This window comes from Thermaerobacillus caldiproteolyticus (assembly GCF_013761245.1).
Taxonomy (GTDB): domain Bacteria; phylum Bacillota; class Bacilli; order Bacillales; family Anoxybacillaceae; genus Thermaerobacillus; species Thermaerobacillus caldiproteolyticus.
This window is the reverse complement of record NZ_JACDUT010000005.1, coordinates 114609-229951: the sequence shown is the minus strand read 5'-3', so window position 1 is coordinate 229951 and position 115343 is coordinate 114609. Positions and strand designations below refer to the sequence as shown.

At 41.0% G+C, this 115343-nt stretch carries 115 protein-coding genes and 6 pseudogenes (2 of these 121 cut by a window edge); 21 read left to right on the top strand and 100 right to left on the bottom strand.

Features of this window, described 5'->3' with window-relative positions:
• The 18 genes from HNR31_RS09835 to HNR31_RS09750 all read right to left on the bottom strand — a co-directional run.
• Positions 1-177 carry the 5' end (the start) of a PP2C family protein-serine/threonine phosphatase gene (locus tag HNR31_RS09835; RefSeq protein ID WP_181556061.1) on the bottom strand. It extends 675 nt beyond the left edge of the window, so only the first 177 of its 852 coding nucleotides appear in the window; the start codon lies at positions 175-177; its stop codon lies beyond the left edge, outside the window.
• Positions 177-494 (bottom strand): STAS domain-containing protein, encoded by a 318-nt coding sequence (locus tag HNR31_RS09830; RefSeq protein WP_181556060.1) that lies wholly within the window; start codon positions 492-494, stop codon positions 177-179. The genes HNR31_RS09835 and HNR31_RS09830 overlap by 1 nt, the downstream gene beginning before the upstream one ends.
• A 61-nt stretch (positions 495-555) precedes the next feature.
• The gene (locus HNR31_RS09825) at positions 556-2094 is read right to left on the bottom strand and encodes a methyl-accepting chemotaxis protein (RefSeq protein ID WP_258561047.1); all 1539 of its coding nucleotides are present in this window, start codon (positions 2092-2094) and stop codon (positions 556-558) included.
• Positions 2095-2147: 53 nt separating this feature from the next.
• Complete coding sequence (locus HNR31_RS09820) at positions 2148-3632, bottom strand: class I adenylate-forming enzyme family protein (protein ID WP_181556058.1); 1485 nt, start codon at positions 3630-3632, stop codon at positions 2148-2150.
• Positions 3632-3865 carry an acyl carrier protein gene (locus tag HNR31_RS09815; protein WP_181556057.1) on the bottom strand — a complete coding sequence of 78 codons (234 nt, stop codon included), beginning with the start codon at positions 3863-3865 and terminating at the stop codon, positions 3632-3634. Before HNR31_RS09815 ends, HNR31_RS09820 begins: the two co-directional genes overlap by 1 nt.
• Before the next feature lie 10 nt (positions 3866-3875).
• Entirely contained in the window at positions 3876-4910 is a 1035-nt protein-coding gene (locus tag HNR31_RS09810; RefSeq protein ID WP_181556056.1) for an alpha/beta hydrolase, read from the bottom strand.
• Positions 4897-5745 (bottom strand): ATP-binding protein, encoded by an 849-nt coding sequence (locus HNR31_RS09805; protein ID WP_258561046.1) that lies wholly within the window; start codon positions 5743-5745, stop codon positions 4897-4899. Before HNR31_RS09805 ends, HNR31_RS09810 begins: the two co-directional genes overlap by 14 nt.
• Positions 5746-5881: 136 nt before the next feature.
• Complete coding sequence (locus HNR31_RS09800) at positions 5882-6601, bottom strand: SDR family oxidoreductase (protein ID WP_181556055.1); 720 nt, start codon at positions 6599-6601, stop codon at positions 5882-5884.
• A 2-nt stretch (positions 6602-6603) separates the two neighbouring features.
• A complete protein-coding gene (locus HNR31_RS09795; RefSeq protein WP_181556054.1) occupies positions 6604-7425 on the bottom strand; it encodes a 6-carboxytetrahydropterin synthase in 822 nt (273 codons plus the stop codon).
• A 56-nt stretch (positions 7426-7481) separates the two neighbouring features.
• Positions 7482-8204 (bottom strand): EAL domain-containing protein, encoded by a 723-nt coding sequence (locus HNR31_RS09790; protein WP_181556053.1) that lies wholly within the window; start codon positions 8202-8204, stop codon positions 7482-7484.
• Between the two features lie 268 nt (positions 8205-8472).
• The gene (locus HNR31_RS09785) at positions 8473-11103 is read right to left on the bottom strand and encodes an ATP-binding protein (protein WP_181556052.1); all 2631 of its coding nucleotides are present in this window, start codon (positions 11101-11103) and stop codon (positions 8473-8475) included.
• A gap of 876 nt (positions 11104-11979) precedes the next feature.
• Positions 11980-12177, bottom strand: a complete 198-nt coding sequence (locus HNR31_RS09780) for a hypothetical protein (protein ID WP_181556051.1) — start codon at positions 12175-12177, stop codon at positions 11980-11982.
• 865 nt (positions 12178-13042) lie between these two features.
• Entirely contained in the window at positions 13043-13345 is a 303-nt protein-coding gene (locus HNR31_RS09775; RefSeq protein ID WP_181556050.1) for a DUF5634 family protein, read from the bottom strand.
• 24 nt (positions 13346-13369) lie between these two features.
• A complete protein-coding gene (gene cdaS / locus HNR31_RS09770) occupies positions 13370-13981 on the bottom strand; it encodes a sporulation-specific diadenylate cyclase CdaS (protein WP_181556049.1) in 612 nt (203 codons plus the stop codon).
• A gap of 87 nt (positions 13982-14068) precedes the next feature.
• Positions 14069-16114, bottom strand: a complete 2046-nt coding sequence (locus tag HNR31_RS09765) for a sensor domain-containing protein (protein WP_181556048.1) — start codon at positions 16112-16114, stop codon at positions 14069-14071.
• A gap of 166 nt (positions 16115-16280) precedes the next feature.
• Entirely contained in the window at positions 16281-16487 is a 207-nt protein-coding gene (copZ, locus tag HNR31_RS09760; protein WP_181556047.1) for a copper chaperone CopZ, read from the bottom strand.
• Between the two features lie 19 nt (positions 16488-16506).
• A complete protein-coding gene (locus tag HNR31_RS09755; RefSeq protein WP_181556046.1) occupies positions 16507-18885 on the bottom strand; it encodes a heavy metal translocating P-type ATPase in 2379 nt (792 codons plus the stop codon).
• Between the two features lie 13 nt (positions 18886-18898).
• Complete coding sequence (locus HNR31_RS09750; RefSeq protein WP_181556124.1) at positions 18899-19207, bottom strand: metal-sensing transcriptional repressor; 309 nt, start codon at positions 19205-19207, stop codon at positions 18899-18901.
• Between the two features lie 226 nt (positions 19208-19433).
• Here HNR31_RS09750 and HNR31_RS09745 point away from each other — a divergent pair.
• A pseudogene (locus HNR31_RS09745) lies at positions 19434-19931 on the top strand (NUDIX hydrolase).
• A 137-nt stretch (positions 19932-20068) separates the two neighbouring features.
• Here the strand turns inward: HNR31_RS09745 and fhuF are convergent.
• Genes fhuF through HNR31_RS09725 form a run of 4 tightly spaced genes read right to left on the bottom strand, consistent with a single transcriptional unit; the run spans position 20069 to position 23672 of the window.
• Positions 20069-20794 carry a siderophore-iron reductase FhuF gene (gene fhuF, locus HNR31_RS09740; RefSeq protein WP_181556045.1) on the bottom strand — a complete coding sequence of 242 codons (726 nt, stop codon included), beginning with the start codon at positions 20792-20794 and terminating at the stop codon, positions 20069-20071.
• Positions 20794-21606, bottom strand: a complete 813-nt coding sequence (locus HNR31_RS09735) for an ABC transporter ATP-binding protein (RefSeq protein ID WP_181556044.1) — start codon at positions 21604-21606, stop codon at positions 20794-20796. Before HNR31_RS09735 ends, fhuF begins: the two co-directional genes overlap by 1 nt.
• Positions 21607-21624: 18 nt before the next feature.
• Complete coding sequence (locus tag HNR31_RS09730) at positions 21625-22674, bottom strand: FecCD family ABC transporter permease (RefSeq protein ID WP_181556043.1); 1050 nt, start codon at positions 22672-22674, stop codon at positions 21625-21627.
• Positions 22671-23672 carry a FecCD family ABC transporter permease gene (locus HNR31_RS09725; protein WP_181556042.1) on the bottom strand — a complete coding sequence of 334 codons (1002 nt, stop codon included), beginning with the start codon at positions 23670-23672 and terminating at the stop codon, positions 22671-22673. Before HNR31_RS09725 ends, HNR31_RS09730 begins: the two co-directional genes overlap by 4 nt.
• Positions 23673-23879: 207 nt before the next feature.
• Here HNR31_RS09725 and HNR31_RS09720 point away from each other — a divergent pair, with 207 nt between their 5' ends.
• Positions 23880-24851: an ABC transporter substrate-binding protein gene (locus tag HNR31_RS09720; protein WP_181556041.1), complete on the top strand. Its 972-nt coding sequence runs from the start codon at positions 23880-23882 to the stop codon at positions 24849-24851.
• Between the two features lie 131 nt (positions 24852-24982).
• Positions 24983-25477 carry a PCYCGC motif-containing (lipo)protein gene (locus tag HNR31_RS09715; protein WP_181556040.1) on the top strand — a complete coding sequence of 165 codons (495 nt, stop codon included), beginning with the start codon at positions 24983-24985 and terminating at the stop codon, positions 25475-25477.
• Positions 25478-25514: 37 nt separating this feature from the next.
• Here HNR31_RS09715 and HNR31_RS09710 read toward each other — a convergent pair whose 3' ends face one another.
• The 5 genes from HNR31_RS09710 to HNR31_RS09690 form a co-directional block, all read right to left on the bottom strand.
• Positions 25515-26255 carry an exonuclease domain-containing protein gene (locus tag HNR31_RS09710; protein ID WP_181556039.1) on the bottom strand — a complete coding sequence of 247 codons (741 nt, stop codon included), beginning with the start codon at positions 26253-26255 and terminating at the stop codon, positions 25515-25517.
• Positions 26248-27300 (bottom strand): DUF294 nucleotidyltransferase-like domain-containing protein, encoded by a 1053-nt coding sequence (locus HNR31_RS09705; RefSeq protein WP_181556123.1) that lies wholly within the window; start codon positions 27298-27300, stop codon positions 26248-26250. Before HNR31_RS09705 ends, HNR31_RS09710 begins: the two co-directional genes overlap by 8 nt.
• A gap of 69 nt (positions 27301-27369) precedes the next feature.
• Positions 27370-28674, bottom strand: a complete 1305-nt coding sequence (locus HNR31_RS09700) for an ammonium transporter (protein ID WP_181556038.1) — start codon at positions 28672-28674, stop codon at positions 27370-27372.
• Positions 28675-29150: 476 nt separating this feature from the next.
• A complete protein-coding gene (locus HNR31_RS09695) occupies positions 29151-29825 on the bottom strand; it encodes a response regulator transcription factor (protein WP_181556037.1) in 675 nt (224 codons plus the stop codon).
• Positions 29822-31201 carry a sensor histidine kinase gene (locus tag HNR31_RS09690; protein WP_181556036.1) on the bottom strand — a complete coding sequence of 460 codons (1380 nt, stop codon included), beginning with the start codon at positions 31199-31201 and terminating at the stop codon, positions 29822-29824. Before HNR31_RS09690 ends, HNR31_RS09695 begins: the two co-directional genes overlap by 4 nt.
• Positions 31202-31318: 117 nt before the next feature.
• On the opposite strand from HNR31_RS09690, the gene HNR31_RS09685 reads away from it, so the two are divergent.
• On the top strand, positions 31319-32833 hold the full coding sequence (locus HNR31_RS09685) for a multicopper oxidase family protein (protein WP_181556035.1): 1515 nt from the start codon (positions 31319-31321) through the stop codon (positions 32831-32833).
• A 228-nt stretch (positions 32834-33061) separates the two neighbouring features.
• On the opposite strand, the gene HNR31_RS09680 is transcribed toward HNR31_RS09685, so the two are convergent.
• From HNR31_RS09680 to HNR31_RS09670, 3 genes are all read right to left on the bottom strand, one after another.
• The gene (locus HNR31_RS09680) at positions 33062-33469 is read right to left on the bottom strand and encodes a vWA domain-containing protein (protein ID WP_181556034.1); all 408 of its coding nucleotides are present in this window, start codon (positions 33467-33469) and stop codon (positions 33062-33064) included.
• 90 nt (positions 33470-33559) lie between these two features.
• Positions 33560-34390: a DMT family transporter gene (locus tag HNR31_RS09675; protein ID WP_181556033.1), complete on the bottom strand. Its 831-nt coding sequence runs from the start codon at positions 34388-34390 to the stop codon at positions 33560-33562.
• A 100-nt stretch (positions 34391-34490) separates the two neighbouring features.
• The gene (locus HNR31_RS09670; RefSeq protein WP_181556032.1) at positions 34491-34688 is read right to left on the bottom strand and encodes a YozQ family protein; all 198 of its coding nucleotides are present in this window, start codon (positions 34686-34688) and stop codon (positions 34491-34493) included.
• A 148-nt stretch (positions 34689-34836) separates the two neighbouring features.
• Here HNR31_RS09670 and HNR31_RS18710 point away from each other — a divergent pair, with 148 nt between their 5' ends.
• Entirely contained in the window at positions 34837-34965 is a 129-nt protein-coding gene (locus tag HNR31_RS18710; protein WP_258561045.1) for a hypothetical protein, read from the top strand.
• A gap of 26 nt (positions 34966-34991) precedes the next feature.
• Positions 34992-35450: a YndM family protein gene (locus HNR31_RS09665; RefSeq protein ID WP_181556031.1), complete on the top strand. Its 459-nt coding sequence runs from the start codon at positions 34992-34994 to the stop codon at positions 35448-35450.
• Between the two features lie 13 nt (positions 35451-35463).
• Here the strand turns inward: HNR31_RS09665 and HNR31_RS09660 are convergent, their stop codons facing one another.
• Both HNR31_RS09660 and HNR31_RS09655 read right to left on the bottom strand, forming a co-directional pair.
• Positions 35464-36654: a toxic anion resistance protein gene (locus HNR31_RS09660; RefSeq protein ID WP_181556030.1), complete on the bottom strand. Its 1191-nt coding sequence runs from the start codon at positions 36652-36654 to the stop codon at positions 35464-35466.
• Positions 36638-37306 carry a 5-bromo-4-chloroindolyl phosphate hydrolysis family protein gene (locus HNR31_RS09655; RefSeq protein ID WP_374058303.1) on the bottom strand — a complete coding sequence of 223 codons (669 nt, stop codon included), beginning with the start codon at positions 37304-37306 and terminating at the stop codon, positions 36638-36640. The genes HNR31_RS09660 and HNR31_RS09655 overlap by 17 nt, the downstream gene beginning before the upstream one ends.
• A 160-nt stretch (positions 37307-37466) precedes the next feature.
• Between HNR31_RS09655 and HNR31_RS18705 the strand changes: the two genes are divergently transcribed.
• Positions 37467-37601: a hypothetical protein gene (locus HNR31_RS18705; RefSeq protein WP_258561044.1), complete on the top strand. Its 135-nt coding sequence runs from the start codon at positions 37467-37469 to the stop codon at positions 37599-37601.
• A gap of 17 nt (positions 37602-37618) precedes the next feature.
• On the top strand, positions 37619-38293 hold the full coding sequence (locus HNR31_RS09650; protein ID WP_181556028.1) for an SIMPL domain-containing protein: 675 nt from the start codon (positions 37619-37621) through the stop codon (positions 38291-38293).
• Positions 38294-38333: 40 nt separating this feature from the next.
• On the opposite strand, the gene HNR31_RS09645 is transcribed toward HNR31_RS09650, so the two are convergent.
• The 4 genes from HNR31_RS09645 to HNR31_RS19280 form a co-directional block, all read right to left on the bottom strand.
• Positions 38334-39110: a TcaA second domain-containing protein gene (locus tag HNR31_RS09645; RefSeq protein WP_181556027.1), complete on the bottom strand. Its 777-nt coding sequence runs from the start codon at positions 39108-39110 to the stop codon at positions 38334-38336.
• 169 nt (positions 39111-39279) lie between these two features.
• Positions 39280-39852 (bottom strand): histidine phosphatase family protein, encoded by a 573-nt coding sequence (locus HNR31_RS09640; RefSeq protein ID WP_181556026.1) that lies wholly within the window; start codon positions 39850-39852, stop codon positions 39280-39282.
• Positions 39853-39903: 51 nt separating this feature from the next.
• Positions 39904-41181 (bottom strand): MDR family MFS transporter, encoded by a 1278-nt coding sequence (locus tag HNR31_RS09635; RefSeq protein WP_181556122.1) that lies wholly within the window; start codon positions 41179-41181, stop codon positions 39904-39906.
• Positions 41182-41262: 81 nt separating this feature from the next.
• Positions 41263-41460 (bottom strand): VOC family protein, encoded by a 198-nt coding sequence (locus HNR31_RS19280; RefSeq protein ID WP_374058302.1) that lies wholly within the window; start codon positions 41458-41460, stop codon positions 41263-41265.
• Positions 41461-41798: 338 nt separating this feature from the next.
• On the opposite strand from HNR31_RS19280, the gene HNR31_RS09630 reads away from it, so the two are divergent.
• Positions 41799-42104, top strand: a complete 306-nt coding sequence (locus tag HNR31_RS09630; protein WP_181556025.1) for a hypothetical protein — start codon at positions 41799-41801, stop codon at positions 42102-42104.
• On the opposite strand, the gene lpdA is transcribed toward HNR31_RS09630, so the two are convergent.
• From lpdA to HNR31_RS09580, 10 genes are all read right to left on the bottom strand, one after another.
• Positions 42096-43550: a dihydrolipoyl dehydrogenase gene (gene lpdA / locus HNR31_RS09625; RefSeq protein ID WP_181556024.1), complete on the bottom strand. Its 1455-nt coding sequence runs from the start codon at positions 43548-43550 to the stop codon at positions 42096-42098. The genes HNR31_RS09630 and lpdA overlap by 9 nt on opposite strands.
• Before the next feature lie 3 nt (positions 43551-43553).
• Positions 43554-44771 (bottom strand): dihydrolipoamide acetyltransferase family protein, encoded by a 1218-nt coding sequence (locus tag HNR31_RS09620; protein ID WP_181556121.1) that lies wholly within the window; start codon positions 44769-44771, stop codon positions 43554-43556.
• Between the two features lie 23 nt (positions 44772-44794).
• Entirely contained in the window at positions 44795-45790 is a 996-nt protein-coding gene (locus HNR31_RS09615) for an alpha-ketoacid dehydrogenase subunit beta (RefSeq protein WP_181556023.1), read from the bottom strand.
• A complete protein-coding gene (gene pdhA, locus HNR31_RS09610) occupies positions 45787-46857 on the bottom strand; it encodes a pyruvate dehydrogenase (acetyl-transferring) E1 component subunit alpha (RefSeq protein ID WP_181556022.1) in 1071 nt (356 codons plus the stop codon). Before pdhA ends, HNR31_RS09615 begins: the two co-directional genes overlap by 4 nt.
• A gap of 20 nt (positions 46858-46877) precedes the next feature.
• The gene (locus HNR31_RS09605) at positions 46878-48014 is read right to left on the bottom strand and encodes a Leu/Phe/Val dehydrogenase (RefSeq protein WP_181556021.1); all 1137 of its coding nucleotides are present in this window, start codon (positions 48012-48014) and stop codon (positions 46878-46880) included.
• A gap of 32 nt (positions 48015-48046) precedes the next feature.
• Complete coding sequence (locus tag HNR31_RS09600) at positions 48047-48436, bottom strand: thioesterase family protein (protein ID WP_181556020.1); 390 nt, start codon at positions 48434-48436, stop codon at positions 48047-48049.
• Positions 48437-48564: 128 nt separating this feature from the next.
• Positions 48565-49359 (bottom strand): ABC transporter ATP-binding protein, encoded by a 795-nt coding sequence (locus tag HNR31_RS09595; RefSeq protein WP_181556019.1) that lies wholly within the window; start codon positions 49357-49359, stop codon positions 48565-48567.
• Positions 49334-50326, bottom strand: a complete 993-nt coding sequence (locus HNR31_RS09590) for an ABC transporter permease (protein ID WP_181556018.1) — start codon at positions 50324-50326, stop codon at positions 49334-49336. The genes HNR31_RS09595 and HNR31_RS09590 overlap by 26 nt, the downstream gene beginning before the upstream one ends.
• 21 nt (positions 50327-50347) lie before the next feature.
• Positions 50348-51358 carry an ABC transporter substrate-binding protein gene (locus tag HNR31_RS09585; protein WP_181556017.1) on the bottom strand — a complete coding sequence of 337 codons (1011 nt, stop codon included), beginning with the start codon at positions 51356-51358 and terminating at the stop codon, positions 50348-50350.
• Positions 51359-51624: 266 nt separating this feature from the next.
• A complete protein-coding gene (locus HNR31_RS09580; RefSeq protein WP_181556016.1) occupies positions 51625-52581 on the bottom strand; it encodes an NAD(P)H-dependent flavin oxidoreductase in 957 nt (318 codons plus the stop codon).
• Between the two features lie 68 nt (positions 52582-52649).
• Here HNR31_RS09580 and HNR31_RS09575 point away from each other — a divergent pair, with 68 nt between their 5' ends.
• A complete protein-coding gene (locus HNR31_RS09575; RefSeq protein WP_181556015.1) occupies positions 52650-53186 on the top strand; it encodes a gamma carbonic anhydrase family protein in 537 nt (178 codons plus the stop codon).
• A 67-nt stretch (positions 53187-53253) separates the two neighbouring features.
• Here HNR31_RS09575 and paaX read toward each other — a convergent pair whose 3' ends face one another.
• From paaX to ilvD, 16 genes and pseudogenes are all read right to left on the bottom strand, one after another.
• The gene (paaX, locus tag HNR31_RS09570) at positions 53254-54129 is read right to left on the bottom strand and encodes a phenylacetic acid degradation operon negative regulatory protein PaaX (protein ID WP_181556120.1); all 876 of its coding nucleotides are present in this window, start codon (positions 54127-54129) and stop codon (positions 53254-53256) included.
• A gap of 145 nt (positions 54130-54274) precedes the next feature.
• A complete protein-coding gene (locus HNR31_RS09565; RefSeq protein ID WP_181556014.1) occupies positions 54275-55051 on the bottom strand; it encodes an enoyl-CoA hydratase-related protein in 777 nt (258 codons plus the stop codon).
• Positions 55052-55068: 17 nt separating this feature from the next.
• Positions 55069-56274 carry a thiolase family protein gene (locus HNR31_RS09560; RefSeq protein WP_181556013.1) on the bottom strand — a complete coding sequence of 402 codons (1206 nt, stop codon included), beginning with the start codon at positions 56272-56274 and terminating at the stop codon, positions 55069-55071.
• Positions 56275-56290: 16 nt separating this feature from the next.
• Positions 56291-57148 (bottom strand): 3-hydroxyacyl-CoA dehydrogenase, encoded by an 858-nt coding sequence (locus tag HNR31_RS09555; protein WP_181556012.1) that lies wholly within the window; start codon positions 57146-57148, stop codon positions 56291-56293.
• Positions 57149-57229: 81 nt separating this feature from the next.
• Positions 57230-58747, bottom strand: coding sequence for an aldehyde dehydrogenase family protein (locus HNR31_RS09550; protein ID WP_181556011.1), 1518 nt, complete (start codon positions 58745-58747; stop codon positions 57230-57232).
• Positions 58748-58777: 30 nt separating this feature from the next.
• Positions 58778-59551 carry an enoyl-CoA hydratase-related protein gene (locus tag HNR31_RS09545; RefSeq protein ID WP_181556010.1) on the bottom strand — a complete coding sequence of 258 codons (774 nt, stop codon included), beginning with the start codon at positions 59549-59551 and terminating at the stop codon, positions 58778-58780.
• A 15-nt stretch (positions 59552-59566) separates the two neighbouring features.
• Positions 59567-60343: an enoyl-CoA hydratase/isomerase family protein gene (locus HNR31_RS09540; RefSeq protein WP_181556009.1), complete on the bottom strand. Its 777-nt coding sequence runs from the start codon at positions 60341-60343 to the stop codon at positions 59567-59569.
• Positions 60336-60647 carry an EthD family reductase gene (locus tag HNR31_RS09535; protein WP_181556008.1) on the bottom strand — a complete coding sequence of 104 codons (312 nt, stop codon included), beginning with the start codon at positions 60645-60647 and terminating at the stop codon, positions 60336-60338. Before HNR31_RS09535 ends, HNR31_RS09540 begins: the two co-directional genes overlap by 8 nt.
• A gap of 24 nt (positions 60648-60671) precedes the next feature.
• Positions 60672-61169, bottom strand: coding sequence for a 1,2-phenylacetyl-CoA epoxidase subunit PaaD (paaD, locus tag HNR31_RS09530; protein ID WP_228485675.1), 498 nt, complete (start codon positions 61167-61169; stop codon positions 60672-60674).
• Positions 61170-61197: 28 nt separating this feature from the next.
• Positions 61198-62040 (bottom strand): 1,2-phenylacetyl-CoA epoxidase subunit PaaC, encoded by an 843-nt coding sequence (gene paaC / locus HNR31_RS09525; protein ID WP_181556007.1) that lies wholly within the window; start codon positions 62038-62040, stop codon positions 61198-61200.
• On the bottom strand, positions 62016-62369 hold the full coding sequence (gene paaB, locus HNR31_RS09520; protein ID WP_181556006.1) for a 1,2-phenylacetyl-CoA epoxidase subunit PaaB: 354 nt from the start codon (positions 62367-62369) through the stop codon (positions 62016-62018). The genes paaC and paaB overlap by 25 nt, the downstream gene beginning before the upstream one ends.
• Positions 62370-62386: 17 nt before the next feature.
• Positions 62387-63355 carry a 1,2-phenylacetyl-CoA epoxidase subunit PaaA gene (paaA, locus tag HNR31_RS09515; protein WP_181556005.1) on the bottom strand — a complete coding sequence of 323 codons (969 nt, stop codon included), beginning with the start codon at positions 63353-63355 and terminating at the stop codon, positions 62387-62389.
• Between the two features lie 104 nt (positions 63356-63459).
• Entirely contained in the window at positions 63460-64785 is a 1326-nt protein-coding gene (paaK, locus tag HNR31_RS09510) for a phenylacetate--CoA ligase PaaK (RefSeq protein WP_181556004.1), read from the bottom strand.
• A gap of 406 nt (positions 64786-65191) precedes the next feature.
• A pseudogene (locus HNR31_RS09505) lies at positions 65192-65556 on the bottom strand (YunG family protein).
• Between the two features lie 174 nt (positions 65557-65730).
• Entirely contained in the window at positions 65731-66933 is a 1203-nt protein-coding gene (megL, locus tag HNR31_RS09500; RefSeq protein WP_181556003.1) for a methionine gamma-lyase, read from the bottom strand.
• Between the two features lie 514 nt (positions 66934-67447).
• Positions 67448-69127, bottom strand: coding sequence for a dihydroxy-acid dehydratase (gene ilvD / locus HNR31_RS09495; RefSeq protein WP_258561043.1), 1680 nt, complete (start codon positions 69125-69127; stop codon positions 67448-67450).
• 759 nt (positions 69128-69886) lie between these two features.
• Here ilvD and proB point away from each other — a divergent pair.
• Positions 69887-71011: a glutamate 5-kinase gene (gene proB / locus HNR31_RS09490; protein WP_181556002.1), complete on the top strand. Its 1125-nt coding sequence runs from the start codon at positions 69887-69889 to the stop codon at positions 71009-71011.
• Positions 71008-72249: a glutamate-5-semialdehyde dehydrogenase gene (locus tag HNR31_RS09485; protein WP_181556001.1), complete on the top strand. Its 1242-nt coding sequence runs from the start codon at positions 71008-71010 to the stop codon at positions 72247-72249. Before proB ends, HNR31_RS09485 begins: the two co-directional genes overlap by 4 nt.
• A gap of 585 nt (positions 72250-72834) precedes the next feature.
• Here the strand turns inward: HNR31_RS09485 and HNR31_RS09480 are convergent.
• From HNR31_RS09480 to HNR31_RS09460, 5 genes are all read right to left on the bottom strand, one after another.
• Positions 72835-73374: a VanZ family protein gene (locus HNR31_RS09480; protein ID WP_181556000.1), complete on the bottom strand. Its 540-nt coding sequence runs from the start codon at positions 73372-73374 to the stop codon at positions 72835-72837.
• 112 nt (positions 73375-73486) lie between these two features.
• Entirely contained in the window at positions 73487-74362 is an 876-nt protein-coding gene (galU, locus tag HNR31_RS09475; RefSeq protein WP_181555999.1) for a UTP--glucose-1-phosphate uridylyltransferase GalU, read from the bottom strand.
• Positions 74359-74793, bottom strand: a complete 435-nt coding sequence (locus HNR31_RS09470; RefSeq protein WP_374058301.1) for a GtrA family protein — start codon at positions 74791-74793, stop codon at positions 74359-74361. Before HNR31_RS09470 ends, galU begins: the two co-directional genes overlap by 4 nt.
• On the bottom strand, positions 74765-75727 hold the full coding sequence (locus tag HNR31_RS09465) for a glycosyltransferase family 2 protein (RefSeq protein WP_181555998.1): 963 nt from the start codon (positions 75725-75727) through the stop codon (positions 74765-74767). The genes HNR31_RS09470 and HNR31_RS09465 overlap by 29 nt, the downstream gene beginning before the upstream one ends.
• A gap of 12 nt (positions 75728-75739) precedes the next feature.
• Positions 75740-77815 (bottom strand): glycosyltransferase family 39 protein, encoded by a 2076-nt coding sequence (locus HNR31_RS09460; protein ID WP_181555997.1) that lies wholly within the window; start codon positions 77813-77815, stop codon positions 75740-75742.
• A gap of 420 nt (positions 77816-78235) precedes the next feature.
• On the opposite strand from HNR31_RS09460, the gene HNR31_RS09455 reads away from it, so the two are divergent.
• Positions 78236-79801 carry a glycosyltransferase 87 family protein gene (locus HNR31_RS09455; RefSeq protein WP_220129475.1) on the top strand — a complete coding sequence of 522 codons (1566 nt, stop codon included), beginning with the start codon at positions 78236-78238 and terminating at the stop codon, positions 79799-79801.
• A 376-nt stretch (positions 79802-80177) separates the two neighbouring features.
• On the opposite strand, the gene HNR31_RS09450 is transcribed toward HNR31_RS09455, so the two are convergent.
• The 5 genes and pseudogenes from HNR31_RS09450 to HNR31_RS09430 form a co-directional block, all read right to left on the bottom strand.
• Complete coding sequence (locus HNR31_RS09450; protein ID WP_181555996.1) at positions 80178-80741, bottom strand: shikimate kinase; 564 nt, start codon at positions 80739-80741, stop codon at positions 80178-80180.
• A 15-nt stretch (positions 80742-80756) separates the two neighbouring features.
• A pseudogene (locus HNR31_RS09445) lies at positions 80757-81549 on the bottom strand (substrate-binding domain-containing protein).
• A gap of 453 nt (positions 81550-82002) precedes the next feature.
• A complete protein-coding gene (locus HNR31_RS09440) occupies positions 82003-82374 on the bottom strand; it encodes an iron chaperone (RefSeq protein ID WP_181555995.1) in 372 nt (123 codons plus the stop codon).
• Between the two features lie 19 nt (positions 82375-82393).
• Positions 82394-82765, bottom strand: coding sequence for an iron chaperone (locus tag HNR31_RS09435; RefSeq protein ID WP_181555994.1), 372 nt, complete (start codon positions 82763-82765; stop codon positions 82394-82396).
• 1105 nt (positions 82766-83870) lie between these two features.
• Positions 83871-84716 carry a Cof-type HAD-IIB family hydrolase gene (locus tag HNR31_RS09430; protein ID WP_181555993.1) on the bottom strand — a complete coding sequence of 282 codons (846 nt, stop codon included), beginning with the start codon at positions 84714-84716 and terminating at the stop codon, positions 83871-83873.
• 798 nt (positions 84717-85514) lie between these two features.
• On the opposite strand from HNR31_RS09430, the gene HNR31_RS09425 reads away from it, so the two are divergent.
• Together HNR31_RS09425 and HNR31_RS09420 are read left to right on the top strand one after the other, a co-directional pair.
• Entirely contained in the window at positions 85515-85934 is a 420-nt protein-coding gene (locus tag HNR31_RS09425) for a hypothetical protein (RefSeq protein ID WP_181555992.1), read from the top strand.
• Between the two features lie 512 nt (positions 85935-86446).
• On the top strand, positions 86447-86935 hold the full coding sequence (locus tag HNR31_RS09420; RefSeq protein ID WP_181555991.1) for a CBO0543 family protein: 489 nt from the start codon (positions 86447-86449) through the stop codon (positions 86933-86935).
• Here the strand turns inward: HNR31_RS09420 and HNR31_RS18700 are convergent.
• The 15 genes and pseudogenes from HNR31_RS18700 to HNR31_RS09350 all read right to left on the bottom strand — a co-directional run.
• Positions 86934-87085 (bottom strand): annotated as a pseudogene (locus HNR31_RS18700) (amino acid permease); the annotation flags it as partial. The gene HNR31_RS09420 and the pseudogene HNR31_RS18700 sit on opposite strands and share 2 nt — an antisense overlap.
• A gap of 353 nt (positions 87086-87438) precedes the next feature.
• Positions 87439-88644: an acyl-CoA dehydrogenase family protein gene (locus tag HNR31_RS09415; RefSeq protein WP_181555990.1), complete on the bottom strand. Its 1206-nt coding sequence runs from the start codon at positions 88642-88644 to the stop codon at positions 87439-87441.
• A gap of 19 nt (positions 88645-88663) precedes the next feature.
• Positions 88664-90025, bottom strand: coding sequence for an LLM class flavin-dependent oxidoreductase (locus HNR31_RS09410; protein ID WP_181555989.1), 1362 nt, complete (start codon positions 90023-90025; stop codon positions 88664-88666).
• 31 nt (positions 90026-90056) lie between these two features.
• Positions 90057-90908, bottom strand: a complete 852-nt coding sequence (locus tag HNR31_RS09405) for a MetQ/NlpA family ABC transporter substrate-binding protein (RefSeq protein ID WP_181555988.1) — start codon at positions 90906-90908, stop codon at positions 90057-90059.
• A 29-nt stretch (positions 90909-90937) separates the two neighbouring features.
• Entirely contained in the window at positions 90938-91588 is a 651-nt protein-coding gene (locus tag HNR31_RS09400) for a methionine ABC transporter permease (protein ID WP_181555987.1), read from the bottom strand.
• Complete coding sequence (locus HNR31_RS09395) at positions 91578-92609, bottom strand: methionine ABC transporter ATP-binding protein (protein WP_181555986.1); 1032 nt, start codon at positions 92607-92609, stop codon at positions 91578-91580. The genes HNR31_RS09400 and HNR31_RS09395 overlap by 11 nt, the downstream gene beginning before the upstream one ends.
• 15 nt (positions 92610-92624) lie before the next feature.
• Positions 92625-93467, bottom strand: a complete 843-nt coding sequence (locus tag HNR31_RS09390) for a MetQ/NlpA family ABC transporter substrate-binding protein (RefSeq protein WP_181555985.1) — start codon at positions 93465-93467, stop codon at positions 92625-92627.
• An 18-nt stretch (positions 93468-93485) separates the two neighbouring features.
• Positions 93486-94625: an amidohydrolase gene (locus tag HNR31_RS09385; RefSeq protein WP_181555984.1), complete on the bottom strand. Its 1140-nt coding sequence runs from the start codon at positions 94623-94625 to the stop codon at positions 93486-93488.
• Complete coding sequence (locus tag HNR31_RS09380; protein ID WP_258561042.1) at positions 94612-95157, bottom strand: GNAT family N-acetyltransferase; 546 nt, start codon at positions 95155-95157, stop codon at positions 94612-94614. Before HNR31_RS09380 ends, HNR31_RS09385 begins: the two co-directional genes overlap by 14 nt.
• A 138-nt stretch (positions 95158-95295) precedes the next feature.
• A complete protein-coding gene (locus HNR31_RS09375; protein ID WP_181555983.1) occupies positions 95296-95556 on the bottom strand; it encodes a glutaredoxin family protein in 261 nt (86 codons plus the stop codon).
• 25 nt (positions 95557-95581) lie between these two features.
• Positions 95582-95722: a hypothetical protein gene (locus HNR31_RS09370; RefSeq protein ID WP_181555982.1), complete on the bottom strand. Its 141-nt coding sequence runs from the start codon at positions 95720-95722 to the stop codon at positions 95582-95584.
• 388 nt (positions 95723-96110) lie between these two features.
• Positions 96111-97421, bottom strand: a complete 1311-nt coding sequence (locus HNR31_RS09365) for a homocysteine synthase (RefSeq protein WP_181555981.1) — start codon at positions 97419-97421, stop codon at positions 96111-96113.
• A 501-nt stretch (positions 97422-97922) separates the two neighbouring features.
• The gene (locus tag HNR31_RS09360; protein WP_181556114.1) at positions 97923-99266 is read right to left on the bottom strand and encodes an LLM class flavin-dependent oxidoreductase; all 1344 of its coding nucleotides are present in this window, start codon (positions 99264-99266) and stop codon (positions 97923-97925) included.
• The gene (locus tag HNR31_RS09355) at positions 99256-100287 is read right to left on the bottom strand and encodes an LLM class flavin-dependent oxidoreductase (RefSeq protein ID WP_181555980.1); all 1032 of its coding nucleotides are present in this window, start codon (positions 100285-100287) and stop codon (positions 99256-99258) included. The genes HNR31_RS09360 and HNR31_RS09355 overlap by 11 nt, the downstream gene beginning before the upstream one ends.
• A gap of 141 nt (positions 100288-100428) precedes the next feature.
• On the bottom strand, positions 100429-101334 hold the full coding sequence (locus HNR31_RS09350) for a LysR family transcriptional regulator (RefSeq protein WP_181555979.1): 906 nt from the start codon (positions 101332-101334) through the stop codon (positions 100429-100431).
• 570 nt (positions 101335-101904) lie between these two features.
• On the opposite strand from HNR31_RS09350, the pseudogene HNR31_RS09345 reads away from it, so the two are divergent.
• Positions 101905-102422 (top strand): annotated as a pseudogene (locus HNR31_RS09345) (IS1595 family transposase); the annotation flags it as partial.
• An 18-nt stretch (positions 102423-102440) separates the two neighbouring features.
• Positions 102441-102887, top strand: coding sequence for a PH domain-containing protein (locus tag HNR31_RS09340; protein ID WP_181555978.1), 447 nt, complete (start codon positions 102441-102443; stop codon positions 102885-102887).
• A 193-nt stretch (positions 102888-103080) separates the two neighbouring features.
• Here the strand turns inward: HNR31_RS09340 and HNR31_RS09335 are convergent, their stop codons facing one another.
• The gene (locus HNR31_RS09335) at positions 103081-103575 is read right to left on the bottom strand and encodes a DUF1572 domain-containing protein (protein ID WP_181555977.1); all 495 of its coding nucleotides are present in this window, start codon (positions 103573-103575) and stop codon (positions 103081-103083) included.
• Positions 103576-104159: 584 nt separating this feature from the next.
• Here HNR31_RS09335 and HNR31_RS09330 point away from each other — a divergent pair.
• Positions 104160-104492: a hypothetical protein gene (locus HNR31_RS09330; RefSeq protein ID WP_181555976.1), complete on the top strand. Its 333-nt coding sequence runs from the start codon at positions 104160-104162 to the stop codon at positions 104490-104492.
• A gap of 56 nt (positions 104493-104548) precedes the next feature.
• Here the strand turns inward: HNR31_RS09330 and HNR31_RS09325 are convergent, their stop codons facing one another.
• The 9 genes and pseudogenes from HNR31_RS09325 to HNR31_RS09285 all read right to left on the bottom strand — a co-directional run bounded on the left by HNR31_RS09325 (position 104549) and on the right by HNR31_RS09285 (position 110914).
• The gene (locus tag HNR31_RS09325; RefSeq protein WP_181555975.1) at positions 104549-104944 is read right to left on the bottom strand and encodes a cytosolic protein; all 396 of its coding nucleotides are present in this window, start codon (positions 104942-104944) and stop codon (positions 104549-104551) included.
• 37 nt (positions 104945-104981) lie between these two features.
• The gene (gene glsA / locus HNR31_RS09320) at positions 104982-105905 is read right to left on the bottom strand and encodes a glutaminase A (protein WP_181555974.1); all 924 of its coding nucleotides are present in this window, start codon (positions 105903-105905) and stop codon (positions 104982-104984) included.
• 328 nt (positions 105906-106233) lie between these two features.
• Complete coding sequence (gene bioF, locus HNR31_RS09315; RefSeq protein WP_181555973.1) at positions 106234-107406, bottom strand: 8-amino-7-oxononanoate synthase; 1173 nt, start codon at positions 107404-107406, stop codon at positions 106234-106236.
• Positions 107407-107943: 537 nt separating this feature from the next.
• Positions 107944-108324: a VOC family protein gene (locus HNR31_RS09310; RefSeq protein ID WP_181555972.1), complete on the bottom strand. Its 381-nt coding sequence runs from the start codon at positions 108322-108324 to the stop codon at positions 107944-107946.
• A gap of 14 nt (positions 108325-108338) precedes the next feature.
• A complete protein-coding gene (locus HNR31_RS09305) occupies positions 108339-109118 on the bottom strand; it encodes a YhfC family intramembrane metalloprotease (protein WP_181555971.1) in 780 nt (259 codons plus the stop codon).
• A 22-nt stretch (positions 109119-109140) separates the two neighbouring features.
• Positions 109141-109530, bottom strand: a complete 390-nt coding sequence (locus tag HNR31_RS09300) for a VOC family protein (protein ID WP_181555970.1) — start codon at positions 109528-109530, stop codon at positions 109141-109143.
• 26 nt (positions 109531-109556) lie between these two features.
• Positions 109557-110342, bottom strand: a complete 786-nt coding sequence (locus HNR31_RS09295) for an SDR family oxidoreductase (protein ID WP_181555969.1) — start codon at positions 110340-110342, stop codon at positions 109557-109559.
• Between the two features lie 92 nt (positions 110343-110434).
• A pseudogene (locus HNR31_RS19275) lies at positions 110435-110545 on the bottom strand (TIGR00366 family protein); the annotation flags it as partial.
• Between the two features lie 81 nt (positions 110546-110626).
• Positions 110627-110914: a hypothetical protein gene (locus HNR31_RS09285; protein WP_181555968.1), complete on the bottom strand. Its 288-nt coding sequence runs from the start codon at positions 110912-110914 to the stop codon at positions 110627-110629.
• Between the two features lie 131 nt (positions 110915-111045).
• Here HNR31_RS09285 and HNR31_RS09280 point away from each other — a divergent pair, with 131 nt between their 5' ends.
• Positions 111046-111282, top strand: a complete 237-nt coding sequence (locus HNR31_RS09280) for a hypothetical protein (protein WP_181555967.1) — start codon at positions 111046-111048, stop codon at positions 111280-111282.
• Between the two features lie 87 nt (positions 111283-111369).
• Here the strand turns inward: HNR31_RS09280 and HNR31_RS09275 are convergent, their stop codons facing one another.
• Entirely contained in the window at positions 111370-111876 is a 507-nt protein-coding gene (locus HNR31_RS09275) for a DoxX family protein (RefSeq protein ID WP_181555966.1), read from the bottom strand.
• A gap of 269 nt (positions 111877-112145) precedes the next feature.
• Between HNR31_RS09275 and HNR31_RS09270 the strand changes: the two genes are divergently transcribed.
• On the top strand, positions 112146-112490 hold the full coding sequence (locus HNR31_RS09270) for a winged helix-turn-helix transcriptional regulator (RefSeq protein WP_181555965.1): 345 nt from the start codon (positions 112146-112148) through the stop codon (positions 112488-112490).
• Between the two features lie 36 nt (positions 112491-112526).
• Here HNR31_RS09270 and HNR31_RS09265 read toward each other — a convergent pair whose 3' ends face one another.
• Together HNR31_RS09265 and HNR31_RS09260 are read right to left on the bottom strand one after the other, a co-directional pair.
• Positions 112527-113402 carry a 5'-3' exonuclease gene (locus tag HNR31_RS09265; protein ID WP_181555964.1) on the bottom strand — a complete coding sequence of 292 codons (876 nt, stop codon included), beginning with the start codon at positions 113400-113402 and terminating at the stop codon, positions 112527-112529.
• Between the two features lie 751 nt (positions 113403-114153).
• On the bottom strand, positions 114154-114594 hold the full coding sequence (locus HNR31_RS09260) for a GNAT family N-acetyltransferase (RefSeq protein ID WP_233414501.1): 441 nt from the start codon (positions 114592-114594) through the stop codon (positions 114154-114156).
• Between the two features lie 92 nt (positions 114595-114686).
• Here HNR31_RS09260 and HNR31_RS09255 point away from each other — a divergent pair, with 92 nt between their 5' ends.
• On the top strand, positions 114687-115343 hold the 5' portion of the coding sequence (locus tag HNR31_RS09255; protein ID WP_181555963.1) for an aminopeptidase. Its footprint extends 585 nt past the window's final position; the window shows 657 of its 1242 coding nt (coding positions 1-657); the start codon lies at positions 114687-114689; the stop codon falls past the right edge of the window.

The window sequence follows — 115343 nt, the reverse complement described above, 5'->3', positions numbered from 1 at the left end:
CCTTGCAGGGATGGAAATTCCCTGTATTTCTGCATCCCTTATACTTGGAATTGAGCCATTTAACAGCTTTGTTTGAATATTTCTCGCTAAATTAATCTCTCGCTCTAACCATTTCTCCATAACGTGATCATTCGAAGAGGTTAGTCCATGTACATGTTTATACTCATTCAAATACATTAGACCACCTCCCCTTGAACCGCTTCCAGCACCTTGAATAAACCGACTGTCTCCAAAATATCGTAAATTTGTTGGTTGATCCCCCGTAATTTAATTAGAAATTGTTTTTCTTTTGATAAATAGATAACTTCCATTATCGCACCGATGCCAGTAGAATCGATAAATTCTAAATTAGAAAAATCAACGATTAACTCTTCAATATCCTCGATTTCCTGAATATAAGTTTCAAATAAATGAGCGGTAGATATATCTAAAATTCCTTTGATCTTTAAGACGACAGTCCCATTCGAATACTCCCTTTGAACGGCTAATGTCAAATTGATTCCCCCCTTTAGCGAGAATGTATAAATCAACGAACTGCTTATCTTCTAACTCCTTTTAAAGTTTAAAACGGCTTATTTGCTGAAGCAGCGTATTAGCGATATTTGAAAGCTCCTTAGATTGTCCATGTAGAGATTGCAGTAAATCAGATAGCTGAATGGTCATCTCAGTCGTTGTTGCAGTCCGATCATTTGCTATTTGTCTCATGGCATCCATTTTGTCAAAAATCGCTTTTGTGTTTTCGTCATTCGGTAAAGTGTTTAGCACTTCTTCGATTTCATCTAAAAATTCGTGGATTTCATGCAACTGTTCCCTTGACTGAATCGTTGTTTCTGTTGATAATTCATACATCTTCTCAACCGATTGCGAAGCTTCCGCCTCTAACATTACAGATAGACGTTGAGTTTTTACTGCTTGTTCTCTTGTATCTGACACCAGCGAATGTAGCTTATTTACCATTTTATTTACGCTATTTGATAAAATCTCCAACTCACTGCCATCTTTCACCCGGCTTTTCACTGTTAAATCTCCATCAGCTAACAGCTGGATTTGTTCTTTCACTCTTTGAATGTTTTCGTAAATTTGATTAAAAAACGGAACTGTGATTAAAAATAAAACAAGTAAAGATAGTAAACTTGAAACCATTAAAATAATCGAATATTTATAAAATGGTGTTGTCATTTTACTGTAATCTAATGCTAAATAAATGACTCTGTTATCATTAATTGGTAAAAAAACTTTGTACAGTTTTTCGCCATTTACTTTTTGTAGTGAGATACGTTTTACTGGATGGTCTACCATTTGTTTAAGGATTTCCACATCTTCTTTCGTTTGATATTTAAAATCACCATGCTCCACTTTTCGTAATGGAGGATAAAAATTCATTTCTAAACTTGGATTTTTAAAAACTTTCGGATTAAGAACAGAAATTTCTTTCACATAAGGATTTCTTTGTTCTATTTGACTAATCAATCGTCCCGGTCCTACTTCTTGCGTAAATTTATATACTTCCTGTGCCTCTATGAATGGATTGACGATATAGTCTGAACCAGGCGGATGATAGTATGCATACTTGAAAAATAACGGTTGCTCCTTATGGGAGCCGGATTTAACGATTGGAAGAACTAATATACTTTTATCCGTATATCCCTCTTGAACTACCGGCTCTTCCCCTTTTAAAACGGCGTTCATATTTCGATAAACAAGTTCTCCGTAGCTTTTTGTACTAAACCCGATGTCTTTCACATCTGTAGATTTAACCGCTACAATATCGTTATCTTTTCTAGCAAAAATCGTTAAGCCTGCTAGATTCAAATCTTTTTTAATTTTTAGCAATTGTTCATTTTTAATATTTTCGACCTTTTGAGTCTGAAGAAGATCACCAATGTGTTTGGCTATAGCAATCATTTTGAAATCAATTTGCTGCTCAATCATTTTTGAAGCTAAATCCGTTTCCTCTATCCCTCGTTCGATACTGTTAGCAATTGGAGTAGATTTTTCGTAAATATTAGATTTTATTTGTTGGTTCATAAAGTAAACTTGAATCCCTGCCGACAAAATAGCAATAACGATTAATAAAGAAAATACTTGTGTCAAAAACCGTCTTCTTAATGTCACGTGTTTCATGCGCTAGCTCCTCATGTTTGGCTTTATTTATAGTTCTTCTCTAACGCCCATTGACGTAATGTCACTTTATCGACTTTCCCTTGACTTACAGGAATTTCATCCACGATAAAAATTTGATCAGGTACTTTATATCTTGCTACTTTATCTTGGCAAAAGGAATAAAGCTCACCCGTATCTACTTTTCCTCGTACAACAACAAAGGCAACTACTTGTTCTCCAAAAATAGAATGTGGAACCCCAACAACTACCGCTTTTTCAACATTTGGGTGATCAGTGAGTAGCTTTTCAATTTCACCTGGAATCACTTGTTGCCCGCCTTTTTTAATCATATCCTTTTTGCGGCCAACAAATTCAATCTTCGCTCCATTCGTAACCCGGACCAAGTCACCTGTATAAAACCATCCATTTCTATAGACTTCTTCCGTTAAATCTGGGCGCTGATAATAGCCTAAAAATCCGTTTGGTGTTTTAACAGTAAGCTCGCCGATTCCTTCGTCAGAAACGTTTACTACGTTAATCTCTGCTCCTGGTGTTAAAGCCCACTCTATTCCTGTTCGGATATCATTTTTACTGAACATAATACATCCGAGCTCACTAAGACCGTACATATTTATCATTTTGCAATTTTTGATGGATGACACTGTCTGGATAAAGTCTGGTGAAATACTTTCACCTCCAAGCCCAACTATTGTTAATGGTTTATAAAAGGTATCTTCATCGTCTCTTGTCAATAAATATAATGCTCTAAATAAAGAAGGGCTTGTAACGAGCTTATTAGCTGAATGTTCTTTTAGTAACTGAATAATATCTGGAAAGCTAAATGATTCAGTCACAACAAAGTGTACCTGCCTTTTAATAGCTGTTAGTAATAAACATAGTCCGAATAATCCGGAAACAGGAACCATACCAAACAATCGATCCTCTTTTGAAAGCACCATTGAAGTTGATAATGCTTCAGCTGTAAATTTAATAAATTCTAAATCAACCATTACTCCTTTGGGAATACCAGTGCTACCAGATGTACAACCTATAATATCGATACACTCATTTTCAACAGGTTTCGGAGGTCCTTCGACTACCAGTGTGCCCCAATTCAAGCAATCATCAGATTCAAAAATAACGGTTTCTTCTTTTATAGAATGCGCCCAATCATAGACTGTTTTAGAAAAATCAAAGCCATTATATTGCTTAATCGTAAAAACGATATGTGGTTTGATAAATTCAAGAATTTTTGTTAAATCATCTTTTCTTAAAAATGGGCTAATTGGCACTATAATCCCTTCCAGTTGGTTAACCGCCAATAATAAATTTAAAAAGCTCGGTACACTTGGAACAATTAATGCGACCCTTTTCCCACGGATTGCTCCTATTCGTTTTAAAAGAGAAATATATATTTCTACACCTTTTTGAATATCGTATAACGAAAAATCTCCTGTTTGCGTTGTTAAAACTTTTTTATTTACATCTAAGTTTTCGCTATTAAAAATCCATTGATATAAGCTCCCCATCATTCCCTCTCCTTGACGAAAGACTCATATAACCCACCTACGGTTTGAAAATCTAAACGGCTTTGAATCATATGTAACTCTAATTTTAATTTTGCTGCTACTTCAATAAGTAAATTCACCATTTGTAATGAATCAATTCCTAAATCGTTTCGAAAGGAAGAATTTTTGTTAATTTGTTCTACCGGTATTTTCGATATTTCTGAAATCAATTGGCGAAATTCTTCAAAGCTCATTTTTTCACCTTCATTTCTCTTGAAACCATGTCATAGCGTACTGACGGATTTCAGGAAGTTTGTAGTTACAACAATGACCCTCGTCATCGAACTCTAAAAGTTTCTTTCCATTTGGCAAATGTTGATATAAGTTATAGATATCTTCACTGGATACCATAACATCTTGCCTGCCATGTATTAATAGAACTGGATTGCGAAATGCTAACTTTTCAAAACAAGGTAACCATTTATCTTCTTGTTCGCTTACAAAGCGTACTCGCTCCGTAAAGTAATCAGGCAGGCTGATTTCTTCGCTTAAAAATGCTGGCGAGACCGCAACAGCTTTCACCACTTTTGGATGACAGCTACTATAAACGGCCCAAGAAGCCCCTGAACTTGTCCCAAACACATAAATAGGCAGTGAGAAATTAGAAGATGCAAATTCAATTAATAAATTGACGAACTTTTCCCACCGTTTTTTCGTTCCTTTCAAACTGCTAAACACATATGTCTCCCCTTGACCTGGACCGTCGAAGCTGATTGTGACAAATCTCTTCTCTAAAAAATCCATTTCATACGTAAAAAGCTCTTCTTTTGTTGAATCTAGAGGATTAATTATAATGATGATCCCTTTTGGGGCTGAAGGAATGCAAACTCGTCCAAAACATTTTTTCTGATCTACATCTAGTTGAACATAGTGTGTTTCAACATGCGATAAATCATCAGCAATTCGAACAGCTTTAAGACTTTGGTTTAACCACTTCTTTTTTTCGTCATTTCTCTCTGGTATAAGCCATTGCATTAAATGATAATAAAGACCGGCTGTCCGAAATACGATCTCCGCTTCTACACTTGGAAGCGCCTCTGCTTTTTGCATCAATAAGTCTGCAAGTGTTCCCCATCTTTTCATCCAATCTTCTTTACTGGAAAGAGAGGAGCGAACAAATATAATGTCCTCTCGTTTCACGCCATGCACAATCCAGCGATCCCAAAATCCATCGATGAACTTAGCTGTAAGAAGAGTTTTTTCGATCGTACTCATGCTTCTTTCTTTATCCAGTAGCATTTAACCCCTCCCCCTTTCCTTCTTCCAGTTCGAAAATTAAAATCAGTGTAGAACCTCGCGGAGATGTAAATAATAATATTTTTTTTGCAATTTTCATCATTAGCGTAAACCCTTGCCCTAATGACTTCTTTGTCGAATATCCAGCAAGTAAAGTAGTTTTTGGTAATTCTTTCATAGAAAAACCCGGACCTTTATCCTCCACAATGAACCGCAATTCATTTGTCAATTCATCTTTTACTAAAGTCATTTTTCCTTCTTCGGCATGTTTGATAATGTTAGTAATAGCTTCAGATACTACTAGTAACCAGCTCATCGCAACCGATTTGCTAATTCCCATTTCCTCAAAAATCTCTTTGACTAAATTTCTGCATTTCGGAATATCTGAACGCGTCTTAACCTCTTCTTCACAAACGACTTTCCCCTTTTTAAATTGCTCGATTTCTTCTTCCTTTATTAGCAAAAATTTTTCTTGAGTAGCCGCATATATAACATCGCGATATACTTCCCACTTTTCATCACTTACTACTTGTTGTTCAGGAGTTCTCGGCTCCTCTTTCTCCGATTGAGCTAAATCACCAAACAATTCATCTTTGTAGATGTCATATGCTTTTAACATTGCGTTAATGATGTCTGTATTTTGGTTCAATGTGTTTACTTTTGCGGGAATATCTTCACCACTTCTCCCCCATTCGAGCAGTGATTCGCTTAAATAAAGTAAATATCTTGCTTCATCCGTAGAGGCATTCTTGAATGTCTTGTTTATTAACGAATCATAAAGAAATAGTTCCGTATCTTTCGAGTTCATTCCAATATATTGCCCCAGTTTTCTTGCCAAAAACCCTCTTTTCGTTCTATACAATAGCTCTGATAAAGGCAAATCCGGGGTACAGAATAAGGAGGAATGATTGGTTGAATGATCGGTTCTACGAAAGAAACTTTTAAATATTCCTGCCACTATCCCACTCGCCTCCTTACAATATTCCGAGAGGCGGTGTAATCACTACTTCATCAATGGAAGCGTCCTCCGGTTGTATCAGTAAATAAATGATATGTTTGGCTAATGTCTCTACTGAAATCATCTTTCTGATATCCGGTTTAGGTTCGATATTATCCCAAAACTTGCTGTTTACTGCCCCGGGAATCACCGCTGAAACATATACACCATGGGATCGAAGCTCAGCTTGAAGAACTCGCGTTAATCCTAATACACCAAATTTCGATGCACAGTATCCCCCACAGCCGGGTATGGCCGTTATTCCTGCGATGGATACAATGTTCAAGATTCTCCCATTCTTTTGCTCTATCATATGTTTCCCGAAATACTTCGAACAAAGGTAAGTACCTTTTAAATTTACAGATATCATCATGTCAAAATCTTGTGTATCTGACTCTAAAATACTTGCAAAAACCCCTGTTCCAGCACTATTAATCAGTACATCTACCGAACCATATTTCTCAACTGTATCCTGAAAAAATTTTTTAACAGAATCTTCGTCTGAAACATCTACCTCAACAAGCGAAACACTACTCGCACGCTCGAACCCTTCCAAACTGAGATTTGTAATATTACGGCTCCCCAAAACTAAGTTAGTACCGAAATTAGCCAATTGTCTCGCGGTTTCATATCCTATGCCGCGACTGGCTCCTGTAATGACAATCGTTTTTCCTCTTAATTTTTCAAAATCGAACATGCTTATTGCCCCTTATGTGGACCGAAATATTCAAAGTAGTTTCTTTGTGTTTCCCAAAGACCAATTTTATAAAGGTTTGAAATATGTGGAGATAGAAGTTCCCAAATGACAATAGCTATATTTTCAGATGTCGGGTTTATTTCCTTAAACTCTTCAGTGTCTAGGTTGAGATGTTTATGATCAAACTTTTTTATGACCTCTCTATCCACGATTTCATCAAGTTCCATTAAGTTAACGACCATGCCCGTAATAGGGTCAGGTTCACCAATTACGGTAACTTCTAAATAATAATTGTGACCGTGGCCGTACAAATTATTGCATTTCCCGAATAATTTTTGATTTTCTTCTTCTGTTAACTGATGACTATGCAAACGATGCGCACTGCTGAAATGATATTTTCTTGTTAGCTGCACCAACTCTCCTTCCTCCTTTACCGAGTAAATATCATCATTTTCTTGTAATCTGATTTTATGAAGCTTACAACCGTTAAATCGAGGTTCTAACGAATTCCAAATATATGTAGCTATTACTTCGGTAGTAGGGATGTGCTTTTGAAAGTAAAAATGTTCCCGGTTCAAAAATTTTCCGTCCAGTTCGTTTTCAACAAATTTTTTAATAACGCGATCAATTTCTGTAATGTTTAATACGATACCTGATAACGGATTTACATTTCCTTTAACAGTTACCTCCAGTTGATAATCATGACCATGGCCGTTTGGATTACTACATAACCCAAAAACTCTTTGATTTTCCTCTTCACTCCAACCTTCAATCCGATAACTATGAGCTGCAGAAAATTCACTTCTCCGTGCTAAATACAACACCGTTTTGCACCTGCCAGTAATAAAGTTTAATATTATTTTCAACCAAAATCATTATTTTAAAATAATTTTTGAGGTTCTCCTAAAAGATAACCTTGTGCCGCTGGTACTCTTAGTAATTTTGCTTGAGCTAAATCAATTTCTTTTTCAATCCCTTCCAACACTAACACCATTTTTCTCTTACAATAGTTTGCTAGTAAAGAAATCATTTGCTGCTTTTCTTTATTCATGGCTAGCTCTTCTGAGAAATACCGATCCAACTTGATATAGTCTGGTTGAAATTCAATGATCCTTTGAAGCGTGAATACTTCTTTTCCAACATCATCGATCGCCACATAAAATCCATAATTTTTTACAATTTGTATTTTCTCTTTTAACTGAGCAGTCTCCCAAATGTCTTCTTCATCCCTAGTTTCATTCAGCTCAAATACAATTCGGTCGCGTATCACTGGATACTTTCTAATTAAATCATCTAAGAAATCCTCAAAATGCTCATGAAGGATCGTTGAGGGATAAATATTTAAAAATAGTAATTGTTTATTTAAGTGAGAAAAAGGAAAATTAGATATTGAATTCTCAATAGCCATAGTGTCAAGTTCGTATAAACATCCTTCTTCCCTGGCTCTTTGAAACAAATGCTCTACATTTGGTACAGCTTTATTTACAACACGCATTAATGCTTCATAGCCAAATATATTCCAAGTATCTAAATCCCAAATCGGTTGATAAACATGTTCAAATTGCTTTCCCTCAACCAGCCACGTTCTAATACAAAAATTCATAGGATACTCCCTCAATTCACAATTTGATATGCGACAGCAGCTAACGTACACCTTATACAACCACTTACTTTGAACATCCCTATGTGTGAAATTGAATATAATTTTTTTCTTCCTGTTTGTCTAATCATCTACGCGCATATCAGACAACTATGATTCCTTATTAGAATAGAGACGGGACATATTAGACATTTTTTCCGACATTTTACGACATTATCTTGCAAAAACTGATAAAAAAAGAGAATTGCCCCAACTGAAGAGGCCAATTCTCTTACATTTCATCCTGTGCAAAAATTTGTTCTAGTTTTCTTAAAAATTGTTCAACTTCTAATGGTTTTGTAATATATTCCTTAAATCCTTTTTTTAATGCTTTTTGTATTTCGATGGGCATGGCATTAGCACTAAGGGCTACCACAGGAATTTTGTTTGTTCGTTCATTCCTTTGTAATTCCTCTAATACCTTATATCCATTTATGTCTGGAAGGTTTATATCAACAAGAATTAGGTCTATTCTCTCCTTAAAAGCAATATCTAAGCCGTCTCTTCCACAGTTCGCAGAAAATAATGAGAAGCTGGGAAACGATTCGAATATTTTTTCCATTAATTTTAAATTCGCTAGGTTGTCCTCAATATATAAAATGTTCTTTCGTCCCATTTGCGACAATCTCTCTACATACAAATGAGTATAATTCAACCGTTCGCTAGAAAAAGTAATATCTTTCATGGCGGGAAGACTAATCCAAAAATCACTGCCTACTCCTAATTTACTTTCTACTCCAATGGATCCACCCATTAATTGAATAAGTTGCTTGACAAAAGCCAAGCCAATACCAGTGCCATCGACTCCTGTCCCCTGTATTCGGTAAAATGGTTCGAAAATCCTGTCACATTCTTCTTCAGGAATGCCGATTCCGCTGTCTTTTACATGTATATATATCTTTCCTCCTTCACTTCTCCCGGTAATTATCACTCTGCCATTTTCACGATTATATTTTACTGCGTTATCTAATAAATTTAGTAAAATTTGTCTAAATCTTGTGGAATCAATATACACGTAATCATGTTCATCTAGTCTTACTTGATTAATGATTTGTATATTTCTCTTGTTTGCCAAAGGCTGAATTAATTTGATACTTTCATCAATAATGGAATCAGGTCTAATAACATCATAAGTTATTTTTAACTTTCCAGTTTCGATTCTCGCGAGATCCAATATTTCATTTACTAGATTCACCAAATGCCGGGCGCCATTTAATATTTCTTGTACAAATTCCCGTTGTTGGCTGTTTAAAGAATGATCCATTTCTAACAATTGGGCAAAACCTAGAATACCATTTAATGGTGTCCGGAGCTCGTGGCTCATTTTCGAAATCAGTTCCGACTTAGCCTCGTTTGCTTTTTCTGCTTCTTCTTTTGCACGAATAATAGCCTGCTCCATATTTTTTCGTTCCGTAATATCAATCGCGGAACCAATGACCTCAATGACTTTGCCATTTTTTTTTACGGGACAAAGGCTTGCTAAATAACTAATACCATTTATGTTACCTTCGCAATATAACGTTTGTCCCTCCCAAGCTTGTTGATAATATGCCATTTTCTGATCAGCAATAGACTTAGGAAAAAAATCATGCAAGGTTTTTCCTATAATATCACGTGAGGATAATCCTAATTTGCGAAGCAACTCGCCGCCACACAATGTATGGATAAATGATTCTCCTTTTTTAACAAATTTAAAAATCAGCCCTTGCTGTCGACGAACTGTATCTTGCAAATCTCTTTGTGCTTTTTCAATACGTACTTTATACTTGAGCAGTTCTGTTATATCTCTTCCAACAGCAAATAACCCGATTGTTTTTTCATTGTAAACAATCGGAATCAAAGTGATTTGCATAGGAATTTCTTTTCCATATTTATCTATAATGGAAGCAACAAAACTACAAGAATTTCCTTGCTCTATTTTTCTAAATCCTTCCTTAATTTTTTTATGTTCCTTCTCTGGAAAAAAAGAGTAAAAAGAGGTTGAAATTAATTCATCCGTATTTCCCCCCAATAATTCTGTCCCTTTTGGATTTACACTCATAATCACTCCCCGAAGATTCACCGATAACACTAGAGATGGACTATAGTCGAATAAACATTTATAATGCACTTCAGTCAATTCTTTCAATTTTAATACTCCATCACGGTCTGCACAGGCAATAAATATCGTCGCAAGCAAGATGATTAATATAATAAAACCGATCACATAAGTTAAATGATTAATTGAAACCATAAGGGCGGAAGAACGAATCCCAAAATCCATATCCCCTTGAATGTAACAAAATGAAATTCCTTTCATCACCGTATAATGCATTGCTGAAAGTCCACTTCCCACCATGACGGAACAAGCCATTTTTTTTAAAAAGTTATACTTTGAATGATGATTGATAAAAAAGAATGAAAAAAATACAGATAGAAAGGAAACGGAAAATGCAGCAATAATTGATAATAAAATCAAATATTTATTACAATAGATTGATAATCCTGTTTCTAGGTAGGACATCCCAACATAGTGCATTAAAATCATAGACATTCCTATAAAAATACTGCCAATTATGACGGCAGAAAATTTTGCTTTGGATCTTCTTACAAAATATAAGGCAAAAAAAGGGCCTAACACTGCTAAGAAAAGTGAAAAAATAGTTAAAGCAGTATTATCCAATTGATACCCTAACATCCCTATAAAATGCATGGACCAAATTCCTAAACCTATTGTTGTTGCTCCAATTAATATCCATATTGTTCTATTCGTTTGACCATGTATGGTTCTTAACAATACATTGAGAGATAAACAAAAAGAAATAATGGCAACAATCATGAAAAGAGCCAATATCTTTAGATCGTGATATCCTGTAACACCCATGCCTACCTCCTTGTAATTGTTTCATATTAAAAATGAATTTATACAAGTCAACAATTGCAGTATGAGTCAAATTTTCGCGGAAGCTTCCCCCCCTTTTTTACTTTTAAAATAGGATTGTTTGTAAGCGTTTTCTATACCTTTTCTCCTCTTTTACTTCTCTCTTCCCGCCTCGTTTTTTAAAACTTTTGATGGATTCCCCCCTGTCCACATTCACATGGAGAACTTGGTTGGATATCCAAAAGGGGAAGGTTGTCTGAATAACTTCGATAATTTCTCAGCGCTTCTTTCAATCCCCATTGCTTCATATGTCCCTTGATATCTGTTTCTTTCATATCTTCAGTGAAGCGTCACATTGGCTCAATTGCACCGTTTTTCATCAGACCGATCCATCTCACTGGAACCTGTTTCCATCCAACTGTATTTTGATTTCATTCGTCCGGCAAAGCCCCACATTATCACTTCCATTAATTCCATCGCATGGTATTTGCATGTTTCAACACGTCCCGGTAATCATAGATATACGATCGATTCGCTTCAAGCCATGCCACAAATCACTCCCATTCTTGCACCTTAGATCAAAAATCCGCTCTAGCGAACGCAACAGGTCGGCAAGACCTTCTCGTCATATTGCACCAATGCTTTCCGATACATCTCTTACATCTCTTTATGATTCTGTAGATAGGTTTTCAGTCCCCTGGCAATATAGGATCAATCAATATGTATACATCCCCCGGTACACGTCACAATCTAAAGAACTCCCTCTCCGTTGATGACTAACCATGCATGGTGATCCTGCGCATAGTGTTGGTATAAAAACTTTTCAACTCCCTTCTTGATGATAATTCTTTTTTGTACGAGCCGGATTTGTTTTTTCTCTTATTTTCGTCCTTTGTGAACGACTGCGACTTTCTGTTCTTTATATTTCTGTTCGTGTCGCTGCATATGGGGAACGACTCCGTCCCCCTCCACAAACAACACCATCGCAGGAGCTTCCGCATACGCTGGTTTTGTCTTAACGTGACATGCTAATAGGCGTTGGCGAATCATCTTATGACTATGGACTTGATACGTCATAAACATCTCTAATTGATAGGCTGTATTCGATACGAAGGACCGCTGCACTCAGTTCGATGATCTAACAAAACCCCCACTTTTTGTTTTCCTGCCCCCGATCATACCGATATCGAAATGTAACTAGACCGAATACAGTATCAATAGTTGTCTTTTATATCTCCGATGGTCCCGCTTTTCTCGAGTATTTCACCAAGAGGATTTCATATCTACACCATCAAATAGAAAATAATCCCTATAATTCCTGAAATAATCCGATTCTAGCTCTTTTCAATTCATTGAAAACATGGTATCTGTCATTATAGATGACCTTCCTTTCTTGAGAGTTTAGTTTTGTCACCTATTACTATATCAAGAAGGGAGTCCTCTTTCTTTATTTTTGCTTATCATCCTCCACCAACATTTTAGTCCATATACAATTTGCATATTTTTACAAAAAGATGATTAAAAATGGACAGTCTACAGAAAGAATAGCTCTTTCCCTAAATCAAAAAGATATGTTATATGTTAAAAAATAAGCATCAACCATATTCATGGAAGTATTCAAAACACGGAATAGTTACGATGTTCCCATATCAAAACTTGATTCGCAAAAATTTTACCTGCTTCAATATCCCCTACTATTGGAGAGCGCTATTAATAGAATTTCTAACATAAAAATTCAAGCCATCTGGACTGATTACATGATCATTTTTTAGAATGATGAACTTTTACAATGTTGAAACCGAAACCGGTTTGAACAGCAATTATATAAATAAAGTTAGAAAAGAAGCCCTACATGCGACAAGCGATGTTGCTAAACAGAGTTAAGCAAAAAGCTATCTCTCTGTTTAGCCTATTATTTTGTTGATATAACACTAAATGTATTCTAAATTCGCTCTATATCAGCCCATGCTTCATCGAGCGAATGGTATCCGCTCTGCTCCTTGCCGTTTACACGAACTGTCCATTCCTGTTTTTGCAAAGCGAGTTCACCGCGTTCATTTTTTACAAACGGCATGTGAAGAACGATCATGTGGTCATCTTTGTTAACGGTATATCCCATGTAATACTGATTCCCTTCCCCTTCTTCTTCAAAAATGCCGACTTGATCGAGGTTGTATATGTCCATGATCGGTTGTAATGTGTCGATCAACTCTTTGATCATCACACTTCTTGGTACAAATTCCATCTTTTTCGCTCCTTTTCCTTATGTTCAAGAACGTAACGCGTACAATTGCCCGTTAATCGCGAACGAAATGGTTCCGGTTTCTTCAGAAACGACGATGACGAGGGCATCGCTTTGTTCTGTTAACCCGATGGCAGCACGATGACGGGTACCTAGCTTTTTTCCAGAAGTGACATGTTGGGCTAGCGGTAAAATGTTACCGGCGGAAACGATTTCGTCATAACGGATTAATGTTCCGCCATCATGAAGCGGATTGCCGGGATAAAAAATTGTCTCTAACAACGTATGGGAAACTTTCGCCCCTATTGGGATTCCGTGGTGTAATAAATGGTCAACTGAATCATTTCGTTCGATAATGATCAAAGCACCATGTCGCCGTTCTGCCAAATGTTTTGCTGCAAGCGATAAATCGACATAATGCGGTGTATACGCCGATAAGTATGAATGGAGATAAAAGGAAGCAGCCATCGTTTGTACCCGGACAATGTACTTTTTTAATGTTTCTAAGCGCGACAATATACAGCAATTCTCCTCAAACAGAGACTGGCGCATTGCTTCTGCCTCTTCAATAATTTCATGTAAAGAACGAAGAACTTGCTCTTTCATCGGTTGATCTAGCGGTAACGATTCCCCAATCATATTACTCCCCCATCGTCGTTCGTTTATCTTAGTTTGTGAAATGTAAGAAAAAAAACAATTAGAAATAATAAGCAACCACCCTAACGCTCAAACATTAGAGTGGTTGCCTTCTTGGAGAAATACAGTTTGATTATACGCTTCCAACCATTGCTGCAATTTTTCTGCTTCTAACGACTTACTAAAATAAAATCCTTGGGCAAAATCACAATGCATTTGTTGGAGGAGAGATACTTGATTGTCCGTCTCCACTCCTTCCGCTAACACTTTAATGTCTAAACTTTTCGCTAAATGGATAATTGTATCCACAATCGTAGCATCTTTCGAGTTTTCGGCAATTCCTTGAATAAAGCTGCGGTCGATTTTTAAAAGTGAAACCGGCAAATTGCGAATATAGGCTAGCGAGGAAAAACCTGTGCCAAAATCATCGATCGCCACTTGAATACCGACGTTTTTGAATTCCGTTAAAATATGTTTTCCTGTCTCAATATTCTCCATTAAACCGCTTTCTGTTACTTCCAAAATTAGACGTTCCGGCGCGAAGCCCGTGTCTTGTAATATATGTATAACATGATCAATGAGCTCTTTTCGATTTAATAAAAACGGTGACAAATTAACCGCTAGGTTTAAATCTGGAAAGTGCGCTTGCCATTCTTTTACTTGACGGCATGCCTGTTCGAGCACCCATAGCGTAATTTCGAAAATAAATCCACTTTGTTCAGCAAGCGGAATAAATTCAAGCGGCGGAATTTCTCCTAACGCCGGATGCCGCCAGCGCAACAATGTTTCCACACCCATTGTCGATCCGCTACCAAGCTCAATTTTCGGCTGATAACATAAATAAAGCTGCTCTTGTAAAATGGCAAAGGGCAAGTCTTGTTCAATCATCGCTTTTCGGTTTTGCGCGGGACGATAAAATTCATATCCGTTTCTTCCGCGTTCTTTTACATGGTAAAGCGCTTGATCGGCATATTTCATGACCTGCTCAATCCGTTCGCTATCTTTTGGAAAAAACGCAATACCAATTGAAAGCGTTGACTGAATCCGTTGTTTTTCGTAATAAAACGGTTGATGAAACGTTTGAATAAGCTCGTCGGCTAGCTTTGTGACGTCCTCTTTCGTCACATTCGGCAACAGAAGAACGAACTCATCTCCTCCAATTCGAGCGAAAAAATCTTCTGTCCGTAGCACGCTTCGCACGCGCTTAACCGCTTCCTGCAAAAAATAATCGCCTGCTTGATGGGAAAAATGATCGTTAATCCATTTGAATTTATCAAAATCTAAATAACATAGCGCAAAGGTTGTCTTGTCATTGACAAGCTGCTTGATACGCCTTTCAAAATAAGTGCGATTCGCAATTCCGGTTAACGAGTCGAAATAAGCTAGTTGGCGCAATTTCTCTTCATATTTTTTCCGCTCACTAATATTTTTCGCCGTCACAATGACATAATCAAGCGATCGCTTTTCATTTAAAATCGCTTTCCCTTGTGCCTCCATCCATATCCATTCACCTTGTTTGTTCCGCTTACGAAATTCCACTGTTTGTATTTCGTGTGTACGGTATAACTCTTTGAATTTTTCTTTGACTACAGGTACATCTTCCTCATACACATAATTCCATAATTGATGTATATCTCCTTCGTCGATCTCGCCAAAGGTGTTTTGGAAAGAAGGAGAAATATACATGAGCTTTCCGTGATTGGAAAGGATAAGAATGTAGTCAGATGAATGCTCGGCAATTAATCGAAACCGCCGTTCGCTCTCTTGAAACGCCCTTTCCATTTCTTTTTGTTTCGTTATATCACGCAGTATGCATACGATATAAGCAACGTTTCCACTTTCATCAAAAATAGGGGAGAAAGCAGCACTTACAGGTACGTCGTCTCCGCATGCTCTCTTCGCTTTCCATTCTACGTTTGAGATCGACTCTCCGGCTTTCACTCGTTTTAGCAAATGACGAACAATCTCTATTTCATCTTTCTGCAACCAAGGCAAGTGTCCATGTGCCATATCAAGCTTGTTCCAGCCAAGCAACGTTTCGCACGCTCGATTAACATAGACAACTCGTTCAGTCGTATCGAAGATGACAACGGCATCATTAAAATGATAAAAAAAAGCAGCAAACTTGTCTGTCATATAAACGATTACCTCTCAGCTATATTTTCGTTATTCCTATGAAAAAGCTGCCTTTGAATCATTTTATATTCCTTCAATTCCATTTTTACGGAAATAGCACGAAAAATCAACAAATTTTTTCAATAAAAATGGCAAAACGACATTTGCCGCTTTGCCACGATACAAGCTATGCCACGTCGTATCCTTGCTCTTCAATCGCTTGTTTCAATACAGCGATGTCGACTTTTGTTGCGTCAAATTCAACATCAACCTTTCCTTCCTGTAAATAAACCGTCACATGATGAACACCGTTAAGCCCTTCGAGAGCTCCTTTCACCGCCCTTTCACAATGTCCGCAACTCATGCCTGATACAGATAATGTTACTTTTTCCATCGTGATCATCTCCCCTTTTCTATAGTTTGATTCGTTTTAAACGGAGTGAGTTCGTTACAACAGACACAGAACTTAACGCCATTGCCGCCCCGGCAATCCACGGGGCCAACAGTCCCATAGCGGCAATCGGAATCCCCGCTGAGTTGTACGCAAGCGCCCAAAATAAATTTTGACGAATGTTTTTCATCGTTCTGCGGCTTAATTCAATCGCTTTCGGAATTAACGTTAAATCGCCGCCGACAATGGTAATGCCCGCTGTTTCAATCGCTACATCTGTACCGGTGCCAATCGCAATGCCGATATCAGCCGTTGCAAGCGCCGGCGCATCATTGATCCCATCACCGACCATGGCAACGATTTTTCCTTGTTGTTGAAGCCGCTTGACATAATTCGCTTTGTCTTCCGGCAACACTTCTGCAAACACATGATCAATACCGACTTGAGAGGCGATTGCTTTCGCTGTTCGTTTATTGTCGCCAGTGACCATATAGACGTCAATGCCGAGATGTTGCAGTTGCTCAATCGCTTGTTTCGCTGTGTCTTTGACGATATCTGCGACGGCGATGACACCGACGGCCTCACCGTCAATCGAGATGAGCATCGCCGTTTTTCCTTCAGATTCATATGTTATTAATTGCTCTGTAAATGCTGTATAATCGACTTTATGGTCTGCCAGCCATTTTCTCGTTCCGACAAGTACGGTTTTCCCATTGACTTTTGCGATAATTCCATGCCCCGGAACAGCTTCAAATTGCTCGGCTTCATAAAGCGGGACTTGTTGTTCGCTCGCATAGGCGATAATCGCTTCTGCAAGCGGGTGTTCCGACCGCTTTTCTGCCGCATAGACGTAGGTCAGCGTTTCTGGATCGTTTGCCACAAAATCCGTGACAACAGGTTTTCCTTTCGTAATGGTACCCGTTTTATCAAGTAAGATTGCATCGATCCGCTGAGCGGTTTCTAAATGCTCACCTCCTTTAAAAAGAATGCCATGTTCTGCCCCTTTTCCTGTTCCAACCATAATCGATGTCGGCGTCGCTAAACCTAGTGCGCACGGACAAGCGATGACAAGCACTGAAATTGCTGCTTCAAGCGCACCCGGCACATCATAAGGGCGAATGAAGAAAAACCACACCAAAAACGTGACAGCTGCCATCATCACGACAATTGGAACAAAATATGATGAAATGCGGTCCGCCATTCGTTGAATCGGTGCTTTGGAACCTTGTGCTTCCTCGACGATTTTGATAATGTTCGCAAGCGCTGTATCTTTTCCTACCTTTGTCGCTTTGATAGTGATCGTTCCGTTTCGATTCATTGTCGCACCAATCACTTGATCACCGGGATCTTTCGTCACAGGAATCGATTCACCGGTAATCATCGACTCATCGACGGACGAACGTCCGGAAATGACTTCCCCATCGACAGGAATTTTTTCGCCAGGTTTTACGATGATTTCGTCGCCGACGACGACATGTTCAATCGATACCTTCGTTTCCACACCGTTCCGAATGACCGTCGCTTCTTTCGCTTGCAAGCCGACTAATTTTGAAATGGCCTCTGTCGTTCGTCCTTTAGCTAACGCTTCTAACAACTTCCCTAACAAAATCAACGTAATGAGGATCGCACTTGTTTCATAATATAAATGTGGCATATAAGCTGGGTTGCTCACCGTCCGAACGCTTTCAGCAAAACTATATGCATAAGCAGCTGATGTACCAAGTGCCACGAGCACATCCATATTGGCACTTTTATTTCTTAATGCTTTAAACGCCCCGACATAAAAGGGCCAGCCGATGTAAAATTGAACCGGCGTCGCTAATACAAACTGGACCCACGGATTCATTAAAAAATGTGGCGCCGGTAAACCAAAATGCCCGACCATCGTATAAAGAAGCGGCAGAGACAGTAAAGCGGAAACATATAATTGTCGTTTTTTCTTGTTGATTTCTTTCTGTTTCGCTTGCTGCTTCTGATCTCGTCCTTCCTTCACTTTCGCCTCATAGCCAAGCTGTTTGATTTTTTGTAAAATCTCTTCGCGTTCAACTACCCCCGGTTGGTATTCAACGAAGGCAGATTCTGAAGCGAGGTTTACGGTCGCCTTTGTTACGCCGTTGAGACGATTTAGTCCTTTTTCAATACGTGACGCACACGCTGCACATGTCATGCCGTATACATCGAGTTCTAGACCTTCCGTCGTAACGCCGTAGCCAAGCTTTTCAATTTTTTCAACAATATCGTTAGGGCTCATACGATCCGTATCGTATTCAACCGTTGCCGTTTCCATCGCCAAGTTGACGTTCGCCTTTACTCCGTCCATCTTATTCAACACTTTTTCGATTCGCGCTGAACAAGCGGCACACGTCATTCCGGTAATGCCAATTTGTATTTGTTTTTTCATCACTTTCCCTCCATTAAGATTTGGAGAATTGCGCCAATACTTTCATCAATTCTTCAATCGCCTCGTCTCCGCTTCCTGCTTCGATTGCTGTCCGTACACAATGTTGCGTATGACGTTCGAGCAAATGGAACCCCACTTTTTTCAATGCCGCTGTCACCGCAGACAGTTGAATGAGTACATCAACGCAATACCGATCGTTCTCAATCATCTTTTGAATGCCGCGTACTTGACCTTCAATCCGCTTCAAACGATTTACTAATAATTCTTTCTCTTTTTCATCGCGCGGCTCGGCTAATTTCCTTTCTTGTTCGTGATGACACATATCATAAGACATTGTTTTCACCTCTTCACCTATACAATACCCCAGTACGGTATATAAGTCAACGATTTTGCTTTATGATATTTATAAAGGCTTTGTTACAAAATGTTGTTGATTTTCTTGTTCAGTTAACAGGCGGTTTAGTTGAAGAAAGCCAATTCTAAAAAAATGAGCATTTCTTCTTACTAATGGTAAAATGAGGATGATGCAAATTAGAGAGGGGGATTTCGTGTATAAACAAACTTTGTGCTTCATTAGAAGGAGTAATGAATTACTTATGTTAAATCGTGAATTCGCACCGGCTAAGGAGATATGGAATGGGGTAGGTGGAAAAGTAAAAAATAACGAAACGCCATTAGAGTGTGTGATTCGAGAAGTGCAAGAAGAAACAGATATTGACATAAGCAGCTTTCAGATTGAATTCAAAGGCATTGTTACATGGAAAGTGGATAATGCCTATTCTGACGGAATGTATGTCTTTCTTGTCGATATACCCGATGATTATTCATATCCCACACCTAAAAAAACAGATGAAGGTATTTTAGATTGGAAAAATACACCCTGAATATTAGGTGAAAAAAATGATGGCGTAGGAGAAATGATACCGAGATATTTACCTTTAGTTCTTACTGAATCGAAGAAGTATGAACATAGCTGCATACTTATAAACAGCAAACTAGTTGAATTTACATACAAAGAATTAAAAGAAGATAAAGTACAGATTTAACTTGTTATATGAACGGGTGGCAGTAGTTGAGCAAGACTAATTTATTTCAATCTTTTTTAGTGCTCTAAACATCAACAGAGAAATGTAGAAGATCTGTAAAAAACCATCCCCTCTTGCCATCAAGAAGGAGATGGTCTCTATGGACGCCGCACTGGACATGTCCGACAATGGGAACGAGCTGCTGTCTGATAGTGAAGGCAACACGTTGTCCGTTGGCGAATGCCGTTTGTTTCTTTCCAAAAACGCCCTAATGGGTTTTTAGGATAGGAGCCGAATAATGTTCCATCTGCCTGTTGAACAACAAACTGAAAATCGTCACGAAGTCGAGCATTAATATCCTCTAACGCCTCGTCTTTGAGCAATGTTTCATATAACCAAAAGATGTAAATCGCTGTATTTTCCCATAGTGTTAACGGAGAAATTTTCGTCATTTTCTGTAACTGTTCAATAACAGGAAAAATATGTTCCGCAAACAGCAGACGAATCGTCTCTTGCCGCCACGCGTTACGATTGCCATCAGTCACTTCGTATTCTAACTTTTCAAATCGAAACGTCGGTAACCATGCTTTCTCCTCATCGTCCGTTTCGATCCATATACGATCGAATGACAATGAAAGCCGCTTATTCCATACGGACATCGCATAAAGCGACATGACAGCAATAAAGCTATATCGCTTCATAAAAATGGACGCAGCGACTGTCTTGTTCGCCGCTCTGATTTTCTGCTGCACAGCTTCCAAATAGGAAAGGAGCGTTCGTTCATGAAACAATCGATCAACCCGAATCGATAATAACGAATCCGTTCTGGTTGTTGAAAGGCGAAATTTTTCTAATGCTTTTATTTCATCGGGAGAGAGAAGCATTACGAAACGCCTTCCTTTTGTAAAATGCATCTTCCCTTGCCGTATGGAATGCAAAGCGGTGTTCCAAATAATGGATCATACGTGACTTGGCAATCCATTTGAAACACATCTTTCACAAGCTGACATGAAATGATTTCCTCTGGCTTTCCTTGGGCATATATACTTTTATCGCGAATCGCGACGATATGATGAGCATAGCGGCACGCAAGGTTTAGATCATGAAGAACCATAATAATCGTGCGCTTTTCTTTTTCGTTAAGCTCAAATAACAAGTCGAGAATTTCGATTTGGTGCGTCATATCCAAATATGTCGTCGGTTCATCTAGCAAAATAATGTCCGTATCTTGTGCTAACGTCATCGCAATCCATGCTCGCTGCCGCTGTCCTCCGGAGAGCGAATCAACAGGACGCTCAGCCAATTCGATCATTCTTGTCGCCTCAAGCGCGCGCTGTACCGCTTTCTCGTCTTCCTCCGTCCATTGTTTCAACCATGTTTGATATGGGTAGCGACCTTGTTTGACAAGCTGTAGAACAGTCAGCCCTTCCGGAGCGGTCGGCGATTGTGGCAAAATCGCCAATTTTTTTGCCACCTCTTTTGTCGGCAATTTTGCAATTGCTTCCCCTTCAAGCAATACAGTGCCGCTTGTCGGTTTAAGCAATCGGGCCAATGAACGCAATAACGTCGACTTCCCGCAACCATTTCCGCCAATAAAAACGGTAATTTCTCCTTTTGGGATGCTTAAATTTAATTCATTAATAATAATTGTGTTTCCGTAAGATAAGGTTAGCTCTTTCGTTTGTAATGCATTCATCCTATCCCCACCTCTCTATCAATGTCGGCTTTTATACAACAAATAAATAAAGTACGGAGCACCGATAGCCGCAGTAAACACCCCTGCTGGAATCTCAAGAGGAGCAAACAGCATGCGTCCCGCTAAGTCGGCAAGCATGACTAAAATCGCTCCTAACAGGGCAGCAACCGGGAGCAGAGCACCGAAAGAAGAACCGACAAGCCTCCGCGCCATATGTGGTGCCATTAACCCGACAAACCCGATTCCACCCGCAAATGCAACTGCTCCGCCCGTTAGCGCCGTGCTCAATAAAAGAAGGAACAGGCGCTGTTTTTGTAAGGAGACTCCCACACCCATCGCGAGTTCGTCTCCTAATTCTTGAATATTCATCTTTCGTGCCGAGATAAAACTTATCAGCAAGAGAACAACGGCCCAAGGCACAAGAAACGAGACATGTTTCCACGAAACTCCATAGACGCTGCCGGTAATCCAAACGTTCGCTTGGCTGGCACGATAAATCGGCCCCGTAATCATCAGTAAGGTGGTGCACGCCTGCATGAAAGCTGATACACCAATACCCACTAAAATCAGCCGCATCGGAGTAATCCCATTTTTCCATGACAATAAGTAAACAAGAAACGCAGCAACCGTCGCACCGACAAAAGCTCCTAACGGCAACCAATGAATGCTGATCGTTAACGAATTGTTTTTATCACTAAACATCGCAAAAAACGCGACAACCGCTACCGCTGCGCCACCCGTAATGCCGAGCACATCCGGAGAAGCGAGCGGATTGCGGATCATTCCTTGCAAAATCGAGCCGGCTACCGCTAACAACATGCCAACCAAAAGTGCAACAAGGATGCGCGGCAAACGAAAAGAGTGAATGACGACCTCATTCATCGCTGAACCGCTACCGACGAGTGTCTTTACCACATCGAGAGGCGAAATATACATTTCTCCGCTTCCAACGCTTACAATAAATACTACAATACTTATCAATAATAATAGTAAGCTTATGATCATCGCCTTTTTGTCTATTAAAAATGAAATCTGTTTTCCAATTCGAAGTGATATGTACTTTCTCATTTGGCCAAAATCCCCCTACGGGCAATATAAATAAAGAATGGAACACCGATAAACGCCGTCATAATCCCAACAGGCACTTCTTGCGGCATAAGCACGTACCGCGCTCCAATATCGGCAGCGATTAATAAAATACCGCCGATGAAGGCACAATATGGTAAGACCCAGCGATGATCGACACCGACTAATGCGCGCGCGATATGCGGAACAATAATCCCAATAAAACCAATTGGTCCGGCTACGGCCACTGAGCTGCCCGCTAATAAAATCACAAGGAGCGCCACTCCGAACTTCACAACATTTGTACGCTGCCCTAACCCCTTGGCAACATCATCTCCCATCATAAGGATATTCACCTTTCGCGCCAACAAAAGCGAGCCGGTCCACGCGATAAGAAAATAAGGAAGAACAGCGACTAGCATTTCCAACTTTCGTCCCGACACAGACCCAGCCAACCAAAACAGCACTTCTTCTAACGCCTTCTCATTAGCTACCAATAATCCTTGCGTTAAAGAAGCGAATAACGCGGCCACAGCCGTGCCTGCTAGTGTTAGCTTCAGCGGTGTCATTCCTTCTTTGCCGACTGAACTAATGACAAACACGATGATAGCAGCTAATGCAGCACCGGCAAAAGCAAGCCATGTAAACATATGAAGAGAACTAACTTGAAAGAAAGTTACAAACAATACAATGAAAAAGCCTGCTCCTGCATTGATTCCAAAAATCCCCGGCGATGCGAGCGGGTTTTTCGTTAATGCTTGCATTAACGCCCCTGCCATCGCCAGGCTTGCTCCAACTGCTGCTCCAATGAGTGCACGCGGCAAGCGGACCGTTTCAATGACGATATGCTGATTTGAACCATTATTATTGATTAAGGCTTCGATTGCTACTTTCCAACTTGTATCTGTATATCCGTAAATAATGCTCATCCACATGCTTGTCGCAAGTAGAATGACCAATAATAAAAGCCCTGCGATTTTTGCCTGATTGGTTGCTAACATTCGCGCTTACTCCCCTAATATGAAATATATGTAATTCTATCTAGATATAAGTCTATTTGATAATGAATATCAGTGTCAATATGTTTCGATCATTTTTTTCTTGTTTTTTCACTATATTCATAATTCATTATTGACAATGATTATCATCACCATTATCATGTTTCTTGTAAATGAAAATCATTATCAAAAAAACAGGGGGAATACATAATGTTCAAACCATCAAGATGTTCGCTTCTTGCGACGATCGTGATTGCTCTTCTTCTCGTCCTCGCAGGTTGCGGCTCGAAGGAAGAAGCAGAGCCAAAGCAAACCGGCGAAAAAACGGAAAAATCAACAAGCTACACAGTTAAGCATGCAATGGAGACAACAGAAATCAAAGGAACTCCAAAACGTGTCGTCATTTTAACTAACGAAGGAACAGAAGCACTGCTAGCATTAGGAGTAAAACCGGTCGGTGCCGTAAAATCATGGACAGGAAACCCTTGGTACGACCATATTAAAGACAAAATGGATGGGGTCAAAGTGGTAGGAACCGAAGGTGAACCAAACTTAGAAGCGATCGCCGCATTAAAACCAGATTTAATTATCGGAAATAAATTGCGCCATGAAAAAATTTATGAGCAACTCAAAGCAATTGCACCAACGGTATTTTCAGAAACATTAAGAGGAAACTGGCAAGAAAACTTTACGTTATACGCAAAAGCGGTGAATAAAGAAGAGAAAGGAAAAGAAGTCATCGCTGAATACAATCAGCGCATCGAAGACTTAAAAGCGAAATTAGGCGACAAATTAAAAATGAAAGTATCCATCGTCCGCTTTATGTCAGGCGATGTCCGCATTTATCATAAAGACTCCTTCTCTGGCGTGATTTTAGATCAATTGGGCTTTGCTCGTCCTGAATCACAAAACGCCAATGATTTTGCAGAAACAGGCGTAACGAAAGAGCGCATTCCAGCAATGGATGGAGATATCCTTTTCTACTTCACATATGAGCAAGGCGATGGTGCCGCAACGAAACTAGAAAAAGAATGGATTAACGACCCTCTCTTTAAAAACTTAAATGTGTCAAAACAAGGCAAAGTCTATAAAGTCAGCGATACGATTTGGAATACAGCTGGCGGCGTGCTTGCAGCAAATTTAATGTTAGATGATATCGAAAAATACTTTTTAGAGCAATAAGAATGCAGGCTGTCTCTATGAAGAGGCAGCCTCTTTTTTCTGTCAAAAGTGTTGCTGTTTTCTTTTTCATATGCTAGATTCAAAATAACGTCATACCCTGAACATCACTTATGGTTGAAAGGATGAGATGAATGAAGCGTGCAACAATGATGGCAGCCTGCATACTGTCGCTGAGTCTAGTGATGAGCGCATGTTCCGGTGATCAAGCAGCAGAAAACCAAAACCATCATTCGATGAAATACACAACAAGCTCTGGAGATATACGCGAAACAACAAAATCGATCGACCATCTCCCTACTTTTTTAAGCCAATATGAAGAAGATATGGCAGTCCTTTATCAGCAGGCAGCAAAACATAAGGAATTGTTAGAAAGCATCCCATGTTATTGCGGATGCGGGGAAGCAGCCGGCCATAAAAATAACTATGATTGTTTCGTATACGAAAACAAAAAAGATGGTGCTGTCGTTTGGGATGACCACGCTACAAAATGCGGAGTTTGTTTAGAAATTGCCGCTGAAGCGATTTCCGAATACGAGCAAGGAAAATCGATCAAAGAGATTCGCAGTATGATTGATGCGAAATATAAAGAAGGCTATGCCGAACCAACACCAACAAAGCCATTATAATTATGACAGGCTATCTCACAAACTAAGAGATAGCCTGTTATGCAATGCTTAACGCGGCATATAAATCATATAATGTCTCTATTTCTTGGCTTTTTAATTCTTCTAATATCCGCTTCCATAGCTCCACCATCGCCTGCACGTCCCCATCGGCTGTATGTCGTTTCTCACACGGAATGTGATAGTAACTCAGTGCCGCATCCAATGTGGAAAACACGGCATTTCGATGAATCATTTCAAGAATTTGCTGCATATCTAAAAAGCGCGCTATCCATTTTGTGCGGTACTCAGTCCAAAGAAAATGATTAATAAATGATAAGTCGTGACCAATATGGTAACCTATTACAATCCCATCGCCAATAAATGATAAAAAGTTGTTCATCTCTTCTTTTAAACGAGGAGCAGCCTGCACATCTTCTGCCTTGACTCCCGTTAATTGCGAGATGTGGTCTGGAATCTCTTTATCTGGACGAATAAGTGTAAAATAAAAATCTTTCAAAGTCCCATTAATAGTTTTCGCGGCAGCCATCGCAAAAATTTCATCACCATGTTGCGGAGAAAATCCTGTTGTTTCCGTATCCACGACAATGAATGTCGCGTTTTCCAAGCGCGTATTCATATCAATACGCTTTTTTTGTAATTCTTTAAGCAATGTGCGAACCCATACTTCTTGCTGGAACGCACGATGGTCATTTTCTCCCACTGATGACAATTGCTCTCTCGGCACCCCCATTGACAACATGCGAAGCGCCCGTTGCCAAAAACGATGTTGCTCATTCATCCTGCAACTCACCTGCCCGTCGAATGACAAACCGCTGCAATTGTTTTGCTGTTTTCATCGCCCGTTTTAGTTGAAGTCGTTCCTTTCGGTCAAGTACACGCAACGGGACATAGTCGCGCTCATTTCCTAGTTCCATCGAATATTTCAATCGAAAATACAGGCTTGTCAAAAACGCTTCTTCCGCCTTTTTCGCTAGCGGTGACGGCAAAAGCACTCGAGCATCAATATCCTGTAATCGCTCCAACGTCGTCATGGCCGGAATGTTTCCTAGACATGATAAAAACTTTAATGAATTCACAAGTTGTACATATCCGCTATGCTTTAGATGAATGGAGCCGCTATACGCTCCCCATCGCTCGATTTGAATGTTGCCAAGCCAACCAAGAGGAACGTGCGGAAAAATGACATGTTCTCCCATTCGTTTTAATAAAAGCGGCTCGTTGCCAATCCATTCAATGAGATTTTGCTTACTGCTCACAATTAATTCGTTGCATCCATAAATCGGGCGCATGTCCATCGCAATGAAAAGAAAGCGGATATCGTCTGGAAAATGATGGTTAATATACGTTTCAATTTGTCTCTCCCAATCTCGAAGCGATTTGCTCCAACGGTGATTCGTCGCCATAACATATCCGGAACAATACGGATACCCAATCTCATGCAAATAGTTCGTTCCGACTGTTGCAAAATAACGAATAAACTCGTAACAAGACGCTTCATGTTCAGGGGCGCAGTCAAACAGAATGCCATTATCTTGATCCGTCCATAATGTCGGCTCCCCCCTCCCCATACTCCCCATTACATACCAGCACCATTTCTTAGGCGGGGTACCGACCGCAGCATGAATAGTTTCTTCTTCCGCAAAAACAAGCGCTTTTTTCATGAGGGCATCATGCACATCGGTCAGGGTATGGGAAAGTGAATAAATTGTGTCTCGTTCAATAAAATTTCGCAACCGATAAGCAAGCTCACGGTGATATGCGCTTAGTTCACTAACCGTTTTTGCCCGGTCAATTTGTTGAATAAGCTCGTATAACTGTTCCATGCTCATCTCTTCCTTTTTTGAAAAAACCGGATTGAATGAATTCAATCCGGCTCTCTCCGCAATGATTAATTATTGCACCATTGTCTTTGAATGATTTATAAACGCAGGATCCAACTGCTCCGGATAACCGTACGAACCATGTTCACTAATATCTAAACCGGAAATTTCTTGTTCGGCTGTGACGCGCAATCCAACCGTTTTCTTTAATACAAATAATACAATGAATGATGCGATCGCAACATAAACAGCTGCGCCTAACACCCCAATTGTTTGTATAATTAATTGATGAAATCCTCCACCATAAACAAGCCCTGCTTTCCCAACTCCCGTTATTTCCACTAAACGAGGAGATGCGAAAAATCCAGTTGAAATCGTACCAATGATTCCGGCAATTCCATGTACAGAAAATGCGTAAATCGGATCATCAATCCCTTTTCGTTCAAAATAAATCGACGTCCAAAATGTAAATGAACCCGCTACCGCTCCAATGACGACTGCTGCCCATGGTTCAACAAAAGCACACGCTGCGGTAATCGCGACTAATGCTGCTAGCACACCGTTAACCATCGCTGGAATGTCTGCTTTCCCGACAAGAATTTTTGCAGTGACAATTGCGGCAATCGCGCCAGCTGCCGCGGCCAAGTTTGTCGTTAACGCAACATATCCGAAAAAACCATCTCCTACCGCCATTGTGCTTCCCGCGTTAAATCCAAACCAACCGATCCATAAAATCAAGCCACCAATGACCGTATATACTTGATTATGCCCCGGAATCACATTTGGCGTTTTATCTTTATTAAATTTCCCAATGCGCGGTCCAAGCAGTACGGTGGCGATTAGAGCAGCAATCGCGCCTTGCAAATGAACAACGGTTGAACCAGCAAAATCCTGCATCCCTAGATTGCCGAGCCAGCCGCCGCCCCATACCCAGTGACCGATAACTGGATAAATAGCAATCGTAAAAATCGCTCCAAAAACAAAGTATGCGGATAGTTTTGCCCGTTCAGCAAATCCTCCCCACGCGATTGCCAGTGATACTCCGGCAAATCCGAGCTGGAACAAAAATTTGAACGATAACGGCACATTTGCCCATGAAAGAGAATCAAATGTTTCTTTTCCTTCTTTTAAAAACCATCCTTCCGTACCGATGAAACTATTGCCCGCTCCGAACGTAATGGCGAAGCCAAACGCCCAAAATGCAAGGGAAGCAATCGCAAAGCTTAAAATTTGTTTTCCCGCTACATGGCCAGAGTTTTTCATTCGTGTTGACCCCGCCTCGAGCAACGCGAATCCTACTTGCATCCCGATAACTAATATCGCACTCACCATCACCCATAATGAATCAAGCCCTGCTGCTAACGATTTCGGATCCATATTCATCTCCCCTTCTCGTTTGTTATTTATTATCACATATTTATGTTATAATATATTACATAAAACACTCGTTTTCAACGGTAATTTTTATTGAAACCGATTTCCAACAAAAAATGTTTGTCATATTTTCTAACAAACATAAAAAAAATACCAGCTCATTGAGTGAGCTGGTATTTTTTATTTAAATGCACGATGTCGAAATGATCAAGGTGCAAATCCCCTTTTTTCGTAGCAGTTAATGAACATGTAGTTTCTTTGCACAAATCTCTCTTTGAAAACTGGAGATAGAAGAGGGAAGCGCCTGCCATGTAACATTCTCAACCAACACATGCTCCTATACTGGCCGAAAAGCTAAACCTGCGCAGTACGTTAGCGTATAGGAAGTCCGTATTCAGGGGTGGAATGATTCGTCGAGCTTGGGCAACTTCCTTCGTTAAAAACTCCTTTCCTTCTAAACATAGTGAAATAGAAACAGCTCAATATGATGTAACCCACTTATAACCAATTCCCCAAACTGTCTCTAATCGTTCATCAATGGGAAATCCTGCTTTACGCATTTTTTCACGCAAATTACGAATATGGGAATCAACCGTTCTTCCCTCCGTTTCAGCATCATATCCCCAAAGGGAAACAATGAGTTGTTCCCGGCTAAACACGCGGTTTGGGTTCCGTAAAAATAACCCTAGCAATCCAAACTCTTTTGGAGTTACCGGAATCTTTTTTCCGTTATATGTCACTTCATGTGTCAGTTCATTCCACACAAGACCACTATCTTCAAGTTGGGAATTCTTTCTCGTGCGGCGCAATACAGCTTCCATTCGCGCCACTAATTCGTCTTCATCAAACGGCTTTGTAATATAATCGTCAGCCCCGATTTTCAGCCCTTTTACAACATCCAGTTTATGATCTCTTGCAGTGACCATGATAATGGGCACATCGGAAAACTGCCGAATATTTCGGCACGTTTCCCAGCCATCCATGTAAGGCATCATGACATCAAGTAAAATTAAATCACATACATTATGGCGAACATAGTCCATCGCCTCCTCGCCTGACCGACATTTAATACATTCATACCCTTTTGGCGCTAAATATAGTTCCAGCAAATCAAGCATTCTCTGTTCATCATCGACCAACACAATTCTTGTCATTGCTCGATATCCCTTTCTAATTCAATCGTGATCATTGTTCCTTTGTTTACTTTGCTTTCCAGTTTAACGGTGCCCCCATGAGCTTCTACAATTTCTTTTACAATCGATAATCCTAATCCACTTCCACCACTGGAACGGGCCCGCGACTTATCAACACGGTAAAACCGTTCAAACACAAACGGCACATCTTCCTCGGGAATGCCGATTCCTTCATCGGCAACAGTGATGAGCACGTGCTTCGATTTTTCTTCAACATCTAAACGAACGTGCCCCCCTCGCTTCGAATACTTCAACGCATTATCTAATACATTGACAAGCACTTGTTCAAAACGATTGGGATCAATTTGAAGCGACAAAGAAGACGGACAACGATACTCGAAGTGAATTCCTTTTTCTTGAAACGCTAGTGCCATTTTATCCGCAACACGTTGAATAAATGGATATAGTTTCACCGCTTCCTTTTGAATCGAAAATGAATGTTGTTCAAGTTGAGCTAAATCAAACAATTCTTTGACAAGAGCAGCCACATGATTGGCCTCCTCATAAATAATCGTTGCATATTTTATCCTTTCTTCTTCGCTCAATTCTTTTCGTCTTACAATATCTGCATACCCTTTTACATACGTTAACGGAGTGCGCAATTCATGCGAAATGCTCGCTAAAAATTCACTGCGTGTTTTTTTCAAATGCGCTAAATCTCTGGATAGCAATTGAATCGCTTTTGCAAGCGCTCCTAGTTCATCATTACTTTTTACATGTAGGTGAACGGAAAAATCCCCTCTACTCAGGCGCTCTGTTGCTTCTTTCATATGGATAAGTGGAGAAGCAACAATCCGGGACAATAGAAAAATAGTGAAAATCGTTGCCAGAAGCGATAACGCTCCGACCAACATAAACAAATGATTGATCCGCCAAATCATTTCTTTAATCGACTCTGTTGGTTGAAACATATACACATAGCCAACAGTGTGATGGTGTAAACGAATCGGACTGATAGCGGCAATATATTTTTCTGTTTTCCAGTGCGATTCAATGATTTTCCCCTCGCGTGGAACCTGAGCGGAAGAATGTCGAATGATTCGCTTCATCTCCGGCTGTAACCGATTAGAATAAGCAAGAATGTGTTTCTTTTTATCGGTGATGGCGACATCTGTATCTGCTTCCGATTCCATGAGCGCCACGTGATCAATCGTCGATTGACCATAATGTTTTTCCAACACAGCGCGATGGCTATTTCCTCTTGCCTGTAAAGCATTTAACTCTTCTTTCACGCGAGATTCCACTACATGAACATATAAGGTAAAAAACAACACTGTTTCAATCAGTACAATAAATACAAGAAATAACAAACCGATTTTAAAAGAAATGTTTTTCATTACCGCTTCGTTCCTTTCGTCCTTATCCTATCACCAATGTATCAAATTTTTGTGCATGTCCTCGATAATTTCTGCACATTTTTTCTCTATTCTAAAAAATGAAGGAGGTAATGACGAATGAACAAAAAGACGGTGGCAACGGCTTTGTTTATTTTCTTGTTAGCTTCTTGCTCTCACAATGAGAACTCGCACAGCAATCACAATATGACAACCAATAACGGACAACATTCCCAACATAACGAGACAAAAACAACAGCCCGACAAACCGGTAATGAATTTACGATTGTCGCAAAAGAAGCGACTCATCAACTCAATCGTAACGTTACACTTCCTGTATACACGTATAACGGCTCCGTTCCAGGAACCGAAATTCGTGTAAAACAAGGAGAACATGTAAAAATCCATCTAAAAAACGAACTAAAAGAACCAGTGACCATTCATTGGCACGGCTACCCTGTTCCAAACAATATGGACGGCATTCCGGGGGTAACGATGAACGCCGTACAGCCAGGAAAAACCTTTACGTATGAATTCGACGCAACTGTTCCGGGCACATATTGGTATCATTCTCATCAAAACAGCGTCAACCAAGTGGATAAAGGACTGTATGGCGCCCTTATCGTTGAACCGAAAGAAAAAGAGGACATTGACCGCGATTATACGCTCATTATCGACGAATGGATGAGTCATCCAATGACGGAAACGACAGGCGGACATAGCGGGCATGAAATGGCGTACAGCACAAGCAACATGAATGGACACGATATGAGTATGTACGATATTTTCACGATTAATGGGAAAAGTGGGGATCTCGTTGAACCGTTAAAAGTGAAACAAGGGGAACGAGTCAAACTTCGCCTCATTAATGCAGGCTATATGACTCACAAGCTTCATTTGCACGGTCACCAGTTCCAAGTCACCGCTATCGACGGACAACCAATAAAAGATCCAAAACTCATCAAAGACGAACTGTTAGCGATTGCCCCAGGCGAAAGATACGACATTGAATTTACGGCTAATCATCCGGGAACATGGTACTTAGAATGCCATGGAACAACGGCGGGAACCGATGGGATGAAAGTGCGGATTGAATATGAAGGCAAAGCGACTCAAAACGACCACCCTAATTCTGATAAACCGCTACCCATTTTTGATGTGACCGCATACGGAAAGCATGAGACGGGGCCATTTACATTGAAGCAACACTATGATTTGGAATATACAATGAAATTAGGCACCGCTACAGCTGGAAACAACACCGTCTTTACGATTAACGGGAAAACATTCCCGAATACAGAGCCCATTCAGGTGAAAAAAGGAGATCTCGTGAAAGTAAAACTGATTAATACATCGAAAACAGACGATCATCCTATGCATTTACACGGTCACTTTTTCCAAGTATTAAGCAAAAACGGAACTCCGCTAACTGGCTATCCAGTTATAAAAGATACATTGAATATCAAACCGGGTGAAGAGTATGTTGTTGCGTTCCAAGCGGATAACCCGGGCAATTGGATGTTCCATTGTCACGACTTGCATCACGCCGCAAGCGGAATGGTCACCGAAGTACACTATCAAGGCTACCGCTCTTCCTTCCAACCTGACCCATCGGCGGGAAATGTTCCGGAGTAAGAAAAGCACAAGCCCTTTTTACATCTACAGGCAAATGTTCTTCACCCACAAAACGGCTTGCCACCCCCAGGGGCTGATTTGACCCGAACTATCAAGCATCATGTTTCAAGTGATGCTTTGCATCGGCATCAATTCAAGAAACAAACTGGTTAGGCGCTGGAGCTATCCCAATTTCATTTTAAAAAAAGGATGTCCTGAAACATCACGGTTTCAGAACATCCTGTTCTTTTATGCCACTTGAATCGGTTTTCCGAATGGAACACGCGGCAAGTAATCGTCTGGAACGAGCCAAAACACTTCATAATTAACTTCAAGTTCCTCGTAAAAATACCCCGTCACATCAGTAATATAAAAGAGCGCATCAATTTTTTCCTCTTTTGCCCATTCTAATACTTCCGTATATGACGATTTCCCATGCTTAAAATATTTAATCACCGCTGTTCCAATCGGTGATACGTCACGAATTTTGAAATCAGCCTGCACTAACAGCGTATCTGGCCTCGCTTTTCCGAATAATTTAACAATATTTTGAATAAGAAGCGGGTGAGCCGGACGGGTAGATGTATCAATTGCCAATGCGATTGAGCTGTCTTTTCTTTCTTTTAGTAACGTTAACAGTGCTTTTTGCCATTTCACTTATCATCAGCTCCTTACTTTGTTGAAATAAACAGTCATTAGTATGATCGAGACATGAGCAAAATACGATCCGTTTTTATTTCCTTTTTCCTATAGCTTTGTAAGAATTAAACCAAATAAAGCTGTCACAATCCCCACGATTTGATAGGCTTTTAATTTTTCTTTAAAAATATAACAGCCTGTCATTACCACAACTAAACAATTGAGGCTGACAACGGGAAAAACAATCGTCGCGATTCCCTCATTCAGAGCATAAAAGTAGCAGCTAAATCCAATGACACTGAACAGAGCGATCGTCGCTCCTAAACGAAATTCCTGCTTTTGTCCCTTTTCCTTGCCGTAGCGCAGCAGTAAGTAAAGACTCCCTCCTCCATACATCGCGGTTAGCACATCCAATGAACCAATTCCAAGCGTCGAGCATACTTTCATCAAAACCCCAACAGCCCCAAACGAAATGATCGCTACTCCTATATGTCCAAGCCAAGGTATGTATTCATGATTTCCCTTTTCATTCGGTGTATATTGAATGACCGCTACAGAACATAGCATGCATAAAATCCCGAGCCAATGAAGAAGGGGAATATGTTCGTCAAACACGATTCCCGCCGCTAAGACAGGAAAAATGGCATTGACAGCAATTAATGGAGCCGTTAAACTAGCCGGTCCTTTTTCAAAAGCGATCGACATTTGAAGATTGCCAGTTGCATTGCAAATCCCAACAAGCGCGCCGAGACATACGGAAACCAAACTCGGATGAAGCACTTCATTCATCCACCCATAGCTAACCATCATAATAAAGGCAACAAGATAAAAATAGAGCTGAATATGTTGCTTCGACATCGAATGACGGGTACTCCACTTGAACAGCGTATTGTTAATGCCAAAGCAAACCGCGGTCAATACAGCAGCCAGCAGCCACATCTCTTTCCTCTCCCTGATGATGAATTGTACAACCTCTATTATAAATCGGTTAAATAAAACAACGTCAAGGCTTTTTCTTCACGCCTTGACGCTTTCATGTTTATTCGTTCTCTTTTACGGGAATCGGAATGTCTTTTCCATTCACATCATCCACCACTGCTTCAATTGTTCCTTCTGTATATACGTCACTCACTTGTTCATGCGTCGTTGCGAGCGCTGAAGATAAAGAAGAAGAACATTCATAGTCAGATGGCTTATACTGTCTTCCCGCGATTTTTACACTGTCTTGAGTCGTCATACATCGTGCCTCCTTGTCATGAACCTTCATTAATTAATTTGAAACAATGCAAAAAAATAAAAAGAGGAAGTTTATGGAGATTATAACCTCATAAAAAAAAGACAAACTAATGATAGAACATATATTATGTAGAAAGGATGGACAAGATATGAAAAAAACTCAGCAAAATCGCAGCGGAGAACAGCAATATAAAGACCGCCAACAAGAAAAAGATATGGAACAACAGCCGGGATATGGAGATAAAAAATTGGAAGGACCAAATCGCCCTGCCGAATAATCGTTCTATAAAGGACAGAATCTCCAATGAGACACTTAATAGCTTTACTTATTAAATATGTGTTACTTGCCACCATATTTTTGGCGATATTGCCGCTATTTTTCCAAGTATCATCAGCGGAACTGTTGTTTTTTAGCTTGTTGATGACGCTCATAACTTATACGCTTGGGGATGTATACATGTTGCCAAGATTCGGCAATTTCTCTGCTACGGTGGCTGACTTTGTACTTGTGTTTATCGCTGTTTGGGTTGGTATTGGAATCAACCGCGGTGAATTAACAACCGTATGGAGTGCAGCTTTCTTTTCTTCTTTGCTCGTCGCTATTGGTGAAGCAGTGTTTCATGCTTATATGGATAAAAACGTACTTCGTCATCGAGATGAACAAACAAATGACCAAGCAGTAACGATCCGCGAATTACAGACGGAAATGGCTGAAGAGTTAGACGTGCGAACTGCTCAAAACAAAGACAAACATCGAGGCTAACCTATCAATAAGGTTAGCCTTGATGTTTTAACGACAATAGCGTTTGTTTTAACTGCTCTTCCATGTTCACGAGTTCTCGTTCGACTTGCTGACGCTTCAGGCGACCCTCTTGTTGAATTTTTAATGTTTCCTCCAACGTTGTCACTAAGTTTTCTTGCGTTTTCTTTAACGTTTCAATATCAATGAGACCGCGCTCATTTTCTTTGGCCACTTCAATGCTGTTGGTTTTTAGCATTTCCGAATTACGAAGAAGCAAATTGTTTGTCGTTTCGGTCACTTGCTTTTGCGCCTCTACCGCTTTTTGTTGGCGGAACAGGGTAAGAGCGATGACCACTTGGTTTTTCCAGAGTGGAATCGCCGTTAAAATGGAAGACTGAATGCGTTCGACTAACGTTTGGTTCATATGTTGAATCATGCGAATTTGCGGAGCGGTTTGAATCGTTACTTGTCTGCTTAGTTTTAAATCGTGAATTCGCTTTTCTAGCCGGTCAGCAAATTGCATTAAATCGCTCACTTCTTGCATATCCATCTGGTTTCCGGACTGTTCGGCTTTTGCTTTTTGCTCCGGGATGAACGTTGTTCGCAATTCTTCCAATTTCAGCTCTGCGGCAGCGATATAAATATTAAGCGCATCGAAGTACTCTTTATTTTTTTCGTACAGCGTTTCTAGCATCATAATATCGCGAAACAATAATTGGCGATTCTTTTCAAGCTGGTCAGCAATTTTATCAATTTCAACGCCAATTTTTTGATACTTCGCCACCATGCCTTGTAGCGATTTAGATACCGAGCCAAACAATCGGGAAAAGAACCCCTTTTTCGCCGGCAGTAAATCGTCGGGATTGACTTCTTTGATTTTTGTCATTAACTCACTAATGACTTCTCCAACCGGACCGGCGTCTTTCGCTTGCACATGGTTGAGAATCGCATGGGAAAACTTAGATAATTCCGCCTGTGCTGCTACTCCATATTGGACGATTGCTTGTTGATTACGCGGATCAATTTGCTTTGAAAGCTGAAGCGCTTTTTCTCGATGTTCTTGCTTTAATGTATCAATGAGTTTCGTCGGCTGCTTTTCCCCATTCACCGGAGTTTCCCCTTGCTCGCTCGGCAAAGAAAACGGATTTTCTAACAATGAATCGAGCGAGCTTGTCCATTCTTGTTCGCGAAACTCATTCATCGGCATGTTATCGGACTGTTTCATATTCCTTCTCCTTCCCCCACTCCATCGTTGCTGATTGTTTTTGCTGCTCTAACGACTGTTCCAGCAATTTCGTTTCTACATTCAAATCAAATACATCGTCTGAAAGAAGCTCCAATAATCGTTGCTCCGCTGATTTGACGAGCTCATCGAGAAGCCGCTCAGTTTTCCACAGCGCTTCTTTCATCTCTTCGTTGCGAACAGGTTGATTCACTAAATATACGTACTTTTCAATGATGGTCACCGCCAAATCCAATTCGTTAATAAAAAACGACTGCGCGACTCGAAATTTGTGCGGATACTGCTCCACTGCTCTGATCATTTTCTCAACGGTTGTGGCAATGCGTGAAATTTTTTGCCACATAACAAGCGAACGAACGTTAAATCGCGTTCGACGGATTCGCTTCCACTTTTTCCGCGCCTCTGCTAGCTGTGAGCGAATATACTCTTTTTCTTCTTTTAAAAGATGTCCTGCCACAATTCGATGCGCCCTTCGCTTCATATACATTGATGTAATGACCATCGCCGCCGTGCCTGATAAAAAGGAAAGAAAAAATTGATAGTTAAACAGAAAAAATGTGACAACGGCTACAAGCAAACCGACATTCCACGAAACGAACAAGCGCCATAACATCATAAAAAATCGTTTCATCATTCATCCCTTCCTTGTCAACCCATTTATACTTTCATTATAGCATGTCCTCTTTATTTCATACGTTTGAACTGTCTATTTCGTTTCATTTCTTGTACGTCATAGGACAACTCGAACGAGGAATATGCTGTAAAAAAGAGAATGTACAGAGGAGATGAGAAGAATGAAACAGATCGACTGGCAAATGGTATATTTTGTCGGAATTACATTATTACAAGAATATTGGTGCTATATTGGCTTGCCGCGCATCTATTATTGGGATGTCACCCATAAAGACGACCGAAATAAGGCTGCTTAAACGAAAGGGGTGCTTCTATGCAGGATTGGCACATGCATCATTACTTGCCCACACAAAGAGGAAAACATTCGCCGCAAACCATCACCGTGACAGGACAAGGAACGGTTACAGTCAAACCGGACACCGTCATCATCACTCTCGGTATTCGAACTGAACATACGAACGTTCGTGAAGCGCTTTCAGAAAATGCCCAGCGGGCCGGCGTCATGATTCAGGCTTTAAAGGCAATTGGAGTGCACGAAGAGGATATCGATACCGCTTCGTTTTCCATTTATCCAAAATATAACTATACAAACGGTATTTCTGTATTAGTCAGCTACGAAGTTGAACATATTTTTGACATTACCGTAAGAGATACAAAAACCGTCGGTAACATTTACGAAACGGCTGTCGCCAACGGAGCGAACATCGCCCGCCATATTCAGTTTAAACTTGCCAACGAGCAACCTTACTACCAGCAGGCGCTCGCGATTGCAGTAAAAAATGCCAAAGAAAAAGCGTTCGTCATCGCTCACACACTCGGCCTTCCTCTTCATGACATACCGATTCAAATCAAAGAAGAAAGCCTCGCTCCCACCCTGTCTCCTTCCCTGCCATCAACAGTCGTACTTGCCGAACAACAAACTGCTCCCCCTATTCAAACGCAAGATATCATCATTTCGGCAGTTGCCCAAGCGATATTTACGTATTAATACAAAAAGGAGATCCTAGTTGCTTGCAAGGATCTCCTGACTAAAAATCGACTTCATGCACTCTCTTCCCGCCGAATAAAACGATTTTTTTCGTTTCTTTTGTCGTTTTTTCTCCTTCTTTTCTCACAATAGTCACTTCATACACACCGGGAAGATAAGAACCGAGCTTTCTAGAAAATGGTTCTTTTTGCGGTTCCCCTTGAACTTTCTTTCCGTTCACCAATATGGTGACATTTTCTCCCTCAGCATGGATCACTAAAGAATATAACGTCGGTTCAAATACATATTGATTGAACAAAAAAAATTGTTTTTCATACACTTTCATCGAAAAAATGGGCGGCTGGGATGTCAATCCTTTTATGTAAACGTGTTTCGTTTTCCATTGTTTTTCTAAATCATGATGAATTGTTTCGTACGCCTTTGGGTGTGACTCTAAATAAACAAACAGCGGAGCCAATGTCTTTTCATTCACTGGGATCGTTGGATCAGGTATTCGGATATAGGTTTGTAAAGCGGCGATATCTTTTTCTTTTAGCGCTTGTTCAAAGCGCATCATCGCTACTTCCTTTCCCGCAGCATTTTTCAACGCTCCATATCCTTTAACAAATAGAGTACCTATAAGCCAAAGCGCCGCGATGACTAAAGCAACGCGCCACGCCATTCGATAATACACTTTTCGCTGCTCTTGTTCTAAAAGCCGCGCTCTCCTTCTCTGCTCATAGCGCGCCTGTACCGCGACTTCCCCGCCACTGACCTCCTTTGTACCGTTTTGTTTGGTTCCATCTGTGTTTGTATCGAGTTTCACATGTTGTTTCACCTAACTTCCCCTCTCCTGTTCGACATTCCGTTGATGTTTCCTAGTTCATCTTTATGACCAAAACAGGGAATATATGTTAATGAAACAACCGGCCTTCGTACACACCAATCAAACACCATATTTGTAATCCGTTACTTCATTTTCTTTATGGAAGAAGGGGCTTTCTCGGCTATTTATTATAAAGCGTATAAGAAACTGCATGCCAATGTTTTGCACTTTCCGCTGTTGTACGTTTCCATCCTTGTTTTCTTAGTTGTTTGCCTACTAGCCGATGAAACCATCCGTGCCCAATAACAACGACATTTCCGTACGTTTTTGCATATCGGCATAATACAATAGCTGCTTTCTCTGCCCGCTGCTTTGCTTGCCAATATGATTCAACATTACCATTGTAGCCGCATAGCCAACATAACCGCGAAAAAATAAGCCATATGTTGGTCGGCAATCGTATAAGATTAACGTGGGCAAACGGAATTGGCATCTCTACTTCGCGAAACAATTCGCTAGTTTCGACTGGGCAAGATGGTCGTAACCGTTCCGCAGAATGAACAGCTCTCCGCAATATACTGGTGATGACCATGTTCGCGTTCTTTGCTTTTTGTAGCGTTAATAGAGGAATTTTATCGTCTTCACATATCCCATGTTCATCATAGGCTTTCACCCATTCGGCGAACTCAGCAGGCCTCATCCACCGCTGTTCTTGCCACTCAGATTTTCCATGCCGAATCAATGTAATTTCCATCTTTATCCTCCCCACTTCTCCTAAACATGTGCCTGAAAAAACAGCCTTTCTTCATGGTTGCATTCCCACTCGTTTCGCCCGCTGTTTTTCAAACCGTTGGAACATGATGACATATAAAAATGCACTGACAAAGGCAAGTAAGCTTAAAAGAAAAAACGTCCATTGGTAACTCATCCAAAGCGTTGCGGTAATGGAAAACGGAGCGATTGTTCGACCGATCGTCCAACGCAAGCTGGCAGCAGCAAAATATTGACCTCGCATCTCTTCTGGAGCGAGCTTTGAAATAAATGATTGCTGAATACCTGCTGTCATCAGCTCGGCAAACGTAAACAACGCCATAATAAATATCAGTCCCCAAATCGATTCCGTCTGGCCAAACAGCAAAATAGACACTCCGTACACAATCGAAGAGCCGACGAACACGAAACGCTCTTGGTAGCGCTCCATCCATCTTGTCACGTAAACAGTCAATAATGCAACAAGTAATCCATTTTCCGAGATGAGTAAGCCAAACGCCTTCTCCCCGCCTAGTGTGATGGACCAATCGCCAATCGAAAATAACGTTTGCTTGTCAATAACCTCTTTTGTATAAACAGGAATTAATAAATCGAGCTGCATAAACGTCTGACCGACTAAAATTCCCGCTACAATAAATAATAAAAATGTCCGGTCGCGCACGATAACTCCATACTGACGAACTTGCTTCCATATAACCTTGTACCATTTACCGCTATATTGTTCCACAACCACCTCCATCGGTACGGTTTCGCGTAACCACTTCGCTAAAAGAGTCGCTAATGCAAAACCAGACAATGCCACCGCAAGCAATAATTCAAACCGATAATCGGCATAAAACATTCCTCCGATAATCGGCCCCACGACAACCGCAATATTGATCGATGTATAAAACACCGCGAATACACTGCTGCGATGTTCTTCCGGCACAACATCAGCGATCATCGCTTGGCTTGCCGGCCAATAGAACGAACCGCAAATTCCCGCGAACGTAAAACAAATAAATCCAACAAGCGGTGATGTAAACCACGGCGAGCTTGCGAACGCAAACATAAAAAATGCGACACCTTGACCGTATGCCGCAAGCACCATCATTCGTTTCCGTCCAAACCGATCAGCGCAATAACCTCCCATTAAGCTCGCCAGCACGGAAAAAATTTGTGAAAAAATTAATAGCAATCCCGCATTATCTTTTCCGAACGATTCCGTAAAGTAAATCGCCATGAACGGAAAAAACATCCAAAACGTTACATTCATTAACGCTTCGCTAAATAAACGAACTTTCAAATTTCGATCCCAATCCCGTATTCTCATCATTAATTCCTCGCTTCTGCTCTATCTATCTCCTCCAAAATACATCAATGTCTTTCATCGCTTCACGCCGCTGTTCCCCAATTATACCACTACTTTTCTTAATATATTGTTTATATTTTTTGTAAAAAAAAGCACCTTTCCTTTGGAAAGTGCCTTACCCTTCCATAATAAGAACATCACAAACGCTTCCCATGGCATTTGCTTTAGTTCGCCTGGAAACTTCACTCCGTTTGCTCTCATCATCTCGTATGTACGTTCGATATCTTCACACTCAATCAAATACCATAAACGCTTTTGGTTATTGCCAATTTAACATCAGCGATTTCGGATAAAGAACGAGCGAGTTTCCCTTTCCTTTTGGCTCCGCTCCAATCCAGTTCTCTTTCGTAACCCTCTCTGTCCAAAACTGAACGGCTCCTTCTTGATTGTTACATAAATAACGTCTGTAGTCATAATCGTAATTGTTCTGATCGTTTCTAATTTATTAAAAACGTTTTTGTAACAAAAAGAAGTGACAAGTTTTTGAACATTTATCAAAACCGAGTACTATCTTTTTCATTTTGTAGTATATTTGTTACGGAACATTTCTATTTAAGTAGAATTGAGGGAGTGCAATCATGCTTGTTCATGAATTAATAGGTACGGAACATCTCTTTACTGGACAATTAAAGAAGGGATACCATATCCTTCTGAAAAAATATAAAACTTCCGATGTCCGTCTGTTCAGCGCGGATTATTTCCAAGAAATCGATTGCGGAACAGAAGAAGTCGTCGAGGTTGTCTTTGATCCAGGCAACGAATATTCACTTGTTTGTCTCGGTTTATATACATTCAAAAACGAATCCCCTTCCCTTCATGAATTGCAACGGACGCTCCAAAGCAAACATCAAGACATCTTTCAAAAAGAAGCAGTCTCAGCGTGAGACTGCTTCTTTTTCACTCTTTCTCTGTTTTGTTGGTGAAAGATGAATCGCTTCTGCCTGCAACGCTTCCGTTGCTTCTAACAGCCCTTCATTGCAGCTCGGATGCGGGTAAAATGGAAACTTGAAATCTTCCTCGCGCACAACTGTTTCCAATCCAATAATCCCGCTTGAAATCAGTTCAATCGCCCCTGCTCCTATCATATGGACTCCGAGGATGACCTCACTTTTCGCTTCGCTAATCACTTTGATTAATCCATCTTTTTGACCGATAATGCCCGCATATCCGTTTCCGGCTAATGGAAAGTGTCCGATACGAATGTCATTATACTGTTCTCTCGCTTCCTCTTCCGTCAAGCCGACGCTTGCAATCGGCGGAAGTGAATGCACAATCGTCGGTAGAAACGTCACGTCTACTTCCGATTCTTCTCCGGCAATCGTTTCCGCTGCGACTTTTCCTTGTTTGATCGCTTTTACGGCAAGCATCGGGCCGCCCGTCACATCTCCCACCGCAAATATATGAGGAATCGAGGTTTGCGCCTTATGATTGACATCAATAAACCCTTGTTCCGTTCGTTTCATGCTAAGACGATCAATCCCTAATTCATCAATATTGGCTTTCATATTGCAGGAAACGAACAAATGAGAACCTTCTACTGTCACTGCTTCTCCTTCCAACGTTTTAAGTGTGACAGCGACCGTATCTAGCGACGATGCCACGTTCTTGACTCGATGTTTTTGATAGACTTTGATTTTCATTTTTTTCAATATCCGCTGTAATTCACGGCCAATTGATGAATCAAAGCCAAAATGTTCATTTCCGTCCTCAAGAATGAGCGATACATCGGAGCCAAAAGCACGAAAGCTCGTCGCAACTTCAAGAGCAATATAATCGTTCCCATATACAAGTAAATGGCTCGGTAACGTTTCTAATCCATATATCGAATAAACATTAAGTATGCGTCCATGATCGATTTCGATCCACGTTGGTGGAATAAGCGTTGCGCCAGTAGCAATGACCGCATAGCGAAACTGATAGACGTCAAATGCCTCTCCCGCCTCTATTCCAATACGATCCTCGGCTAAAAATGAAGCTCTCCCTTTGATAAGTTCAATTTTATTTGCCTTGCAAAGCGCTTCCACACCTTGTCGAAGCTGGGCAGTTACTTTCGCTTTATAGTTTTGAAGTTTTCCGAGTTGAAACGATGAAGCAGTAAGCTCGATACCAAGTTCATCAATATGATGAATATCCGCCATTTTCTGTGCAGCATGGGCAAACACTTTTGATGGAATACAACCTTTGTTCAGACAAACACCGCCTAATTCTTCCTTCTCTATAAGAGTAATCGACAACCCAAGCTGCGCGGCACGGATCGCCGCATTGTATCCCCCTGGTCCTCCGCCGATGATGATGACATCTCTTTCATGAGCAAGCTCTCCTACTACCATAATCTATACCAACTCCATCAGCATCAATTTTGGATTTTCAATAAATTGAGCAAAACAATTCGTAAAGGCTACCGCGGCTGCCCCATCCGCTACGCGATGATCAAACGACATGGAGATATTCATCATCAAGCGAATCGCAATTTCGTCATCCTCAGTAACAACAGGCCGTTTCTTAGTTTTGTGGAATGCCATTAATGCAACTTCCGGATGATTAATAATCGGAGTGGCACCAATGCTACCACCGAGCGGACCGACATTACTAATTGTAAACGTACCGCCTGTTACATCTTCGAGTGTCAATTTGTTTTCTTGTGCCTTTTGAGTAAGGCGTTTCACTTCATCGTGAATCTCCCGCAGCGATTTGTTCTCAACATGTTTGATAACCGGAACAATCAACCCCTCTTCCGTGTCAACCGCGATCCCAATATGATGTTCACACTCAAGATGAATAACCTCATGCTTTTCATCGAGTTTAGCGTTGAAAATCGGGAATCTTTTCAGTGAAAGCGACAGGGCTTTTATAAAGAACGCGGTTGCTGAAATGCTGATGTTATGCTCTTTTAATTCTTCGCGAAACTTCATCAGTTCGGTCACATCGACTTCTTCAAAATGCGTACAATGTGGAATCGTAAATAATGAGTGCGTCATTTTTTTCGCAATTTGCTTGCGGCGGCCGCGGAATGGAATAGCATTTTTCTTTTCTTTTGGCGCATCCATTTTTGTTAAGATTTTCGTTTTCGATTCTACATCCTCTTTTTCCTGTTGAGATTGGAGAAACCGATGCACATCGTCATCTGTGATTCGCCCTGCTGGCCCTGTGCCAACGATCTTTGCTAAATCTACACCATGCTCACGAGCAATTTTTCGTGTATATGGTGAAGCGAGAATACGCTGTTTGACCGTTCGAGTTGACGGAGCGGTTTTTTTCTCAGGCGCAACCGCGACTGGCGGGTGATTCATGTGAGCGCTCTTCACATGTTGTCGCGTCTCTTCTGTTTCTAAAGCAAGAACCGTCGTACCGACTGAAATCACTTGACCTTCCGGAACGAAAATGTCCTGAATGACCCCTGCTGCTGGCGAGGGGATTTCTGCGACCATCTTATCTGTTTGCACTTCCACAAGCGGTTGATCGACCTGCACACGATCGCCTTTTTTCACTAAGTAATGGACAACGACTGCTTCGGTCATTCCCTCGCCAATATCATGAAGTTTGACTTCTATCATTTCCTGTGCCCCTTCCTTTTTTAAAACTGAATGACTTTATCAATTGCACGAAGAACGCGTTCAGGTGTCGGCAAATAATCATCTTCATAAGCAAAAAATGGGACAGGAGTGTCGAAGCCGCTTACCCGCTCAACCGGCGCTTTTTGATATAAGAAAGAGGTATCATTGATAATAGCAATAATGTCATTGGCTAATCCACCTGTCGAATGTGCTTCTTGAACAATGACTGTACGTCCTGTCTTTTGCACGGATTCGGCAATCATGTCTTTATCCAAGGGATAAAGGGTCCGTAAATCAATGACATCCGCATGAATTCCTTTTTTCTCGGCTTCTTCCGCCGCTTTCACTGCCACCGGCACCATCGCTCCCCACGCAATGACAGTGACATCGTCTCCTTCTCGCAGTTTTTTGCCTTTTCCTATCTCGATTGTATATTTTCCTTCTGGCACTTCCTCGCGAAAAGCACGGTAACATCTCATCGGCTCTAAAAATAATACAGGATCTGGATCCTCAATGGCGGCGATTAATAATCCTTTTGCATCATAAGGAGTAGATGGGCAAACAACTTTGATACCCGGCATATGGATAAATAACGCTTCGGTACTGTCCGAGTGAATTTCTGGAGCACGCACACCGGCTCCATACGGAGCGCGAATAACCATCGGTACGGTAAAATGCCCCTTCGTTCGTGAACGAATCCGTGCGGCATGTGTCATAATTTGTTCATAGGCAGGATAAATAAATCCTAAGAACTGAATTTCAACCACGGGACGAAACCCGTTGACTGCCATACCGATCGCCGCTCCTGTGAATCCTGCCTCACTTAAAGGAGTATCGATAACTCTCTCCTCGCCGAATTCCGCTTGCAATCCATCGGTGGCACGGAATACTCCGCCGTTTTGGCCGATATCTTCTCCCAATAAAATGACATCTTCTCGTTCATGCAACATCGTCCTGAGCGCATCATTGACAGCCTGAACAAGGGTCAACGTTTTCGTGTTCACCGCCGTTGTCATGCTGTACCACCCCGTTCCCATGCAAAATAAGCCTTCTTCTGTTCTTCTATCGTCCAAGTCGGTTCAGCAAACACATAATCAAACATATCAGCTGGATTCGCTTCGGGAACACGTTCCACTTCCATAATGGCTTGATCGATTTCGGCGGTTACTTCATCTTGGATGTTTTGAACCCATTCTTCGTCAAACCAGCCTTCCTGTTTCATAAAACGCTCTAGTCTCCTGATTGGATCCGTTGTTTCGCGCCTCCGTTTACTTTCTTCCTGATCACGGTATTTTGTTGGATCATCTGCTGTTGTATGCGCGCCATAGCGCCATGTGACCGCTTCAATTAAGGTTGGCCCTCCTCCATTTCTTGCTCGTTCAAGCGCTTTTTCCGTTTCAAAATACACAGCAAAAATATCGTTACCATCGATGCGAACGCCCTCAATATCGTACGCCAATGCTTTTTGTGCGATCGTTTTTGTTTTCATTTGCCGCGTAATCGGAACGGAAATCGCGTATTGATTGTTTTGATTAAAAAAGACGACGGGAGCATGAAATACGCTCGCAAAATTCAAGCCTTCATGAAAATCCCCTTCGGAAGTCGCCCCGTCTCCAAAATATACAATGGCAGCATTCATCGTTCCTTTTCGTTTTTCCGCATACGCGGCCCCGGCTGCATGTGGAAGTTGCGTGGCAATCGGCACACTTGGTGGAAAGATTTTTTTTCCATTAGGCGGAATACACCCTTCGTTTCGCCCTTTCCAATACAGCAAAATATGTTTTAACGAATGTCCAAACGTCATCGTTGCTCCGTGATCACGATATGTTGGAAACAGCCAATCACCTTCCTTTAACGCAAGGGCGCTGCCTACTTGACACGCTTCCTGCCCTTCATACGGAGCGTACGTACCGATTCGTCCCTGTCGCTGCAGGCTCACACATTTCCGATCAAACATTCTTGTGCGAATCAAATGACGATAGCATGCCATAACAAGCTCTTTCGTAATTTTTTTGCGATATTCCGGCATCAAAATACATCCTTCGTAATCCATCACCTGAATCATCGGAAATTGTTGTTCCATCGAATCTCCCTCCTTGTTGTTTACCGACGAACATCCCATTTTGGCCGCTTATTGCGGGTAAAAAAATTATTGCGACGGCTGCGCATCTCTAGCCGTTCCTCACAAAAACGATTCGCCGCTTCAACTGTTGTAATATTCTCGGTTTCAGCTTGAGCATAAATATTTAAAAGCGTCGAATAAATGGATTTTGTTTTTTGAAGAACTCTCGCTTTATTTGAGCCGTACAGCTCATCGGCCACCTGAATGAGCCCGCCTGCATTGACAATATAATCCGGCGCATATAAAATTCCTTTTTCCCTCAACCGTTGTCCGTGACGTACGTCTAACAATTGGTTGTTTGCAGAACCGACAATCGCTTTCACTTTCAATACATCTACCGTATCATCGTTGACAACATTGCCAAATGCACATGGTACAAATACGTCAGCATCCGTTTGATAAATTTCCCTTCCTTGAACTACTTTCACACCCGCTCCTAATTTCTTCGCATAGGAAAGAATCGATTCAATGGCAGACGGATTAATGTCACATACATATAAATCCGCCCCTTCTTCAAGCAATCGCTCAGCTACTTTCAAACCGACTTTTCCCAATCCTTGAATCGCGTAGGTCTTCCCATGAAGATCATCGCTACCCCAAAGCACTTTGTTCGTTGCTTGAATTCCATAAATTACTCCTAATGCAGTTGGCACAGAGGAATCGCCACTTCCACCGTATTCCTCAGGAACACCGACAATACAGCTCGTTTCTTTCATGGCATGGACAAAATCGTCCGGTGTCGTTCCCATATCGGTACCCGTATAAAATCGTCCGTTTAACGACTCCACAAACTGCCCGAACGCGCGAAACAACTCAGGTGTTTTATCTTTACGTGGATCGCCAATGATGACCGCTTTTCCGCCGCCAAAATCTACATCAGCAGCAATGCATTTATAGGTCATTCCTTTAGAAAGATGAAGCACGTCAAAAAGAGCCTCTTCTACCGTTTGATACGGCTGCATGCGACATCCGCCAAGAGCTGGTCCTAATGTTGTATTATGAATGGCAATAATCGCTTTTAATCCTGTTTTTTCATCGTTACAAAACATCACTTGTTCATGTTCCTTAATTTGTGTAAAAATATCGACTGATTTCCATTCGCTTGTGATTGTGTTCATATCTCCCATCCTCCTATGAATCTAGCAACGGATTAAGACTGCTGTAACATTTGCTGGATTTTTTGCTTAGGTAAAATCACTTGCTTCACTTTCCCTACCCCGATTACCTGCGTTTCGTTTTTTGCTTCGACTTTCGTAATAACGACATTGTCACGAAATTCCGTGAGTGTCGCCGTAACGGTGACGGTCGTCCCTTCCGTCGTCGGGGCAATGTGCTTTACAGATACCGCCGCACCGATTCCTTCTTCATTTTCTTCAAGATATGGTAAAATGATTTTTCTAGAGGCCCATTCCATGTGATACACCATTGATACGGTTGAATAAGCCGGATGAACGACATTACCTTCAAATTGTGCAAACATATCAGGAGTGACTACTGCTTGCACAACAGCTGTGTCCCCCACTTTCATCCCCGATTTCATCATTTCCACCCCTTTTTAAAACTATTTATAGTACATACGTTTTTAAAACGTTATATATTTATTTGTTTTTATTCGAAAAAATGGGATAAGCCAAGCGGCGACTTATCCGATTTTCTACATTTTCTCTCTTAACTTAACACAGCACGATCATTCACCAAATGTTCGCCACGAATACGCTGAAATTCTGCCAATAATTTTTCTACCGTCAATCCTTTCTTCGCCTTCTCATCCACTTCAAGGATGATCTGCCCTTTATCCATCATAATGAGGCGGTTTCCTACATCGATGGCTTGCTGCATGTTATGGGTTACCATTAATGTTGTTAACCCATACTGCTGAACAATCTCTTTCGTTAAATTCGTAATCAACTCAGCTCTTGCTGGATCTAATGCAGCGGTATGTTCATCAAGCAATAATATCGCAGGCTCGGTAAACGTCGCCATAAGCAAAGACAGCGCTTGTCTCTCTCCCCCTGAAAGAAGACCGACTCTTGCTTGAAGGCGATTTTCTAACCCGAGATGAAGGGTTTCAAGCACCTCACGAAAATAGTCGCGCCGCTTTTTTGTCACTCCGTTGCGAAGCGTTCGTTTTTGATTGCGGGAGTAGGCTATCGCCAAATTTTCTTCAATCGTCATGCTCGGGGCTGTTCCTGCCATCGGGTCTTGAAATACTCTCCCGATATAGCGGGAACGAACATATTCCGGCATCATCGTCACATCCTGACCATCAATATAAATACTCCCTTCGTCAGGAAACATCACTCCAGAAATCAAATTCATTAACGTCGATTTCCCTGCTCCATTGCTGCCAATAATCGTGACAAAATCCCCTTTATTTAGCGTTAGCTGAATATTATTTAGGGCGACTTTTTCGTCCGGTGTTCCTTCATTAAATACTTTATAAATCCGATTTAACTGCAACATCGCTTTCACCCTTTCCGCTCGTTGGCACCCCTACAAGCTGCGCCCGCTCTAGTCTCTTTTGCGCTTTTCGCTTTTTCTCTTTTTGATGACGAACAATTTGTGGCATTACTAGCGCTAAAATGACGATCGAGGCAGTGATCAGTTTGACATCTCCTGTTTCCAGAAACTGAGCACGCAATGCTAGGCTCACTACAATGCGATAAATAATAGAGCCGCCGATGACAGCCAATGTCGTTCTAGCAATTGTTTTTGTCCCAAAAACCGCTTCTCCAATAATGACAGAAGCCAATCCGATAATAATCATCCCAATTCCCATGCCGACATCAGCAAATGAACCATATTGCGCAATAAGCGCACCGGAAAAAGCAACCATCCCATTGGAAAGGCCAAGCCCTAACACAATGAGCAAATTTGTATTAGCCGATAAACTGCGAATCATACGAGAGTTATCCCCCGTTGCACGAATGGCAAGACCGATTTCCGTCTGCAAAAACCAGTCGGTGAAAAATTTAAAAACAAGCGTAAGTATCGCCATCGCTAGTAAAATACTCCACATTTTGGACGTCGCTGGATCTAATCCGAGCGAAGTTCCCCACTCTTGAATCGTCGTGAATACCGTTTTTTCATTGAGAAGCGGTACATTAGAGCGCCCCATAATTCGAAGGTTAATCGAATAAAGAGCAATCATCATTAAAATTCCCGACAATAACGCATTGATTTTCCCAACCGTATGAAGAAGCCCCGTGATACATCCAGCTGCAAATCCGACAACGAGAGCGACACATGTGGCGACGAAGGGGTTTATCCCGCTCACAATGAGTGTCGCTGCCACAGCTGCCCCCGCGACAAAACTCCCATCTACCGTTAAATCAGGAAAGTCTAAAATCCGAAATGAAAGATACACACCTAACGCCATAATCGCATAAATAATTCCCGATTCCACTGCACCTGCTATCGCAGTAAACAAAGGCATTCATCCTTTCGAACGTTATTCGATATATTCAGCTATTCCATCCCACTCTGGCTTCAGCTCAATTCCTTGCTTTTTCGCTGCCGTTTTATTAATGACAAGCTTTAATTTTTTCGGATATTCTGGTTTAATCTCAGACGGCTTTTTCTCCCCTTTTAAAATGACTACCGCCATTTCTCCGGCTTGATAACCGATGTCGTAGTAATCAAACCCGTATGCAGCAAAACAGCCGCGTTTTAGCGAATCGAGTTCCCCTGTAAAGACTGGGATTTTCTTTTCATTCGCCACGCTGACAACCGATTCAATCGCTGATACAACCGTATTATCTGTCACGATATAAAATACATCTGCTTTCCCAACAAGCGATTCTGCCGCTTGCTTCACCTCAGCCGTCGTTGAAACAGATGCTTCTACGAACTTTAAGTCGGTATTTTTGGCCGCTTCTTTTACCTTTTGAATTTGCACCACAGAATTTTGTTCACCGGAGTTATAAATGAGTCCAACCGTTTTCGCATCGGTTTGTTCATCGATAAATTGAATCATTTTACGAATGGCATCAGGGTGACTATCCGTTGTTCCGGTAATATTTTCACCAGCTCGGTCCATTGATGGAACTAAGCTTGCGCCGACAGGATCTGTTACGGAAGTGAACACGATTGGAATGTCTTTGGTAGCATTTAAAGCACTTTGAGCACTCGGTGTAGAGTTCGCAAAAATGAGGTCAACACCATCTCCGACCAAATTGTTGGCAATCGTTTGATTATTGTTCGGATCCCCTTGTGCGATTTGCACATCGTACTTTACATTTTTCCCTTCCTTAAATCCGCCATCCTCCAGCGCTTTTTTAAATCCTTTAAAGGCTGCATCGAGTGACGGATGTTCAATAATCTGCGTCACCCCAATTGTTGCGGTTTGCTTTTCACTTCCATTCTCTTTCTGATCACTCGTTGATGTCTCCTTCCCACAGCCGGAAAGCGCTAATATGCTGACCAACATTGGCACTGCTAGTCTTTTCATAACTTTTACCATCCTTACTCCCCCTTATTTTTTTATAAAAAATTAGTATTCTATCACTTCAAACAAAACTAGGCGCGTTTTATTTGCAAACGCTTACACAAAGATACAAAAAATAAATATCCTTATTAACATCATAAAAATATTTAATAACGTTAAAATAACGTTATACTAAATAAATATTATCAGCTGATGTAACGAAAAGTCAATAATTTTCTAAAAAATGAAACGATAAAAAGGGAACATCTTGTTAATAAGATGTTCCCTTTGATTCAAAGATGTCATTGACAAAAAGCGGTATGGTATAAAAGGTGTAGCTGCTGTTTCGCTTCTTCTATCATATTCTGAAATAATTCTGCAACGGTCGGTAAGTCTTCGATCAGTCCAGCGATTTGGCCAGCATTAACAAATCCTTCCGCAAAGTCGCCGTCGAGCGCCCCGCGTCGATGATAATATTCTGACGTATATTCGTTGAACTTCTCCAATGTCACTCCTGCTTTCTCATATTGCAGCAATTTCTCGGCATAAGGAGTGCGCATAATTCTTCGCACCCTTCCTACTGAGCGGCCAACAATGACCGTTTCATTTTCGTCTGCGTCTGTAATTAATTGCTTGTACGCCTCATGGAATGGCGCATCTTTTGTCGCGATCAATCGCGTCCCTAATTGTACTCCTTGGGCACCAAGGGCAAAGGCAGCAAGCATTCCTCGTCCGTCACCAATTCCTCCAGCTGCAATCACCGGTACATGAACGGCCCGAACAATTTGCGGAATCAACGTCATTGTCGTCAGCTCCATACTTGAATTAATTCCTGCCGCTTCGTATCCTTCCGCGACAAGTACATCGGCTCCTGCTTCTTCTGCTTTTTTCGCCTGCTTTACCGAAGCCGTAACAACGATAACTTTCACCCCTTGTTCAGCAAATCTCGGAACGATAGGAGCCGGATTTCCCGCTGATAACGATACAACAGGTACGCGATGTTTCAACACTAACGATACCATTTCCTCTACATACGGTGTCACTTGAATCGGAATATTGACGGCAAACGGTTGATTCGTTCTTCTTTTTGTCTCAACAATGATTTCTTCCACCTCGTCAGGAGGCATCGTTCCCACCCCGATCGTTCCAAGTCCCCCTGCTTCTGAAACTGCACTCGTTAACTGGGCGTTACTAATATTCCCCATACCCCCTTGAAGAATCGGATAACGAATATTGAGTAAACGGCAAACATCATTCATTAAATTCCCACCCCGTTAAAATTGTGTTATACTTATCATAACCTTATCATACTTTAAGGAGGATGAAAATGATTTATTGTTATAATGGGAAGACTCCGAGCATTGATGATACCGTGTTTATCGCTCCCGGTGCCCATATTATTGGCGATGTCGCCATTGGAAAGGAATCAACCGTCTGGTTTAACGCTGTTTTAAGAGGGGATGAGGCTCCCATTATTGTAGGAGAACGTTGCAGCATTCAAGATAATTCGACATGTCATTTATACGAGGGATTTCCGCTTATCATTGAAGATGAAGTGACGGTCGGCCATAACGTGATTCTTCACGGATGCACGATTCGGAAACGCTCCATTATTGGAATGGGCTCGACGATTTTAGATGGGGCAGAAATTGGTGAAGAATGCATTATTGGAGCAAACACACTTATTCCTTCCGGCAAAAAAATCCCTCCTCGTTCGCTTGTCATGGGCGCACCGGGAAAAGTCGTTCGCGAAATTACTGAGAAAGACTTAGCGCTCATTCAACTCTCCATTGACTCCTATGTTCAAAAGGGAAAAGAATATCGTAAGCTGTTAGCCAATCAAAAAATACAAGATAACAAGTAAAAAACTTGTTAACAAAAAAAGCACTGCTTACATCTACAGTGCTTTTTCGCGTTGCACGATAAAAGTGTTATTCCACAATAAAAGGATGATCATATACATCATACCCTGCATCTTTTTTCTCTAATTCATTCCCATCCATAAATACCGATTCAAAGAAGCGGCTTGCTGGTTTCGCTAGTTCTTTATAATATTCGCTAAATAGCGAAGCGGCATGACTTCCCATCCACTGTTTCGGTAACAATTCTTCCGGCAACCCCGGATCGACGAATAAAAATTTCCGATATTCGTGTACAAGTTTCGTTCTCTCGACAAAACACTCAGCATCGGACATTTCCCCACGCTGGATTTTGTGTTTATCAATGATGTATTTTTGACTGTAAATAGAGATAAATTCTTCATACTTTTGATTAATGGCATCCAAATCCCAACATTTCTCGACAAGTCGCTCGTTCGTATGCGGTCCGTCATATTGAGCGATAAAAAAATCAACATATGGTTCGATCTCATATTTGTCAATTAAGTCATACACTTGTTTCTCTAAATTATTAGGGGAGATCCAGCAGCTGTTGGAAATCGTCCCGAATCCGCTCCATACAAGTTCTTTGCGCAACTCATCGCGCAAATTCCGCTTTTCTTCCGGAATCGTATAGACAAAAATCCGCCACTTTCCATCCCATTTTTCTGGTCTGATTTTATAAATCCTCTTCGCCGCTTCTTCTATGCGTTTCACGCCGCGCTCTGTTAACGAATAATAGCTTTTGTTTCCCTTTTTCTCTGCTTTTACCCATCCTTGCTTGCTCATGCGGGAAATCGCAGCGCGTACCGCTTGGTCATTATGCCCAAACTCTTTTAATAAGCGAATTAAGCTACCGATCCAAATTTGATTGCCATAATGACGGATGTAATCCCCGTAAATTGTAAAAATCATTGATCGCGTATTCATGCTCATTTTTGACACCCTTTATGTCATTTTCAAGATATAATCGTAACAAATTTTTATAACAATGACAACCCGAACGGTAAAAAAAACGTTAAATTGTTCATCGGATAAAAAAAGGAGGCCCATGACACATGAGTCTCCCTTTTCGTCATTCCCCTGTAAAACGCGGCTGTCGCTTTTCACTAAATGCCGCTAATGCTTCGAAGCGATCTTTTGTTGGAATCGTCAATTCGTATGCTTTGGCTTCAATGGCTAGCCCTGTTTGCAAGTCGACGTTCATTCCTTGTTGAATTGCATATTTCGCCTGTTGCAAGGCGATTGGGCCGTTTTTCATCATTTCATGCGCTAATGCCTCACAGCTTGGCAACAATTCGTCTTTTGTCACCACTTTTGTTAAAAGACCATATTCGTATGCTTGTTCGGCAGAAATTTTCCGCGCGGTAAAAATCAATTCTTTTGCCTTCGCTTCGCCAATTAATCTCGGCAACCGTTGCGTTCCTCCAGCTCCCGGAATAATCGCCCAGCTCACTTCCGTTAATCCCATCACCGCCTCCTTTACGGCGATGCGAAAATCGCAAGCAAGCATAAGCTCAAAACCGCCTCCAAATGCATAACCGTTTACCGCAGCAATCGTTGGCTGCGACAAATTGGCAATTGCATCGAAGACATCGCGGATTTTTTTCACGTTGCGTCGTACTTCCATGTCACTTAATGCTTTCCGTTCTTTTAGATCCGCTCCCGCGCTGAATGCTTTTTCTCCAGATCCTGTAAAAATCACAACCCGAACGTCACGGTCGATGTGAATCTGTTCAACAACCTCTCCTAACTGTTGCAATGTGGCATAATTAAAGCAGTTCATGACTTCAGGGCGATGCAGCGTGACATAGCCAATATGATTTCGCTTTTCAAACAACACGTTTGCCATTCCTGTTCTTCCCTTCATTACGAATCCATATTTTCAACAATCGTAGCGATTCCTTGCCCAACACCAATGCACATCGTAGCAAGACCGTATTTGACTCCGCGCCTTTTCATTTCATAAATGAGGGTCGTTAAAATTCGAGCACCACTTGCCCCTAGCGGATGTCCAAATGCAATCGCTCCGCCGTTCACATTCACTTTATCCCGATCAAGTTCAAGCTGTTTGATGCACTCTAATGATTGGGAAGCAAAAGCTTCATTTAATTCGACTAACCCGATATCACGGATCGTTAATCCAGACCGATTTAGTGCTTTTTTCGTTGCATAAATCGGACCAAGCCCCATGACAGCTGGCTCCAAACCAGCCACTGCCGATGTTGTATATTTCACAAGCGGCGTCATTCCAAGCTCTTTTGCTTTTTCCGCACTCATAAGCAACAAAGCGGAAGCACCGTCATTTACGCCCGAAGCGTTCCCAGCTGTCACGGTTCCACCTTCAAATAACGGGCGCAATTTTGCCAGTTTTTCTAGCGTCGTATCAGGACGAGGATGCTCATCTTTATCTACAACGACGATATTTCCTTTGCGATCATGGTACACAACCGGAACTAATTCATCGGCGAAACGATTAAGTTCGAGCGCTCTTTTTGCCTTCATTTGACTTTCATAGGCAAATTCATCTTGTGCTTCCCGGGAAATTCCATACCGTTTCGCTACATTTTCCGCTGTCTGCGGCATGCTGTCTGTTCCGTACATTTGCTGGAGCTTTGGATTAATAAACCGCCAACCGATCGTCGTATCAAACATTTCTAAATTGCCGCGCGGAAACTCTTCGTCCGGCTTTGCCATGACAAACGGTGCGCGCGTCATACTTTCCGTTCCTCCAGCAATGACAATCTCCGCCTCTCCTGTCATAATCAGCCGTGCTCCGTAATTCACCGCATCAAGACCTGAGCCGCATAACCGGTTGATGGTTGTTCCCGCTACCTCAACCGGCAATCCAGCTAAAAGCGCTGACATACGTGCCACATTCCGGTTATCCTCTCCAGCTTGATTGGCATTTCCGAGAACGACTTCTTCGATTTGCTCTAATGGGAGATTTGGGTTGCGCCCCACTAACGCTTTAATGACAATCGCCCCTAAATCATCGGGACGAACATCTTTTAACGCCCCTTTATACTTTCCAATTGGCGTTCGCACCGCATCGACAATGACGACTTCTTTCATTTATATGCGCACCTTCCTATTCTTTGTTTGTGTAATCGTAAACACCTTTTCCTGTTTTTCGCCCGAGCCGTCCTGCTTTGACATATTGCTCTAATAGCGGAGCTGGCCGATATTTCTCACCTAGCTTTTCATGCAAGTATTTTAAGTTATTCAATCGCGTGTCAAGTCCGACTAAATCCGCTAATTCAAATGGTCCCATCGGATAATTCAATCCAAGCCTAATCGCTTTATCAATCTCTTCCGGCGTCCCTATGCCTTCCTGCAGCATATAAAACGCCTCATTCCCGACCAATGCACTAATTCTACTTGTCACAAACCCCGGAAACTCGTTGACGACAACCGTTTCTTTTCCCATTTGTTCAGCCACTTGCTGAATGACTTCAGCCGTTTCATCACTTGTCTCTAACCCGCGAACAAGCTCAACGAGTTTCATTTTATGGACGGGATTAAAAAAATGCATCGCAATGACTTTTTCCGGTCGTTTCGTAAAAGAAGCGATTTCTGTTGGACTCATCGTCGAGGTATTCGTCGCAAAATAACACGACTCTGGTGCATGTTCGTCAATCGTTTCAAAAATTTGTTTTTTAATCTCTAGCTTTTCAGGAACGGCTTCAATGACTAAATCAGCTTCTTTTGCCGCCTGAATGAAATCGGTTGAATAATATAAGCGCGCTTCCGCTTCTTTCTTTAGCGTCTCAGTCAGTTTGCCGCGAGCAATGCCTTTTTCAAAAATATCAGCGATTTCTTGTTTGGCGCTCTGTAGTTGTTCTTCCTTAATATCAACAAGTGTCGTCAAAAATCCTCCAACAGCGCTGACATATGCGATGCCTCTTCCCATCACCCCTGAACCGATGACTACAATACGACGAATCATCAAAATCCTCTCCTTCTATGTTCTATCAATGAAAACGAGCACCCATCCGCGGATGAAAGTGCTCGCAAACGTAAAAGCTCTTTACACGCCGAAAGGATTGAGCGGACGGCTTCCGTAATAAGAAAGGATGCTTTTCGTTTCCGTATATAAATCGAGTGTTTCGACACAAAGTTCGCGACCGAAACCAGACTGTTTATATCCACCGAACGGCGTTCCTGGGAAGGCAGAGAATGGGCTGTTAATCATGACAATTCCGGCTTGAATTTGTTTCGCAACACGAAGTGCACGCGCATGATCTTTTGTCCAAATCGCCGAGCCTAATCCATATTCGCTATCGTTCGCTAGCTTAATGACTTCTTTTTCATCGCTGAATTTCATCACGACAACAACTGGGCCGAAAATTTCTTCTTTCACGACTTTCATTCCATGATGGACATTAGTAATAATCGTTGGTTCATACCAATACCCATTTTCAAATCCTTCGATTTTCGCTTCTTTTCCGCCAGTGACAACCGTTGCGCCATCTTGAATCGCCGATTGAACATAGCCGTCGATGACTTCTAATTGCTCACGGCTAATAATCGCACCAACATGTGTTCCTTGGTCAAATGGATTACCAAGCTTTAATTTTTTTGTTTTCTCTACAAATTTTTCCATAAATTGATCGTAAATGTTTTCATGTACATATAAACGAGAGCGTGCTTCACAAGATTGACCCGTATTATAGAAAATACCGAATAAAGCCCCATCTACAGCCGCATCGAGATCCGCATCTTCAAAAATAATGTTCGGCGATTTTCCACCAAGCTCTAACGTGACTCGTTTTAACGTTTTTGACGCCTTTTCCATAATGTCTTTGCCGACAGGAGTAGAACCGGTAAACGCGACTTTATCGACAAGCGGATGCTCTACTAAATAATTGCCGACTTCGGAACCGGAACCTGTGACAACATTGACAACCCCTTCTGGAACACCCGCTTCATGGCAAATTTCCGCAAGCACAATGCACGTCAATGGTGTTAATGAAGCCGGTTTTACAATAACAGAGCAACCGGCCGCAATCGCCGGGGCGATTTTCCACGCTGCCATCATTAATGGATAGTTCCATGGAATAATTTGTGCACATACACCGACAGGTTCTTTTTCTGTAAAGTTATGAAAAGCACCGGGCATGTTGTTGACGGTACCGCGATGACTCACGATTGCGCTTGCATAAAACTCAAAGTCTTCAATCGCCTGCATGACTTGCCCTTGTGCTGCCGAAAGTGCCTTTCCTGTATCTAAAATCTCTAATTCTACTAACTCATTAAAACGTGAGCGCATAATCGAGGCAATTTTATTTAAAATACGCGCTCGTTTGTTGACCGGGAAATGTCGCCATTTCCCATAATCAAAGGCATGGCGTGCTGCTTGAACGGCGCGTTCTGCATCTTCTTTTGTCCCTTTGGCTACTTTCGCCACCGGCTCACCCGTTGCTGGATTGTAAGTCGCAAATGTTTCGCCAGAGGAGCTTTCGGCGCGTTCACCGTTAATAATTAGATGATACATCTCACGTTTTGTTTCAAGTTTTTCCATTTTTTTCTCTTTTACCGTAGACATTCGTTACACACTCCTTTTCAATGAGTAAGATTACTTTCCTTTAAATACAGGCTGTCGCTTTTCAAAAAAGGCGCGAACTCCTTCCTGATGGTCTTCCGTAAGTCCGGCAATGCGTTGTCCATGCGCTTCTTTTTCTAAATAGTCTTCAAATGTGCAATTCCAGCTTTCACGCAAATAACGCTTAATTAACCCGATTGCTTTCGTTGGCATGTTCGCTAATCTCTGCGCAAAGCGGTGGACCTCTTCATCCCATAAATGTTCAGGAATAACGCTGGTGACAAGCCCGATTTCCTTGGCATCCTTTGCGGTGATTTTTTCTCCAAACACAGCCAACTCCAGCGCTTTCGCATGACCGACTAAACGCGGCAAATAATAAAGATTGCCCGCATCGGGAATGAGACCGACATGAATAAACGCTTCTATGAAACTGGCTTTCTCTGAGGCAAGTCTGAAATCACACGCTAACGCCAAACTCATTCCCGCCCCAGCCGCTACTCCATTAACAGCAGCCACGACTGGTTTTTCTAAACGATGAAGAAGCTTCATCATCGGGGCATAGCGTGTTCGCAAAACTTCACCGTGGTTCATCTCTTCCGTTACGCCTCCAAGATCTTCACCGGAACAAAACGATCTTCCTGCCCCTGTAATGACGAGACAACGAACCTCTTCATCGACCGAGACTTGTTTTAACGCAGCGATGATCTCTTTATTCATTTGTTCTGTAAACGCATTCAATTTATCAGGTCGGTGTAACGTGAGCCACGCAACTCGGTCGCGAACTTCATAACGGATTGTTTCGTACAACGAGCATCCCACCTTTTATCTTCCTTGGAAATGCGGTTTTCGTTTTTCGATAAATGCTCTCATTCCTTCTTTTTGATCTTCTGAAGAAAAAAGCAGATAAAAGTTTTTTCGTTCAAACTGCATGCCTTCATAAATCGAATAGTCAACAGCCTTATGAACTGCTTCTTTAATGAAGCGGACAGATAAAGGGGGTTGCTTCGCCAATTTTCTGGCAAATCGCATCGTTTCTTCAAGCAACAACTCCGGTGCGACAACGCGATTGACAATCCCTAATTCATAGGCTTCTTTGGCCGACATGCGCTCACCAGTCCAAAGCCATTCAAGCGCCTTTGTTTTGCCGATTAATTTTGTCAGTCGTTGCGTCCCCCCCGCTCCCGGCATAACACCGATATTGACTTCTGGAAAAGCAAACTCCGCCGTTTCCGAAGCAAATAAAAGGTCACAACAAAGCGCGAGCTCAAAACCTCCACCTAAAGCAAAACCGTGAACAGCCGCGATCGTTGGCTTTTTTATGAGTGCAAGACGATCCCAGTCTGCAAACTGATTCAGCAGCTCAAGGGTAATGGAATCGTCACTTGCCATTTCGTCAATATCCGCACCGGCTGCAAACGCGCGTCCCCTTCCGGTTAGCACAATGACGCGCACATCATCGTCACGGTCATGCATTTCCATAGCCTGCACAAGTTCCATCACCATGTTTCGATTCAGCGCGTTTAATACGTGAGGGCGATTCAGCTCGATAACGGCGATCTGCTCTTCGATATTTATGCGAATATACTGAAAATCATTCATTTTCGACTTCCTCACCAATCATTAACGTGACGATATCGCCCGCAAAAGACATTAAATCTTTTCCTGAGGCTTTTGCCTCGCTCGTTTTCATTGCTTCTTTGAGCGCCTCATGGCTGTCGTAATACATTTCGCATAATAAGTAGTATTCGCTATCTCCCCCCATCGGTGTGCCGACGATCTTTGTTACTTCCATTTTGCGTAAGCCAGGAATTTTCGCCGTAATCGGTGCATGTGTTTCAAAATAATGTTCATCAAATTTCTCCTTATCTTTTGGCTGTTTGTAAAGGGCAATCATTTTTACCATGTTCCTCTTCTCCTTTTCTATTTTTTATATCCACGTAGAAATTGGCTTTAAGGCTTCAAACGGATTTTTACATTGTTTGCAGTAGAAAATGCTGCGGCAAGCAGTAGGACCAAATACATTTTCGATTGTTGTATAGACGGATCCGCAGTACGGGCACTCGACATGCCATTCTCCGTTTGGTCCCATTTGTTTTGGTGGTGGAGCAATCCCAAACTCTTTTAGTTTCTCGCGCCCTTTTGCGGTAATGCGGTCAGACGTCCATGGTGGATCGTGAATAAATTTGACTGTGACTTGCTCGATTCCATCCAACTCTAAAAGAGCGCTTTCAACACGTTGACGAATGATATCAAGAGCCGGACATCCAATAAACGTAGGAAGCAGCTTGACAACGACTTCACCACTGTTCATTTGAACGTCTTCAACCATTCCTAAATCAAGAACGCTGACGGAATCAATTTCAGGATCTTTAACGAAATCGAGCCTTTCCCTTATTTTTCCCATCATGTGGCCAGCAAAGGTCATTCACATCCCTTCTTTCTTCATTAAAAGATTACCAATTTGCTAGCGAATCGAGGCGGTACACTTCTGATAATGTAGCAATGGCTTCATCTAAATCAGCGGTATGCTCGCCATTTCGGCCATTGCCACGTTTCATACCAAAATTGTTCGGCAAATTGAGATTTGTCTGTTCAAAAATAGGCTTCATCGCTTGAATCCAACGCTGTTTTAACAGGTCTTCATCTTCAATCAACCCAAATTCGGCCATTTTCTTTCCTTTGGAGCCAAGTGTCAATACACCTGCGAAATCATCCAATACTTTTGCCACGGCGTTTTTCATTCGTTCACGCGCTTCCCCTGGCGCATTTACAAGCTGGATAAACCACGTTTTCCAATGCATAAGGTGGTAGTAAAGCTCCATATTGATTTTGACTGCGACTTGCGCAAGCGGCACATACGAACAGCTCTTTAATGAATCGATGCGCACTTTTTTCGCTTGTGTATAAAAATAGTTCCTAACAACAGTAAATGCCCAATCATAGCGGGGCTCGTGTAAATAGTGACCGGAACCGTTCACCTCCTCTAACAATACCGCGTTTCGTCGCTCTGATGCTTTGCGGCCATGAGCTAAATCATCGGCGTTTCCGACTCCCATTTCTTCAAGCAATTGATAGTACATCGCCGCATGACCCATCGTATCCTGGCTAATCGAAGAGAACGCGACGTCTTCTTCGATATGTGGCGCAAGCCCAAGCCATTCCGATCCGCGATACGCAATGATAAGATCATCATCTGCCAGCTGAAACAATAGCTCAATCAGCACCTCTTTATATTCAGGATGTTGCATCAGCTCTTCTGGTTTCATGATTTTCATCGTTGAATCTCGCCCTTCCATGAAAGAATCTCTTTTTCATCGAGCATCTCTTGTTCATATTGACGCCATTTCTTTTTTAAATACCCATATCCTTTTGTCGTGCGGTAATCTTTATTATCTAACCGCTTCAACGACTCTTTTTCTTCTTGAGTCATTTGCCGGATATCTGAACGTTTGACGATCCATATATCGTAAACAGGTTCGCGCCGCATAAAATTTTCTTGTGCCATCACTAACGCAATTTCATGGTTTGGGGCAAGCAGGCTAAATTGATGTTGGAGCGGTGCTGTATCATTTTTTCTGCTAAATACTTCAAATACTTGATAAAAACCTTTTCCGCTATCACTCATTGAAATTCCCCCACTTCTCACACTGCTGCTGATTGACCACTTAACGCTTCACGAACCCAAGCGTTATTTCGATACGATAATTCTCGCAAACGAAGACGTTCTTTTGATTTTGGACCATTGTTACGAATAATTTCTTTAAATTGATTCCAGTCTGGTTGTTTATAAATCCATTTGCCTTGTTTCTTGTCAAAATACATCGTTTCATCCGGAAGCTTTAGCCCAAGCGATAAAATACGCGGCACATATTTTGTAAAGAAATCTTGCCGTAATTGTTCATTTGTTTTCGTACGAATGCGATATTTAATCGTAATGTCTTGTTTCGAAGTCCCTGTTGTGGAAGCATTATCAGGACCAAAGAACATTAATAATGCATCCCACCAGCGATTTAATGCATCTTGAATCATGTCTCTTTGCACCTTTGTTCCTTCTGCCAGCGCTAGAATAATCGATTCCCCGTGTTGGGCATGAAAGACTTCTTCCGCACAAATTCGCTTTAATGCGCGCGCGTAGGGACCATAAGAAGCGTCAAGCATATTCGTCTGCGTAATGATGGCAGCCCCATCGACAAGCCAACCGATTAAACCGGCATCTGCCCAAGTCGGCGCAGGCATATGGAACACATTATGAAACTTCAAATCTCCTTTAAATAAGTCTTGCATAATTTCCTCGCGCGTTTTTCCAAGCGGTGCCATTAAATCTTCCGCGACACGGAGAAGAAGCTGTCCATGCCCCATCTCATCCTGTACTTTCGCCATAATTCCAAGTTTTCTCCGCAGCGAAGGCGCTTTCGGAACCCATTCCTTCTCCGGAAGCGCTCCCATAATTTCGCTAATGCCATGCATCGCAATCAGCTTAACTAACGTCATACGATACTCTTCCGGCATCCAGTCATCAGCTTCAATTTTTTCTCCCGCTTCAATTCTTTCCATAAACTGTTTATATTTTTCTTCTTCTGATAAGCGCTCAAACGATGTCATAACAGGCATTTCATCTTGCCCCCTAATTATATTATATAACGTTTATTTAACGTAATTATAAAATAATGTTATAAATATTGCAATCATGAAAATCATCAGACCGTGATAATTTTCTACAATGTCGCTTTCTCTTTGCGATAATCAACCACACGAATCGCCTTTCCCTCCGAACGAGGAAGCGCTTTCGGGGCATGTACCTTCACATCAATAGAAACAAGACAATAATTTTTTAATAAATGGTGCACTCTTTTTTCTAATAAACCGATACGTTCATCGTTTAAATTGCCACCGATTTCTTGATAAAACCGCTCGTTCACTTCCACTTGCAATTCAACCACATCGAGCGTCCCTTTTCGGAAAAGATGGACTTGATAGTGCGGAGCAAGCTCTGAAACCGTTAATAAGCAATGTTCAATTTCGGATGGGAACACATTGACGCCGCGAACGATTAACATATCATCGACACGCCCTTTGACCCGTGACATCCTCGTCGTTGTTCGCCCGCATTTACATGGTTCTCTCGTAATGGAAGCAATATCACCGGTTCGATAACGAATGACCGGAAACGCCTCCTTTGTCAAGCTCGTAAATACTAACTCTCCTTCTTCTCCATCAGCAACCGGCTCAAGCGTATGCGGGTTAATGACCTCAACAAAGAAATGATCCTCAGCAATATGGAGCCCATTTTGCGCTTCATGACATTCTATTGCCACTCCGGGCCCAATCACTTCGCTCAACCCGTAAATATCACATGCTTTAATAGCAAGCTCTTGCTCTAACGTCCTCCGCATTTCTTCCGACCATGGTTCTGCCCCAAAAATGCCGTATTTTAATGAGGTACGACGCGGATCTTTTCCGAGTTCTTTCATTCGCTCAGCAATGTTTAAAACGTAAGAAGGGGTGCCGCAAATGACGTCCGGCTGAAAATCTTCGATTAACATCACTTGTCGATCGGTATTTCCTCCCGATACAGGTACCGTCACCATGCCTAATCGTTCGCTGCCATAGTGCAAGCCAAGCCCACCCGTAAACAATCCATAACCATAGGCATTATGCAATACATTCCCCGGCTCCCCGCCGGCAATCGCAATCGCACGCGCAACAATATTTGCCCAGTTATTAATGTCGTTTTTTGTATACGCTACTACCGTCGGCTTCCCGCTCGTTCCGCTGGACGCATGGACACGGACACATGCTTTTAAATCAACCGCCAGCAAACCAAACGGGTAATTGTCGCGCAAATCTTTTTTCGTCGTAAATGGAAGCTTTCGAACATCTTCGAGCGAACGAATTTGTTCCGGTTCAACGCGAAGTTCTGTCAGCTTTTTCCGGTAAAACGGTACATTCTCGTATACTCGTTTGACGGTTTGGCACAGCCTCTCCAACTGCAATGTTTCCATTTCGCATCTTGAAGACGTTTCGATATCATGTAAAATCATTCTCCCATCCCCTTTTAAAACGCTTTCATTTTGTTTGAAGAAATAAAATTTTATTACGTTTATATTACGTAATAAAATTTTATCATCATACTAAAGTTAAAAATATCGTTAATATTCCAAATTGTCAACCGTTTTATTGTTAATTCATATAAAAAGAGAATTCTTATTTACCAAATGTGTAGGTTCAATGAATCCACCTTTCAAAATGTCTCGATGCTTCCACAACAAAAGTTTCCTTGCATTAAAGTGTCCCTTTCATGCTTGTGTTCGTTTTGACAAGCTTTCTAAGTAAGGAGGACAGTTGGCTCCGCATAAGAATGTTTATCAACAAAATAAAAAACGTTTGGTTTTTTATATTTCCAAACGTTTTTTTATTCGATCCCTACATCCTGTAAATCCATTGTTTTTATTGCTCGTCATTCTTAAAAATATCTTGATATACATTTTGTTTTAAATAAACGTATTGTCTTTCATTCGTATCTAAGAATGCTTCTTCTCGACTCGAAGGGACATCCATATACTCAATTGCTTCCGAAAATTGAGACTCTGTCAAACCGTAACGCTGACCGTCGATTTGATTGTAAAAATGCCAGCCTTCATGAGTCTTCGTTTTCATCATTTCTCCGCCTAATAAATCGTTAACCACTAACGCAGTTACTCCCCCTGTCCCTTTGCCAGGTTCTCGGGAGTCCATTTAGAGCTTGATTCAATGGACCAGACTTTCATTAAAACATTTTTATTTCCAGTATCTTTGGCTTCTAGATCATTCATGGGCTATTCCTCTCTTTCTCTTGGAAGCATATCAATCTCTTTTTCATAATCCGATTTCTTATCGAACATTTCTCCTTGTTTTAGTTAAAAGACATGATCCCTTTGTTTTAGTGATAATGATAGTTCAAGTCTATTCACATTTACTTTAACGTTTGTACTCCCTATCACAGCTAATTATGAAAAAGCGTCTTGTGATATCGAACAAAGCGCCTGCTCTAAGTCTTGCCAAATATCTTCCCATGCCTCAAGTCCAACCGATAAGCGGATCAATTGATCGCTAATGCCCATGCTCTTTCTGATTTCCTCCGGCACAACGGCGTGAGTCATCGTAGCGGGGTGCTGAATGAGTGTTTCCGTATCGCCCAAGCTTACTGCAATTTTGATAAGTTGAAGACGGTTTAAAAAGCGCTGAACATCTTGTTTTGTGCCTTTGATTTCAAAAGAAACGAGACCTCCGCCACGCTTCATTTGTTTTTGGCAAATTCGATAATCTGGATTGTCTGGATCGTTCGGGTAATAGACTTTGGATACAAGCGGATGCTTTTTTAATAGTTGTGCAATTTTTTCGGCGTTTGCACAATGACGATCCATTCTCACGGGCAATGTTTTTATCCCTCTTAATAATAACCAAGCATCAAACGGGGAGATGATTCCACCGATATCTTTTTGTGTTGTCTTTGCAACTTCCTCCATCAACTCCTTCCTTCCAACCGCAATACCAGCAACGACATCACCGTGACCGCCAATATATTTCGTCGCGCTATGAACGACGACATCACATCCAAGCGACAGCGGTTTTTGCAAGTACGGAGAACAAAACGTATTATCTACAACGACTTTAATCCCATGCTCTTTAACTGTCCTTACGATCATTTCTAAATCAATTAGTTTCATTGTTGGATTAATCGGAGTTTCTACATAAATACAAACCGTTTCTGGACGAATGAGACGACAAATCTCTTCTTCTGTTTCCATCGAACAAAAATCGTGCGAAATGTTATATTTCTTGTTTAAAAACTGCAATAAGCCGAATGTACATCCGTATACTCCTTGTGAACAAATGATATGGTCATTCGCTTTCGTTAAGGCAAACAGTACAGCCGACACCGCCGCCATTCCCGAACCGAACGCTAGCGCTGCCTCTCCACCTTCTAAACATGCCATTTTCTCTTCAAGAGCTCGTGTAGTCGGATTAGCTAACCGTGAATAAATATAGCCTTCCTCTTGTCCTGCAAAACGAGCTTCCCCCTGTTCGGCCGTATCAAACGTAAACGTCGACGTTTGAAAAATCGGGACTGACAGACTCCCAAGATGTTGAGTTGTATCATATCCATGATGAATCACTAACGTCTCAAATTGTTTTTCAGCACCTCTCATAAAAACCCTCCCTTATATTCAGTATATCCCCTGTACAACCTCATTGTGTAAACGTTTTCAAAACTATTCCGAAAAACTAAGTTAAAAAATTGTAGAATGAATCAGGCGTTTTTTCTCAAGTCCTAATAAAAATCATTCGTGTAATAGCATTTTCATCGTTTAATCAACAGGTCTCTTCCCTCATGTGTGAAGATCCGCCGGACAGCAATGACTTTCAAAAAAAAAACACATGCTCCTTGGAGTGTGATGGACGCATGTGCTTTCCCCGTGGAGGTGCTTGCCACCCCTAGATAACGGATTCCCCCTGGTATTACGAAAGTATTTCGTTTCCAGTCATGCTTTACGCAAATATTGCATTGAGGCCAATTCAAGAAACAAGCGGATTGAGCGCTTGGACAAGAGCGTTCTTTCTCAAAAAGGAAGCAAGATACACATTATAATATGACAAAAAAGGCCTGCCAAAAAGTCTTTGATTCTGTTAGACTTTTTACAGACCTTGAATCGTTTTGCAAATTCAGATTTTCATAATTCCTCCCGTACTTGCTGATGTGACAAGTTTAGAGTAACGAGCAAGATATCCTGTTTTCACTTTTGGTTCGAATCCTTTCCATTCTGCTTTCCGTTTTTCCCATTCTTCTTGGGAAATTTGCACATCAATCGTACGGTTATTAATGTCAATAACAATATAGTCACCGTCTTCAACAAATGCGATTGGTCCGCCTTCTGCTGCCTCCGGTGATACGTGTCCGATCGATAAACCGCGAGAAGCACCGGAGAAACGTCCGTCCGTTACAAGTGCCACTTTTGGTCCAAGTCCCATCCCAACGATTTGTGAAGTCGGTGCAAGCATTTCCGGCATGCCTGGCCCGCCTTTTGGCCCTTCGTAGCGGATGATGACAACATGTCCCGGCTGCACTTTTCCGCTTGCAATACCTTCTAACGCTTCTTCCTGGGAATCGAACACAATCGCCGGACCTTCGTGACGTGTAATTCCTCCTTGAATCCCGCCCGTCTTAATAATCGCTCCATCTGGAGCAAGGTTTCCAAATAAAACAGCAAGTCCACCTTTTTCAGAATACGGATTGTCAATTGGACGAATGACATGATAGTCTTTTACTTCACAGCCAGTAATGTTTTCACCCAATGTTTTTCCTGTCACTGTGATCGCATCAAGATGGAGAGTACCTTCTTTTTTCGCTAGCTCGTTTAAGACAGCAGATACCCCGCCTGCTTCATGCAAATCTTCAATATGAACATCCGATGCCGGTGCCAGTTTGGCAAGATGCGGAACACGCGCCGCTACTTCGTTAATTCGTTCAAGCGGATAGTCGATCCCTGCCTCGTTGGCAATCGCTAATGTATGTAGTACTGTATTAGTCGATCCACCCAGTGCCATGTCAAGGGCAAACGCATTATCGATCGCCTTCTCTGTGACGATGTCACGCGGTTTTATATCATTCTCAATTAAATACATGAGCTGTTTCGCAGAACGTCTTACTAGTTCCTTACGCTTTGGATCAATGGCTAAAATCGTGCCGTTTCCAGGTAAAGCAAGACCTAGTGCTTCAGCAAGACAGTTCATTGAATTGGCTGTGAACATTCCCGAACATGAACCACACGTTGGACAACCGTATTGCTCTAATTCTTGAAGACCTTTTTCATCAATTTTACCAGCTTGATAGGCTCCTACACCTTCAAACACCGATGAAAGAGAAATTTTCCGTCCATCGCTTGTAACTCCAGCTTTCATCGGGCCACCGCTAACGAAAATCGTTGGAATGTTTAAACGCATGGCCGCCATCATCATACCTGGAGTAATTTTGTCACAGTTCGGAATACATACCATGCCATCAAACCAGTGAGCAGATACAACGGTTTCTACTGAATCAGCAATAATTTCGCGGCTCGGTAATGAATAGCGCATTCCAATATGCCCCATGGCAATACCATCGTCTACACCGATTGTGTTCATTTCAAACGGTACTCCGCCTGCTTCGCGAATCGCTTCTTTTACAATCTTCCCAAATTCTTGTAGATGGACATGTCCGGGAATAATATCAATATATGAGTTCACAACCGCAATAAACGGTTTATTAAAATCCTCTTCTTTAACGCCGGCAGCACGCAGCAAGCTTCGATGTGGTGCCCGATCAAATCCTTTTTTAATCATATTACTGCGCAGTTCTTTCAACATGAATCCCCCCAAAAAAATTCTATTAATTTAAATTTTTTTAATATTGTAACACTATTTAAAATAAATTTATAGTTTTAATCATATTTCTTCCATCAAATTTGGGACTCTTCACCACGGATGGATTTCTCCACCGATCGCAAAGGCAAATAAATATTACAATTTCACCGCTTTTTCACCATTCAGAATTACAGCGTTTCCCGACAGTCACTACATCACTGTCTCAAAGTGGGGATATCCACTTTCATAGTTAATTTGGAAATTCACTTAAGATGAACAATATGGGTAGACTGCTTTCAATCATGCAGATCATGGCGAAACTTGACGTCAAACAAAAGGCTCCCAACCTCAATGTGGAGATCAAACCACTTTTTCATAAATAGTTCTGTTCTTAAAATAAATCGAAAAACAGAAGCATATTTACGCCCCAAACCGATACAATAGGTCTTGACAATCATTTTGTTTCCATAGATAATGTTCAAAAAAATCATTTATATGGAAACGGTACGGGACTAGTAAATCTATGGAACGTGCAAGAGAGTGGAACTCATAGGCTGGAAGGTTCCTCACGGAAAGTAGATTGAACCTACCCTAAAAGGCCGCTTATGCAAACATAAGCCGTATTACCCTCGTTACGGGTTGAAAGGTGGGTGCTCATGCACCAAAAAAGGTGGTACCGCGGAACGCTTTTCCGTCCTTTTACAGAAGGAGGAAAAGCGTTTTTTTATGTTTGTATATAAATAATTGAGAAAGGGTGATGTTATGAAGAAACAGCGAGTGGTCGTTAAAATTGGCAGCAGTTCCCTAACCGATGCAAAAGGCGCACTTTCACAAGAAAAACTTTTCGATCATGTTGAAGCACTTGCCTATTTAAAGCAGTTAGGTCATGAGGTCATTTTAATCTCTTCCGGCGCGGTTGCCGCTGGGTTCGGTCCACTTGGCTATCCATCGCGCCCAAAGACAACATCTGGAAAACAAGCAGCTGCCGCTGTTGGTCAAGGTTTACTAATGCAAGGCTATATTTCTGCTTTCCAACAATTTGGAATCGTCACAGGACAAATTCTATTAACAAGAGAAGATTTTTATAGCCGAGAGCGGTTTCGAAACTTATTTTCTACTATATCTGAACTCCTCGAATGCGGGGTACTGCCCATTATTAATGAAAATGACTCCGTTTCTGTGGAAGAGCTAACCTTCGGCGACAACGATATGTTATCTGCTCTTGTGAGCGGCTTCTTGCATGCCGATGCCCTGATTATTTTAACCGATATTAATGGTCTGTACGACCGTAATCCGAAAACAAATAAAAATGCAAAAAAGTATTCTTTCCTCCCTGACATCAGCGACGATTTAATTGAGAAAGCAGGAGGCAGCGGGTCTGCGGTCGGAACCGGCGGAATGAAATCAAAACTGTTAGCGGCACAAAAGGCTCTTTCGTTTGGGGTGAGCGTGTTTGTTGGAACCGGTGAAGGAAAAGAAAAGCTTCATGACATTTTAGAGGGAAAGGGAAATGGAACGTATATTGGCGTTCCGTTTCAATCGCAAATGCAAATGAGAAAACAGTGGATTGCCTATCATTCACCAGTTTCCGGAAAAATTGAAATTGATGAAGGAGCTGAAGCCGCAATTTTGCTACGCGGCAAAAGCTTATTGCCAGCCGGAGTCATCCGTGTTGTCGGCACATTTCAAGCCCTTGATGTTGTCGAAGTCATAAATCAGAAAGGAGCCATTATTGGCAGAGGACAAGTATATTACTCCTCGGCTGATTTAGAAAAAATAAAAGGCTGTCCAAGCGACCAAGCAAGACCATACTCGATCAACCACCGCGCAGAAGTCATTCATCGCGACAACTGGGTATCGTTAAGAAAGGAGAGTGCTATAAAATGAGTGAGTTACTGACAAAAGCACAACGATTAAAAACAGCGTCAAAAACATTAGCGGCCCTATCCACGAATGAAAAAAATGAAGCATTAGCCAGAATCGCTGATGCCCTGATTGAGCAAAAAGAATGGATTCTTCAGGAAAACGAAAAAGATATCTCTCTTGGAAAAGAAAACGGACTTTCCCCTGCTTTGATTGACCGCCTTCAGTTAACCAGCGAACGTCTCATGCAGATCGTCGATGGCGTACATCAAGTGATCACCCTTCCTGACCCAGTTGGAGAAATTACCGAAGAATGGACCCGACCAAATGGATTACGGATTCAAACCATTCGCGTTCCCCTCGGCGTCATCGGTATGGTATATGAAGCGCGTCCAAATGTAACAGTCGATGCGGCGAGCCTTTGTTTAAAAGCAGGAAACGCGGTGCTGTTGCGCGGGAGCTCATCGGCACTTCATTCCAATAAAGCGCTCGTTCACGTCATGCAACAGGCGCTGACCCATTCGCCTATTCCTGCCGATGCGATCCAGCTTTTAGAAGATACGAGCCGCGAAACAGCCAATCAAATGTTTAAACTGAACAACTACTTAGATGTATTAATTCCGCGAGGCGGAGCCAGCCTCATTCAGTCTGTCATCCAAAACGCAACCGTCCCTGTCTTAGAAACCGGTGTCGGCAATTGTCATATTTTTATTGACGAATCCGCCCAAAAACAAATGGCCATTGACATTGTCATAAACTCCAAAACACAACGCCCATCCGTGTGCAACGCTGTCGAAACGGTGTTGATTCACGAAAACTGGCCTTATACACAGGAGCTATTGGAAACATTACACAACAATGGAGTTGAACTTCGCGGGGACCATGCTCTTGTCTCCTCGTATTCTTTTGTTCATCAAGCCACCGAAATAGACTGGAGTACGGAATATTTAGCACCGATTTTAGCGGTCAAACTCGTGAAAAATGTAAAAGAAGCGATTCACCATATTGACCGATACGGAACAAAGCATTCCGAAGCAATTGTTTCGGAAAATCAAGAAAACGTCAACATCTTCTTCCGAACTGTGGATGCCGCGGTTCTTTACCATAACGCCTCGACCCGCTTTACAGACGGTGAACAATTTGGCTACGGAGCAGAAATTGGCATTAGTACGCAAAAATTGCATGCCCGCGGCCCAATGGGACTGCGTGCCATTACAACGACGAAATCACTTGTTTACGGTACGGGCCAAACTCGTTCGTAATACGAAGTTGCTCGCAACCGCTATTAGCCATGACAAAAAAGCCGAGTCCCAAACATAGGATTCGGCTTTCTTAAAAAAGTGAAGAAAGGATAATTTGGAATCGCTGTCGAACTTCAGCGTTCCATCACTTGTTGTCAAATCTTCCCTCTCCAATTTTCTCGGCACACTAAATCCTTTTTTGTGAAAGGACATCGTTCATTTCCCGGGAATATGCCCCATCACAAAAACATAAAAACACAGAGAGACATAATAAAACCGTCAGAAATTAAAAAGATCCATACAGATCAACAATCTATCCTATCCGTTTACGACGGACTGGTCCTAAAACTGATATGATAGATTGTTGGGCAGCATAAATTTTCGGCAATATGAGAGAAGACACATGTTCTCGCAGCATTATCACTTTTTACTGTTCAAATACATCGTAAACAAGCTGAACAAAGCAACATAATTGATTCCAAATAAAAACACTTAGCCGGCAAACACATTCCCTTGTATCCATACAACAGCCACGTATATTTCTTTCTGCCAATGAAAGACGCAAGCAAAAGCTTGACGGAGGCGCATTCCTCCAAACGGAACAAATTAGAAGGACGCAGATGACTGTTTTCTATACATTTCTATTCCTTTCCATACAACAGCCCCGAAAAATGCCCCTAACGTGTTCAATATGACATCGTCAATATCTGCTGACCGTCCTATGGGGAGCACATATTGAAATACTTCAATGATGAATGAAAACAGTAATCCAGTCATCGTAATGTTCCGTACCGACAGCTGATTTGCACTCCATGAAAGAAAAAAGCCAAATGGAACAAACAGCAATACATTCAACAAAATATTGCGGATCGGCACCTCTATATCAACCGAATAAACAATTAAACGGTACATTCCGACAAATGGAACAAGATTGAGCACCCTCGGTTGATCTGGTATGTAATAAAAAGGAAAAACGGTAATCAATAAGATTGCGATCATTGTCAGTAATAAGGATATCTTAGGAACCTTCTGCTCCCATGCAGTCTTTTGACTTCGAAAACGCCAAACGGATAAAGTCACAACGATTAGAGAAATGACAAAAAACAGCGGAACGACATCTCCAAATATTCTCCATAATTGAATCACTGTTATTCCTCCAGCACCATTGTCTTTCTCCCTTTATACTAAATAGAAAATAAGTGAAATACAAGAAAATTTATAGTGATATAATCTCCTAGAATCCTTTTGAACTTCATCACTAGCAAATTTCTCTTTTCCATACATTCTCTAAATATGACAGCAACTGTTCTCTTATTTCTTTCCGTTGTAATCCAATCTCTATGTTGGCTCTCAAGTAACCAAATTGATTACCGATATCAAACCGGTTCCCTTCTAGTTGCAAAGCATGAATCGGTTGGTATTCGCAAATTTTCTGCAAGGCATCGGTTAATTGAATTTCACCGCCGGCACCTTTTTCAACCGTTTGCAAAATCGAAAAGATCGAAGGCTTTAGAATATATCGCCCCAAAATCGCGATACGAGATGGTGCTTCTTCAGGAGAAGGCTTTTCTACCAAATCATGAACTTCATAAACAGACCCTATTTGCTGGCAAGGATCGATAATTCCATACTGATTCACTTCAGATAGCAGAACAGATTGCACGCCAATAACTTCTGTTCCATATTGTTCATATACATCCATGAGTTGCCGCAACGCCGGTTTTTCAGACACAATAATATCATCCCCTAAAAGAACGGCGAAAGGCTCCTCGCCGATAAAGTGCCGTGCATACAAAATCGCATGTCCTAATCCTAAAGGTTCCTTTTGTCTAATAAAGTGGATATTCGCCATATTGGTAATTTCATTTAACCCTTGTAAAATATCAGACTTGCCCTTTTCCAACAAAGCCTGTTCCAATTCGATGGAACGATCAAAATGGTCTTCAATGGAACGCTTATTTCGCCCTGTCACGATAATTATATTTTCAATGCCTGATTGCACCGCTTCTTCGACAATATATTGAATCGCTGGCTTATCCACAATCGGCAACATTTCTTTTGGTTGAGCTTTTGTCGCGGGCAAAAATCTTGTCCCTAATCCCGCGGCAGGAATGACAGCTTTTCTTATTTTCATACTTGTTTATTCCCTTCGTTAGCTGATTGTTGAAACACCCAAAGTCTACTTCCAATAAAGTTGATCATGATTCCTCCGAACGTAGCAATCATTTTACTAATCAATAAAGACCATCCCCATATTTGTTGACATACATACAGAAAGAAAAAAGTCGCTCCTAACGAGAAAAAGTTCGTAAGAATAAACCGAAAGAACTCTTGTATGGTAGCTTGTTGTTTCATACGAAACGTCCAAACTCGATTCCACACATAGCTGTTGAGCATTCCCGCTATATATGAACAACCTTGTGCTAACCAAACCGGAACACCAATAGAAGCGAGAAGGAAAAACACTCCAAAGTCAATGAGTGTATTTCCAACTCCCACCGTGCAAAACCTGAATAATGTACCTATTTTTTCTTGCTTATTCAGCATATTGTAGTACCTTTTCATGTTTTTGTCCGACTCCTCGACAATCTTTCAAAATATATAGCGGACGATGTTTTACCTCATCATAAATTCTGCCAATATACTCCCCCATCACACCTAACATAATAAGGACAACGCCGTTAAAAAAGAGAGTAGCCATCAGAAGCGAAGACCATCCAGCCACAGTAGAATCTGTAAACAATTTCAAATATAAAACAACAAACATCCAAATCACACTCGAAAACGAAAGAAGAAATCCTAATAAACTCGCTAGTTTCAAAGGTTTGTACGAGAAGGAAGTAATCCCATCCATAGAAAACCGCAACATCTTCTTTAACGGATACTTCGTTTCTCCTGCGAATCGTTCATCACGTTCATACTCAATCGCTGTTTGCTTAAACCCTACCCAACTAACGAGCCCACGGACAAAACGGCTTCGTTCTCTCATACTTACTAACTGATCGCACACTTTCCGATCGATTAGGCGAAAGTCTCCCGTATCTAAAGGAATATCGATTTCCGTAGAGGCTCGTAAAAGACGATAAAATACATGAGCGGTTACTTTTTTAAATACTGTTTCTCCTTTTCGTTTTGTCCGCTTCGCATAAACGACCTCGTAACCTTCTTTCCATTTTTGAATCATCTGTAAAATCAATTCAGGAGGATCTTGCAGGTCAGCATCAATAATGATAACGGCTTCTCCTGCAGCATAATCCATGCCTGCAGTAATGGCGATTTGATGTCCAAAATTTCGGGAGAAATCCAAATATTTAACCGTTTCATCTTTAACAGAAAGCTCTTTTAAAATGGAGAGTGTTTCATCTTCGCTGCCGTCATTCACAAACAATAGTTCATAAGGTCCATCTGTTTGTTCCATCACCGTTTTTAACCGTTTATACGTCTCACGAATGACAAGCGCTTCATTATACACAGGAATAATGACAGAATACTTCACCATACGACTCTCCTCCTATCCTTCGTATTTATAAAGTTTCTCTGCTCTGTCCATTCCAAACGGCTGCTGTTCATCCGATGATTGACTGTTCTGCCATTCTTCTTGCGGTACTTCTTTACAATTCTGTTGAATCCATTGGACTAACTCGTTATTTGTTTCTCCACCGCCACCAAATCCAGAAATAAGAAAATACTTCACTTCCCCTTTTTTCACCATTTGCTCTAACTTTTCAGGTGTTAACACAGGGTCGCTTCCTAAAAATCCCCCCATCGCCATGACTGCTTTATCCGTTTTCAGCATGATCTGCGCGGCCGTGTTCGCTCTAAACGTTGCAGCCAAATATTTTTCACCGCTGTAATTCTTCTCTAAATATTCAATGAGACTTGAATCCGCTTCTCCTTCCATTCCTCTTCCCATCATTCGATCTCCGTGTTGTCCGGAAGGTTTTAAATCTGGACCTGCATAAGGTATCACACTATTTCCTCCATATAAAACAGGGGTCGTCGACCAATAAAACGGCATGATGAGAAAACCAATCATTCCAGCAATCTTTGTATAATACGATGCTTTCTCTTTATGCCGAAAAGCGACCATAAAGGCAAAGATGGCGAATCCTAATAAAGTAATACACAAAATCCAGACGATATTAACCGAAGAACGATGTTGGAACAACACATACGCCTCAAATATAAAGGTAGCCAAGAAAGCAAACGGCAGTAACCACTGACTCCAATCTTTTTTCTCTTTGTAAAACTCCCACAATATCACACTGCCAATGGCGACAAGCACGGCAATCGCCGGTGCCATCATACTGAGATAATAGCGATGGAAAAATCCAGCAATACTGAAAAAGACCATCATTGGAATAAGCCAAGCCAACCAAAATACGGTAAATTGATGCGGTAAAGTAAATGCACGTTGTTTGCGAATGGATACGATGAGTCCAATCATACTAAAAAGAACGAATGGGAGTAGCCAGCTAATTTGCCCAGCCATTTGTTTATTGAAAAGACGAAGCAATCCCGGATCGCCCGTTTCGCCTCCTATCCCTCCCATTCTCCCAGGATCCTGACCTCCGTTTGGTCCGAATTTTTTCCTCATTTGTTCCGGATTCATATTCGGCATTCCTCGAGGTGAGACGTCTGACGAGTCTTTTCCTCCTTGGGTACTTGAAGAGTTCATGTTTGGTACTCCTTGCGGCGGAATACCTGACGGACGATTTCCTTGTTTTTCATTCTGAGCATTTGTTTGAGAATTCGTATTTGGCACATTTCTATTAAATTGGCGATTTCCCCCTGGTCCAGCCTCACCCGTTAAACGTCCGACTCCGTTATAACCGAATGCTAACTCAAAGACAGAATTCGTCTGGCTGCTTCCAATATAAGGACGCTTATCTTTCGAAATCGAGTCCGCAATCGCCGCATACGAAACAGAAATCGCTACTAATATAGCTGTTGCCACTGATAAGTGCTTGATTCGTTTTTTCCAATTTGCTTTGCTTGCCAAGAAGTAGAACAAATAAAAAGCCGGTAACACCATATAAGCCTGCAGCATCTTCATGTTAAAGCCGACTCCGACTAAAGCAAAGCTAACTAAAAGCCATGATATTTTCTGCTTATGTATGGATTTCATCAACGCCCATGTCGCAGCTAAAAGAGTAAAAATTAAAATACTGTCGATGTTATTCGTCCGAGTTACTGCCACAAATATTGGCGTGCATGCAAAAATCAGACTCGACCATAAAGCCGCACCACGTCCAAATATGGGCTTAACAATAAAGTAAATAATCCAAGTAGACAAAACGCCAGCGATCGCTTCTGGAAGCAATACACTCCAATCGCTCACCCCCAAAATCGCAACACTCAAGGCCTGGAACCATAAAGCAACAGGAGGTTTATCAACCGTAATAAATCCTTCCGGATCAAGTGATGCAAAGAAAAATGCTTTCCAGTTCGCCGTCATGCTCTTTGCGGCCGCCGTATAGTAGACGTTCGACCCGGCGTTCCCTATGTTATAAAAGTTTAAAAAAACAGACAGTAAAAGAATCGCGACGAGCCAAATATCCACACGTCCGTTCCATTTCGCTTTCATTTCACTTCACACTCCTCTTTTCTTCATATTCCATCAATCGCTTAGCCGCTTGCGTTGTTGCCCAGTCTCTGGCCTTGCTTCAAGAATACGACAGTATGGTGAAAATTTAGTGAAAAAAAAGCCCTGCGAAAAATTTCTCTCCGCAGGGCTTTTGCATAACTAACTTAAAACGTTAAAATCAGAAACTATCGCAATCCTGCTCGTCAGGGCAGGCGCTTTGTGGCTGCTTAATTTTTAGCATTTTTTTATCGTTTTTTCACTGTTTTTCTCTATTCAAGATTAAAGTAAATAAATGCGTGCAACTTACCGATGGTAAATATCGTTACTTGTTCCCCTCTTTCATGACTAGTTTTTTATTAAAGCTAATCATGAAATTTTTTTGTTGATGAAAAACGACATTTACATGGGGAGGTAGTGCTAGTGTTCGCATTCAAAGATCATATGCTGAAAATAAGCTTAATCTTTATCCTTTTCACGACCGTTTTACTGAGCTTTTATTCCATTTGGAATTATCATAGCAGCTTACTTCATCATGATTTCCGGGAAGGAGAACATCATTTTTTCCATGATAGAAATCAAGCTCCTACCGGCAAGGGCTCTTTCTCTGAACACATTTTTCGTGAAAAACCTGTGCCACCTTTACAGAACGGACAGATGTTCAGAGGTATCGCAAACTCAGATGTACAGTATGCGCCTTTTCTTTCTGTATACAGCGTGCTATTTTTCGGTCTATTTGCTTTCACTTACTATCTGTTGATTGAAAAAAACATGAACATTCAAGACAGCAATAAAAAAATACTTTTGTGGACATTATTAGCGATAGGGCTTTTCTTGAGGATTGCGGCCGCTCCATGGATAAAAGGGCACACAGACGTCAATCTCTTTAAACACTGGGCAATTTCTGCAACCAAAGGTTTTAGCCAATTTTATAGAAATAGTTCGAGCGATTATCCTCCGTTTTATATCTATATTTTGTTTGTAATCGGTAAGATTACGTCGATCCCTGCCATGAGCTGTTATATTACTCTGCTCATCAAACTTCCATCCATGTTAGCGGATATCATAACAGCATACATCATATACAGGCTGGCCGTTACATATTTATCGGGAGAAATGAGCCTTTGGCTATCTGCATTTTACATCTTTAATCCAGCTGTTTTTATGAATTCTACCGTCTGGGGACAAGTCGATTCCTTTTTTACATTGCTCATTGTGTTGGCCGTATTTTTGTTAACCGAGAAAAAAGTGAACGCTTCGACTGCGCTTTTCACAGCGGCGGTGCTGATGAAACCGCAAGGAATCATTTTTCTTCCCGTTCTTTTCTTCGAACTTATAAGGCTAAAAAGCATCAAACGCTTTTTCACAGCAGCCGTCACGAGTTTCGTTACAGCGCTTATTATCATCTTTCCGTTTTCATTGAAGCAAGATCCGCTTTGGATTTTCACACTATTTTCGAGCACAATCGGGGAGTACCCTTACGCGTCTGTCAACGCTTTTAATTTCTACAGTCTCCTCGGCGCCAACTATGTACCGAATACGTCTACATTGTTTCTATTCAGTTATCATACATGGGGCATGATATTTATTGTCATCATTACCGCTTTTTCATGGTTCATTTATATAAAAGGAAGAAACACAAAATTCGCAGCATTGGCAGCGCTTCTGCAAATTGCCGGCGTATTTACGCTTGCCACCGGCATGCACGAACGGTACTTGTTCCCTGCCGCTGCCCTGTCCATACTCGCATTTATTTATTGGAAGGATAAAAGGCTGCTTTGGCTATCAGCTGGATTCAGCGCAACGACTTTTATAAATACCTATTCTGTTTTTTATGATCGATTTATGTTTCACCGTTCGATGGGCGCCCCTTACAATTTTACGTTAATTTTCACTTCGCTATTGAACGTCATTTTCTTTATTTACCTTGTGAAAGTGGCGTGGGATATTGCAATAAGAAGCAAAACATTGACATTCAAACCAAGCTAACCAGATCTAGATTTGCAGTGGCCTGAATGTTAGCAATCGCTTGCTGAAATAACCAGCTTGTGACAATATGTATATCATTGAGCAGGAAATGAACGTATGTTTTGAAACAGCGAATTATAATCAGTTTCTTACACCATTATTCGTTTTTCGCAAGTGTCTTCACTACATAGATTGGAAATATAAGATTCCATTTCTTATGCTGTTAATCAATATCTAAAAGAACATAAGAACCTGTTTCGTTTTACCATACAACATAGACTTCTAGTACGTGGTGGGATGAAAAACAACCTTACATCCCACTGCGTTCATATTACAAATAAAGTTATTTGAGATTGTTCCGACAATGCCCATCAATTGTCACATTTTTATATAGTTTTTAATCATTCGGTTCATAAATCTCCCAAGTCCATTTTACGGATTTAACAATCTGATCAGCTACAGCCTCAGGATCAAGATCATTCGTCGAAACTCTGGAATTATGAAGGGAATAAGCATCTCTCCGTTTAAAAAATAATTCTTCGATCTCCTCTAACGTTTTATTTTTCAAAAGAGGACGGCTATTAACAATGAGGGGTATACGATCTTTCCAAGAATCCCAAGACAAGTCTAAAAAAAATACAATGCATTTAGATAAACAAACGTTTCTGACTTCCTCTTGTAAATAAGCTCCTCCCCCTAGGGAAATAATCTTTAAGCGGGTATTTGTACAAATGTCAACGATAAACTCCTTCTCCACTTTGCGAAAATATTCTTCCCCTAATTGTTGAAATATTGTCGGAATCGACATATTATGAATTTTTTCTATTTCCTGATCTACATCAATAAAATCCCGGTACAGCTTTTTGGCGACAAGCTGGCCAATCGTTGTTTTTCCTACTCCCATAAAGCCGATTAACACTATATTTCTTTCCCGAAGCGGAATGTTACAATATGTCTCCATATCAACGCCCTTCCTTTAAAACAGATCATGAAAATTAGATGAACTCGACTGCCGCACGACAAGCTCCGGTCGTAAAATAAGCCGTTTCGGTTCGCCCATTTTGCCTGTCATGCGTTGATGCAAAATATCAGCCGCATGAATGCCGATTTTTTCAGGAAACGCCGCAATCGTGGTTAAAGGTGGATGAAATAAGGCGGATTCTTGAATATTGTCAAACCCGACTACAGCTATGTCACAGCCCGGCATCATTCCGGCTTCCTTTAAACCTAGCATAGCCCCAAACGCCACAACATCATTATAACAAAATACCGCTGTTGGCGGGTTAGGATGTTGCAGCACTTGTTTCATCGCTTCCTTTTCCTCCCTGCCTTGTTGTAAGCGCTTGTATGAATAACGATTCATCCGTTTCGATACCCGCCTGTTCTAGCGCTTGACAATAGCCTTTTTTCCGGTCCCTCCATACAGATGAATCATCAAAACCACCTAAAAGAGCAATGCGGCGATGCCCTTGCTGAATTAGATGTTCCGTTGCTAATCGTCCGCCTTCTACATTATCAATTCCAACGTAATCAAACTGTTCCCCAAATGGCAACTCCCTCGCTATTAATACGACTGGAATTTCCCACTGTTTTAGGCGCTCGACCACATCCAATGAACATCCGGGCACAGGGCTCATGATGACGCCGCCTACCCGGTATTCGAGCATCGTCGATAAAAGCGCATCTTGTTTCTCCGGGGAGTCAAACGTCGTCCCCAGAATCACCGTATATCCTTCTTTATCTAAAGCTTCATGAACACCGACTAACAATTCAGAAAAAAATGGGTTGCCGATTTCCCTAATAATTAGCCCTATAGTTGAAAAACGCTACGATCTTAGATTAACAGCAACTCAGTCATAGGTGTAACCCAACTCCCTCATGAACTTTAGCACTTTTTCACAAGTTGCTTCGGGAATATGAGGACTGCCTGTTGATTGACAACAAAGTCGTTTAAATACAAATAAAGTTGTTACATTTACAATAAAGTTATTTAAAAACGTCCATCAGGTTGTTCAACTAAAGGGCCATTTTCTGGAATAAGTAAGAGAATTATTTTCTTAGCTTCTGTAATAATTTACACTTATTAAAAAAGGGCGTCCCCAACAAGAGTGTTGGGGCATGTAAAAGCGCGGGGCATAGTTTTGCATAGCTATCAACTCCTTAAAGCCTCTCAGAAGCCCTAAGAAGCCCTCACAGGCTTTCTAAGGGATATCCTATTTTTTCTATTTCCGCCAAAAAGTTGAACAGTCTGCCTTATCCTTGATATTAAATTCAATTATCTTCTCCAACAATTCGTAATTTACCGGCTCATTCCACGGAATTCGAAACAAGCCTTTGGTAGCGCTGTAGCCAGCTTGGGCGATTTCATCGGCAAAATGCACCATTGTCTGTTCTTCGGGTGAAACGCTCAAATGATGCTTCGCTGTGGAAAAGCCGATGATAAATGTGCCGTGATCGGTAAACATTGGCGTATTCCACTTGATTTGCGGTTCCAAATTTGGGAATTTATTCACAACCCACGCCAAGATTTCCTCTGTTCGGTCGCGGTGGTCGGGGTTATCGATACCCGCTAAATATTTTACAAAAACTTCCATGTCTTCCTCCTTGATTATGTTATCGCCGCCAAAAAGTTGAACAGTCTGCTTTATCCTGAATATTAAATTCAATGATCCTCTCTAGCAATTCGTAATTAACTGGTTCAGTCCATTTAATTCGGAACAAGCGTGAAGAAGCGCTGTAGCCAGCTTGGGCGATTTCATCGGCAAAATGCACCATTGTCTTTTCTTCGGGTAAAACGCTCAAATGATTCTTTGCTGCGGCAAACATAATGATGTATGTGCCGTGATCGGTAAACGTGGGTTTGTTCCACTTGATTTGCGGTTCCAAATTTGGGAATTTATTTGCAACCCACGTCAAAATTTCCTCTGTTCGGTCGCGGTGGTCGGGGTTATCGATACCTGCTAAATATTTCACAAAAACTTCCATGTTGTTCCCTCCTAAAATAAAAATTATGTCGTTCAGAGAAGTTCCTCAAATCCATTCGTCGTTAAAACTCCTCACAGAACCGCTCAGACACGTTCTTAAACAACACCTATTTCCAACTATATATTTTAAACCTGGATAGTCAAAATGGCTTAAAACGCAATTAGAGGCTTTAAAAAGTATCTGACTTGTATCGCCAGCGATAGCTGGTCTGTCTAAAAGTATATAACTACATGTCATCTATAGCTACATAGCATAAATCCTATTTTTAATTTTCAACTTTGCAACAGAACCCACTAATATTTATAAAGCATTAGAAACAACAGATAAAAAACAACAAAAAAACAAAACAATTAACCTCATTTAATTAAATATTTATTTCAATTTCCTTTTTGTGTAGAAACTTTACCCCTAAAAACCCTAGAGCATGTCATGGAGTGCTATTTGGTCCTGTTTTTTTACCTATGTTGTTTTTGACTCCTGGCATAAGCATTGGTTACTTATAAAAATTGCATTAGGTGTTAATTAACAATAAAAATGTTTAAAAACACCTGTTAAGTTATTTCATTTAAGGGCGCTATTATGGAATAAAACTTAGATTTTTAAACGACTTTATTGTTATTTTTTTAGTTCGGTAAAGCATTTATTATTAAAAATTAAACAACTTTATTTTACCCCCCTCCTAAAATCAGGACGGGGGTATGGGTGTTTGAGGTTTTAAAATTAAATAACTTTATTGTCATTCTACACTGCCACAAAATAACTAAGAAAGCAGGTCGACCGAGATACACCAGCATGATCTTCCACTTATTGCAAAGTGACAGGCGACCGCTTCTTTCTTCCTATAACACGAAACCCAACCAAAACATCTATATTTATATGGTTAGATCATTAAAGAAAGTATAATCTTACCTTTAAAATGCTGTCAACAAATGACGCAATCGAAGAAGAATTCAGTTTTGAACATGTTACAAAACATACAATGAATAGACGACTCACTCGTCAACTTCCCTGCAAGCTCACGATCTTTTACCAGCTCTGGATCAGAAGTAAGATACAATTTTTCCTTTTTTCTGATTTTGGCATAAAATTTTGTACCTAGAATTATTCATTGTAGCAATAATTTCTCTAAAACAAGCGCCACTCCATCTTCATCATTTGTCGCTGTTACAAAGTCGCTATGTTCTTTTAGTTCAGAAGCTGCATTTCCCATCGCCACACGATATCCGGCTACCGCAAACATGGAAAGATCATTATGACTATCTCCGATCGCAACGGTATCTTTCATATTGTTGTTGTAATGAGAGGCAAGTTTCGCCAACGAACGCCCCTTCGTCGCCTGTTCATGGTTGATCTCGATATTATTCGGATGCGAGGAAGTAACGGTTACGTTGGAAACCTCTGCAAACTTCGAGGCAGCAGTTTTTAATATGTCTTTATTCAGCGAAAAAACAAGTACTTTATAAAAAACGATATCCTTTTGCAACCATACTTCTTGAATGTCGTCTACATACGTCACGCGCGCCTGCTGAAACTGTTTCTGAACAATCCTCTTTAAATCTGGATACTCTTCACCCACACGATCGGCTAGCGCCTCCAAATGCTCCCTATTATGTAAACCAACGTAGACTTCCTTGTTTGTATAAATTTCACAATATAAATCATGTTGCTGTCGAACCCACTCTAAAACAGGAACAAGTTTTTGCTTATCTAAAGGAATATCGTCGATGATAGTCCCATCAGCAAGAATAATCGAAGCACCATTCAAGCTTATAATCGGACAGACAATCCCAGCCCGCTGCAATGGCAAATAGGCATCCTTATACGCCCTACCCGTCGCAATAGCCACTAAATGTCCTCCCCTTTGCGCCTGAATAATCGCTTCTTTATTTCTTTTGCTAATTTGGCCATCAGAATTTAACAACGTTCCGTCCATATCTAATGCAATGATCATTGGTTGATCCCCCGTTTCTTTGTGAGATTCGCCTTTAAAACTGCCTTCTGTATCGCTGATAAATGTAGCGTTACTATAATTAAAACTCTACATCATTATAATACAAAATTAGGGTGTTGAGGATGGAATTACATAAAAAAGCAATCCCTTCTCTAATGGATCGCTTAATTGTGTTTCATTCAACATTGTTTTTTCGATGATTCTGTCTGACGTTTCATCCATTTATAATATCCAGCTGTAGAAATACCTGTAACCTCATATAAATAGAACAACTGGAAATGGAACTCTTAATCCATGAATTATCTTACATTCTAAAGGATGTTTCTTTTTGTCGCATCCGCTCCTTTCTCTAAGCCAAGAGCTTTATTTTCTCCTCTGGACCGGATTTTTGCACGATCTTCCTTCATTCGATTCCATCGTTTTTCTTTTAGACCATCGATTCCTTCTCTTTGATCATAATTCATCCATCTCTGTAACATCGTGTTATGAATACGAAATTGTTTTACCCTAACCCTCATAAAAGTACTTATGAACAATGCCCATTTTAAATTTTGTAGAATAAGTTTTTCTCTGTTTTCCTTAGGCTATCGCCGATTTTTAGAGTTGGTCTTTTTCCTTGTTCCATTCAACTATCGCCCCGTTAATGGAGAAAATCGCTTATCGAAACACAACTTCATATACATAAAAATCAATAAAATAAAGAAACCTAAGGAACAATAGCATAACTTAACCATCAACTATCTTTTCCAACAACATAGTAACCATTTTTCACTAAAAAAGAGAACGGAATGAGATATCATGAGGAATATTGCTGCATTCTTTTCAATACTTATGCCTGGATTCGGACAAATATATAATGGTCAGTTCATTAAAGGTGCCTTCTTTATAATAACTGAACACTTTGATAATGCATTAGGCCAAATAAACAAAGCCATTCACCTTGATCTTAACGGATTACACCAACAGGCTGTAGAGACGACCAATTTTGAATACATGTTATTTTACCCTGGATTTTATGCTTATTGCGTATGGGACGCATGGTATTACGCAAAACCAAATGCTGACAAGACAAAAACCGCCATCCCTTTTATTATGGGCGGTTTCCTTGGAGAGATAGGTGCAATATTAGCGAACCGATTACCGATACCTACTCTAACGGTGGCAATGTTAATGATAATTCCTATGATTTGCGGAATGATTGCATTTAGGAATCAATAAGCATGGAATTGAAACACCTTTTGTTCAATTATTACTGCCCGTTAGTTGAAAAAAATCAGCAACATTCTTTAACAGATGTTTATTAAAAAAATTCTATATAGTTAGACAGTATCGCATTTTCTTTTCTATAAAGAGATAGTATCACTCGAAAATAAACCTTAATAAGTCAATATAAAAAGAGCAACGATTAATTGCTGCTCTTCCTGCATCAAAAAACTGAAAAAACGTTCCCGTTTTGATTCCTGTTTTTGTTAATTTTCATTTTTTTACTAATAGTTTTTGATCTCATTTTTCTAATCTCTGCTTATTCTCTTCCTGAGTAGCAGCTAATTTCTTCTGAGTCTCATCAATTGCTGTACTACTTGCTCTAATTTGTTAATCAATTCATAATTTGCTGTTCCTGAAATCTGGCTGCTGCAAAAAAGCTCTTTTTATGCATTGGTAAATATTTAATTTTTACTTGGGTATAATAAAAATAATAAACAAATGAACAATGGGAGAGTAATTAATCCATGGACAGAATCATTTTATGGTCATTTTCTATCATTGGACTTGCCTTATTGTTTTTCAGTTTAAGAAAACCACTAATCAAAGAAAGAAAACCGATAATCAAAGACACGATTTTAGTTTTCTTATTGAAAGCTTATTTGTCAACATATATTGGCATTTTTGTTGCAACAGAAAAAATGATTGAATACCCTGTAAGGTTTTTAAGTAAATATTTCGAGACCAGCATTATTTTTGAATCCTTTCTATATCCAATTATGTGTGTTTACTTTTTTCAAACAACTTATCATTCAAAATTTCTAGGCATTGTTCTACAATGTGCATTGTACACCGCTGCGCTAACGATCATTGAGGTTCTTTGTGAAAAATATACCGATTTAATTAAGTACCATACATGGACATGGATGCACTCGTTTATAACCATCTTTCTTCTATCACTTTTTGTTCGTATGCTTATGCAATGGATGAACAAAATAGATGAATCAAAGGCATAACGATAACCAGATACGTAATAAAACCGCCAACTAAATACACAATAATCGTTCCTGCGGGCTCTGTTTGATTATAGTATAGCCTGAAACTTAGGAAAGCCCTGTTCCAATCACTCTCCCTAATGAAATCATCAATAAATGCCTACTTTTCATGCTTCGTTGAAAGTTCGTTTAACTATTTGAGCTTTATTATTTACCAAGGAAGCCTTCGATAACCAACCGAACTACCGCAATACATCGGCATAAAAAGGCATCTTTGACTTCCTGTTCTTCCTTTCATAACGTCCGGGCTGTAAAATGGGTATTCCTAGCGTTCAATCGTTTCTATTTAGGAGCATTATCGATTAAATAAGCCATCGTTATACAGAGGTTAAATCCTTAAGATTCCATGTATGACAAATAGAAAAATGCGAAAGAACGTCAGGAAGCGGTACTAGGGAACAATTCACGTACAGTTTTAATGAATGGAAGCTGAAAAGGGGACAGTGTATGCCGTCCCTTCGAACTCAGTTTTCTACTCTACTCTTCTTAGCTTTTACTTTCGCTAATACGGAATCCGTCAATTGATGAATCACCATATCGTCTTGAGGCGGATGAAACGGGCCACACTGAACGTCGCGAAAAAGGCGTTCTAATTTATGATTTTTTGATAATGCATGGCCTCCTGCAATGCGCATCGCAAGCTCAACAATGCGTATGGCATTGTTGCATATGATATATTTTGCCATGCTAACTTCGTCTGAAAAACGATCTTTATGCTCTGGATTGTTTTCCCACTTTTCAGCAATCGCATACAACGTATGCCGTGAAGATTTCAACAAAATTTCAATTTGCCCGATTTTATCGCGGATGTGCGGGATATCGGCAATTTCCCCGCCAAAACTGCGAGAATATTTGGAAACGGCAAAATCAAGGATAAAATCTCTTGCAGCCCAAGCAATGCCTAGATAAACCGCCGGTACTTCCAGTGAATAAGCGCGGCTGTCTGCCATAAAACGATTGATATGGTTATCATCCAAGCGTGATAGCAAGGCCTCTTCAGGAACAAAGACATCGTTTAATTCGATATCATGGCTTCCTGTGCTTCTCATGCCAATCGTATTCCACGATTCTATCACCTTCACATTTTCGTTTTTTGTAATTAAAAATTCTGCTACTTTATCTTCGTCTTCCAGATAAGCACTAACAGTAAAGTGATCGAGAATTGGCGCCAATGAGGCAAATGACTTGACTCCTGAGATCATATAACCGCCAGATGTGCGCTTGGCTGTCGTGGAAGGAATTCCGCCTCTTGCCAAATTGCCGGTTTCTCTTTCGGAAGAAATGATATTCAGCATTTTTCCTTCTTTCACTGCTGCTCTGCAAAGCCTCGCAAACACCTCTTCCTTCCAAGGGCGAACGCTGCGCAAATTTAAAAAAGTAAGAAGATGCCAACCAACAGCAAGCGCAGTCGAACCATCCCCGCGAGCAAGCCTTTCCTGAACGAGCAATGTTTCATACAAGGAAATCTCGTCTCCGCCATATTGTTTTGGTACCGTCAACTTTAAATAGCCTTCTTTGCGCAGCAAATCAAAGTGTTCAAACGGGAATGCTCCGCTTTCATCGTATACATGAGCCGTTTTGGCAATTTGACTTGCCAGTGCTTCTGCATAACGAGCAAGCTTCTCTTCTCTTTCGTTCCTTATAAAGGGATCGAACTCTCTCACTGCCATACTGTTCTCTCCCCTCTCACTATTGGATGGCTAGTTTGGATTGTCTCGCCTGCGTATAGCGATTTACAGGCTTCTGAAGTCCTAAATGATCGCGCAACGTATCTCCTTCATACTCGCGTCGGAATAAACCTCGCTTCTGAAGAATCGGAATTACATAATTCACAAAATCTTCTAAATCTCTTGGATACAGCGGTGCCTGAAGAATAAAGCCGTCCGCCGCCTCCTCTGTAAGCCATTTTTCCAATTCATCGGCAATTTTTTCTGGAGTTCCAACAAAGTGGTCACGTCTGCCTGCACCGATGAAAAGGCGTGAGTAAAGCTCACCAACCGTTAAGTCTTCTTTGTTAATAATTCGTTTTATATCTTCATACTGACTCTGAATTCCATTTATTTCTTCTGGAAGATCCACTTCTTTTACCGGTGTATCAAGCGAATATTTCGTGAAATCGACATTTCCCATATAGCCGGACAAGAATTTTAATGCTTCATATGGGAGAACAAGCTTTTGCAGCTCTTCAAATTTTTGCCGCGCAATTTCTTCTGTTTCGCCAACGATTGGCGAAATGCCGACTAAAATTGAAAGCTCATCTGGATGACGGCCATAGTCTGCCGTTTTTGATTTTAAGCTTTTGTAAAATTCCTTTGCTTTCTCTATATTATCGCGATGCGCAAAAACGACTTCTGCCGTTCTTGCAGCTAACCGCTGGCCCGGTTCTGACGATCCAGCTTGCACGATGACCGGATGTCCTTGCTTCGAACGCGCAATATTAAGAGGACCACGGACGGAGAAATACTGCCCTTTGTAATCAAGCGTATGGAGCCTCTCTGGCTCAAAAAATACCCCTTTTTCCTTGTCGAAGACAAAGGCATCATCCTCCCAAGAATCCCACAGCCCTTGAACGACATCAACAAATTCTTCAGCTCGTCGGTAGCGTTCATCGTGTTTATAGTGCTCTGTTCTGCTAAAGTTTAGTGCCGTAGCGCCCGTCGCATCTCCTGTTGTAACGACATTCCAGCCAACACGTCCGTTACTAATATGGTCGACAGAGGCGAATTGCCGTGCTAGGATATACGGTTCTCCGTAAGAAGTTGAAGCTGTTGCAACGAGACCAATTTTTGATGTTGCTGTCGCAATCGCTGTAATTAAAACAACCGGGTCGAATCGATTTAAAATGTTTGGATGAGAATCCTCGTTAATCGCCAAGCTATCGGGGATAAACACCATATCAAATTTACCTCGTTCTGCCGTTTGGGCAAGTTGGATAAAGTGATGGACGTCTATGCTTGCTGTCGGTTTCGCATCCGGATGCCGCCATGATGCGATATGCATCCCCGTTCCAATTAAATAAGCAGCCAATTTAATCTGCTTTTTCTTTGCCAATTTTATCTCCCCCAAAGTTATGAAATTCCTTTTAGTTTTTGTAAGCGTCTTTAAATGTTTTTAATTCCTTTAACGAAATAAACGTTGGAATGTAGTTTCCCTTATAAGTTTTCTTAATGAAATTCGCCACTTCATCCGTTTGATAGATTTTGACCAGTTTCTTTAACTCAGGGCGATTGGCGTCTTCTTTCCGTGCTGCAATTACGTTGATATAAGGCTTTGCTGTTTTACTTTCATGAATAATGGCATCTTTCAGATACAATCCTGCTTCTACCGCTACACCGTTATTAATAACCGATGCATCAACATCATCCATGACTCGTGGAGTGGCCGCTCCATCAACAGGAACAATCTTAATGTGTTTTGGATTTTCTTTGATTTTGTCAGCTCCACCGTTTCCATCAAAATTGTCCACTACCTTGATTAGCTTTGCTTCTTGTAGTAATAACAAGGCACGCCCCCAGTTCGATGCATCATTTGGCACCGCGATCTTAGCATTTTTCGGAAGCTCGTCAAGAGATTTGTATTTCTTCGAATAAAGACCTAAAGGGGCAATCAGCGTCGTTCCAATCGGGACAATATCTGTACCGTTTTTTTCGTTAAAACTTGTTAAATATGCAATATGCTGAAACGCATTGACATCAATATCTCCTTCAGCTAGTACTTGATTAGGATCAACCGATGCGTTGAAAGTAACCAATTCAAGATCCAGTCCTTCCTTTTTCGCCTTCTCTTTAATAAATTCCCACGTCCGTAATTCCGAGCTACGAATGCCGACTTTAATTTTTTTATCTTTCGCTTCACTCCCTGTTGTTTTTCCACACCCCATCAAACTAAGAAATAAAATAAAAACAAAAATAGATATAAATACCTTTTTCACCATATTCCCTCTCTTCTCTCATTTAATGCTGACTACATTCTTCTAATTTTTCGCTCGATCAAATTCCCAAGTGATTGTATGCCCTGTACAAGTAAAACAAGAATCACAACCGTGACAACAATAGTGATGGTGCTGAAGCGCTGATAACCATACGTAATCGCCAAGTCGCCTAAACCACCGCCACCAATTGCTCCTGCCATCGCTGTGGCACCGATGAGACCAATCGTTGCCGTTGTTATGCTCAAAACAATAGAAGGCAGCGCCTCTGGCAAAAGAAAGCAAAAAATAATTTGCAATGGGGTAGCACCCATCGCTTGTGCACTTTCAATAATTCCTTTATCCACCTCTAAGAGAGAATTTTCAATCAGGCGCGACATGTACGGCCCAATATGAAGTACAAGCGGAACAATCGCCGCCGTTGTCCCAATTGCCGTACCGACAATAAATCTCGTAAATGGAATAATCGCAACAAGCAAAATAATGAACGGAATCGATCGTAAAATATTTACAATCGGATTTAAAATCGAGAAGACAAACGCATTCTCCAAGATATGACCTTTACGAGTAACGACTAATAAAATCCCTAAAGGCAGACCAATTAGTGACCCAAATACAAGCGATATGCTAACCATATATAATGTTTCCCAGCACGCCTGCAAAATTAGATCCAGACTAACCTCCATTGCGAATCACCTCATTCACTAACACATTTTGCTGTACGATAAAATCATAGGCCCGGGCAATTTCTGCTTCTTCCCCCTGCAACTCAACAATCAAATTTCCAAAAGGAACTCCTTGTAACTCATTGATGCTGCCAAATAAAATGTTCACGTCCACTGCGAACGATTTTGCCACTTGCGATAAAATCGGCTTGCCAGAACTTTCTCCAATAAACTCGATATTGTAAATTTTGCTGAACTTATCATTAGCTTGTAAAATATGAAAAATACTTTGTGGAATTTCGTCTCTTAAAACCGAACGAACAAAATTGCGTGCCGTCTCTGTTTTTGGTTTTGAAAAAATATCTAAAATCGTGCCTTCTTCGATAATCTCTCCGTTCTGCATAACGGCAACGCGATTACAAATTTGCTTAATCACTTCCATTTCGTGGGTAATCATCAAAATCGTCACGTTGTATTCCTGATTCACTCGTTTTAAAAGCTGTAAAATCGACGTCGTCGTTTGCGGGTCAAGTGCTGAAGTCGGTTCATCACAAAGAAGAATCGATGGATTTGTCGCCAATGCACGGGCAATGCCCACGCGCTGCTTTTGACCGCCTGATAACTGATCTGGATAGCTGTTTGCCTTATCAGAGAGACCGACAAAGTGTAACAATTCATGAACGCGCTCTTCAATCACAGATTTAGGTGTTTTACTAAGCTTAAGAGGCATTGCGACGTTGTCAAAAACGGTTTTGGACCTTAGTAAATTAAAATGCTGAAAAATCATTCCAATGTTTTTTTTCGCTTGACGCAACTCCTTTTCCGATAGTTTTGATAAATCCTGGCCATCGACTAAAACTTGTCCGGAAGTCGGTTTTTCTAGCAAATTAACCATTCGAATCAATGTACTTTTCCCCGCTCCGCTAAAGCCAATGACGCCGAAAATGTCCCCTTTCTCAATCGTCAAATTAATATTTTTTAACGCTTCGATCGTTCGATCTTCACTTTTAAAAATTTTCGAGGCATTCCGAAACTCAATCACTTTACTCCCCCCGCCTTAAAATGCCGGAACAACAGCTCCACCATATTTGTCTTCAATAAACTTCTTTACTTCTGGACTTGTTAATGCTTTTGCAAGCTTTTGAATCGCATCTGAATCCTTATTGTCTGGACGTGCTACTAAAATGTTGACATACGGGGATTGATCTCCCTCGATAATAAGAGCATCTTTTTTCGGTTTAAGACCGGCCTCTAAAGCATAGTTCGTATTGATTGCAGCAGCCTCGACATCATCAAGTGCACGCACTAGCAGCGGACCATCAACTGGAATAAATTGAAGCTTTTTATCATTTTTCTTAATGTCTTGTACGGTATAATTTTTATTTGTATTTGAAGATTCATTTAATTCGATAATTCCGTTAGCAGCAAACAATCGCAAAGCGCGAGAGAAGTTAACAGGATCTTTTGGGATTGCAATTTTTGCTCCTTTTGAAAGCTCATCAATCGATTTGATTTTTTTTGAATAAACACCAAATGGTTCAATATGAACACCAACAACTTTTACGAGATTTAATCCGCTATCTTTATTTGTCTGCTCCAAAAACGGAGTATGCTGAAAATAATTAGCATCCAACTCTCCATTTGCTGTCTGTTCATTCGTTTGAATGCCATCGTTAATGATTTTAATATCAAGCTTAACGCCTTCTTTCTCTAGCTTTGGTTTAATAAATTCAAGAATTTCCGCATGTGGTGTCGATGAAGCCCCAATCTTTAATGTTACTGTTTTCTCCTCAGTTTTATCTTTTGTATCCTTTCCATTACCAGATGCTTCGTTTTTACCGCAACCTATTAAAATACCAAATACAATCGTGAATAAGACCAATACATAAAATTTTCTCATTTTCCCAAGCACCCCGTTTCATTTAAAATGCTTTAATGCCTTTTTCGCCACTTCTGCTAAATAACGCGCAGCGATAGGCAAAGCCCGTTCATCCAACGTAAAAGCAGGGTGATGCCATTCATGTGTTCCAGAAGTCCCGATAAAAACAAACGAACCCGAAATTTTCTTTTGATAGACAGCAAAATCCTCTCCAGCCATTGATGGCGTCGGCTCAACAACGTTTAATCCCAATTGCTCAGCCGTTTGAACGGATAGCTCAGTAGCCTTTTCTTCGTTTAGAACAGGAGGCGGACCCGGCATCCAGCGAAGTGTTGCTTGAGCACCGTGAGCATTGGCAACACCAGTAATGATTTGTTGGATAAACTTCGGAATCTTTTCCCTCGTTTCGGCAGAAAACGCTCGAACAGTTCCTTCTAAGAAAACCGTTCTCGGAATCACATTCCATGTATTTCCTGCTGAAATGTGGGCAACACTGATTACCGCATTATCAAACGAACTTAATTGCCGGCTGACAATCGTTTGTAAAGCAATAACAATATGTGAGGCAACGACAATAGAATCAATGCCTGCATGAGGCACTGCGGCGTGTGTTCCAACACCTTCAACCTCAATGATAAAACGATCAACACTCGCCATTAATGGTCCTCTCTTAATACCGACTGTTCCAACCGGTAAATCCGGTTTATTATGTAAGCCAAAAATTGCTTTCACTTTCTCCAAGTGACCAGCAGCGATGACTTTTTCTGCTCCCCCACCAATCTCCTCAGACGGTTGAAAAATGAAGCGAACCGAACCATTTAGCTCTTCCTCTTCTTCCTTCAACAAATAAGCGGCACCAATTAAAGCAGCGGTATGAAAATCGTGACCGCAAGCATGCATCTTCCCCGGTATTTTTGAAGCATAAGGCAAGTCCGTTTCTTCTTGAATGGGAAGAGCAACGATATCAGCGCGCAAAGCAATGATTGGATCTTGCTTTTTCCCGCTTATCTGCGCTACTAATCCCGTTTGGAGGCTTGTTTCTAAAATCGGAATACCTGCTTGCTCTAAAAGTGAACGAATGGTTTTCGTTGTCTCGAACTCTTCGCCCGACAATTCTGGGTATTGATGAAAGTGGCGCCGGATCGCAATTAAGCGCTCTTCCAGATTAGATTGCCCCACAAACGGGCACCTCCTTTTTCATATCGAACCGATAGCACTTCACTAAAATATCATGGTTTTGAAAATCTTTTGACTGATCTCGCTTAAATCTGAGCCATTCATACAACTGTATCGCTTTTTGCATTTTATCGCTGGAATGCAAGTACAAGTGAACCGCCCCTTTGGATTGCGCATATCGGATACTTTCTTTCAACAATTTTTGCGCAATACCACGCCCTCTCGCCTTCGGATGAACTGCCAGCAGTCGGACAATCGGTGAAAAAATGTTTAATTCCGGCCGGCCATATGCCTTTTCCGATGACTCAAACAGTTGAAGGGTTCCGAGAATATCTTGGCCGCTCTTCGCCACCAAAATCCGATCCACATTCGGATTATCAACAGACGCCGTAATATCTGCCAAATAATCAAACCACACATTCGGATCTTGATAATCCCGCTCATACTGCCGGTAACTGTCAATCAGAAGCTGCCGCACCGCTTCTTTATCTTCAGCTAGCATATCATGTATCTGTACATGATTCGTTTTATTCATCCTCTTTCCTCCCAGTTATTACTCACAATCGAGTCCCTATTTTCGATAATGCAAGACAACGGTTCATTTAAAATTCCCGAAATTTTTTGAATATCTTCGTTCATACAGAATGTAGTTGCTGAAAATGAGTCAGTTAATTTACAGATGAGCGTTCAATACTTTCGCAAGATAACTGAGCCCGACTTTTGTCACCCCTTTGTATACATCCCCGCGACCAATTTCAACAACTGGTACGTGTCGAATGCCATATTTAACTTCTAAAATATCACGCAGTTCATCCCGATTCGTCACATCGATGGTTTGATAGTCTACCTGCTTTTCTTTTAAAAATTGTTTGACCTCTTGGCAATAGTGACATCCTTCTTTTGACCAGACGACAACTGATAATGGTTTTGACATCATAAATTCCTCCTTATGAATAAATCTATTTGTATTTTTCTTCCATTAAATCCGTTGTTGCACCGACAATCGGATGAGTCCCCAAGAACATGAGAATCTCTTCTCTGCTCCGTCCATTCGCTTCTGCCTGCTGTTTCACATCTTCATAAAAAGCCTGTTCGAGCATCTCTGCATTTGTGGAAACAGCATCTGCTTCTTTTACAGCCAGATATCGGACTTTAATCTACCAAAACAACTGATAACTCATATGCGTTTTCCTCCTGCTTTTATTCTTAGTTTATAGGTATGAATAATAGGTTTTATTTTTGTGATTTATCCTACCATCAGAAACAGTGAAAAGGCAATACTTCCAGTGATAGAAAGATTTATACGATTCATCCAAAAAATCTATCAATTCGTTTGAGATACTGATATAATTGCATTTTTTAACCGATGTTTGGCACGTTGCTGACTAGTTGATGAGCACGCTCGTCACACCAAAAAAAGCTCAATCATCATTCGATTGAGCTCAAAATAGGTATATTAAATTAAGAGGGGAATAAAACAGAAAAAGTTTACCTCACAACAGAAGTGACAGCTTGACTAGCTTTGATTGCTTGCTTTAGATCATATAGAATATCATCAATTGCCTCTGTACCAACAGATAAACGAATAAGTCCTGGTGTAACCCCAGCAGCTAATTGTTCCTCACTGCTTAATTGCTGATGCGTAGTGCTAGCAGGATGAATAATTAACGATTTAGAATCACCAATATTGGCTAAGTGAGAGAATAGTTGAACAGAATCAATTAATTTTTTCCCTGCTTCAACGCCGCCTTTAATTTCAAAGGTTAAGATGGCACCTTGCCCTTTTGGTAAATACTTTTTCGCTAACTCATAAGAAGGATGGCTTTCTAAACCAGGATAGCTTACGGATTCGACGGCTTCCTCTTTTTCTAAAAACTTCGCTACCTCTAAAGCATTTTGACTATGACGTTCCAAGCGCAAATGTAAAGTTTCAAGTCCCTGTAAAAACAAGAATGAATTGAATGGTGACAATGCCGCACCAAGATCTCGAAGCAGTTGGACGCGTGCTTTCGTAATATAGGCAGCTTCTCCGGCAGCTTCTGTATAAATGAGACCATGATAGCTTGGATCTGGTTCAGTTAGGCCTGGGAACTTTCCGCTCTTCTTCCAGTCAAACTTTCCACTATCGACAATAATTCCACCAATTGAATTTCCATGCCCTCCAATAAATTTTGTTGCAGAATGCACAACAATATCTGCACCAAAGTCAATTGGACGAAGTAAGTATGGGCTAGGGATTGTGTTATCAACAATTAGTGGAATAGAGTGATTATGAGCAATTTCCGCAACAGCTTCGATATCCAATACGTCACCTTTTGGATTGCCAATCGTTTCAGCAAACACTGCTTTTGTTTTGCTTGTAATCGCATGTTCAAAGTTTTTCGGATCGGTAGAATCCACAAATTTAACGGTAATCCCGAATTTAGGCAGCGTATGAGCAAACAAATTATACGTTCCGCCATAAATGTTTGACGAAGAAACAATTTCATCTCCAGCGGAAGCAATATTGATGATGGAATAAAAAACAGCTGCTTGACCAGATGAAAGCGCAAGCGCCCCCACCCCGCCTTCAAGCTCAGCAACCCGTTTTTCAAATACATCGGTCGTTGGATTAATAATTCTTGTATAAACATAACCTTCTTCTTTTAAGCTAAACAAATCAGCAGCATGTTGACTGTCATTAAATACATACGAGCTTGTTTGATAAATCGGTACTACTCTTGATAAAGTTGTGGGATCTGGCACTTGCCCCGCATGCACCGCTAAAGTTTCAGGCTGAAGCTTTCTTTCATTTGACATAATCATTTTCTCCCTTCCAATTTAATCTTGATAAAAATTTTCAAAAAAGACACCTATCTTCTTTGCTTAAGAATAAAAAGAAGATGCCTTTAGTTGACTAACCGGCAAATGTGAAAAGTATGCAAGATTTTATTTATCTAAGTAAATATATAGGTTTAGTTTTATATACAAAAATTTACTCCTAAAATCTATAAATGTCAATTTTCTTTTCTAAATTTTCTAAAGAAACTATATATATTCGTTTTAAGTTTTATTAGCTATAAAAAAGCGTAAGCTCCCTAGTTAGCCCGAAAAGCACGGGGAAGTCTTTATCTGCAGGACTGAAGTAATTCGATGGGTTTCAAATGTCTTCCACACTTTCTTATGAATATAAATGGCAGCTAACCATCCGGTTATTATCAAGATTTATTGGCTTTGGCTGTTCAAATTTGCACCTATTATACGCAAGCAGGCAGCGGCTTTGAAAAGAACATCCTTTTATAGAAAATGAGTCGTTTCTTTTTATAGAAAATGAGTCGTTTCTTTTGGTTTTTTCATATACTGATTCTCTTTGTACGGCAACCCTAAATTTCCACGTAGTGTATCACTCTGATACTCCCGGCTGTAGTAGCCCCGCTCTTCCAGAATCGGGATGACGTGCTGAATAAAATCGGTTAAGCCGCTGCCGAGAACAGGTGGAGCGAAAATGAATCCATCCGCTCCATTTCCCTCCACCCAGGCAATTAATTGATCGGCCACCTGCTCATATGTTCCAAAAAAAGCTCCTTTTGGAGTTGTTACCTGCAAAGCCACTTCCCGCAGCGTTAAGTTCTTTTCACGCGCGTTCTTCTTAATCCGATCGGTTGTCGATTGGAAGCTGTTTTTCCCGACATCGCCCACATCCGGAAACGGCTCATCAAGCGGAAATACACTGAAATCGAAGTGATCAAAGAACCGCCCTAAATAATGAAGCGCCTCTTCGATCGACACAAGGTTTTGAATCGCTTTGTATTTTTCTTCCGCTTCTTCAATAGTTGCACCGACAATCGGATGAATCCCCGGGAAAATGAGAATCTCGTCTCTGTTCCGTCCATTCGCTTCCGCCCGCCGTTTCACATCTTCATAAAAAGCTCGTGCCTGTTCAAGCGTCTCTGCATTGGTGAAAACAGCATCTGCCTCTTTTGCAGCCAGATTCTTGCCGGCTTCGGAAGAACCTGCCTGGAAAATGACAGGCTGCCCTTGATTCGAACGTTCGATATTTAATGGACCTTCAACAGAAAAGAAACGGCCTTTATGATTCAAAACATGAAGCTTATTTCGGTCAAAAAATTGCCCGGTTTCACGGTTTCGTACAAAAGCATCATCTTCCCATGAATCCCACAGTCCTTTTACGACTTGTAAAAATTCTTCCGCTATTTCATACCGAAGCGAATGCGGTGGATGTTCTCCTTTATTGTAGTTTCTTGTAGACCCCTCCAAAGGAGAAGTGACTACATTCCATCCAGCACGGCCACCGCTTATTTTATCCAGTGATGCAAATTGGCGGGCAACAGTAAATGGTTCACTATAAGTCGTCGATACCGTGCCAACCAGCCCTATTCTCGATGTTACTACTGCAAGGGCAGATAAAATGGTCAGCGGCTCAAAGCGATTCAAGAAATGAGGAATCGATTTTTCATTAATATATAATCCATCTGCAACAAAGGCGAAAGAAAATCCTGCTGCCTCTGCTTGTTGGATAATGGATTTATAATACGGAAAGTTAACACTGGCATCTTTTGGAACACTTGCGTCTTTCCATGCGTTCATGTGACTGCCTGGACCGTGCAACATAATTCCTAATTGAATCTGTTTTTTATGAGACATATTCTTCATCCCTTTCTTCATTGGTGTAGTCCTCATTCGAATGAATTGGACTTAGCAATTGAAAAGTCCGAATCCGTTCTTCTGTTTTTTGAAGCGGGGTGTGCAAAATAAATTCATCCACTTGATATTTTTTATGAAAATTTGTTAAAACGTCTTTGACATATAAAGGCGTGCCTGCAATAATATTGCTAGCTTGTTCTTCCACTTCGTAAGCTTCGTCAGCTTGCTTTCCGAAGGCATGCGCTTGCTCCAATGATTGAACTGTTACTGTACGACCGCTTTGAAGATGCACTTTGAATATTTTTTGCTCTCCTGCCAGTTGCTCCGCTTCTTGTTGTGAAGGGGCAGCGACAATGGCAACGGATACGAGAAAACACCCATCCGGATAGTTCTTTCGATAAACGCGTACCGCTTCTTCAAGCACCTTAATATCACCATTAAGAAATAGGCCGAATACAAAAGCAACGCCAAGGTCAGCGGCTAGTTGCGCACTTTGGGGACTAGCTCCAAGTAAAAAGATTTCAGGTTTTTCTGGAGGGATTGGTGTAGCTCGAATGCCAGCGAGCGGATGATGTTCGTCGACTGCATCTTCAATTAACTTTTGTAAAAAAACGAGGCGCTCTTTAAAGTCTTTTCCGCCATTCATCGTTCCGAACTGTAATGCCTTTGTTGACAATGGAAGTCCCCCCGGCGCCTTCCCAATGCCAAGATCAACTCTCCCAGGTGCAAGAGAAGACAAAACATGGAAATTTTCCGCAACTTTAAAAGGACTGTAATGTTGAAGCATGACTCCTCCTGACCCGATCCGAATCGAATTCGTCCGGGCAAGCAAATATGAAATTAATACTTCTGGTGACGCCCCCGCCAGTTGCTCCGTGTAATGGTGTTCCGATACCCAGAAACGCGAATATCCCCATTCTTCGGCTTTTTGAGCGAGATGGACTGTCTGCTGCAAGGCATCAAATGCCGAAGCCCCCTCAGGAATTGGGCTTTGATCTAACAAACCAAGCCGATAACTCATATGTATTCCCCCTGTTTTTATTCTTAGTTTATATATATGAATAATAGGTTTTATTTTTGTGATTTATCCTACCACCGGAAATAGTGAAAAGGCAATACTTCCGGTGATAGAAAGATTTATACAATTCATCCAAAAAATCTATCAATTCGTTTGCGATACTGATGTAATTGCATTTTTTTTAAATTTTTCAACCGATGAAAGAATGGTATTCCATATAAAAGGGGACTCAGGTCCATAATATGTTCCATGGATATACTGTTTTAGCATCATCAGATGATCGACGTTGACTTCCACCAGTTGGCCAGCTTCCAGTTCACTTTTAATGCATAAATAAGGCAAAAATCCGATCCCGCATCCACTTTGAATGAGCGATTTTGCCACTTCCAGATGATCCACCTGAAATTCAATTCGTGGTTCCACGTTCTCTACTTCAAAGATTTTGTGAACGCGATTCCAGTCAAATGCGCCGCACTCAAAAAACACTAACGGTTCACGTGCCAGCTGTTGCGCGGACAACTTTGACTGAAACTGAAATGGATGCCCTGGCTTTACAACAAGCCGGATCGAATTGTCAAGGAGCGGTTTATGCTGCAACGCATGATGCGACACTTCTTTCATAAACGCCACATCAATCTGCTTTTGAAGCAGCTTATCTATCAGCACCTCGTTAGACGCTGAAATAAACTTAAAACGAAGATCTGGATGCGCTTTTTTCCAGAGCGGCAGTGCAAACGGAATAAAATATTGAGATGTAATGAGATTGGCTCCAATGACAACCTCTTCCTGATCCGCTCTTTTTTTCAGTTGTTTTTTCCCCTGATGGAAAGTGCGGAGAATCTGCTCAGCATATGGAACGAACATTTTTCCTTTTTCCGTCAGTGTAATGCTTCTGCCTTGCCGTTTAAACAGTTCCGTATCCAGCTCTCGCTCCAATGCTTTGATCCGCGCCGTAACCGTTGGCTGTGATAAAAACAACGCTTCTGCTGCTTTATGAATGCTGTTAAAATGGACGACATACATAAACGCTTCAATATAATCAATGTTCATGTTTCTCCCCCTCTTTTTTTAAATATGAAAACAAAAAGCTCCCGAATGTAGATGCACTCAAGAGCTCTTGGATGACTAATCAGTTTCACGTGATTTTTATTCATTTTATTCATATTATTCCGATAAGTAAAGTTAATTTTTAAAAAAATTTCTGAGCCAAGTAAGTAAATGCAGAAATTTTTTCCCTGCTTTTTAAGACTCTGACTTTACATATCTTTTTCATTAGATTTAATATATCACTAAATCACTAGAGGCTCTCAACTCAAGGCGGGTTTTATCTTGAATTTTTATTTATAGGACTTTACATTAAAAAAGAAATAACAGGAAACCTTAATCTCATAAAAAGGCTGAGGGATATATAGCAAACATATGTAATGATAGTTTCAAGCCAACGTTTGTAGTTGAACTTAGAAAAGACCATTGAGGTCCATCTCCTAGATTTTCAGAGTGATGTTTATGGAAGAATTCATTGAATGTCAGCTTCTCTTGAAAAATAAGGGAGGAACGGAACTTCTCCTCTAAAAACATCAAATGAAGGAGGACATTTGTTATACAAATGAATTTTAACGCATCTCAGGAATTGTAGAAATGGACAAAACGCGTACTTCCTATCCTCTGAAAAAGGAAAAAGAAACATTAAAGTTAAAGAGAGGACACCACGCAAACGTGGCAATTCTTCAAAATTTCGTGGCGTTAATCACGAACAAGTATGCGTTTTAATCGCAAGTGACCGTCAAGAAGCCACTTATTCAGACGTTCTTGATAGAGGACGAATTGTGAAATCAACTCTAAATTGTCAATGTACAATACGCTTTGGAGAACTTTTTCGTTTTAAATCAGATGGTATAGAAAGAGTTTAAAAGAATTTACCATATCCAAAACGTAAACAACAGCCGTTTGAAAGGCTGGATACAACGATTCAATGGATTGGTGAGAAAATGTTCAACCATATTTGAGCTGGTTTCATTCTTAGATTTTAGATATTGTGAAACATCGAAATAATAACAAGTCAATAAAAAATGCTTGTAGAAAGTTGTTTATTTCCAATTAATGAAACCTATCATTCGCTAAGAACGTATAATTGGTAATGAAGGGAGGGCGTTGAAATGTATTTTCCATCAAAAAAAGACATATGGATGGCAATCATTATTTGGTTATCCATATTCGTTTTTATTATCCCACCAATTTTTGCTATAGAGCCAATAGGAGTCATTATGCTTCCTTCTATATTAAACAACAAACTCATTACGATGATCATCATGATTGTTCCGGCTCTGTTACTATCTTGGATCTGGTTTGATACGGGATATAAAATTGAGGAGTCCAAGATTATGGTCAAAAGTGGACCTTACAGGAAAACAATAAACATCAAAGAAATAAGCAGTGTAAGGACAACAAAAAATCCATTTGCAGCACCTGCTTTATCCATGGATAAAATAGAAATTAATTATGGAAACTTTGAAATCGTTACCATCTCACCGAAAAATAAAGATGAATTTATTTATCAATTACAAAAGCGAAATCCTGAAATACAAATAGATAATCATTTTTGAAGAAGGTTAGCTTTATAGCAACTTTCTTTTTTGAGATAGCTAATTAAAAACTGAGTCTTGCTGCTGTTCTAAAACTAAAACACGAAATTTGGCTAATTCTATCTATCTCTTTAAAAAAAGCTAGTCTTTAGAAAAAGTTAAAAATATCGAAAAAGTTTTTAAATATTCATTTCCAAAAATAATGCCACTCTAATTACTTCCTCCTTGGAATCGTCAGCGTCTTCCAATGCTTAGATTTAATTTGTTTGGCGATATAGACAATCTGTCCAACATGATAAGAGTAATGGTACATTTGCCGTTCGATGGCTTGAATGACGGAATGAGGTTCATTTCGGATGGTAACAGTTTTTAAAAGGTCATTTTCGTGCATTTCATTTAAAGTGTTCAAAAATGTCTCCCATCCTTTTTCCCAGCAAGCGAGGAGTTCTTCCCTGCTTTTCAGATCATTGATAAATTCAGCATCACGGTTTCTGTTCGGTTTTTCACCGTCGGAAATAAAAAAGTCGGTCCATCGGGAAATCATGTTGCCGCTCATGTGTTTGACAATAATCGCGATACTGTTTGATTCTTCATTGAAACAGTAAAAAAGCTCTTCTTCAGACAATTGCTCCATTGCTCGTTCTGCTATGTTTTTCATATCCAAAAAACGTTCCCTAACAACCTTTAAGTACTCTTTCCCAATGCTCATATCCACACCTCCATAAAGATCCTCTATTTATATCCATTCCACAAAAGGACCCTATATTCCTGTTTATACCAAAATGACCGAACCGCTTTATTGGCAAACCATTCAATTCAATCCTTTATATAAAGAAGCTATTTTTATTAAGCCTTTTTATAGCCAATAGCATATCCAGCTTAACATTTACATGTTATCGATATCGGATCAAAACAATTAAAAGGAATGGATAGAGAGGCAGTTCAACAATAGAAAAGAAACAAGTGTGCAGCATTCCTTTAATCTGTACATATGAAATAAAACACGTACCGAAGACATGCGGGCCTTTGTTAAACTAAGGAGTGGAGATGTAAACACTTGTATTCCCCTCTTCAAGCCCTCTAGCTTCAATGTGAACACGTGAATCGTCATAATATGATCGTGCTTTAAAGCACCAGTTATCATGATGAACCCGGGCATCCTTCATAGCCATTCTCCTTGCAATGTATAATGCAGCAGTTCAATACGAAAATTTTTTGTACTAAAAACGAGTCTAATCTTCTATCATCCTATCTATATATGTAATAGATAACAAAACAGGAGGTAATCAAGCGATGATGCTCTATGATATGAAAAATAGATTATATTATAAAGTAATCAATTCAGGCAGACCAAAAATGACGGATTCCCATCAAGGGAGATCATGGGGGTATGTCCTTAAAATATTGAATGGGAAGTACGTAAAATTTTGGATTGATTTTACAAGAGGCCGTTACATGTACTTCCAGCATGATGGAAAATGGTACCGCGTTCAATATTTACAATCCAACTATAAAAAGACAAATCAAGATATATTCAATGGTGTATTGATCGATTTGATCGTTGACGGTCAAGAGTTAAAGCTTATTAAGGGAAATATAGAAAAGCAGTTGCGGCTCGCCATGTAAGGCAAGCGACAACCATGTTTTCATCCTGGATCAAAATCGATCCAGGATGTGCTTTGTCAAACTTCTACTGCTTTTCCTTCCTCGACGATGTGATACATCAGATGGGCCAAATGGTGAATCGGTCCATATTCTTCCTCTTCCTCATTGATTTCGTCGCTGAATGCCAAATCGTTTAAATATAATGCCGCAAATTCATAAAAATCTTTCAGTTCAAAAGAGTAGCAAGCGCTCGGATCTTCGCTATCGTCTTCATATTGAAGAACAAGATATGATTCATTCCCATTCGTGTCTTCCGCATCAAAAAATACAAAAAAACCTATATTGGTGTCCAAATCAAACAAATGTCTTGTCCCGCCTTCAGTCACCTTATGATAATCATCCGCACTTAGCTTTTGAACAGTGATGCTTTCCATCTGGTCTTCGCTATGAAAATGGACAGTAAAGGATTTCATGGCTATGATCCCTCCATACTAGAGTTATTCTATAGGCTTAAAATATACTCAGCGAATAGGTTTTGGATAACAGTTCTAACAGTTTCATGCCGGTAATACTGTTTCCTTTTTCATCTAAGGCGGGGCCAAAGATGCCGATGCCAAGACGTCCTGGGACAGCGGCGAGGATTCCGCCTGAGACTCCGCTCTTGGCTGGAATGCCAATTTTAATCGCAAACTCCCCTGAAGCATTATACATGCCGCATGTGACCATAAATGTTTTGCAAATGCGGGCGACATGAGGCGGCATGATCCGTTGTTTTGTGATAGGGTCAAACCCGTCCATCGCAAAAACAAGCCCTATTCTCGCTAAATCGATACAAGTCATTTCAATGGCACATTGCTTTGTATATAAATCCATTAATTGTTCGACATCCTCGTCAATGATGCCATGCTGCTTTAAAAAGTAACATAACGAGCGGTTCAAAAATGCCGTTTCAAACTCCGATTGAGCTACTTCCTTAGAGTACGTGATCGCCGCATTCCCCGTCAGACTGTGCACGAACGTTAACAATTGATGAAACCGTTTCGTTACGGTTGTGCCATCAATCATATGTGTGACCGCTAACGCACCAGCGTTAATCATTGGATTCAGCGGCTTTGCTGGTTGTACTTCTTCTAATTTGGCAATCGAGTTAAACGGATCGCCCGTCGGTTCCATTCCGACTTTATGAAATACAGCTTTCTCTCCACGATTCATTAACACAAACGCGAGAGTAATGATTTTCGAAATGCTCTGGAGCGTTACGTTTTTCTCCGTATCTCCCGCACAAACAACCGTTCCATCAGGATAATAAATGGCAATGGATAAATCATCAGGGTTGGCCTTGCTAAGAGCAGGAATATAATTGGCCACTTTTCCATATTTCGCGTATGGTTTCGCTTGTTCCACAAATCGTTGCAATTCTATTGCAGTGTACATCATTTATCACCTTTTTTTATTATGCCCCGTCAGCTGATCGTTATGTAGACAAAAAGACAACCTCTAAACACATCATATGTTTAGAGGCCTTTTCGTTTGATCCATTTTTTATTAAGTTCATCCTGCTTTTTTTCAAGATCATAAATCATTTTATGAATCACATCGTTCACCATAATCATGTTCCTCACGCTCCGCTAGCTTATTTGTTGTTCATTATAAAAAAGAAAGTAACTCTCTACATCGGAACGCGGATGGAACTTTGATTCTTAATCGGTATGATTATCATCTCCGTCAAAAGTTGTAGCGTGTTGTCCGATCTTCTAAAACTTTAAGGAATGATCCCCATTTCTTTTCCTACACAAGCAATCTGCTCAAGCGCCCAGTCGAGTTCCGCTTTGGAGAAAGATGATGTGAGGGAAAAGCGAATTCTTGATGTTCCCTCTGGGACCGTCGGCGGGCGTATCACAACAGCGGCAATTCCATGTTCTTGAAGCCGCTCGCTAAACCGCACAGTGAGGTCGTTGGGGCCGATGATAATCGGTACAATGTGTGTGGTGCTTTCTCCAATGTGAAACCCTAATTTTTTTAGCTCGTGACGAAAATAGTGACTGTGGGTTTGCAGTGTTTCCCTTCGCTCCTGTTCCGTTTGAACAATTTCTATCGCTTTTTCTATCGAGCCAAGAACAGCTGGAGGTAAAGCCGTTGTAAAAATAAAACTGCGCATCTTATTCATCAAGTAATCAATGAGCCACTGTTCTCCGGTGACGTAAGCTCCAAAACATCCTAACGCCTTACTGAACGTACCCATTTGAATGTCAATTTCGTTTTGTAAGCGGAAATAATGGGCGAGACCTTCCCCTTGTTCGCCGTAAATGCCGCTACTATGTGCTTCATCGACCATCAGTATGGCATTATAGCGCTTTTTTAAGGTCACCAGTCCTTCAAGCGGTGCAATGTCACCATCCATGCTAAAAATAGTATCGGTCACGATCAGTTTTCGCTTATGCGACGGTGCCTTTTTTAATAGCGATTCTAAATGATTCAAATCGTTATGATAATAGCGATGCCGCTCCGCTCGGCTTAACATGATTCCATCGATAATACTAGCATGGTTCAGCCAATCGCTGAACACGATGTCATCCTGACCGATCAGTGCGGTGATGATTCCAATATTCGCTGTATATCCACTGTTAATAATTAAAGCCGCTTCAGCCTGTTTCCACTTTATTAACGCTCTTTCTGTTCTGGCATATTGTTCATAGTTGCCCACAATGAGACGCGAAGCGGTAGCACTGGCTCCGTATGTACGCATCGCCTTACATCCTGCTTCGATTAACCGTTCATCGCTCGCTAAGCCTAGATAATTATTCGAAGCTAGATTCAAAAGCTTTCGACCATTCATTACAATCCACGGATCGTCGAAAAAGGATATATCTTTTAATACCCGTTTTTGTGTTTTTTCTTCTAATTGTCGAAGTTCCGCTTGGATCTGCTCTTTCATCCCCATCCCCCTAATTGTTAACCTTTATTATTATTTTGTTTACATTATAACTATATGCCTTGAATATGCACAGCACTTCGAAGTATTTTTGCCCCTGAAAACCGAAAATGATTTTCTTTTTTCTTGTTTATTTAGAACAATGTTTTTCAAATGAAATGTTTTTTCACGAATCTTTTTAAAAGCAAAAATAAGCGATGCCTTTTGCACACATCGGCTATTTTGTACGAGAAAAAAGATAGTCATTTACAACACGTTACTTAATACAACGTTACTTAATACACATATCGACGCTATGCCAGTATCTTCTTTTTCTATGAGCGTGGAAGCAGCCCGTACGGATGAAAAAATTGATAGACACTCCTTGTATCTTCTCTAATCAAAAAATAAACGATGAGGTTCAATACCTCACCGTTGACACCACAAAGCTAAGCAGCAAAAAATCTTAGATATATTTATCTTGCTAAAAGGCAGAAAACGCTATGCAAGGAGGCTCCTACTATGAACCTCTCCCGAGAGAGGTTGTCGGTCTTCATTCACTTAACTTCTTGACTCTTGTTTCGATAAAAATTCAATCCGATTGTGAAACGGGTCACGGAAGGAAAAGCGAATGACGTTTGGAATCGGTTTTTCGTCTTGCGTTGGTACGCCGTTTTCTTCCAAATAACGTCGTACTTCCTCAATGTTTTCCACTTCAAATGCCGGATGGCTTTTACTGTTGTAACCGTCACGCTTTTCCACGCCAATATGCAGTTCAATATCGCCGACTTTGTACCAAAGGCCCCCGTTTCCTTTTAAAGACTCTGGTTTTTCAATTTCTGTAAAGCCGAGCAAATCAGTATAAAATGCGCGCGCCTCATTCTCAGCACCAATTGGAATACAAATTTGCACATGGTCAAGTCGTTTCACAAGAATATTCATCGTTCTTCCCCTTTTCAAGCTTGAAATTTTCCACCGATTCGGCGTGTAAACATGAACGCCGCCATTCCAAATATCCACACAACCGCTTCAACAAGCCAAATGTTTGTTACAACACCGGCTTGATATAGAGCAGGCATGACATCCATCAGCGCATGCAAAAGAATCGCATAGATGACAAATACGAACCGCTGCTCGCGAACTCCAAGCAACACAAGCAGTGACATTGCTATATGGAAAGAGATCGCGAACACTCGTTCAATACCGCCTAACACGTACATAATAAAAGGCGTATCTTGTATCCTTTCCTTCAATAAATCTGCTTGTTCCTTCGGAAGGGTAGAGGCTATTGTATGGTCGAACGCTCCGGAATGGATGAGAATTGCCAAAATGAGCGCATTCACCGCTCCAAGCACGCCGATCAATATTGCCTCTATACCGCCATGTCCTAAACCGAACGATAATCCGTCTTTATAATCGCGCTGCTTCTTCAACATCCATTTGAATCCTACATAGCGCCCAAATTCTTCAAAGATTCCCGCCGCTAGCGTCGCATACACGACAAACCAAACTACACTACCTGTCCATTTTAACGATGTACCGCTTGCGTCTATCATGACAACATGCAAGGCTTTTTCGAGAATTTGTGAAAATAAAATAAAAATAAGTACCCCTACACCGAACGGCTTCCATGAGAACAATTGCTTTTTACGTAAATAAAGGAGCAACCCTATCGGAAAGAAAAGTGAAATAAGCAGCTGAACGACCATGCCTGCCATGGTAAAAGCGCTAATCATTTTATCTCCCTCTTTTCAATTTTTATTCCCATACTGTCATTCGTTCCGCCAGCGTCGATGTATGTAACTCCAGCTGTGTGCCGTCCGGATCAAGGAAGTTGACCGACCACCCACGCCCACGCTGAACCGGTTCCCGGACAATCGGTACATCGTTTTCTTTTAACCGCTGTACCGCTTCAGCAAAATCTTGTTCATCAATAAAAAAGGCCACATGGTCCACACCAAGCTGCTGACGCTGTCTTTCCATCTCCGGTCGCTCCTGCAAACAAACCCATGCGCTTCCCCATTCAAGATACGCATCCTTTCGTCCGCGATGAACGAGCTTCATATGAAGCACATCGACATAAAAGCGAAGAGAACGCGACAAATCACTTACATTGATGGTCACATGGCTAAATCCTTGCACATTCATGTTTGCTCTCCTCCTTACGTCGCACGCTAGATTCTTAGAAAGCCACCTTCCGAGTGAATCACTTGCCCCGTAATCCATTGGGCTTCTTCGCTCGCTAAAAAGCGAATTAAGCGCGCAGCATCATACGGAACGCCAATTCTCCCAAATGGGAACTTATGAATGAGCTTATGTTTGATTTCCTCATCCATCCACCCTGTATCTGTCGGTCCCGGGTTTACGGCATTAACCGTAATTCCCTTCGCAGCCACTTCAGCAGCAAATGTTTTGACAAATGCCTCCATCGCTCCTTTGGTCGTAGCATAGGCAACCTCTCCTAGCATCGGGCCTAACGATTGGCCAGATGTAAGCAAGATAATCCGACCTCCCTGATGTTTTTGGAATGCCTTCGCAAATTCGACACTTAACATGACCGGTGCCTTTACATTCAGCCAATAATGGCGATCAAGCATCTCACTAGTTAACGATTGATAATCAGCCCGATCAGAATAGCACGCATTATTCACTAAAATATCCGGCTCCCCTATCGTGTCCATGACAGCTTGTAATACTTGGCTTGGTGACTCTTCCCGTGATAAGTCTATTTCGATACATTCACACGTTACTCCTAATTGCTCTACTTTTCTTTTGATAAGCTCTGGTTCATTTTGTTCCATCCCCCATGGCATGGACTCATCGTAGGCACTCCAATATGTAAAAAAGATGTGAGCTCCCGCTTCTGCTAACGCCTGACAAATGGCTGCGCCAATTCCTTTAGTTCGGCTGACGCCTGTTACGATAGCAATTTTTCCGTGTAGTGATAGTGTGACAGACAAAATAATCCCTCATTTTTAATATTTATAAAATTAGTTAAATTCTACATTTAATGTATCATAAAAAAGAGGAAAGAGCGAACCTTTTCTTGCTCTTATGTAAATAAAAACACGATATCGATCATCAACCCTGTGACAAATAAATGAATCAAACAAAATTCCATAATGTCTTTTGCTTTTGATCTAGCAATCGCCAAGACCGAAAGTGCCCAAAACGGTTAAATGAGGTTCTCCCCACACCACTGCCATGACCGTTACTGCGGGCGGAATGCCCAGATCCGCGAGCATCAGCTGCGCTTGTACAGCCCATTGTCTGCCACCGAAGGGTACGGAGCCCGGCGCAAAATCGGACACGTGACTTCATTGGAAATCGACACAAACCATTGCGACACACTCTCTCCTAACCCCGCTGACACCACAATGCCCATGATCCCAGCAAAAACGGAAATTGGATAATCATGCTGCTTGCTCCCTTTACTGCTTACTGGACCTCTTTCCAAAAGCGACGCGGACGAACATGAAGCAAAATCTCTAAAATTCACAATGCTTAAATCGATCTTGAATTCGTTTTTCACAAAATAAAACACGATATGCGATCATGAACGACATAAGTGCACTATTTCCCAATTTTTCTGTCGGTGTCGACGGTTAAAAGGTTAAATCCTCATCTTTCGTTTCTTCTGCTAGCAGACCGGGCCTACTGTCAATGCTTCTTTTTCGTTGTATTACAACGATGGTTAAGTGGCAAGAAAATCGTCTCGCTCGTTGGAATGATTCCGGCTCAGCTGGTGATGTCAGTGTGAGCGTCTATGCAGGAACAAAGACGACAAGCGTTAAAAGCAGCACAAACAAATATGAATCCGGTAACTATCGTTGCATCAATTTATTTGGCTATAGCGTTGCTGTGCAAAACATCCAATTCTCCCTTAATCATTCTTACTAAAATATACTTTTGAGGGATGTCCTCTATGCTCAACAAAACGGCCATGCACCTACAATAAACGATAAGTGCATGGCCGTTAAGTAAGCGTTATGAAACTGTTATAACGTTTCGGTGCCGCCCTTTCTTTGAAAATTTACGAATATAAGGGATGATCCAACGGTCGAATCCGAATTTTCCGGCGTTTGCACCAGCGACAAGAATGAAAACGGTGAGCAATATCATTTGCGGGTTGGTACTTGTTGTTCCCGAAAACATAAACGCAAAGTTCATTACAGCTCCCATCAATGCAGCGAAAGTTGTGAATATACCAAGAATAAGCGCAATCCCTACCAATGTTTCCCCCCACGGGACTAATACGTTAAACAGTCTGACATTTGGTAATGCAACGTTTTCTATAAAGGAAGCCCACCAGCCTTGGACCGCCGGATGCTCCCCAGATGCTTGAGCAAGTGCTCCTTTTAAAAACCCCGTTGCATCGAATCCTTCTGTGATTTTGTGCCATCCTGCTGTAAGCCAAGCATATCCAAGATATAGACGGAATATCGTTAATATCGCAGCAGCACTAACACGTTCCCGCAACCATTTCACAACCATTGTCCATCTCCCCTTCTTTTTATTCTTCCTTATGCTTTTATCGTATCACGTTTTTTCTCAAACAAAATGATTTTGTTCACTATTTCACAAATTATTAATAAATCTATTACAAAATTCGTAAATCCCTGGAACTTTTAATCTCCTTTCACCTTAGTTCGTATATTTGGGGCGGTCTTAAACTCCACACCTTTTTCTTTTTTAAATTATGTCGTAAAATTAAACTATAAATGGAATGCTATTCAATGAATAGATATTCAAAGGTGAGGTCAATGAATGAAAAAAAGAAACGAACCTCTTGCTCCCCATCAAATCTTTGCCCTAAATTCGAAGCGGCAATGAAATTATTAAGCAAACGATGGGTGGGGCTCATTATTAGTCAATTATTAGAAGGAAAGAAGCGATTTTCTGAGATTGAGGCATCTATTCCAATCAGCGGCAAATTGCTATCAGAACGGTTAAAAGAGTTAGAAGAAGCAGATATTGTCGAACGGAAAGTATATCCCGAGACACCTGTACGGATCGAATACTCTTTAACAGAAAAAGGACAAGCGCTCAAGTCCGTCATTGAAGCAATTGAACAATGGGCACAAGTATGGGCAAAAACGGACCTATAGACGTCGCGAGAAAAAGCCAGCTTTTCCGGCTGGCTTTTATACGTTGATGAGCTTATCCAATCCTTTCAGTTCTAAATGGTCAAAGATTTGCTGGACTTTGTCTTCGTTCGCTTCCCATTTTGCTTCTTCCAAACGCAAGGCAATTGGAATATCACAATAAATCTTCGCAAGTTTCCTTGATAAATGTAACATGTCCAAATGTTCTCGCAGTTTTTGCCGCTGCGACTCTGTCAGCAGATGAATATTTTCTAAAATCCCTTCAATGGAGCCATACTGTTGTACAAGTTTCAGTGCTGTTTTCTCTCCAATGCCACGAACTCCTGGATAATTGTCGCTCGCGTCCCCCATCAGCGCTTTCACATCGATAAATTGCCGCGGTAAAATTCCTTTTTCTTGCTGAAAACGCTCCAGCGTATAAACATTGTAATTTCCGATTCCTTTTCCAAGCAAATATACGGTTACCATTTCCGAAAGAAGTTGCAAAATATCTTGATCGCCCGTCAAAATGGAGATGTTCATTTTTGTTTCCCATTGCTTTGTGAGAGTTCCGATACAATCATCCGCTTCCGCTCCTAATACTCCGATGTTCGGAATGTCAAAAGCAGAAACAACTTCTTTAACCAACTCAAACTGCGGCACGAGTTCAAGCGGGGGCTCTCCACGATTTGCTTTATACTGCGGAAACATTTCCGTCCGAAACGTTGTGCTTCCCATATCCCAGCAACATACGACATGAGTCGGCCCGATTGCGCGAACAGCTGCTATTAGGTGTTTGACAAATCCATGTATAGCGTTCGTCGGGATTCCCTGGCTATTGAACATAAAATCACCGTTGATCGCCGTGGCATAAAACGAGCGAAATAATAACGCCATTCCGTCGATAAGCAATAACTCTCGGTCATTTCCTTTCATCGGTTCTTTCCTTTCCCTTTTATCTTTTAAGTTACCATAATATTTTTATTGTATATTTTGTATATTAAAACCTATTTTTCCTTTGTCAATCGTACATCCCTTTCCTCGTAAGATAAGAAGACGCATTTTGCGGTGAAAACATTATGGGAATGATACAGGGCTGTGAATATATCGAACGAATCAATCGATTGAAGTCGACCGTATGGAGCATGGCAAACAAATAGAAGGAAGCATATCCGGTTATCAGATCCCCCTGCCCTCACCGGTATGATAAACAGCCGAGCCAAACTGCACGACTTACAGCTCGATCCGAACAAACAAGACATGATACGTCTGGAGATCTAGATTAAGAAATGGACGCGAAAACAGAGCAATATGGAACAATGGTTCCCGATCTTTCTCTTTTTATTTTATATCGATGTCTGTATCCGCGCTGTTCTGAAATCGTTCAATTTCTTAGTTCAAGCGGGATGGTGAAAACGACTTTGCCTCTCCGATTTGTCCGGGTTTAGGCCAGTAATCACAAACTGGAACATTGACCGTTGAAGACAACGTTCGCTTATTTCGACTAGCGTAAAATACGACGATGAACGCATTCGGTACAAGACAAATACTTTACGAACGATTCTTCTTCGGTGACCCGTTGAAAATTTTCTGTCTCGGTCTACAATAGCTATGATAAAACAGCATGCATGTCAAACAACTGTTTAAACAGCAGCACATTTTTCTAAACATCATGAATATGCGTTTGTTATAACAGCTTTTTTAAGATGATTTTTGGTTCTCCTTTTTCATCTGTATAAGTGCCAATAATGTCAAACCCGTGACGCAAATTTAAAATGAGCATATGCCGCCATTTATTTTTCGTCTTTGTCGTGACAACTTGATAACCACGTTCTTTCAACCAATCATGCTGCATCTTCATTAACGTCGAGCCGATTCCTATTTGGCGATAGGCGCTGTCCACACCGCCAATCCAGCTGTAAAATTCCCCTTTTTCTTGTTCGTATCCCATTTTAAATCCAATTACTTTTTCCCCGTCCAATGCCAAAAGAACAAGAAGATTTTCAACCTTTCTCATTTTTTCGCGAATCGTCACAGAAGATGTTTGGAAAATCGTTTCATACAGATCCATGATTTGTTTCACAACATCGTTCGGAGGCATACCGTTATACATTTGATATTTGATCATAAGCCCTCTTCCTCTTCAAAAATTTGAACATTCCACCTATTTCGTATTATACTAGAATTCTACATATCCTGAAAAACAAGGAGTGAGAACAGATGAATGAATTAGAGCAAAACCTTGAGAAGTATGCTGCGCTTGCCGTTTCTATTGGTGTGAACGTTCAATCCGGACAAACGCTTGTGGTCAACGCACCACTTGACGCTGCCGTGCTCGTTCGAAAAATCGCAAAAAAAGCATACGAAGCCGGGGCAAAACATGTATACGTCGAATGGAATGATGAGGACCTTACATACATTAAATACAAACATGCTCCTGATGAAGCGTTTTTGGAATATCCAATGTGGCGCGCTAAAGGAATGGAACAGCTTGCTGAAGAAGGGGCTGCTTTTTTAACCATTTACTCACCGAATCCTGATTTATTGAAAGACATCGATCCAAAACGAATCGCAAACTTCACCAAAACAGCTTCTCAGGCACTAAGCAACTACCGCAGTGCTTTGATGGCCGATAAAAACTGTTGGTCGCTTATCTCCGTCCCAACTCCCGCATGGGCGAAAAAGATATTCCCAGATTTAACAGAAGAACAAGCGATATCCAAGCTTTGGGATGTCATTTTTGATGTCACACGGGTTAGCTTGGCAGATCCTATTCAAGCATGGCAAGAGCATAATGACCGACTTGCAAAAATGGTTGAATATTTAAACAGCAAACAGTATAAACAACTTATTTATGAGGCACCCGGAACGAATTTA

What these genes read in the sequence shown, in the direction of transcription:
- HNR31_RS09820 (WP_181556058.1), bottom strand. Translation starts at nt 3,632, where the DNA reads ATGGGGAGCTTATATCAATGGATTTTTAATAGCGAAAACTTAGATGTA.
- HNR31_RS09815 (WP_181556057.1), bottom strand. Translation starts at nt 3,865, where the DNA reads ATGAGCTTTGAAGAATTTCGCCAATTGATTTCAGAAATATCGAAAATA.
- HNR31_RS09810 (WP_181556056.1), bottom strand. Translation starts at nt 4,910, where the DNA reads ATGCTACTGGATAAAGAAAGAAGCATGAGTACGATCGAAAAAACTCTT.
- HNR31_RS09800 (WP_181556055.1), bottom strand. Translation starts at nt 6,601, where the DNA reads ATGTTCGATTTTGAAAAATTAAGAGGAAAAACGATTGTCATTACAGGA.
- HNR31_RS09790 (WP_181556053.1), bottom strand. Translation starts at nt 8,204, where the DNA reads ATGAATTTTTGTATTAGAACGTGGCTGGTTGAGGGAAAGCAATTTGAA.
- HNR31_RS09785 (WP_181556052.1), bottom strand. Translation starts at nt 11,103, where the DNA reads ATGGGTGTTACAGGATATCACGATCTAAAGATATTGGCTCTTTTCATG.
- HNR31_RS09780 (WP_181556051.1), bottom strand. Translation starts at nt 12,177, where the DNA reads ATGACGTATCAAGTCCATAGTCATAAGATGATTCGCCAACGCCTATTA.
- HNR31_RS09775 (WP_181556050.1), bottom strand. Translation starts at nt 13,345, where the DNA reads ATGGAATTTGTACCAAGAAGTGTGATGATCAAAGAGTTGATCGACACA.
- cdaS (WP_181556049.1), bottom strand. Translation starts at nt 13,981, where the DNA reads ATGATTGGGGAATCGTTACCGCTAGATCAACCGATGAAAGAGCAAGTT.
- HNR31_RS09765 (WP_181556048.1), bottom strand. Translation starts at nt 16,114, where the DNA reads ATGACAGACAAGTTTGCTGCTTTTTTTTATCATTTTAATGATGCCGTT.
- copZ (WP_181556047.1), bottom strand. Translation starts at nt 16,487, where the DNA reads ATGGAAAAAGTAACATTATCTGTATCAGGCATGAGTTGCGGACATTGT.
- HNR31_RS09755 (WP_181556046.1), bottom strand. Translation starts at nt 18,885, where the DNA reads ATGAAAAAACAAATACAAATTGGCATTACCGGAATGACGTGTGCCGCT.
- HNR31_RS09750 (WP_181556124.1), bottom strand. Translation starts at nt 19,207, where the DNA reads ATGTGTCATCACGAACAAGAAAGGAAATTAGCCGAGCCGCGCGATGAA.
- fhuF (WP_181556045.1), bottom strand. Translation starts at nt 20,794, where the DNA reads ATGCTTCTCTCTCCCGATGAAATAAAAGCATTAGAAAAATTTCGCCTT.
- HNR31_RS09735 (WP_181556044.1), bottom strand. Translation starts at nt 21,606, where the DNA reads ATGAATGCATTACAAACGAAAGAGCTAACCTTATCTTACGGAAACACA.
- HNR31_RS09730 (WP_181556043.1), bottom strand. Translation starts at nt 22,674, where the DNA reads ATGAGAAAGTACATATCACTTCGAATTGGAAAACAGATTTCATTTTTA.
- HNR31_RS09725 (WP_181556042.1), bottom strand. Translation starts at nt 23,672, where the DNA reads ATGTTAGCAACCAATCAGGCAAAAATCGCAGGGCTTTTATTATTGGTC.
- HNR31_RS09720 (WP_181556041.1), top strand. Translation starts at nt 23,880, where the DNA reads ATGTTCAAACCATCAAGATGTTCGCTTCTTGCGACGATCGTGATTGCT.
- HNR31_RS09715 (WP_181556040.1), top strand. Translation starts at nt 24,983, where the DNA reads ATGAAGCGTGCAACAATGATGGCAGCCTGCATACTGTCGCTGAGTCTA.
- HNR31_RS09710 (WP_181556039.1), bottom strand. Translation starts at nt 26,255, where the DNA reads ATGAATGAGCAACATCGTTTTTGGCAACGGGCGCTTCGCATGTTGTCA.
- HNR31_RS09705 (WP_181556123.1), bottom strand. Translation starts at nt 27,300, where the DNA reads ATGGAACAGTTATACGAGCTTATTCAACAAATTGACCGGGCAAAAACG.
- HNR31_RS09700 (WP_181556038.1), bottom strand. Translation starts at nt 28,674, where the DNA reads ATGGATCCGAAATCGTTAGCAGCAGGGCTTGATTCATTATGGGTGATG.
- HNR31_RS09695 (WP_181556037.1), bottom strand. Translation starts at nt 29,825, where the DNA reads ATGACAAGAATTGTGTTGGTCGATGATGAACAGAGAATGCTTGATTTG.
- HNR31_RS09690 (WP_181556036.1), bottom strand. Translation starts at nt 31,201, where the DNA reads ATGAAAAACATTTCTTTTAAAATCGGTTTGTTATTTCTTGTATTTATT.
- HNR31_RS09685 (WP_181556035.1), top strand. Translation starts at nt 31,319, where the DNA reads ATGAACAAAAAGACGGTGGCAACGGCTTTGTTTATTTTCTTGTTAGCT.
- HNR31_RS09675 (WP_181556033.1), bottom strand. Translation starts at nt 34,390, where the DNA reads ATGTGGCTGCTGGCTGCTGTATTGACCGCGGTTTGCTTTGGCATTAAC.
- HNR31_RS09670 (WP_181556032.1), bottom strand. Translation starts at nt 34,688, where the DNA reads ATGACGACTCAAGACAGTGTAAAAATCGCGGGAAGACAGTATAAGCCA.
- HNR31_RS18710 (WP_258561045.1), top strand. Translation starts at nt 34,837, where the DNA reads ATGAAAAAAACTCAGCAAAATCGCAGCGGAGAACAGCAATATAAAGAC.
- HNR31_RS09665 (WP_181556031.1), top strand. Translation starts at nt 34,992, where the DNA reads ATGAGACACTTAATAGCTTTACTTATTAAATATGTGTTACTTGCCACC.
- HNR31_RS09660 (WP_181556030.1), bottom strand. Translation starts at nt 36,654, where the DNA reads ATGAAACAGTCCGATAACATGCCGATGAATGAGTTTCGCGAACAAGAA.
- HNR31_RS09655 (WP_374058303.1), bottom strand. Translation starts at nt 37,306, where the DNA reads ATGATGAAACGATTTTTTATGATGTTATGGCGCTTGTTCGTTTCGTGG.
- HNR31_RS18705 (WP_258561044.1), top strand. Translation starts at nt 37,467, where the DNA reads ATGAAACAGATCGACTGGCAAATGGTATATTTTGTCGGAATTACATTA.
- HNR31_RS09650 (WP_181556028.1), top strand. Translation starts at nt 37,619, where the DNA reads ATGCAGGATTGGCACATGCATCATTACTTGCCCACACAAAGAGGAAAA.
- HNR31_RS09640 (WP_181556026.1), bottom strand. Translation starts at nt 39,852, where the DNA reads ATGGAAATTACATTGATTCGGCATGGAAAATCTGAGTGGCAAGAACAG.
- HNR31_RS09635 (WP_181556122.1), bottom strand. Translation starts at nt 41,181, where the DNA reads ATGAGAATACGGGATTGGGATCGAAATTTGAAAGTTCGTTTATTTAGC.
- HNR31_RS09630 (WP_181556025.1), top strand. Translation starts at nt 41,799, where the DNA reads ATGCTTGTTCATGAATTAATAGGTACGGAACATCTCTTTACTGGACAA.
- lpdA (WP_181556024.1), bottom strand. Translation starts at nt 43,550, where the DNA reads ATGGTAGTAGGAGAGCTTGCTCATGAAAGAGATGTCATCATCATCGGC.
- HNR31_RS09615 (WP_181556023.1), bottom strand. Translation starts at nt 45,790, where the DNA reads ATGACAACGGCGGTGAACACGAAAACGTTGACCCTTGTTCAGGCTGTC.
- pdhA (WP_181556022.1), bottom strand. Translation starts at nt 46,857, where the DNA reads ATGGAACAACAATTTCCGATGATTCAGGTGATGGATTACGAAGGATGT.
- HNR31_RS09605 (WP_181556021.1), bottom strand. Translation starts at nt 48,014, where the DNA reads ATGAACACAATCACAAGCGAATGGAAATCAGTCGATATTTTTACACAA.
- HNR31_RS09600 (WP_181556020.1), bottom strand. Translation starts at nt 48,436, where the DNA reads ATGAAATCGGGGATGAAAGTGGGGGACACAGCTGTTGTGCAAGCAGTA.
- HNR31_RS09595 (WP_181556019.1), bottom strand. Translation starts at nt 49,359, where the DNA reads ATGTTGCAGTTAAATCGGATTTATAAAGTATTTAATGAAGGAACACCG.
- HNR31_RS09585 (WP_181556017.1), bottom strand. Translation starts at nt 51,358, where the DNA reads ATGGTAAAAGTTATGAAAAGACTAGCAGTGCCAATGTTGGTCAGCATA.
- HNR31_RS09580 (WP_181556016.1), bottom strand. Translation starts at nt 52,581, where the DNA reads ATGAATGATGTTTGCCGTTTACTCAATATTCGTTATCCGATTCTTCAA.
- HNR31_RS09575 (WP_181556015.1), top strand. Translation starts at nt 52,650, where the DNA reads ATGATTTATTGTTATAATGGGAAGACTCCGAGCATTGATGATACCGTG.
- paaX (WP_181556120.1), bottom strand. Translation starts at nt 54,129, where the DNA reads ATGAATACGCGATCAATGATTTTTACAATTTACGGGGATTACATCCGT.
- HNR31_RS09565 (WP_181556014.1), bottom strand. Translation starts at nt 55,051, where the DNA reads ATGGCAAACGTGTTGTTTGAAAAGCGAAATCATATTGGCTATGTCACG.
- HNR31_RS09560 (WP_181556013.1), bottom strand. Translation starts at nt 56,274, where the DNA reads ATGAAAGAAGTCGTCATTGTCGATGCGGTGCGAACGCCAATTGGAAAG.
- HNR31_RS09555 (WP_181556012.1), bottom strand. Translation starts at nt 57,148, where the DNA reads ATGATTCGTCGTATTGTAGTCATCGGTTCAGGGGTGATGGGAAGAGGC.
- HNR31_RS09550 (WP_181556011.1), bottom strand. Translation starts at nt 58,747, where the DNA reads ATGTCTACGGTAAAAGAGAAAAAAATGGAAAAACTTGAAACAAAACGT.
- HNR31_RS09540 (WP_181556009.1), bottom strand. Translation starts at nt 60,343, where the DNA reads ATGAATGATTTTCAGTATATTCGCATAAATATCGAAGAGCAGATCGCC.
- HNR31_RS09535 (WP_181556008.1), bottom strand. Translation starts at nt 60,647, where the DNA reads ATGGTAAAAATGATTGCCCTTTACAAACAGCCAAAAGATAAGGAGAAA.
- paaD (WP_228485675.1), bottom strand. Translation starts at nt 61,169, where the DNA reads ATGACCTTTGCTGGCCACATGATGGGAAAAATAAGGGAAAGGCTCGAT.
- paaC (WP_181556007.1), bottom strand. Translation starts at nt 62,040, where the DNA reads ATGGAAGGGCGAGATTCAACGATGAAAATCATGAAACCAGAAGAGCTG.
- paaB (WP_181556006.1), bottom strand. Translation starts at nt 62,369, where the DNA reads ATGAGTGATAGCGGAAAAGGTTTTTATCAAGTATTTGAAGTATTTAGC.
- paaA (WP_181556005.1), bottom strand. Translation starts at nt 63,355, where the DNA reads ATGCCTGTTATGACATCGTTTGAGCGCTTATCAGAAGAAGAAAAATAT.
- paaK (WP_181556004.1), bottom strand. Translation starts at nt 64,785, where the DNA reads ATGATTTTACATGATATCGAAACGTCTTCAAGATGCGAAATGGAAACA.
- megL (WP_181556003.1), bottom strand. Translation starts at nt 66,933, where the DNA reads ATGAGAGGTGCTGAAAAACAATTTGAGACGTTAGTGATTCATCATGGA.
- ilvD (WP_258561043.1), bottom strand. Translation starts at nt 69,127, where the DNA reads ATGTTGAAAGAACTGCGCAGTAATATGATTAAAAAAGGATTTGATCGG.
- proB (WP_181556002.1), top strand. Translation starts at nt 69,887, where the DNA reads ATGAAGAAACAGCGAGTGGTCGTTAAAATTGGCAGCAGTTCCCTAACC.
- HNR31_RS09485 (WP_181556001.1), top strand. Translation starts at nt 71,008, where the DNA reads ATGAGTGAGTTACTGACAAAAGCACAACGATTAAAAACAGCGTCAAAA.
- galU (WP_181555999.1), bottom strand. Translation starts at nt 74,362, where the DNA reads ATGAAAATAAGAAAAGCTGTCATTCCTGCCGCGGGATTAGGGACAAGA.
- HNR31_RS09470 (WP_374058301.1), bottom strand. Translation starts at nt 74,793, where the DNA reads ATGAAAAGGTACTACAATATGCTGAATAAGCAAGAAAAAATAGGTACA.
- HNR31_RS09465 (WP_181555998.1), bottom strand. Translation starts at nt 75,727, where the DNA reads ATGGTGAAGTATTCTGTCATTATTCCTGTGTATAATGAAGCGCTTGTC.
- HNR31_RS09460 (WP_181555997.1), bottom strand. Translation starts at nt 77,815, where the DNA reads ATGAAAGCGAAATGGAACGGACGTGTGGATATTTGGCTCGTCGCGATT.
- HNR31_RS09450 (WP_181555996.1), bottom strand. Translation starts at nt 80,741, where the DNA reads ATGGAGACATATTGTAACATTCCGCTTCGGGAAAGAAATATAGTGTTA.
- HNR31_RS09440 (WP_181555995.1), bottom strand. Translation starts at nt 82,374, where the DNA reads ATGGAAGTTTTTGTAAAATATTTAGCGGGTATCGATAACCCCGACCAC.
- HNR31_RS09435 (WP_181555994.1), bottom strand. Translation starts at nt 82,765, where the DNA reads ATGGAAGTTTTTGTGAAATATTTAGCAGGTATCGATAACCCCGACCAC.
- HNR31_RS09430 (WP_181555993.1), bottom strand. Translation starts at nt 84,716, where the DNA reads ATGATCATTGCATTAGATATGGACGGAACGTTGTTAAATTCTGATGGC.
- HNR31_RS09425 (WP_181555992.1), top strand. Translation starts at nt 85,515, where the DNA reads ATGAGGAATATTGCTGCATTCTTTTCAATACTTATGCCTGGATTCGGA.
- HNR31_RS09420 (WP_181555991.1), top strand. Translation starts at nt 86,447, where the DNA reads ATGGACAGAATCATTTTATGGTCATTTTCTATCATTGGACTTGCCTTA.
- HNR31_RS09415 (WP_181555990.1), bottom strand. Translation starts at nt 88,644, where the DNA reads ATGGCAGTGAGAGAGTTCGATCCCTTTATAAGGAACGAAAGAGAAGAG.
- HNR31_RS09405 (WP_181555988.1), bottom strand. Translation starts at nt 90,908, where the DNA reads ATGGTGAAAAAGGTATTTATATCTATTTTTGTTTTTATTTTATTTCTT.
- HNR31_RS09400 (WP_181555987.1), bottom strand. Translation starts at nt 91,588, where the DNA reads ATGGAGGTTAGTCTGGATCTAATTTTGCAGGCGTGCTGGGAAACATTA.
- HNR31_RS09390 (WP_181555985.1), bottom strand. Translation starts at nt 93,467, where the DNA reads ATGAGAAAATTTTATGTATTGGTCTTATTCACGATTGTATTTGGTATT.
- HNR31_RS09380 (WP_258561042.1), bottom strand. Translation starts at nt 95,157, where the DNA reads ATGAATAAAACGAATCATGTACAGATACATGATATGCTAGCTGAAGAT.
- HNR31_RS09375 (WP_181555983.1), bottom strand. Translation starts at nt 95,556, where the DNA reads ATGTCAAAACCATTATCAGTTGTCGTCTGGTCAAAAGAAGGATGTCAC.
- HNR31_RS09370 (WP_181555982.1), bottom strand. Translation starts at nt 95,722, where the DNA reads ATGCTCGAACAGGCTTTTTATGAAGATGTGAAACAGCAGGCAGAAGCG.
- HNR31_RS09365 (WP_181555981.1), bottom strand. Translation starts at nt 97,421, where the DNA reads ATGTCAAATGAAAGAAAGCTTCAGCCTGAAACTTTAGCGGTGCATGCG.
- HNR31_RS09360 (WP_181556114.1), bottom strand. Translation starts at nt 99,266, where the DNA reads ATGTCTCATAAAAAACAGATTCAATTAGGAATTATGTTGCACGGTCCA.
- HNR31_RS09355 (WP_181555980.1), bottom strand. Translation starts at nt 100,287, where the DNA reads ATGAGTTATCGGCTTGGTTTGTTAGATCAAAGCCCAATTCCTGAGGGG.
- HNR31_RS09350 (WP_181555979.1), bottom strand. Translation starts at nt 101,334, where the DNA reads ATGAACATTGATTATATTGAAGCGTTTATGTATGTCGTCCATTTTAAC.
- HNR31_RS09340 (WP_181555978.1), top strand. Translation starts at nt 102,441, where the DNA reads ATGTATTTTCCATCAAAAAAAGACATATGGATGGCAATCATTATTTGG.
- HNR31_RS09335 (WP_181555977.1), bottom strand. Translation starts at nt 103,575, where the DNA reads ATGAGCATTGGGAAAGAGTACTTAAAGGTTGTTAGGGAACGTTTTTTG.
- HNR31_RS09330 (WP_181555976.1), top strand. Translation starts at nt 104,160, where the DNA reads ATGATGCTCTATGATATGAAAAATAGATTATATTATAAAGTAATCAAT.
- HNR31_RS09325 (WP_181555975.1), bottom strand. Translation starts at nt 104,944, where the DNA reads ATGAAATCCTTTACTGTCCATTTTCATAGCGAAGACCAGATGGAAAGC.
- glsA (WP_181555974.1), bottom strand. Translation starts at nt 105,905, where the DNA reads ATGTACACTGCAATAGAATTGCAACGATTTGTGGAACAAGCGAAACCA.
- bioF (WP_181555973.1), bottom strand. Translation starts at nt 107,406, where the DNA reads ATGAAAGAGCAGATCCAAGCGGAACTTCGACAATTAGAAGAAAAAACA.
- HNR31_RS09310 (WP_181555972.1), bottom strand. Translation starts at nt 108,324, where the DNA reads ATGAATATTCTTGTGAAACGACTTGACCATGTGCAAATTTGTATTCCA.
- HNR31_RS09305 (WP_181555971.1), bottom strand. Translation starts at nt 109,118, where the DNA reads ATGATTAGCGCTTTTACCATGGCAGGCATGGTCGTTCAGCTGCTTATT.
- HNR31_RS09300 (WP_181555970.1), bottom strand. Translation starts at nt 109,530, where the DNA reads ATGAATGTGCAAGGATTTAGCCATGTGACCATCAATGTAAGTGATTTG.
- HNR31_RS09280 (WP_181555967.1), top strand. Translation starts at nt 111,046, where the DNA reads ATGCTTCTTTTTCGTTGTATTACAACGATGGTTAAGTGGCAAGAAAAT.
- HNR31_RS09275 (WP_181555966.1), bottom strand. Translation starts at nt 111,876, where the DNA reads ATGGTTGTGAAATGGTTGCGGGAACGTGTTAGTGCTGCTGCGATATTA.
- HNR31_RS09270 (WP_181555965.1), top strand. Translation starts at nt 112,146, where the DNA reads ATGAATGAAAAAAAGAAACGAACCTCTTGCTCCCCATCAAATCTTTGC.
- HNR31_RS09265 (WP_181555964.1), bottom strand. Translation starts at nt 113,402, where the DNA reads ATGAAAGGAAATGACCGAGAGTTATTGCTTATCGACGGAATGGCGTTA.
- HNR31_RS09260 (WP_233414501.1), bottom strand. Translation starts at nt 114,594, where the DNA reads ATGATCAAATATCAAATGTATAACGGTATGCCTCCGAACGATGTTGTG.